At 71.7% G+C, this 113,677-nt stretch carries 101 protein-coding genes (1 of these 101 only partly in view); 29 read left to right on the forward strand and 72 right to left on the reverse strand.

Annotated features, from left to right (window positions below):
* Window positions 1-137: 137 nt before the first annotated feature.
* The 5 genes from sucD to ACIQWR_RS22730 form a co-directional block, all read right to left on the reverse strand.
* Window positions 138-1,031, reverse strand: a complete 894-nt coding sequence (gene sucD, locus ACIQWR_RS22710; protein WP_399259482.1) for a succinate--CoA ligase subunit alpha — start codon at window positions 1,029-1,031, stop codon at window positions 138-140.
* A 21-nt stretch (window positions 1,032-1,052) separates the two neighbouring features.
* A complete protein-coding gene (gene sucC / locus ACIQWR_RS22715; protein WP_404012379.1) occupies window positions 1,053-2,231 on the reverse strand; it encodes an ADP-forming succinate--CoA ligase subunit beta in 1,179 nt (392 codons plus the stop codon).
* 298 nt (window positions 2,232-2,529) lie between these two features.
* Complete coding sequence (locus tag ACIQWR_RS22720) at window positions 2,530-3,732, reverse strand: VWA domain-containing protein (protein ID WP_404012630.1); 1,203 nt, start codon at window positions 3,730-3,732, stop codon at window positions 2,530-2,532.
* Between the two features lie 14 nt (window positions 3,733-3,746).
* Window positions 3,747-6,122, reverse strand: a complete 2,376-nt coding sequence (locus tag ACIQWR_RS22725) for a DUF5682 family protein (protein ID WP_404012382.1) — start codon at window positions 6,120-6,122, stop codon at window positions 3,747-3,749.
* Complete coding sequence (locus ACIQWR_RS22730) at window positions 6,119-7,225, reverse strand: AAA family ATPase (RefSeq protein ID WP_404012385.1); 1,107 nt, start codon at window positions 7,223-7,225, stop codon at window positions 6,119-6,121. Before ACIQWR_RS22730 ends, ACIQWR_RS22725 begins: the two co-directional genes overlap by 4 nt.
* A gap of 134 nt (window positions 7,226-7,359) precedes the next feature.
* Between ACIQWR_RS22730 and ACIQWR_RS22735 the strand changes: the two genes are divergently transcribed.
* Together ACIQWR_RS22735 and ACIQWR_RS22740 are read left to right on the forward strand one after the other, a co-directional pair.
* The gene (locus ACIQWR_RS22735) at window positions 7,360-8,703 is read left to right on the forward strand and encodes an SWIM zinc finger family protein (protein WP_404012387.1); all 1,344 of its coding nucleotides are present in this window, start codon (window positions 7,360-7,362) and stop codon (window positions 8,701-8,703) included.
* Between the two features lie 311 nt (window positions 8,704-9,014).
* Window positions 9,015-10,703 carry a DUF5691 domain-containing protein gene (locus ACIQWR_RS22740; RefSeq protein WP_404012389.1) on the forward strand — a complete coding sequence of 563 codons (1,689 nt, stop codon included), beginning with the start codon at window positions 9,015-9,017 and terminating at the stop codon, window positions 10,701-10,703.
* A gap of 64 nt (window positions 10,704-10,767) precedes the next feature.
* Here the strand turns inward: ACIQWR_RS22740 and ACIQWR_RS22745 are convergent, their stop codons facing one another.
* The gene (locus tag ACIQWR_RS22745; protein WP_404012392.1) at window positions 10,768-11,175 is read right to left on the reverse strand and encodes a cobalamin B12-binding domain-containing protein; all 408 of its coding nucleotides are present in this window, start codon (window positions 11,173-11,175) and stop codon (window positions 10,768-10,770) included.
* A 277-nt stretch (window positions 11,176-11,452) separates the two neighbouring features.
* On the opposite strand from ACIQWR_RS22745, the gene ACIQWR_RS22750 reads away from it, so the two are divergent.
* On the forward strand, window positions 11,453-12,259 hold the full coding sequence (locus ACIQWR_RS22750) for an esterase/lipase family protein (RefSeq protein ID WP_404012395.1): 807 nt from the start codon (window positions 11,453-11,455) through the stop codon (window positions 12,257-12,259).
* A gap of 222 nt (window positions 12,260-12,481) precedes the next feature.
* Window positions 12,482-14,017 (forward strand): M23 family metallopeptidase, encoded by a 1,536-nt coding sequence (locus tag ACIQWR_RS22755; RefSeq protein WP_404012398.1) that lies wholly within the window; start codon window positions 12,482-12,484, stop codon window positions 14,015-14,017.
* Window positions 14,018-14,120: 103 nt separating this feature from the next.
* Here the strand turns inward: ACIQWR_RS22755 and ACIQWR_RS22760 are convergent, their stop codons facing one another.
* Window positions 14,121-16,751 carry an ATP-dependent DNA helicase gene (locus ACIQWR_RS22760; protein ID WP_404012400.1) on the reverse strand — a complete coding sequence of 877 codons (2,631 nt, stop codon included), beginning with the start codon at window positions 16,749-16,751 and terminating at the stop codon, window positions 14,121-14,123.
* A gap of 137 nt (window positions 16,752-16,888) precedes the next feature.
* Between ACIQWR_RS22760 and ACIQWR_RS22765 the strand changes: the two genes are divergently transcribed.
* Window positions 16,889-18,001, forward strand: a complete 1,113-nt coding sequence (locus ACIQWR_RS22765) for an NlpC/P60 family protein (protein ID WP_404012403.1) — start codon at window positions 16,889-16,891, stop codon at window positions 17,999-18,001.
* A gap of 175 nt (window positions 18,002-18,176) precedes the next feature.
* Window positions 18,177-19,226, forward strand: a complete 1,050-nt coding sequence (locus ACIQWR_RS22770; protein WP_404012405.1) for an NlpC/P60 family protein — start codon at window positions 18,177-18,179, stop codon at window positions 19,224-19,226.
* A 270-nt stretch (window positions 19,227-19,496) separates the two neighbouring features.
* Here ACIQWR_RS22770 and ACIQWR_RS22775 read toward each other — a convergent pair whose 3' ends face one another.
* The 4 genes from ACIQWR_RS22775 to ACIQWR_RS22790 all read right to left on the reverse strand — a co-directional run bounded on the left by ACIQWR_RS22775 (window position 19,497) and on the right by ACIQWR_RS22790 (window position 25,055).
* A complete protein-coding gene (locus tag ACIQWR_RS22775) occupies window positions 19,497-20,282 on the reverse strand; it encodes a M48 family metallopeptidase (protein WP_404012408.1) in 786 nt (261 codons plus the stop codon).
* 4 nt (window positions 20,283-20,286) lie between these two features.
* On the reverse strand, window positions 20,287-23,898 hold the full coding sequence (locus ACIQWR_RS22780) for a type I restriction endonuclease subunit R (protein WP_404012411.1): 3,612 nt from the start codon (window positions 23,896-23,898) through the stop codon (window positions 20,287-20,289).
* A 148-nt stretch (window positions 23,899-24,046) separates the two neighbouring features.
* Window positions 24,047-24,268, reverse strand: coding sequence for a DUF397 domain-containing protein (locus ACIQWR_RS22785; protein WP_404012414.1), 222 nt, complete (start codon window positions 24,266-24,268; stop codon window positions 24,047-24,049).
* On the reverse strand, window positions 24,261-25,055 hold the full coding sequence (locus ACIQWR_RS22790) for a Scr1 family TA system antitoxin-like transcriptional regulator (protein ID WP_404012417.1): 795 nt from the start codon (window positions 25,053-25,055) through the stop codon (window positions 24,261-24,263). Before ACIQWR_RS22790 ends, ACIQWR_RS22785 begins: the two co-directional genes overlap by 8 nt.
* Window positions 25,056-25,344: 289 nt before the next feature.
* Between ACIQWR_RS22790 and ACIQWR_RS22795 the strand changes: the two genes are divergently transcribed.
* Together ACIQWR_RS22795 and ACIQWR_RS22800 are read left to right on the forward strand one after the other, a co-directional pair.
* On the forward strand, window positions 25,345-25,662 hold the full coding sequence (locus ACIQWR_RS22795) for a hypothetical protein (protein WP_404012419.1): 318 nt from the start codon (window positions 25,345-25,347) through the stop codon (window positions 25,660-25,662).
* Complete coding sequence (locus ACIQWR_RS22800) at window positions 25,662-26,009, forward strand: hypothetical protein (protein WP_404012422.1); 348 nt, start codon at window positions 25,662-25,664, stop codon at window positions 26,007-26,009. The genes ACIQWR_RS22795 and ACIQWR_RS22800 overlap by 1 nt, the downstream gene beginning before the upstream one ends.
* Window positions 26,010-26,080: 71 nt before the next feature.
* Here the strand turns inward: ACIQWR_RS22800 and ACIQWR_RS22805 are convergent, their stop codons facing one another.
* From ACIQWR_RS22805 to ACIQWR_RS22830, 6 genes are all read right to left on the reverse strand, one after another.
* Window positions 26,081-27,316, reverse strand: coding sequence for a restriction endonuclease subunit S (locus ACIQWR_RS22805; RefSeq protein ID WP_404012424.1), 1,236 nt, complete (start codon window positions 27,314-27,316; stop codon window positions 26,081-26,083).
* Window positions 27,306-29,957, reverse strand: a complete 2,652-nt coding sequence (locus tag ACIQWR_RS22810; RefSeq protein ID WP_404012426.1) for an N-6 DNA methylase — start codon at window positions 29,955-29,957, stop codon at window positions 27,306-27,308. The genes ACIQWR_RS22805 and ACIQWR_RS22810 overlap by 11 nt, the downstream gene beginning before the upstream one ends.
* A gap of 84 nt (window positions 29,958-30,041) precedes the next feature.
* Window positions 30,042-30,758 (reverse strand): RloB family protein, encoded by a 717-nt coding sequence (locus tag ACIQWR_RS22815; RefSeq protein ID WP_404012429.1) that lies wholly within the window; start codon window positions 30,756-30,758, stop codon window positions 30,042-30,044.
* On the reverse strand, window positions 30,758-32,011 hold the full coding sequence (locus tag ACIQWR_RS22820; RefSeq protein ID WP_404012431.1) for an ATP/GTP-binding protein: 1,254 nt from the start codon (window positions 32,009-32,011) through the stop codon (window positions 30,758-30,760). The genes ACIQWR_RS22815 and ACIQWR_RS22820 overlap by 1 nt, the downstream gene beginning before the upstream one ends.
* 60 nt (window positions 32,012-32,071) lie before the next feature.
* Window positions 32,072-32,782, reverse strand: a complete 711-nt coding sequence (locus ACIQWR_RS22825) for a LuxR C-terminal-related transcriptional regulator (RefSeq protein ID WP_404012433.1) — start codon at window positions 32,780-32,782, stop codon at window positions 32,072-32,074.
* Window positions 32,779-34,086 carry a PspC domain-containing protein gene (locus tag ACIQWR_RS22830; RefSeq protein WP_404012435.1) on the reverse strand — a complete coding sequence of 436 codons (1,308 nt, stop codon included), beginning with the start codon at window positions 34,084-34,086 and terminating at the stop codon, window positions 32,779-32,781. Before ACIQWR_RS22830 ends, ACIQWR_RS22825 begins: the two co-directional genes overlap by 4 nt.
* A gap of 131 nt (window positions 34,087-34,217) precedes the next feature.
* Here ACIQWR_RS22830 and ACIQWR_RS22835 point away from each other — a divergent pair, with 131 nt between their 5' ends.
* Window positions 34,218-35,552 carry a PspC domain-containing protein gene (locus tag ACIQWR_RS22835; RefSeq protein WP_404012438.1) on the forward strand — a complete coding sequence of 445 codons (1,335 nt, stop codon included), beginning with the start codon at window positions 34,218-34,220 and terminating at the stop codon, window positions 35,550-35,552.
* The gene (locus ACIQWR_RS22840) at window positions 35,539-35,763 is read left to right on the forward strand and encodes a hypothetical protein (RefSeq protein WP_399259464.1); all 225 of its coding nucleotides are present in this window, start codon (window positions 35,539-35,541) and stop codon (window positions 35,761-35,763) included. Before ACIQWR_RS22835 ends, ACIQWR_RS22840 begins: the two co-directional genes overlap by 14 nt.
* Here ACIQWR_RS22840 and ACIQWR_RS22845 read toward each other — a convergent pair.
* The 6 genes from ACIQWR_RS22845 to ACIQWR_RS22870 all read right to left on the reverse strand — a co-directional run bounded on the left by ACIQWR_RS22845 (window position 35,709) and on the right by ACIQWR_RS22870 (window position 41,962).
* Window positions 35,709-36,212, reverse strand: a complete 504-nt coding sequence (locus ACIQWR_RS22845; protein WP_404012441.1) for a DoxX family protein — start codon at window positions 36,210-36,212, stop codon at window positions 35,709-35,711. The genes ACIQWR_RS22840 and ACIQWR_RS22845 overlap by 55 nt on opposite strands.
* Window positions 36,213-36,297: 85 nt before the next feature.
* Window positions 36,298-37,563 carry a hypothetical protein gene (locus ACIQWR_RS22850; RefSeq protein WP_404012444.1) on the reverse strand — a complete coding sequence of 422 codons (1,266 nt, stop codon included), beginning with the start codon at window positions 37,561-37,563 and terminating at the stop codon, window positions 36,298-36,300.
* A 150-nt stretch (window positions 37,564-37,713) separates the two neighbouring features.
* A complete protein-coding gene (locus ACIQWR_RS22855) occupies window positions 37,714-38,505 on the reverse strand; it encodes a class II aldolase/adducin family protein (RefSeq protein ID WP_404012447.1) in 792 nt (263 codons plus the stop codon).
* A gap of 169 nt (window positions 38,506-38,674) precedes the next feature.
* Window positions 38,675-40,267, reverse strand: coding sequence for a glutamine-hydrolyzing GMP synthase (guaA, locus tag ACIQWR_RS22860; RefSeq protein ID WP_404012450.1), 1,593 nt, complete (start codon window positions 40,265-40,267; stop codon window positions 38,675-38,677).
* Between the two features lie 90 nt (window positions 40,268-40,357).
* On the reverse strand, window positions 40,358-41,206 hold the full coding sequence (locus tag ACIQWR_RS22865; protein WP_404012452.1) for a helix-turn-helix domain-containing protein: 849 nt from the start codon (window positions 41,204-41,206) through the stop codon (window positions 40,358-40,360).
* 9 nt (window positions 41,207-41,215) lie between these two features.
* Window positions 41,216-41,962, reverse strand: coding sequence for a DUF6879 family protein (locus ACIQWR_RS22870; protein ID WP_404012454.1), 747 nt, complete (start codon window positions 41,960-41,962; stop codon window positions 41,216-41,218).
* A 172-nt stretch (window positions 41,963-42,134) separates the two neighbouring features.
* Here ACIQWR_RS22870 and ACIQWR_RS22875 point away from each other — a divergent pair, with 172 nt between their 5' ends.
* From ACIQWR_RS22875 to ACIQWR_RS22885, 3 genes are all read left to right on the forward strand, one after another.
* Entirely contained in the window at window positions 42,135-42,329 is a 195-nt protein-coding gene (locus ACIQWR_RS22875) for a hypothetical protein (protein WP_404012457.1), read from the forward strand.
* Entirely contained in the window at window positions 42,323-42,604 is a 282-nt protein-coding gene (locus tag ACIQWR_RS22880; protein WP_404012459.1) for a hypothetical protein, read from the forward strand. Before ACIQWR_RS22875 ends, ACIQWR_RS22880 begins: the two co-directional genes overlap by 7 nt.
* A gap of 191 nt (window positions 42,605-42,795) precedes the next feature.
* Complete coding sequence (locus ACIQWR_RS22885) at window positions 42,796-43,068, forward strand: chorismate mutase (RefSeq protein WP_404012462.1); 273 nt, start codon at window positions 42,796-42,798, stop codon at window positions 43,066-43,068.
* 291 nt (window positions 43,069-43,359) lie between these two features.
* On the opposite strand, the gene ACIQWR_RS22890 is transcribed toward ACIQWR_RS22885, so the two are convergent.
* From ACIQWR_RS22890 to ACIQWR_RS22920, 7 genes are all read right to left on the reverse strand, one after another.
* Window positions 43,360-45,042 carry an LPXTG cell wall anchor domain-containing protein gene (locus tag ACIQWR_RS22890; protein WP_404012464.1) on the reverse strand — a complete coding sequence of 561 codons (1,683 nt, stop codon included), beginning with the start codon at window positions 45,040-45,042 and terminating at the stop codon, window positions 43,360-43,362.
* 174 nt (window positions 45,043-45,216) lie between these two features.
* Window positions 45,217-47,034 (reverse strand): GMC oxidoreductase, encoded by a 1,818-nt coding sequence (locus tag ACIQWR_RS22895; RefSeq protein WP_404012467.1) that lies wholly within the window; start codon window positions 47,032-47,034, stop codon window positions 45,217-45,219.
* Between the two features lie 10 nt (window positions 47,035-47,044).
* Window positions 47,045-48,673, reverse strand: a complete 1,629-nt coding sequence (locus ACIQWR_RS22900) for a succinic semialdehyde dehydrogenase (RefSeq protein WP_404012469.1) — start codon at window positions 48,671-48,673, stop codon at window positions 47,045-47,047.
* A 156-nt stretch (window positions 48,674-48,829) separates the two neighbouring features.
* The gene (locus tag ACIQWR_RS22905) at window positions 48,830-50,512 is read right to left on the reverse strand and encodes a serine/threonine-protein kinase (protein WP_404012472.1); all 1,683 of its coding nucleotides are present in this window, start codon (window positions 50,510-50,512) and stop codon (window positions 48,830-48,832) included.
* 124 nt (window positions 50,513-50,636) lie between these two features.
* Window positions 50,637-53,903 carry a protein kinase gene (locus ACIQWR_RS22910; RefSeq protein WP_404012475.1) on the reverse strand — a complete coding sequence of 1,089 codons (3,267 nt, stop codon included), beginning with the start codon at window positions 53,901-53,903 and terminating at the stop codon, window positions 50,637-50,639.
* Window positions 53,904-54,072: 169 nt separating this feature from the next.
* Complete coding sequence (locus tag ACIQWR_RS22915) at window positions 54,073-56,754, reverse strand: protein kinase (protein ID WP_404012478.1); 2,682 nt, start codon at window positions 56,752-56,754, stop codon at window positions 54,073-54,075.
* A gap of 271 nt (window positions 56,755-57,025) precedes the next feature.
* Window positions 57,026-58,732, reverse strand: a complete 1,707-nt coding sequence (locus tag ACIQWR_RS22920; RefSeq protein WP_399259452.1) for a glycerol-3-phosphate dehydrogenase/oxidase — start codon at window positions 58,730-58,732, stop codon at window positions 57,026-57,028.
* A gap of 232 nt (window positions 58,733-58,964) precedes the next feature.
* Between ACIQWR_RS22920 and ACIQWR_RS22925 the strand changes: the two genes are divergently transcribed.
* From ACIQWR_RS22925 to ACIQWR_RS22940, 4 genes are all read left to right on the forward strand, one after another.
* The gene (locus tag ACIQWR_RS22925) at window positions 58,965-60,194 is read left to right on the forward strand and encodes a nucleotide sugar dehydrogenase (protein ID WP_404012481.1); all 1,230 of its coding nucleotides are present in this window, start codon (window positions 58,965-58,967) and stop codon (window positions 60,192-60,194) included.
* A gap of 131 nt (window positions 60,195-60,325) precedes the next feature.
* Window positions 60,326-60,805: a hypothetical protein gene (locus ACIQWR_RS22930; RefSeq protein WP_404012484.1), complete on the forward strand. Its 480-nt coding sequence runs from the start codon at window positions 60,326-60,328 to the stop codon at window positions 60,803-60,805.
* 103 nt (window positions 60,806-60,908) lie between these two features.
* The gene (locus ACIQWR_RS22935; protein WP_404012487.1) at window positions 60,909-61,865 is read left to right on the forward strand and encodes a hypothetical protein; all 957 of its coding nucleotides are present in this window, start codon (window positions 60,909-60,911) and stop codon (window positions 61,863-61,865) included.
* An 11-nt stretch (window positions 61,866-61,876) separates the two neighbouring features.
* The gene (locus tag ACIQWR_RS22940) at window positions 61,877-63,652 is read left to right on the forward strand and encodes a M16 family metallopeptidase (protein ID WP_404012490.1); all 1,776 of its coding nucleotides are present in this window, start codon (window positions 61,877-61,879) and stop codon (window positions 63,650-63,652) included.
* Window positions 63,653-63,734: 82 nt separating this feature from the next.
* Here ACIQWR_RS22940 and ACIQWR_RS22945 read toward each other — a convergent pair whose 3' ends face one another.
* The 4 genes from ACIQWR_RS22945 to ACIQWR_RS22960 all read right to left on the reverse strand — a co-directional run bounded on the left by ACIQWR_RS22945 (window position 63,735) and on the right by ACIQWR_RS22960 (window position 68,405).
* Window positions 63,735-64,859, reverse strand: a complete 1,125-nt coding sequence (locus tag ACIQWR_RS22945) for a GuaB3 family IMP dehydrogenase-related protein (RefSeq protein ID WP_330332076.1) — start codon at window positions 64,857-64,859, stop codon at window positions 63,735-63,737.
* Between the two features lie 173 nt (window positions 64,860-65,032).
* Window positions 65,033-66,538 (reverse strand): IMP dehydrogenase, encoded by a 1,506-nt coding sequence (gene guaB / locus ACIQWR_RS22950; RefSeq protein ID WP_399259446.1) that lies wholly within the window; start codon window positions 66,536-66,538, stop codon window positions 65,033-65,035.
* 198 nt (window positions 66,539-66,736) lie between these two features.
* The gene (locus ACIQWR_RS22955; protein ID WP_330332074.1) at window positions 66,737-67,366 is read right to left on the reverse strand and encodes a sigma-70 family RNA polymerase sigma factor; all 630 of its coding nucleotides are present in this window, start codon (window positions 67,364-67,366) and stop codon (window positions 66,737-66,739) included.
* A 427-nt stretch (window positions 67,367-67,793) separates the two neighbouring features.
* Entirely contained in the window at window positions 67,794-68,405 is a 612-nt protein-coding gene (locus tag ACIQWR_RS22960) for a response regulator transcription factor (protein WP_003948568.1), read from the reverse strand.
* 379 nt (window positions 68,406-68,784) lie between these two features.
* On the opposite strand from ACIQWR_RS22960, the gene ACIQWR_RS22965 reads away from it, so the two are divergent.
* Window positions 68,785-69,126 (forward strand): WhiB family transcriptional regulator, encoded by a 342-nt coding sequence (locus tag ACIQWR_RS22965; protein ID WP_385777762.1) that lies wholly within the window; start codon window positions 68,785-68,787, stop codon window positions 69,124-69,126.
* 194 nt (window positions 69,127-69,320) lie between these two features.
* Here ACIQWR_RS22965 and ACIQWR_RS22970 read toward each other — a convergent pair whose 3' ends face one another.
* Window positions 69,321-70,226: a LysR family transcriptional regulator gene (locus ACIQWR_RS22970; protein ID WP_399259445.1), complete on the reverse strand. Its 906-nt coding sequence runs from the start codon at window positions 70,224-70,226 to the stop codon at window positions 69,321-69,323.
* A 79-nt stretch (window positions 70,227-70,305) separates the two neighbouring features.
* Between ACIQWR_RS22970 and ACIQWR_RS22975 the strand changes: the two genes are divergently transcribed.
* From ACIQWR_RS22975 to ACIQWR_RS22985, 3 genes are all read left to right on the forward strand, one after another.
* The gene (locus tag ACIQWR_RS22975) at window positions 70,306-70,989 is read left to right on the forward strand and encodes an MOSC domain-containing protein (protein ID WP_404012495.1); all 684 of its coding nucleotides are present in this window, start codon (window positions 70,306-70,308) and stop codon (window positions 70,987-70,989) included.
* A 69-nt stretch (window positions 70,990-71,058) separates the two neighbouring features.
* A complete protein-coding gene (locus ACIQWR_RS22980) occupies window positions 71,059-71,832 on the forward strand; it encodes an SDR family NAD(P)-dependent oxidoreductase (RefSeq protein ID WP_404012497.1) in 774 nt (257 codons plus the stop codon).
* 75 nt (window positions 71,833-71,907) lie between these two features.
* Entirely contained in the window at window positions 71,908-72,597 is a 690-nt protein-coding gene (locus tag ACIQWR_RS22985; protein WP_399259442.1) for an ester cyclase, read from the forward strand.
* 88 nt (window positions 72,598-72,685) lie between these two features.
* Here the strand turns inward: ACIQWR_RS22985 and groL are convergent, their stop codons facing one another.
* Both groL and groES read right to left on the reverse strand, forming a co-directional pair.
* Window positions 72,686-74,311 carry a chaperonin GroEL gene (gene groL / locus ACIQWR_RS22990; RefSeq protein WP_404012500.1) on the reverse strand — a complete coding sequence of 542 codons (1,626 nt, stop codon included), beginning with the start codon at window positions 74,309-74,311 and terminating at the stop codon, window positions 72,686-72,688.
* Between the two features lie 133 nt (window positions 74,312-74,444).
* The gene (groES, locus tag ACIQWR_RS22995) at window positions 74,445-74,753 is read right to left on the reverse strand and encodes a co-chaperone GroES (protein ID WP_008739621.1); all 309 of its coding nucleotides are present in this window, start codon (window positions 74,751-74,753) and stop codon (window positions 74,445-74,447) included.
* Between the two features lie 220 nt (window positions 74,754-74,973).
* Here groES and ACIQWR_RS23000 point away from each other — a divergent pair, with 220 nt between their 5' ends.
* The 4 genes from ACIQWR_RS23000 to ACIQWR_RS23015 are packed head-to-tail and all read left to right on the forward strand — an operon-like array spanning window position 74,974 to window position 79,734.
* Entirely contained in the window at window positions 74,974-75,666 is a 693-nt protein-coding gene (locus ACIQWR_RS23000; protein WP_404012503.1) for a response regulator transcription factor, read from the forward strand.
* Window positions 75,659-77,068: an ATP-binding protein gene (locus ACIQWR_RS23005; protein WP_404012506.1), complete on the forward strand. Its 1,410-nt coding sequence runs from the start codon at window positions 75,659-75,661 to the stop codon at window positions 77,066-77,068. Before ACIQWR_RS23000 ends, ACIQWR_RS23005 begins: the two co-directional genes overlap by 8 nt.
* Before the next feature lie 57 nt (window positions 77,069-77,125).
* Window positions 77,126-78,358 carry an LCP family protein gene (locus ACIQWR_RS23010; RefSeq protein ID WP_404012509.1) on the forward strand — a complete coding sequence of 411 codons (1,233 nt, stop codon included), beginning with the start codon at window positions 77,126-77,128 and terminating at the stop codon, window positions 78,356-78,358.
* Window positions 78,346-79,734 carry an FtsW/RodA/SpoVE family cell cycle protein gene (locus ACIQWR_RS23015; RefSeq protein ID WP_404012511.1) on the forward strand — a complete coding sequence of 463 codons (1,389 nt, stop codon included), beginning with the start codon at window positions 78,346-78,348 and terminating at the stop codon, window positions 79,732-79,734. Before ACIQWR_RS23010 ends, ACIQWR_RS23015 begins: the two co-directional genes overlap by 13 nt.
* A 13-nt stretch (window positions 79,735-79,747) precedes the next feature.
* Here the strand turns inward: ACIQWR_RS23015 and ACIQWR_RS23020 are convergent, their stop codons facing one another.
* The 3 genes from ACIQWR_RS23020 to ACIQWR_RS23030 all read right to left on the reverse strand — a co-directional run bounded on the left by ACIQWR_RS23020 (window position 79,748) and on the right by ACIQWR_RS23030 (window position 82,403).
* Window positions 79,748-80,533, reverse strand: a complete 786-nt coding sequence (locus tag ACIQWR_RS23020) for a GNAT family N-acetyltransferase (RefSeq protein ID WP_404012514.1) — start codon at window positions 80,531-80,533, stop codon at window positions 79,748-79,750.
* Between the two features lie 77 nt (window positions 80,534-80,610).
* Entirely contained in the window at window positions 80,611-81,510 is a 900-nt protein-coding gene (locus tag ACIQWR_RS23025) for a polysaccharide deacetylase family protein (protein ID WP_404012516.1), read from the reverse strand.
* Window positions 81,507-82,403: a polysaccharide deacetylase family protein gene (locus ACIQWR_RS23030; RefSeq protein ID WP_404012519.1), complete on the reverse strand. Its 897-nt coding sequence runs from the start codon at window positions 82,401-82,403 to the stop codon at window positions 81,507-81,509. Before ACIQWR_RS23030 ends, ACIQWR_RS23025 begins: the two co-directional genes overlap by 4 nt.
* 136 nt (window positions 82,404-82,539) lie before the next feature.
* Between ACIQWR_RS23030 and ACIQWR_RS23035 the strand changes: the two genes are divergently transcribed.
* Entirely contained in the window at window positions 82,540-83,730 is a 1,191-nt protein-coding gene (locus ACIQWR_RS23035; protein WP_404012522.1) for a methyltransferase domain-containing protein, read from the forward strand.
* Here ACIQWR_RS23035 and ACIQWR_RS23040 read toward each other — a convergent pair.
* From ACIQWR_RS23040 to tsaB, 5 genes are all read right to left on the reverse strand, one after another.
* Window positions 83,654-84,394, reverse strand: a complete 741-nt coding sequence (locus tag ACIQWR_RS23040; protein WP_404012525.1) for a hypothetical protein — start codon at window positions 84,392-84,394, stop codon at window positions 83,654-83,656. The genes ACIQWR_RS23035 and ACIQWR_RS23040 overlap by 77 nt on opposite strands.
* Window positions 84,395-84,480: 86 nt before the next feature.
* Window positions 84,481-84,765, reverse strand: a complete 285-nt coding sequence (locus ACIQWR_RS23045) for a hypothetical protein (protein WP_404012527.1) — start codon at window positions 84,763-84,765, stop codon at window positions 84,481-84,483.
* Window positions 84,762-85,913, reverse strand: coding sequence for a tRNA (adenosine(37)-N6)-threonylcarbamoyltransferase complex transferase subunit TsaD (gene tsaD, locus ACIQWR_RS23050; protein WP_404012529.1), 1,152 nt, complete (start codon window positions 85,911-85,913; stop codon window positions 84,762-84,764). The genes ACIQWR_RS23045 and tsaD overlap by 4 nt, the downstream gene beginning before the upstream one ends.
* On the reverse strand, window positions 85,906-86,400 hold the full coding sequence (gene rimI, locus ACIQWR_RS23055; protein ID WP_404012633.1) for a ribosomal protein S18-alanine N-acetyltransferase: 495 nt from the start codon (window positions 86,398-86,400) through the stop codon (window positions 85,906-85,908). Before rimI ends, tsaD begins: the two co-directional genes overlap by 8 nt.
* A 44-nt stretch (window positions 86,401-86,444) precedes the next feature.
* The gene (gene tsaB / locus ACIQWR_RS23060) at window positions 86,445-87,107 is read right to left on the reverse strand and encodes a tRNA (adenosine(37)-N6)-threonylcarbamoyltransferase complex dimerization subunit type 1 TsaB (protein WP_404012532.1); all 663 of its coding nucleotides are present in this window, start codon (window positions 87,105-87,107) and stop codon (window positions 86,445-86,447) included.
* Window positions 87,108-87,273: 166 nt separating this feature from the next.
* On the opposite strand from tsaB, the gene ACIQWR_RS23065 reads away from it, so the two are divergent.
* Window positions 87,274-87,834, forward strand: coding sequence for a hypothetical protein (locus tag ACIQWR_RS23065; RefSeq protein ID WP_404012535.1), 561 nt, complete (start codon window positions 87,274-87,276; stop codon window positions 87,832-87,834).
* Window positions 87,835-87,897: 63 nt separating this feature from the next.
* Here ACIQWR_RS23065 and ACIQWR_RS23070 read toward each other — a convergent pair whose 3' ends face one another.
* From ACIQWR_RS23070 to ACIQWR_RS23105, 8 genes are all read right to left on the reverse strand, one after another.
* Window positions 87,898-88,089: a hypothetical protein gene (locus tag ACIQWR_RS23070; RefSeq protein ID WP_404012537.1), complete on the reverse strand. Its 192-nt coding sequence runs from the start codon at window positions 88,087-88,089 to the stop codon at window positions 87,898-87,900.
* A 387-nt stretch (window positions 88,090-88,476) separates the two neighbouring features.
* A complete protein-coding gene (gene tsaE, locus ACIQWR_RS23075) occupies window positions 88,477-89,019 on the reverse strand; it encodes a tRNA (adenosine(37)-N6)-threonylcarbamoyltransferase complex ATPase subunit type 1 TsaE (protein ID WP_404012539.1) in 543 nt (180 codons plus the stop codon).
* Window positions 88,979-90,151, reverse strand: coding sequence for an alpha/beta fold hydrolase (locus ACIQWR_RS23080; protein WP_404012541.1), 1,173 nt, complete (start codon window positions 90,149-90,151; stop codon window positions 88,979-88,981). The genes tsaE and ACIQWR_RS23080 overlap by 41 nt, the downstream gene beginning before the upstream one ends.
* A gap of 87 nt (window positions 90,152-90,238) precedes the next feature.
* Window positions 90,239-91,378, reverse strand: coding sequence for an alanine racemase (alr, locus tag ACIQWR_RS23085; RefSeq protein ID WP_404012543.1), 1,140 nt, complete (start codon window positions 91,376-91,378; stop codon window positions 90,239-90,241).
* A gap of 433 nt (window positions 91,379-91,811) precedes the next feature.
* Window positions 91,812-93,254, reverse strand: coding sequence for an NAD(P)H-hydrate epimerase (locus ACIQWR_RS23090; RefSeq protein WP_404012546.1), 1,443 nt, complete (start codon window positions 93,252-93,254; stop codon window positions 91,812-91,814).
* Between the two features lie 77 nt (window positions 93,255-93,331).
* Window positions 93,332-93,700, reverse strand: coding sequence for a holo-ACP synthase (locus ACIQWR_RS23095; RefSeq protein ID WP_404012549.1), 369 nt, complete (start codon window positions 93,698-93,700; stop codon window positions 93,332-93,334).
* Window positions 93,701-93,719: 19 nt separating this feature from the next.
* Window positions 93,720-95,570, reverse strand: a complete 1,851-nt coding sequence (glmS, locus tag ACIQWR_RS23100; protein ID WP_404012552.1) for a glutamine--fructose-6-phosphate transaminase (isomerizing) — start codon at window positions 95,568-95,570, stop codon at window positions 93,720-93,722.
* Window positions 95,571-95,707: 137 nt separating this feature from the next.
* Window positions 95,708-96,490: a hypothetical protein gene (locus ACIQWR_RS23105; RefSeq protein ID WP_404012554.1), complete on the reverse strand. Its 783-nt coding sequence runs from the start codon at window positions 96,488-96,490 to the stop codon at window positions 95,708-95,710.
* Window positions 96,491-96,825: 335 nt separating this feature from the next.
* Between ACIQWR_RS23105 and coaA the strand changes: the two genes are divergently transcribed.
* Both coaA and ACIQWR_RS23115 read left to right on the forward strand, forming a co-directional pair.
* Window positions 96,826-97,977 (forward strand): type I pantothenate kinase, encoded by a 1,152-nt coding sequence (gene coaA / locus ACIQWR_RS23110; protein ID WP_404012556.1) that lies wholly within the window; start codon window positions 96,826-96,828, stop codon window positions 97,975-97,977.
* Window positions 97,978-98,088: 111 nt separating this feature from the next.
* A complete protein-coding gene (locus tag ACIQWR_RS23115) occupies window positions 98,089-99,063 on the forward strand; it encodes a DUF389 domain-containing protein (protein WP_404012558.1) in 975 nt (324 codons plus the stop codon).
* Between the two features lie 27 nt (window positions 99,064-99,090).
* Here ACIQWR_RS23115 and glmM read toward each other — a convergent pair whose 3' ends face one another.
* From glmM to rplR, 19 genes are all read right to left on the reverse strand, one after another.
* Window positions 99,091-100,449 (reverse strand): phosphoglucosamine mutase, encoded by a 1,359-nt coding sequence (gene glmM / locus ACIQWR_RS23120; RefSeq protein ID WP_404012560.1) that lies wholly within the window; start codon window positions 100,447-100,449, stop codon window positions 99,091-99,093.
* 135 nt (window positions 100,450-100,584) lie between these two features.
* A complete protein-coding gene (rpsI, locus tag ACIQWR_RS23125) occupies window positions 100,585-101,106 on the reverse strand; it encodes a 30S ribosomal protein S9 (RefSeq protein WP_330332043.1) in 522 nt (173 codons plus the stop codon).
* A 44-nt stretch (window positions 101,107-101,150) separates the two neighbouring features.
* The gene (gene rplM, locus ACIQWR_RS23130; protein ID WP_354383011.1) at window positions 101,151-101,594 is read right to left on the reverse strand and encodes a 50S ribosomal protein L13; all 444 of its coding nucleotides are present in this window, start codon (window positions 101,592-101,594) and stop codon (window positions 101,151-101,153) included.
* Window positions 101,595-101,831: 237 nt separating this feature from the next.
* A complete protein-coding gene (locus ACIQWR_RS23135) occupies window positions 101,832-103,079 on the reverse strand; it encodes a glycosyltransferase family 87 protein (RefSeq protein ID WP_404012564.1) in 1,248 nt (415 codons plus the stop codon).
* A 67-nt stretch (window positions 103,080-103,146) separates the two neighbouring features.
* Window positions 103,147-104,766 carry an ATP-binding cassette domain-containing protein gene (locus ACIQWR_RS23140; RefSeq protein ID WP_404012567.1) on the reverse strand — a complete coding sequence of 540 codons (1,620 nt, stop codon included), beginning with the start codon at window positions 104,764-104,766 and terminating at the stop codon, window positions 103,147-103,149.
* 42 nt (window positions 104,767-104,808) lie between these two features.
* Window positions 104,809-105,660: a tRNA pseudouridine(38-40) synthase TruA gene (truA, locus tag ACIQWR_RS23145; RefSeq protein ID WP_404012570.1), complete on the reverse strand. Its 852-nt coding sequence runs from the start codon at window positions 105,658-105,660 to the stop codon at window positions 104,809-104,811.
* Between the two features lie 110 nt (window positions 105,661-105,770).
* Complete coding sequence (gene rplQ, locus ACIQWR_RS23150) at window positions 105,771-106,244, reverse strand: 50S ribosomal protein L17 (protein ID WP_354383007.1); 474 nt, start codon at window positions 106,242-106,244, stop codon at window positions 105,771-105,773.
* A gap of 79 nt (window positions 106,245-106,323) precedes the next feature.
* Window positions 106,324-107,346, reverse strand: a complete 1,023-nt coding sequence (locus ACIQWR_RS23155; protein ID WP_283521070.1) for a DNA-directed RNA polymerase subunit alpha — start codon at window positions 107,344-107,346, stop codon at window positions 106,324-106,326.
* A 211-nt stretch (window positions 107,347-107,557) separates the two neighbouring features.
* Window positions 107,558-107,962 (reverse strand): 30S ribosomal protein S11, encoded by a 405-nt coding sequence (gene rpsK / locus ACIQWR_RS23160; protein WP_006376016.1) that lies wholly within the window; start codon window positions 107,960-107,962, stop codon window positions 107,558-107,560.
* A 66-nt stretch (window positions 107,963-108,028) separates the two neighbouring features.
* Window positions 108,029-108,409 (reverse strand): 30S ribosomal protein S13, encoded by a 381-nt coding sequence (gene rpsM / locus ACIQWR_RS23165; RefSeq protein WP_008739674.1) that lies wholly within the window; start codon window positions 108,407-108,409, stop codon window positions 108,029-108,031.
* Window positions 108,410-108,608: 199 nt separating this feature from the next.
* The gene (gene rpmJ, locus ACIQWR_RS23170) at window positions 108,609-108,722 is read right to left on the reverse strand and encodes a 50S ribosomal protein L36 (protein WP_003956441.1); all 114 of its coding nucleotides are present in this window, start codon (window positions 108,720-108,722) and stop codon (window positions 108,609-108,611) included.
* A gap of 73 nt (window positions 108,723-108,795) precedes the next feature.
* Window positions 108,796-109,017: a translation initiation factor IF-1 gene (infA, locus tag ACIQWR_RS23175; protein ID WP_003956442.1), complete on the reverse strand. Its 222-nt coding sequence runs from the start codon at window positions 109,015-109,017 to the stop codon at window positions 108,796-108,798.
* A gap of 138 nt (window positions 109,018-109,155) precedes the next feature.
* A complete protein-coding gene (gene map, locus ACIQWR_RS23180) occupies window positions 109,156-110,007 on the reverse strand; it encodes a type I methionyl aminopeptidase (protein ID WP_404012574.1) in 852 nt (283 codons plus the stop codon).
* 103 nt (window positions 110,008-110,110) lie between these two features.
* Window positions 110,111-110,758 carry an adenylate kinase gene (locus ACIQWR_RS23185; RefSeq protein WP_404012576.1) on the reverse strand — a complete coding sequence of 216 codons (648 nt, stop codon included), beginning with the start codon at window positions 110,756-110,758 and terminating at the stop codon, window positions 110,111-110,113.
* Window positions 110,758-112,071 (reverse strand): preprotein translocase subunit SecY, encoded by a 1,314-nt coding sequence (gene secY, locus ACIQWR_RS23190; protein ID WP_404012578.1) that lies wholly within the window; start codon window positions 112,069-112,071, stop codon window positions 110,758-110,760. The genes ACIQWR_RS23185 and secY overlap by 1 nt, the downstream gene beginning before the upstream one ends.
* A 186-nt stretch (window positions 112,072-112,257) precedes the next feature.
* Entirely contained in the window at window positions 112,258-112,713 is a 456-nt protein-coding gene (gene rplO / locus ACIQWR_RS23195) for a 50S ribosomal protein L15 (protein WP_399259410.1), read from the reverse strand.
* 1 nt (window position 112,714) lies between these two features.
* Window positions 112,715-112,897, reverse strand: a complete 183-nt coding sequence (rpmD, locus tag ACIQWR_RS23200) for a 50S ribosomal protein L30 (protein WP_053682614.1) — start codon at window positions 112,895-112,897, stop codon at window positions 112,715-112,717.
* A complete protein-coding gene (gene rpsE / locus ACIQWR_RS23205) occupies window positions 112,897-113,502 on the reverse strand; it encodes a 30S ribosomal protein S5 (RefSeq protein ID WP_214946843.1) in 606 nt (201 codons plus the stop codon). The genes rpmD and rpsE overlap by 1 nt, the downstream gene beginning before the upstream one ends.
* 45 nt (window positions 113,503-113,547) lie before the next feature.
* Window positions 113,548-113,677, reverse strand: the end of a protein-coding gene (rplR, locus tag ACIQWR_RS23210; protein WP_030026334.1) for a 50S ribosomal protein L18. Its footprint extends 254 nt past the window's final position; only the last 130 of its 384 coding nucleotides appear in the window; its start codon lies beyond the right edge, outside the window — the gene reads right to left on this strand; it ends in the stop codon at window positions 113,548-113,550.

The raw sequence follows: 113,677 nt of genomic DNA on the forward strand, positions 1-113,677 counted from the left end.
GGGGGCCCAACACCCCCCCCCCCGCCCGGGGGGGGGGGCCCCGGGGGGGGGGGGGCCCCCGGGGGCGGCGCCCGGGGGGGGGCCCCCCCCCGGGGGGGGGGGGCCCCACGCCCGTACGGGTACTGCCGGTGCTGGGATCAGGCGCCCGTGGCGTTCAGGATCTCGCGCGCCAGCTTCGCCGTCTCGGTCGGCGTCTTGCCGACCTTGACGCCGGCGGCCTCAAGGGCCTCCTTCTTCGCCTGCGCGGTGCCCGAGGAGCCGGAGACGATGGCGCCGGCGTGGCCCATGGTCTTGCCCTCGGGGGCGGTGAAGCCCGCGACGTAACCGACGACCGGCTTGGTGACGTGCTTGGCGATGAAGTCCGCCGCACGCTCCTCGGCGTCGCCGCCGATCTCACCGATCATGACGATCAGGTCGGTGTCGGGGTCCGCCTCGAACGCCTCCAGGGCGTCGATGTGCGTGGTGCCGATGACCGGGTCGCCACCGATGCCGACGGCGGACGAGAAGCCGAGGTCGCGCAGCTCGTACATCATCTGGTAGGTCAGCGTGCCGGACTTGGACACGAGACCGATGCGGCCGGGCTTGGTGATGTCGCCCGGGATGATGCCGGCGTTGGACTGGCCCGGCGTGATCAGACCGGGGCAGTTCGGGCCGATGATCCGCGTCGTGTTGCCCTTGGCGGTCGCGTACGCCCAGAAGGCGGCGGAGTCGTGCACCGCGATGCCCTCGGTGATGATGACGGCCAGCGGGATCTCGGCGTCGATCGCCTCGATCACGGCGGCCTTGGCGAAGGCCGGCGGGACGAAGAGGACGGAGACGTTGGCGCCCGTCTTCTCCATCGCCTCGGCGACGGAGCCGAAGACCGGGACCTCGGTGCCGTCGAAGTCGACGGTGGTGCCGGCCTTGCGCGGGTTCACGCCGCCGACGATGTTGGTGCCGTCAGCCAGCATCAGCTTGGTGTGCTTCATGCCCGTGGCACCGGTCATGCCCTGGACGATGACCTTGCTGTCCTTGTTGAGGAAGATAGCCATGTGAGTCTGTGACCTCTGCCCTTACTTCGCAGCCGCGAGCTCGGCGGCCTTGTCGGCCGCGCCGTCCATGGTGTCCACGCGCTGGACCAGCGGGTGGTTGGCGTCCGAGAGGATCTTGCGACCCAGCTCGGCGTTGTTGCCGTCGAGGCGGACGACGAGCGGCTTGGTGACCGCCTCGCCCTTGTCCTCGAGCAGCTGGAGCGCCTGGACGATGCCGTTGGCGACCTCGTCGCACGCGGTGATGCCACCGAAGACGTTGACGAAGACGGACTTGACGTCCGGGTCGCCGAGGATGATCTCGAGGCCGTTCGCCATGACGGCGGCGGAGGCGCCACCGCCGATGTCGAGGAAGTTGGCGGGCTTGACGCCGCCGTGGTTCTCGCCGGCGTAGGCGACGACGTCGAGGGTGCTCATGACGAGACCCGCGCCGTTGCCGATGATGCCGACCTCACCGTCGAGCTTGACGTAGTTGAGGTTCTTGGCCTTGGCGGCCGCCTCGAGCGGGTTCGCGGCCGCGTGGTCCACGAACTCCTCGTGGCCCGGCTGGCGGAACTCGGCGTTCTCGTCGAGCGAGACCTTGCCGTCGAGGGCCAGGATGCGGCCGTCCTTGGTCTTGACCAGCGGGTTGACCTCGACGAGGAGCGCGTCCTCGGCGACGAAGGTGTCCCACAGGGTCACCATCGCCTCGGCGACGCCCTCGGCCACGTCGGCCGGGAACTTCGCCAGGGCCACGATCTCGCGGGCCTTGACGATGTCGACACCGTCGACCGCGTTGACCGGAACCTTCGCGAGGGCCTCGGGGGTCTTCTCCGCGACCTCCTCGATGTCCATGCCGCCCTGCACCGAGGCCATGGCCAGGAAGGTGCGGTTGGTGCGGTCGAGGAGGTACGAGACGTAGTACTCCGCCTCGATCTCCGGGGACAGCTCGGCGATCATCACCTTGTGGACCGTGTGGCCCTTGATGTCCATGCCGAGGATGTCCGTCGCACGGGCGACGGCCTCGTCCGCGTTGGCGGCCAGCTTGACGCCGCCGGCCTTGCCGCGGCCTCCGACCTTCACCTGCGCCTTGACGACCGACTTGCCGCCCAGCCGCTCGGTGGCCTCGCGAGCCGCCTCAGGCGTGTCGATCACTCCACCGGCCAGCACCGGTACACCGTGCTTGGCGAAGAGGTCCCTCGCCTGGTACTCGAACAGGTCCACGCGCGTCCGTCCCTTGTCTTCAAAGATTCGCAGTGATTCGCGGTTTTCTGCTATCTGCGTGGGCGTGCCGCGGAGGGCAACGTGACGGCGCTGTCACAAGGGAGGCGCACACGGTGACCGTGGACGCGGCATGTCCGTCCCGCAGGTTATCCCCGCGGGCCGTAGGTCCCTAAATCGCAGATCACACCTGAGCGGTGATACCTGTCACAGATCGCCTCACGGTTGATCTGCAGATTCGTGCGATCCGCCCCTGTGCAGCGGATGGCGGCGTGGTCCACGGGGGCGGCCCGGCGGTCGCTCACTGCGGGACCGGCAGCGGCTTCCGCTCGATCGCGGCCGCCATCACCTCCGGGAAGAGGTCGGGGGTGCAGGCGAAGGCCGGGGCGCCGAGGGCGGCGAGGGCCGCCGCGTGTTCGCGGTCGTAGGCGGGGGCGCCCTCGTCCGAGAGCGCGAGCAGGGTGACGAACTGGACGCCGGCCGCCTTCATCGTCGCGACCCGACGCAGCATCTCGTTGCGGATGCCGCCCTCGTAGAGGTCGCTGATCAGGACGACGACGGTGTCCGCGGGCCGGGTGATCTTCGACTGGCAGTAGGCGAGGGCGCGGTTGATGTCCGTGCCGCCGCCGAGCTGGGTGCCGAAGAGGACGTCGACGGGGTCGTCCAGCTGGTCGGTGAGGTCCACGACGGCGGTGTCGAAGACGACGAGGCGGGTGGCGATCGAGCGCATGGAGGCGAGGACGGCGCCGAAGACCGAGGCGTAGACGACGGAGGCGGCCATCGAACCCGACTGGTCGATGCAGAGGATCACCTCCTTCTTCACCGATTGCGCCGCCCGGCCGTAGCCGATCAGCCGTTCGGGAACGACCGTGCGGTGCTCCGCCAGGTAGTTCTTGAGATTGGCGCGGATCGTGCGGTCCCAGTCGATGTCCCGGTGCCGGGGGCGGCTGATCCGGGCGGAGCGGTCGAGCGCGCCGCCCAGGACGGCCCGGGTCCGGCCGGAGAGCTTCTTCTCCAGCTGCTCCACCACCGCGCGGACCACCATCCGGGCGGTCTCCCGCGTGGTGTCGGGCATCGCCTTGTTGAGCGAGAGCAGGGTGCCGACCAGGTGGACGTCCGGCTCGACGGCCTCCAGCATCTCCGGTTCCAGCAGCAGCGCGGAGAGGCCGAGCCGCTCGATGGCGTCGCGCTGCATGACCTGGACGACGGAGGCGGGGAAGTACGTACGGATGTCGCCGAGCCAGCGGGCCACCGCCGGGGCGGAGCCGCCGAGTCCGGCGGAGCGCTCCCCGGTGCGACCGGGCGCCTTGCGGCCGCCGCCGGGGCCGCCGCCGTAGAGGGCGCCGAGGGCGGCGTCCATCGCCGCGTCCCGGCCGGTCAGGGCGTGTCCCGTGCCGTCCGCCTCGCCTCCGCCGAGCACCAGGCGCCAGCGCCGCAGCCGCTCCCCCGCCGCGTCCGTCGGGTCCGTCGCGCGGCTCGCGTCCGCCGCGTCCGTCGTGTTCATCGCGTCCGTCGTGTTCACCGGGCCACCCCCACCAGCTCGTCGTCTTCGCCGCGGGCGCCCGCCAGCAGCATCCGGACCATGGCCACCACCGCGTCCGCCCGCTCCGCGTCCAGCTCCGGTCCGAAGCCCTCGGGCGCCGGACCGGCCGTGGCCGCGGCGCCGCCCGACACGGCGGGGCCGCGCCGCACCAGCTCGCCCAGGGTCCGCTTCACCCCCGGCTCGTACGCGCCGAACGTCCGCCGCAGCAGCGGCAGTACGTCGACGAACGCGCGCTCCGGCACCCCGGCCAGCCAGCCGTCGATCAGGCCGAGCAGGCGTTCGTCGTGCACCAGCAGCGTGCCGCCGCCGGACGCTCCGCCCGCGAAGCCCTCGATCCAACCGGCCGCATCGGCGGGCCCGGCCGCCGGGGACAGCGAAAGGCCCATCAGCCGCGCCGTCTCCTCGGCGGTGAGGGCGCCGTCGTCGAGCAGCAGCCGGACCGCCCGGCCGCGGATCAGCCCGGGCACCGTGTCCCGGCCCGCCAGCGTCCGCAGCACCCCGGCCCAGCGCCCGCGCAGCCCGTCCGCACCGGCGTCGTCCACGGCGTCGCCGCGGTCGAGCATCCCGATCGCCCCGTGGACCGCGTCCACGTGGCCGCGCAACTCGGCCGCGGCACCGGCGTCGAGCCCGGTGGCGCAGGCGGGCACCAGCGCGACGCAGATCCGCTCGGCGAGCCCGGCCGCGACCGTGCCCAGCGCGGCCGTGTCCGTACCGCGCACGTCGCCGTAGCGCAGCGAGCGGGCGAGGGCGGGCAGCGCCCGGGCGAGCCGGGCCACATCGGTGTCCAGCGCGGCCCGGTCGGCCAGCGCCCGCAGCACGGCGGGCAGCGCCCGCCCCAGCCCGGCCAGCAGGCACTGCTCGGCCAGGGCCGTCACCTCGCCCAGCTCCGCGGCGGCCGCCGCGTCGGCCTCGGCCTTGGCGGTGGCCGCGGCGAGCACGGTGGTGCCCCAGATCCCGGCTTCGGCGACCCGCACCGACAGCTCCGGTTCCCAACACAGCCGCCAGCTCTCGCGGAAGGTGCCGGTACTGCTCCGGGAGGCGGTGGGCGCGCCCCACCCGATGCCCAGCAGCCGCAAGCGGTGCAGCAGCAGGCTCTTGGCGCCGTCGGTGTCCTTGCGCAGGTCCAGCTCCAGGTCCCGCACCTGGGCCTCCGCCTTCAGGCGCAGGGAGCGCTGGAGCCGGGTCAGGTCCCGTTGCAGGGGCACGACGGGCGTCTCGTCCGGGACCTCGCCGAGCACGTCGCCCACGACCAGCTGGTCCTCGATGAGCGCGAGGGGCACGGTGGAGCCCTCGCACATCACCGCGGTGGCCGCTTCGAGGGTTTCGCCGAGGCCGGGCAGCGGGCGGCCGCGCAGCGCGGCCAGGGTCTCCGCGAGCCGGACCGCCTCGATCACGTGCGCCGAGGAGACCTGCCGGTCCGCCGCGCGGAGCAGCCCGGCGACCTTCGTCAGCCAGCGCTCCACGGGCCGGTCGCGGGCCGCGAAGAGGTGCGCGTACCAGCCGGGGGAGGTGATGCCCGCGCCGTAGCCGCCGGCCCGGGCCAGTCTGCGATGGGTCCAGGGCACCCAGGTGGTCTCCACCTTGACCTTGGGCAGGCCGGTGAGCAGCGCCTTGTCGGCGGCCGCCGTGGTCCTGGCGCGCAGCGCGGGCACGTGCCAGGCCCCGCACACCACCGCGTAGTCGTCGCCGAACTCGCGGCGGGCGGCCCGCATCCGCTGGCGCATGTACGCCTCGCGGACCGCGTCGCGGGGGTGGCCGCCGTCGCCGTACTCCTCGCGCAGGGCGGCCATGGCGTCGCCGAGCGCCTCGAAGGCGGCCAGCGGCTCGGCCTCGCCGCCGCTCCCCCGGTGTTCGACGACGTCCTCCCACCACTGCTCCGGGTCCTCGTAGCCGGCGGCTCCGGCGAGCGCCGCGAGCGGGTCGAGCCGGATGCCGGCGACCGGACGGTCCCCCTCGCCGCCCTTGGTCCCGGGCCCGGACTCCGGCGCGGGCTCCGGCTCCGCTTCGGCCCCCGGCACGACCGCGAGCGAGTGCGCGGCCGGCAGGTCGATGAAGCGGACCGGGATCCCGCGGGTCTGCGCCCAGCGGATGGCGACCCACTCCGGGGAGAAGCCGGCCAGCGGCCAGAAGGCGGCCCGGCCCGGATCGTCGGCGACGTGGGCCAGCAGCGCCACGGGCGGCCGCATCGCCGGGTCGGCGGCCAGCGGCAGCAGCGCGTCCCCCTCCGGCGGGCCCTCGATCAGCACGGCCCGCGGCGCCGCCGCGTCGAGGGCGGCGCGCACCGCCCGGGCGGAGCCGGGCCCGTGGTGGCGCACGCCCAGCAGGAGCGGGCCCGCGGTCCGCGGGCTCACGCCGTCACCTCCCGGCAGGCGCGGTAGAAGTCCTTCCAGCCCTCGCGCTCGCGGACCACGGCCTCCAAGTACTCCTGCCAGACCACCCGGTCGGCGGCCGGATCGCGGACGACCGCGCCGAGGATGCCGGCGGCCACGTCCGAGGGGCGCAGTACGCCGTCGCCGAAGTGGGCGGCCAGGGCGAGCCCGTTGGTGACGACGGATATCGCCTCGGCGGTCGACAGGGTGCCGCTCGGCGACTTCACCTTGGTGCGGCCGTCGTCGGTGATACCGCCCCGCAGCTCGCGGAAGACGGTGACGACGCGGCGGATCTCCTCCAGGCCCTCGGGTGCGGGCGGCAGGTCCAGGGCGCGGCCCATCTGGTCGACCCGGCGGGCGACGATGTCGACCTCGGCGTCGGCGGTCGCGGGCAGGGGCAGTACGACGGTGTTGAAGCGGCGGCGCAGCGCGCTGGAGAGCTCGTTGACCCCGCGGTCGCGGTCGTTGGCGGTGGCGATGAGGTTGAAGCCGCGGACCGCCTGCGCCTCCTGCCCCAACTCGGGGATGGGCAGGGTCTTCTCGGACAGCACGGTGATGAGGGAGTCCTGGACGTCCGCGGGGATCCGGGTCAGCTCCTCGACGCGCGCCGTCATGCCCTCGGTCATGGCCCGCATGATCGGGCTGGGGACGAGCGCCTCGCGGCTCGGGCCGTGGGCGAGCAGCCGGGCGTAGTTCCAGCCGTAGCGCATCGCCTCCTCCGGGGTGCCCGCGGTGCCCTGGACGAGCAGTGTGGAGTCCCCGCTGACCGCGGCGGCCAGGTGTTCCGACACCCAGGTCTTGGCGGTGCCGGGCACGCCGAGCAGGAGCAGGGCGCGGTCGGTGGCCAGCGTGGTGACGGCGACCTCGACGATGCGGCGCGGGCCGACGTACTTGGGCGTGATCACGGTGCCGTCGGCGAGCTCGCCGCCGAGCAGGTAGGTGGCGACGGCCCAGGGCGAGAGCTTCCAGCGGACCGGGCGGGGCCGGTCGTCGGCGGCCGCGAGGGCTTTCAGTTCGTGGGCGAAGGCGTCTTCGGCATGCGGGCGCAGCACCTCGGCGCCGGCGCCGTTCTCGGGCATGGTCATGGTCCCCCTCCAATGCTCGGCAGCCGCTCCCGACTGCTGTGACCACGGTGCACCACGCCACTGACAACACCCCCTGCCCAGCACGTCGTTGCAGGTCAGAGCGATTGTCAGTGGGGGTGCCTACGGTGGAACACATGACTGAGCAGGGGGTCCGCTGGACAGCGGAACAGGTACTGGCTCTGGCTCCTGACGTGGCGTCACGCAAGGCGGGGGCCAAGCTGGGCGGGGCGGGTCCGTGGTCGCATACCGGAGGTTCCGCTTCCGGTGCGCTGTGGGGGTGGTGCAAGGGCAGTGGCAGTACGCCGTACCGGACGGTCGTGGACCTGACGGGCCCGGCGTACACGTGCTCCTGCCCGAGTCGGAAGTTCCCGTGCAAGCACGCGCTGGGGCTGCTGCTGCTCTGGGCGGCGGAGGGTTTCGGGGAACCGGTCGAGGCTCCCGAGTGGGCCTCGACCTGGCTGACCGAGCGGGCGGCGCGGGCCGCCCGGGCCGCCGCCCCGGGGGCGGCGGCAGCCGTCGCGGACCCGGAGGCGGCCCGCCGGCGCGCCGAGCGCAGGGCGGCCCGGATCGGCGCGGGCGTGAGCGAATTGGAGCAGCGGCTGGCCGATCTTCTGCGCGGCGGACTGGCCGGTCAGGAGCACGCCGGATATTCCCTGTGGGAGGAGACGGCGGCCCGTATGGTCGATGCACAGGCACCCGGACTGGCCTCCCGGATAAGGGAGTTGGGAACCATACCGACCTCCGGTCCGGGTTGGCCCGGCCGGATGCTGGAGGAGTGCGCGCTCCTCCATCTGCTGGACCGGGCCTGGCTCGGGGTGGGGGAACTTCCCGGGCCGCTGGCCGCCACGGTCCGGGCCAGAGTGGGCATCACGAGCACCGCGGAGGGGGACGCGGTGCGCGATAACTGGCTGGTGCTGTCCCAGTACGACAACGTCTCGCCGGACGGCCGGCTCACCACGCGCCGGATCTGGCTGCGCGGGGCGGCGAGCGGACGGGCAGCGCTGGTCCTGGACTTCGGTCCGCCCGGGCGGCCACCGGGGCTCGCCCTGCCAGTCGGTCTGGCGCTGGATGCGGAAGCCCGCTTCCGGCCCGGGTCGGCGGGGCTGCGGGCGGATCTCGGGGAGCGGTTCGCCGCGCCCGTGCCGTGGCCGCTGGCCCCGGCGGGGATCGGGACGGGGGCCGCGCTCGACGCCTACGGAACGGCGTTGCGCGAGGACCCGTGGCTGGACGCCTGGCCGGTGGTGCTCGGCCCGGTGGTTCCGGTCCCCGGGGAGCGCGGCTGGCAGCTGGCGGACGCCCGGGGAACGTCCGCCCTGCCCGTGACGGGGGCCGCGGGGCGATCCCGCTCGGGGTTGTGGCAGTTGGCGGCGCTGTCCGGGGGCGACCCGGTGACGGTGTTCGGCGAATGCGGACACCGCGGCTTCACTCCACTGACCGCTTGGGCCGCGGGCTCCGACGAGCCCGTCGCCCTGGGCTGAACGACGGCGCGGCGCGAGCCGCGCGGCAGTACCGGTGGCGCGGGGGCGCCAGCGGGCAACGAGCAAGCCGGGGGGCTTCTGTGAACGACAACCACGCCAGCTAGCGGGCCGAAAGGCCGGCGCACGGCACGACGCGCACGACACACACGACGTACACGACACACAACGCAGGCGACCACACACGGGGAGGACTGCTCCGGTCCCGCGGAGGGGGCGGGACCGGAGCGCACCACCCGGCAGCAAGGCCACGTCCGACGACACAGCGGACAAGGTCGAGGACAGGGCCGAGGACAAGGACGAGGGAGGGGCACGTGAACGGGAACAGGCACGGGGACACGCACGGGGACGGGCAGGCGCCCGGGGGCGAGCCGTGGGAGGAGCTGGTCGGCGCCGCGCTGCTCGGCACCGAGCGGCGGCGCGGCAGCGGGACGACCGGCTCGCCGCGGGCCCTGCTGGACGCGGCGGCCGTCGTGGCGGTGCGCCGCCGGGCGGGGCTGCGTCCGGCCGAGGCGGGCCCGCGGCCCGAGCCCGCGGCGCCGGATCCGCGTCCCGCGCCGCCGGATGCCGCGCGGCGCCGGCTCGCGCAGCTGCTGGCGGGCCGCACGGGCGGGGGCGGCGGGCGGCGCGGATCGGCGCCGGACCTGACCGAGCTGCTGCCGCAGTGGCTGGCCGCCGCCGTGCGGCACGGTTATCGGGCGCCCGCCGCCCAGGTGCCCGCGCTGCTGGACGCGGCCAAGGCCCGTACGGATCTGCGCCCGCAGGCCCTGGCGCTCGCCGGCGCGCGGGGGCGGTGGCTGGCCCGGCTCAATCCGGAGTGGCGGTTCGCGCTGCGCAGCGGGGCCGGGGGCGGCGAACTGCCCGCCCCCGACGATCCGGCGGGCGTGGCACGGCTGTGGCAGGAGGGGCTGTTCGCGGAGCGGGTGGCGCTGCTGGGGGCGGTCCGGGCACATGAGGCGGCTGCCGCGCCGCTGCTCCTGGCGACCACGTGGTCCACCGAGCGCGCCGAGGACCGGCTGATGTTCCTCGATTCGCTGCGCTCGGGGTTGTCGGAGGCGGACGAGCCCTTCCTGGAGCAGGCCCTGGGCGACCGGAGCCGCAATGTCCGGGCGACGGCGGCCGAGCTGCTCTCCGCGCTCGTGGGGTCCGCTCTGGCGGGCCGGATGGCGCAGCGGGCACTGGCCTGCGTGGGGCCGCAGGGCGTGGTCCCGCCGGTGGCCTGCGATGCCGGGATGCTGCGGGACGGCGTAGTCGAGCGCCCGCCGGCCGGTCGCGGGGAGCGGGCCTGGTGGCTGGGGCAGCTGGTGGAGGCGGCTCCGCTGTCGTGCTGGCGGGAGCGGTTCGCCGGCCTGGACCCGGCCGGGATCCTGGCGCTGCCGGTGGCCGAGGGCTGGGCCGAGGAACTGCACGCGGCCTGGTGCCGGGCGGCGGTCCGCCAGCGCGACCCGCTCTGGTCGAAGGCCCTGCTCGGCTCGGCGTCCGCGCCGCCCGCGGCGGGCCCGGCCACCGCCTCGCTCGCCGAGCGGGCGAAGCTCCTGGAGACCCTGCCCGAGGAGGAACGGGCGGGGTGGGTAGCCGAGTTCGTCCGGGCCCACGGGCTGTCGGAGGCCTTCCAGTTGCTCGGGGTGAGCGTGGTGCCGTGGGCCGCCGAGCTGGGCGACGCCGTGGTCGACGCGCTGGACTCGGCCCGGTTGGCGGGGAGTTACCCCTGGAGCTTCAGCGGGGTGATGGGGCTCGCGGAGCGCTGCCTGGACCCGGCGGCGGCCGACCGGCTGGAGTCCCTGCTCTCGGTGGCGCTGGCCGCGGAATCGGCCGGGGCGGCCGGGGCGGACGCGAACGCCCCCGGCGGATCGGCGGCCGCGGAGGTCACGCCGGGCGCCGAGGCGTACTGGGCCGAGGCCTTCCAGCGGTTGGTGTCCACCCTGCGCCTGCGCGCGGCGATGCTGGCGGAGCTGGCGGAGCTGGCGGAGCTGGCGGAGCCGGCCCCCGCCCGGGCGGCCTGACCCGCGGCGGTGCGGGGGGCCGGGCCGCCGGGGCGGGGGCTCGGTGGTCCGGTGGCGCGGCGGTTCAGGCCGACTGGCGGACGTTCGCGCGGACCCAGTCGACGATGGCGGTGGTCGTGGCGCCCGGGGTGAAGATCTCGGCCACGCCCTTCTCCTTGAGCGGACCGATGTCGTCCTCCGGGATGATCCCGCCGCCGAAGACCTTGATGTCCTCCGCCTCGCGCTCGCGCAGGAGTTCCAGCACCCGCGCGAAGAGCGTGTTGTGGGCGCCGGAGAGGATCGAGAGGCCGATCGCGTCGGCGTCCTCCTGGATGGCGGTGTCCACGATCTGTTCGGGGGTCTGGTGGAGGCCGGTGTAGATGACCTCCATGCCCGCGTCCCGCAGCGCCCGCGCGATCACCTTGGCACCACGGTCGTGGCCGTCAAGACCCGGCTTCGCCACCACCACACGGATCGGACCGGTCACACCCATCGCACTGCCTCCCGAGTGAACGAACGTTAAGTACAGCATCGCGCACACCTCCGTTTCGCGGTCAACCGGGAGGGGGAAATCACACGTGGGACAGCATTGATTTCACTCGGGAAGTCCGCGCCGTCGGTCGCCGGGAGAGCCGCGTAGAGCCACCCCGCCACCGCGCCGTCAGCCGCACGGCACGGCGGCGGGGCACCGGCGGCCACGCAGCGGACCAGGGGAGCCGCACCCGGAGCGCCGACGGCCACACCCGGAAGCCGCCAGGGGGAGGCCGTCGATGGGGCTGCCATTCGTCTTCACGTCCGTACCCGCGTCCGGCGCCGCGCTGCGCGCCGCCGCGCTCGAACTCGTCGTCCTCGCCGGACACCTACTGCTCTACCCGACCGGGATCCTCCCGGAACGGCCGGAGCGCACCGGCTGCGCCCCCGGGGCCGCGGCCCCGGGGGCCCGGCCGCCGGCGCTGCTGCTGCACGGCTTCACCGACAACCGCTCCGTCTTCGTGCTGCTGCGCCGCGCCCTGGCCAAGGGCGGCCGCCGCCGGGTGGAGACGTACAACTACTCGCCCCTCACCCTCGATCTGCGCGCGGCCGCCCGCCGGCTCGCCGAGCACGTCGAGGAGGTGTGCCGGCGCACCGGGGCCCCGCGCGTGGACCTGGTGGGGCACAGCCTCGGCGGACTCATCGCCCGGTACTACGTCCAGCGCCTCGGCGGTGACGCGCGGGTGCGCACCCTCGTCACTCTCGGTACTCCCCACGCGGGCACCCGGGTGGCTCCGTTCGCGGGCGCGCACCCCGTGATCCGGCAGATCCGCCCGGACTCCTCTGTGATGGCCGAACTGGCCGCGGCCGCGCCCGGATGCCGGACCCGCTTCGTCGCCTTCTGGAGCGAGTTCGACCAGTTGATGGTTCCGGTGGAGACGGCCCGACTCGACCATCCCGACCTGCGGGTGGAGAACGTGCAGGTCACCGGCATCGGACACCTCGTGCTCCCGAAGCATCCGGCCGTCATCGCGGCCGTTCACCGGTCCCTCGACGGTCCGTCGCTCCTCGCCCCGACCGCCCCGGGAACCGCCTCCGTCGCCTGAACGGCGAACACCCCACAGTCGAACGGATTTCGAACCCAGGGCCAAGGCTCCGTCTCCGCACGACCGAAAGACGGCCGAATGCCCGGTTCCGGAAACTCGAGAACCCCTAGAAGATTGTCGTTGCCAGTAACCGACGGGTACAGTCACGCCACTGCTCTCCTCCGGGGTCCTTGAACCCCCCGGCCACCCAGGCTCCCCACCGCCGAGGCGAAAGAGAAGTTGGTGAACGACAGCACCACGTCGGGCCAGTATCCGGACAACGGATACGACGGCCTCTCCACCACCACCTTCGCCAGCGAGGTGCCGTACCCGTCCTTCGACACACAGGGCCAGGGGTACGACTACGGCGCCTACGCCGCTCCCTACGACACCGGCGCCTACGACACCACCGCGTGGAACGCCCCTGTCCAGGACGGCTACCTCTCCAGCATCCCGACCCAGAGCGCCGCCGACGACGTCAGCGGCCAGTGGGACGCAGGCGCCTGGAACACGGAGTACCAGCCGACCAACTTCGGCTACGACGGCGCCGCCCCCGTCGGCGCGACCACCGGCGACCCCTCGGGCCACTGGGCGATGCCGGGCTACGGCACGACCGGCAACGAGACCGGCGCCTACGACGCCACCGCCTGGAACACCGTGGCCCCGGAGGAACTGCCGCAGCAGCTCCAGCCCGAGGCGACCTACACGTACTCCTACGGGTACGAGGCCACCACGCTCACCCCCGCCTACGACGCCGGTGCCTACGCGGCCCCGACCTACGAGGGCGACTACGCCGCGCACCACGACGGCGGCGGCTACGACAGCGGCGGCGGTGGCTACGACAGCGGCTACGAGGCCGCACCCGAGTCGGAGTCCGGCCCGGCCACCGCGGTCTTCGACGCCGTGCCCGCCGAGGACACCGCGGCGGAGCGGGACGACGTCCTGGCCGCGGCCGCCCACGCCGACCTCCCCACCCAGACCATGGCCACGACCCCGCCCGTGCCGCGCTCCGCGCGCCGGGCCCCCACCAAGGCGAACGGCGGCCGCCGGTCCCCGGCGAAGCGGTCCGCCCTACTGACCGTCGCCGTCCCCTCGGTGTGCGTCATAGGGGTCGCGGGCGTGGCCGCCGCAGCGGTCGGCGGTCTGCCCTCCGGTGACAAGCCGTCCGCCGACACGACCACGATGGCCGCGCCCGACCCGGCGTCCGTCAAACCGGTCGCCGCGAACAGCAAGCTCGACACCCAGCTCACCGCACTCAGCGCCGACGCGGGCGACTTCGCGGACCGGGCCAGCCGTACCCAGGAGCGCATCGACCTGAAGGAACGGCAGGACCTGGAGAAGAAGAAGCGCGCGGAGGAGGCGGCGGCCAAGGAAGCGGCCCGCCCCAAGTTCTCCCTCCCGGTCGACCAGCACGGCCTCAGCGCGGGCTTCGGACAGGCCGGCGGCATGTGGATGTCCGTGCACACCGGCATCGACTTCCCGGTCTCCTACGGCACGCCGGTCATGGCGGCCACCGACGGCACCGTGCGCACCCAGTGGAACAGCGCCTACGGCAACATGGCCATCGTGGTCTCGCCCGACGGTACCGAGACCTGGTACTGCCACCTCAGCAGCACCAAGATCCGGTCCGGCAAGGTCAAGGCCGGTGACGTCATCGCGTACTCGGGCAACTCCGGCAACTCCACCGGCCCGCACCTCCACTTCGAAGTGCGGCCGGACAGCGGCTCCCCGATCGACCCGCAGGCGTGGCTGCGCAGCCACGGCCTCGACCCCAACTAGGCCGCACGAAACCACGAGGACGCACGTGGACACGTAGACACGAAGAAGGGGGCGGGCCCGGGGACTTCACCCCGGGCCCGCCCCCTTCTCGTACGGTCGGCGCCTACAGCTTCTGGACGGGCGCGTACCGCAGCAGCAGCCGCTTCGGCTTCTCGTCCCCGAAGTCGATGGTGGCCTGCGCGTCCGCGCCGGTCCCCTTGACCTCCATCACCGTGCCCAGCCCGAACTGGTCGTGCGTGACCCGGTCCCCCACCAGCAGCGTGATGACCGGCTTGTCCGAGGTCCGGCGCGTCGCGAAGCCCGAGGGGCCCGACTTGGAGCGCGAGGACGACAGGAACGACTCGGGCGAGGTGCCGAAGGAGGTCCCGCCGCCACCGCCCGAGCGGGAGCCGACGGAACTGCGCATCGGGCCCGCGGGCTTCTGCGCCCCCGTCCGCTTCCACTGGAGGTACTGGTCCGGGATCTCCTCCAGGAACCGCGAGGGCGGGTTGTAGGAGGGCGTGCCCCAGGCGCTGCGCATCGAGGAGCGGGTCAGGTACAGCCGCTCGCGCGCCCGGGTGATCCCGACGTACGCGAGGCGCCGCTCCTCCTCCAGCTCCTTGGTCTGGCCGAGCGCCCGCATGTGCGGGAAGACCCCGTCCTCCATGCCGGTCACGAAGACCACCGGGAACTCCAGGCCCTTGGCGGTGTGCAGGGTCATCAGGGTGATGACGCCCGTGCCCTCGGTGTCCTCGTCGGGGATCTGGTCGGAGTCGGCCACCAGCGCGACCTGCTCCAGGAACTCCGCGAGCGTGCCCGGTCCCGGCGCCGGGGCCGCGGCCACGGTGTCCGGATCGGCGTCGGCGCCCGCGTCGGCCACCGCCACCGTCACCGCCGCCGTCACCGTCACCGCCGCCGTCACCGCCGCCGTGTCCGGGGCGTCGGCCTCGGGCGCCGCCGGCGCCGCGTCCGCGGCGGCCGCCCGCGCCTGCTCGAACTCCAGCGCCACGGCCGCGAGTTCCTGGAGGTTCTCGATCCGCGTCTCGTCCTGCGGGTCGGTCGAGGCCTGGAGCTCGGCGAGGTAGCCCGTACGCTCCAGGACCGCTTCCAGCACGACGGCCGGGCCCGCGCCCGAGTCGACGATCGTGCGCAGTTCCTCCATGAGCACGTTGAACCGCTTCACCGCGTTGGTCGAGCGCGCGGCCATGCCGTACGCCTCGTCCACCCGCTTCAGCGCCTGCGGGAAGGTGATCCTCTCGCGCAGCGACAGCGCGTCGATCATCGCCTCGGCGCGGTCGCCGATGCCGCGCTTGGGCACGTTCAGGATCCGGCGCAGCGGCACCACGTCCTCGGGGTTCGAGAGCACCCGCAGGTAGGCCAGGACGTCCCGGACCTCCTTGCGCTCGTAGAACCGGACTCCGCCGACGACCTTGTAGGGCAGGCCGACCCGGATGAAGATCTCCTCGAACACGCGGGACTGGGCGTTGGTGCGGTAGAAGACGGCGACGTCGCCCGCCTTCGCGTCGCCCGCGTCCGTCAGCCGGTCGATCTCGTCGGCGACGAACTGCGCCTCGTCGTGCTCGGTGTCCGCGACGTAGCCGGTGATCCCGGCGCCCGAGCCGGCCTGCGTCCACAGGTTCTTGGGGCGGCGGTTCTCGTTGCGCTCGATGACCGCGTTGGCGGCGGACAGGATCGTCTGGGTGGAGCGGTAGTTCTGCTCCAGCAGGATCGTCGTCGCGTTCGGGTAGTCCTCCTCGAACTGGAGGATGTTGCGGATGGTCGCGCCGCGGAAGGCATAGATCGACTGGTCCGCGTCACCCACGACGCACAGCTCGGCGGGCGCCAGGTCCGGGTACCCGGCGCCGACCAGCTCGCGCACGAGCGTGTACTGCGCGTGGTTGGTGTCCTGGTACTCGTCGACCAGTACGTGGCGGAAGCGGCGCCGGTAGTGCTCGGCGACGTCCGGGAACGCCTGGAGCAGGTGCACCGTGGTCATGATGATGTCGTCGAAGTCGAGGGCGTTGGCCTCGCGCAGCCGTGCCTGGTACATCGCGTAGGCCTGGGCGACGGTCTTCTCGAAGCCGTCCACCGCCTGTGCGGCGAAGGCGTCGGCGTCGATCAGCTCGTTCTTCAGGTTGGAGACCTTCGCGCTGAACGACTTCGGCGGGAAGCGCTTGGGGTCCAGGTCGAGGTCCCGGCAGACGAGCGCCATCAGCCGCTTCGAGTCCGCCGCGTCGTAGATCGAGAAGGACGAGGTGAAGCCGAGGAGCTTGGACTCGCGGCGCAGGATGCGCACGCACGCGCTGTGGAAGGTCAGCACCCACATCGCGTTCGCGCGCGCGCCGACCAGCTCCCCGACGCGCTCCTTCATCTCTCCGGCGGCCTTGTTGGTGAAGGTGATCGCCAGGATCTGGCCGGGATGGACCCCGCGGGCACCCAGCAGGTGGCCGATGCGGTGGGTCAGCACCCGGGTCTTGCCGGAACCGGCGCCCGCCACGATCAGCAGCGGGGAGTCCGCGTGCACGACGGCGGCGCGCTGCTCGTCATTGAGGCCGACGAGCAGCGCCTCCGGGTCGATGACCGCCCGGGGGGACCCGCCCCGGTAGTACGCGTCCCCGCTCGGGGGCGCGTCGAAGCGACCCCCGAAGAGGTCGTCGGCGCCCGGCTCGGGGGCGTGGTCCTCGGGCGGCGGCGGAGGCTCCTCGTGGGAGGGGGTGAGGTCCGCCAGGAAACTGTCGTCAAAGAGGCTGCTCATCGCCTTCCGAGTCTAGGGCCCGGGACCGACAGCCGGTCCCGGCACCGGAAATTCGGTCCCGCATATGCTCCCGGACCCTTCCCAGCCCCGCGCGGCGGCGCTAGCGTCCAGCGCCAACCGGAAGGAGGTGCCGGCCCGTGTCCCACCCCGCTCCCTCCCCCCACCGCAAGCCGCGCACCCGATTACGCCCGAGCGCCCCGGCGGCCGCCGCGGGCCGACTGGGCGTCGTCACCACCGCCGCCGTCGCCGCGCTGGGGCTGATCCCCCAGCAACTGGCCCTCGCCGCCCCTGCCGCCCCCGCCGCCCCCGCCACCCCTGCCGTCCCGGCCCCGCGGCCCTCCGTGGAGGAGGTGCGCTCGCGGGTGGACGCGCTCCAGCGGCAGGCCGGGACCGCCACCCAGGAGTACGACGCGGCCGCCGAGCGGGTGGCCGTACAGCGGGCGAAGCTGGTCGCGCTGATGGACCAGGTCGCCCGCAACACGCAGCGGCTGAACGAGACCCGGCGCCTCCTGGGCAGCCTCGCGGCGGCCCAGTACCGGGGCGCCGGTCCCCTGGGCGGCGCCGCCACGCTGCTGCTCGGCTCCGATCCGCAGGGCTTCTTCACCCAGGAGCACCTGATGTCCCGGCTCGGGGACCGCGGCGAGCGCCTCCTGGCGGACGCGCGGCAGCAGCAGCTGGACACCTCCAAGAGAAGGGCGGAAGCGGCCGGGGCGCTGAGCGAAGTGGAGTCCTCGCAGGCGGAGCTGCGCCAGCGCAAACAGGCGGTGCAAGGCCGGCTGGCCGAGGCGAACGCCCTGCTCACGGGGCTGACCCGGGCGGAGCGGACCCGGCTCGCGGAGCTGGAGGCGGGCGCGGGGGCCGCTGCCCCGGGCGGCCCGCTGCCCGCGGACGCACCGGCCTCGGCGCACGGCGCGCGGGCGGTCGCCTTCGCCCGGGCCCAGCTGGGCAAGCCGTACGTCTGGGGGGCCACCGGACCCGGCTCCTACGACTGCTCGGGGCTGACCCAGGCCGCCTGGCGCGCGGCGGGCATCGACCTGCCGCGCACCACGTGGGACCAGGTCGAGGCGGGCCCGCGGATCGCGACGGCCGACCTGCGCCCCGGTGACCTGGTCTTCTTCTACGACGACATCAGCCACGTCGGGCTGTACATCGGCGGCGGCCGGATGATCCACGCCCCGCGCCCCGGGGCGTACGTCCGCGAGGACTCGATCCACTACCAGCCGATGTACGGGAGCGTCCGACCCGGCTAGGGGGTGTCTGAGGGGTCATCGGGCGGCCACGAACGGTCGTCGGAGGACAATCGGAATCAGTGTGGATCAGCTCCGGGCAGTTCGGATCATCTCGACATCTTCCCGTTACCTCCAGGTTTAGCGTCCTCCCCCAAGACCCGCACGACGGATCAGCAGGGAAGGACGTGAGGCCCCCGTGGCCAGTCATCGAAAGCCCAGGCAGCGCCCGCTCCTCTCCGGCGGCGCCCTCCGCACCGCCGCCACCCTCGCCCTGGCGGGCGCTGCCACCGCCACCGCCTACGAAGGCACCTCGCAGGCCGACCCCCAGCCCACCCCGGACCAGGTCAAGGCCCAGGTGGACCGGCTCTACGAGGAGGCCGAGGCGGCGACGGAGCAGTACAACGGGGCGAAGGAGAAGGCGGAGGCCGCGCAGAAGTCGCTGACCGAGCTGCGCGACGAGACGGCCCGCAAGACCGACCGGTTGAACAGCGCGCGCGGCGCCCTCGGCTCGCTCGCCGCCTCGCAGTACCGCAGCGGGAGCCTGGGCACCGCCGTCCAGCTCGCGCTCGCCGACGACCCGCAGGACTACCTCGACCGGGCCGCCTTCATCACGCGGGCCGGCGACCGCACCGCCTCGGAGGTGGCCTCCGTACGCCGTCAGCTCGACGAGGTCGGGCGGCTGCGCGACAAGGCGGCGGGCCGGCTCTCGGAGCTGCGCGCCCGCGAGAGCGAACTCTCCGACCGCAAGTCCGTGATCGAGGGCAAGCTCGACGCCGCGAAGCAGCTGCTGGCCAAGCTCACGGCCGAGGAGCGCGCGCGGTACGAGGCCCAGGGCGCGGGACCCGCCACCGGCGCGGGCTCCGCCACGGCCCCGGCGGCCGCGCCGCCCGGCGACGGTTCGCGCGCGGCCAAGGCGGTGGCCTTCGCCTACGGGGCGCTCGGCAAGCCGTACGTCTGGGGGGCCACCGGGCCCGGCTCCTTCGACTGCTCGGGGCTGACCCAGGCGGCCTGGAAGGCGGCCGGGGTCTCCCTGCCCCGCACCACCTACACCCAGATCAATGCCGGCCACCGGGTCTCCCGCGACCAGCTCGCCCCGGGTGACCTGGTGTTCTTCTACTCCGGGATCAGTCACGTCGGCATGTACATCGGCAACGGCCAGATGATCCACGCCCCGCACCCCGGCGCCCCGGTCCGGATCGCCCCGATCGCCTCGATGCCCTGGGCCGGCGCCTCCCGCCCGGTATGAGCGCGGGGCGCGGGCAAGGAGCTGAGTGCCAGGTCCCATCCCGAACCACCACCTCAGCCCGTCTTAAGCCACGTACACGTCGCCGATGACCCCGAAGATCTTCCCTTCAAGGTCGGTGCTCCGGGCCCGGCCGCCGATGCCGTCCGCAGGCCGGAACCCCGGTTTCCCAGGCTTGCATCAAAGGACTTAAGACATCATCAGCTGCACGGCCTCGCACCGGGCCTGCTGGTCCATTCCGCACGACGGCCATCAGCGGGCGCACTGACTTAACTACCGTTCTCCGGGCACATCTCCCAGCCAAACTCTGCGACCCATCTCGTCCAGCTCCTCTTTCAGGCGCTCGCACTCCGGGATCGCCCGGCGCAGCAGTCGCCAGTACTCAGGTCCATGCCCGCCCACCCGGATGTGCGCCAGTTCGTGAGCGATCACGTAGTCGACGAGCTGCGCGGGCAGCTGAAATACCGCCCAATGCAGGGCCATCTGACCGTTGTCCGTGTCACCTGGCCGATAGGTACCCCAGCGGCGTCCCACATCTCGCACTCTTACTTCCGGTTCCGCAACATCCATGCGCGCTGCCCAGGGCTGAAGCCGCCCCTGCGCCCAGCTCAGCCCCACCCTGCAATACCAGGCCGTGACGGCACGCCGGGCCAGCTGAATGTCCGCAGCCGTGGCCCTGTCCAACCGCAGCCGCCCGGCGGACAGGCGGACCAGTACACCGGGTTCGTCCACCAGCAGTAGCCGGTACTCGCGCCCCAGGTATCGGTACGTCTCACCATCGATGAAGCCACGGGTTGGGTGGACTGGCTTCAGCTGGTTGCGCAGCCACAACTTGCCTTCGATCCACAGTCGGCTGCCCCGCACGAACGCCTCGGCCCGATCCCTTTCGCAGGCCAGCGGTGCCCTCAGGGTCAGGGAGCCATCCCGCTCGACCGTCAGCCCCAGCTTCGAGCGCCGGGAGCTCACCCGCACCCGCAGCACCCGGCCGTCGACGGTCAGCTCCTGCCCGTCGTTCAGCGGTGGCGGGGCAGAAGTCATCGGCAGGAGCGAATCAGGCACCCCCCTATTGTCCCCGCCCTTCCGAGCGGAAGGCGGCGGCGTGCTGCTGTGCGAACCCGGCGAGTGAATTTGACAGGATCGTCAGCTGCGGTAGCCCGCCATTCTTGGGCCGGATCCGCTCCTTCTTCAGGAAGTTCCAGATCTGCACTTGCAGGTCGTCCAGGCTCGTCTCCTGCTCCGCCCAGGAAGCGCGCGACACGTGTGCCGAGATCAGGTCGGAGAGGCCCACAGCCAGGGTGCGCAGGACCGCCTGGTCGGGCACGTCAAAGGCCGGGTGCGCGGTCAGCTGGTCGGAGAGCTTCGCGTACAGCCTCCGCTCCGTCGAGGTCAGGTCCGACACGGCTGGATCGGCCCGCTCCGCCTGCCGGGCACGCTCGATGAGCGGGCCGAGCTCCCGCTTGATGTCCTCCCAGCGGCCTTCGAACTCGTCCAGGACCCTCTGTAGATCCTCCGAGAGCGTGCGGTACACCGGGCGCTCGTCCGCTTCGAGGCGTTCCTGAAGGTGGTAGCGCAATGCCTGCACCTGCTCGGCAGCCGACTCGCGCACGTTCGGGACGCGTCCCACGATCTCGTCGAAGTCGGGATCGAGAATCGAAACGGGCGCGATGGCCTGCGTGATCTCGGGCAGTGTCAGATGTTCGGCGATCAGAGCCCGTACCTTGCGCCCGTAGCCGCGCATCGAGAAGGATCCGTCGGCCTCGTCGCGATAGTGCCTGCGCACACGCTGCTGAAGCTGGGTCCAGCGGCGGGCATACGGCACCAGCTCAAGAGCATCCTCATGCGGCAGTACGCGTTCCATGGCGTCAAGGAACTCTCCGAGGAGGCGGTCGTACTCGGCCCGCTCCATCGGGTCGTGCAGTGCCAGCATCGCGCGCGCCATGCGTCCGGGCCCGTCCAGCCCGCCAGTGCCCAGCTGCTTGAGGAACCGCCGCAGGTGCGTCGCCGCTCCGTGCATCGCGGGTACTTCCGAGGACAGAGTCCGCACCCCGGCGAGCACAGGCGGATCTCCGCGGTACGCGGCAAGGGTGACGCCGAGGTTGTCGAGTACCCCGTAGTAGTCCACGACTCGGCCCTCGCGCTTGAGGCGAGCCGGCCGGTTGACACGGGCCACCGCCTGGAGCAGCTCGGCGTCCTGGATCGGTCGGTCCAGGTACAGCGCCTGTTCGATCGGGGCGTCGAAACCCGTCAGCAGCATCGACTTCACGATCAGGAAGGCAATGGGCGGCTTCTCCACGGCGGCGTCGACGGTGGCGTCGCTCCACGGATTCAAGCCGACAGTGCCACCCGGCAACGGATCGGTCTCCACCGGGTGCGCGATCACCCACGGATTGTCCGGCGGCAGCTCGGGAAACGGCTCCAGGAACCGCTCGATGTGCTCCTCCTGGAACTTCGCATCGGTCCATTCCCGCCATGCGCCACTCTTGCGTTCGTCGCCCTCCGAGATCACCGGTACGAAGTCCATGCGACGCAGGACTTCCTGGTACTGCCAGGCGCGCAGCAGGAGGAGCTCATCCTGCGTGTACTCCTCCGGCTTCTTGCCGCGCAGCGCTTCGGGGTCGAACTCGTCGCGCACCCGGGCGAGCAAATCGGCGCGCACGTCACGGAGAGCGGCCCGGTAGTACACGGCCGCACGTCGGCTGACGGCTGCGATCTGGGCCTTGAAGCCGCCAGTGAGCGGCCCTCGCACGTAGTGCGCGAGCATGTCCGCGGCCTTCGCCCGGATCATGGGGAAGGACTCGGCGACGTCCCGGCTCGTGGGCTTGGTTCCCTTGCGGGCCTTGTCCTGGTGCTCTTCGGGGGCAGAGGCGATGAGGTCCTCGAAGGTTTCATTCATCCCCTCCTTCCCCATGATCTCAGCGGGTCCAGTGCGCCCTTCGTAGCGGACGGGGACAACGACCTTGTCCTTCTCCGCCTCCGTCATCCGGTAGGAATCGAGGAAGGTGTTTCCGGGCTCCAGACCGAAGATCCGGCCCGTGTCGGTCAGCTTGCCCTTCATGATCGGCGTACCGGTGAATCCGATCCGCGCGGCGTTCGGAACGGCATCCCGCAGGCAGGCATGCAACACAGAGGTGTGCGAACGGTGCGCCTCGTCGACCAGCACCAGGACGTGGGGGTCGGTGCTGCACTCCGTGAACCTCCGTCTGACCGCCTCGGTGGTGGCTTCGTCCGGTGTCGGGTCGGCGATCTCCTGCGGGTCCTCGCCCGCGGCGATGCGGTCCTGCGTGCGGCGCATCTCCTCTTCGAAGTCCCGGTCGTCGCCGTCCGACTCGCCGATGAGCCCGGGTACCCGGCCCAGATATTTCTGGATCATCGCGAAGATCACGGCCCGGCCACCGGGCTTGCCGGCCCGTTGCAGCATCCCCTCCACGTCGGTCTGTGACTTGGCGATCCGAATCGGGCTGCCGCTGACCTGAACGGCAGCCGAGAGCTGCCGCTGGAGCTGCTTGCGGTCGGTCACGACGAGGAGAGTGAAGCGGTTCAGCTCCCGGTCGCGGCTCATGTGCAGCCGCCGGGCCAGGAAGGACATGGTGAGGCTCTTCCCAGAGCCTTGGGTGTGCCAGATGACACCGCCGCGCTCGTCGTCCTCGGCGCCGGCCTCACCGCGCTTGCGGGCGGTCCGCAGCTTACGGACGATCTTCTCGACCGCCCGGTACTGCTGGTGCCGACAGACCGCCTTGACGGTGAGCGGGGGCTCGCCCTCCTTGGTCTTGACGGGGAGTTCGAAAACGTAGTGCCGGATGATGTTCAGCAGGTTGCGGGGCTTGAGGACGGTCGCGATCAGCTTGTGCTGCCCGGTGAGCTTGACGCCGCCCCGCAGGAGTCTGCCGGCCTCCAACTCGGCTCGCAGAGCGCCTTCGTCGGGGTAGTCCGGTTCCACGCTGCGCCAGACCGCGTAGTGCTCTTCGGCGGAGGAGATCGTGCCGAGCGCGGCGGTGGTGCCGCTGGCGGCGATCAATAGCTGGGCCGGGGCGAACAACTCCGGTACGCCGCTGCGGATCTGCGCCGCCGGCCGCCCGTCGGTGTCCAGCGGCTGCCCGGCGTACATGCGCAGGTCCCGAACGGCATCGCCTATGGCGTCCTTGCGCTCCGGGCTCTTGCACTCGACGACGGCGACGGGGATTCCGTTGACGAACAGCACCAGGTCGAGGACGGCGTCCTTGCCGTCGGCCTTGCGGACGCGGAACTGGTCGACGACGAGAAACTGATTCCGCGCCAGGATCTCTTCGTCCTCCGACCCCTCCCACTCCCAGTCGACGTACTGGACGAGGAAGTCCTTGTTGCCCGGCCCGTCCATCCGGATGCCGCGCAGCAACAGAGCGGTCGCGTCCCCATTGGCCTTGAGCAACGACTGCGCGGCCACGCTCCGGGCGGCCCGCCGCATGTCGTCGACGGCCTGTTCTGCCTCTGTGCCCGTCATCCACGGGTCGTTGGTCCCCGGCAGCCGGTTCACCCGCTGCAAGGCGGCGGTAAGGCGCTTGGTCAGGAGTACGTCGCCGGGGTACGTGCGCTCGTCGGCGTCGAGATCGGGGCCGTGTACGTGCTCCCAGCCCATCGCCTTGAGCTGCGCGATGAAGGGCAGCTCAACCTCGTCCCGCTCGACCGCGCTCCGTACCATCCCCCGCGCCCCTCTGACCCTGAACCGTGCAGCTGATCATCCGTCTGCCTATTCTGCGCCAGGAGGTCAAGGGGGGAGCCAGGTCAGGCCAAGGGCCCAGGTGAGGGCCGGGTAGATTTTGTGGCCTTTGGCGGCTTTTAAGGGTGGCTCAGGCGGGGAACTCCCCGCCTTTCACTGCATCGACGAACGAGGACCAGCTGTCCGACGGGAACAGCAGGGCAGGGCCGTGGGGGGTCTTGGAGTCCCGGACAGGGACGCCGGAGGGGTGGCCGTCCAAGACTTCGATGCAGCTACCCGCTTCGTTTCCGCTGTAAGACGACTTGCGCCAGCCACCCAGCTCGGAAGCGTCCGGGGTGATGTACTCAGCCATGGTGTCCGAATTCCTTCGCTGTCGCCCGCATCAGGGCAAGTGACTCTTTCAGTGGCAGTGCGTCGCCTAGTGCGAGATCGTAGGCGCCCTGGAGCTGCTCGACCACGGCCGGAGAGTCATGCACCTTGCCCATGCGCAGACCTTCGGCATAGGCCGCCGGGGGCTGATCCTCAAACCACATCAGCGTCAGCATGCTCTGCATCAGTGGGTGACCCCCCAGTCCGAACGGCACCACATGCACACGAATGCGCTCCCCCTCCGCCAGGCGGACGATGTGCGTGATCTGCTCGGCCATGACATCCGGGCCGCCGATCGGGCGACGTAACACTGCCTCGTCCAGCAGCGCCCACACTACGGGCATCACCGGGTCGGCGAGGATCTTCGAGCGCTCAAGCCGTGTGACAACGGTCCTGTCACGCTCCTCCTCACTCACAGGAGGGAAGCCAATACGCAGAACCGCACGCGCGTACCTTTCCGTCTGCAGAATGCCCGGGACGAAGGACAGAGCGAACTCACGGATCATCGTCGCCTGTTGTTCGAGTTGGCGCGCCGGCTCGAAGTAGTCAGCAACCGCCACATCGTCATGCGGCAGAAAGCTAGTAAGCACGTTTCCCGTGTTCAGCGCCTTGTCCAAGCGGCGCGCGTCCTCTTTTGACGGCACCCGCCGGCCCGCCTCGATATGCGCAATGTGCGAACGGGTCATGACCGCAGCAACGGCCAGCTGCTGCTGCGTCAGCCCCGCCGCTTCCCGCTGAGCCCTCAGCCAGTCACCGTAGGTATTGCTCATGGCCAACTCCCTTGTGACAAAAGCTTTGTCACCTTGCACCCACTAGCGAGCCTAACTCGCACCGTCTCAGTCTGTGAGTGGATCGCTACACAGCGAAGGGATGGGGTGGTGGTCGCAGCGCCGGGGAGAGTCCTGCTTGGACGCCCGAGTGCTTGGCCCATCCATCAGGCGCTCGCGTGGCCTGTGGCGCTGCCCCGTCCCTGCACCTACCACCGGGACCACACGTATAGAACCCCCACGACCGCGCGAACGGCCCGGGGCATGGCCAACCTGAGGAAAGCAGATCGACGTGAACCACCGTATCGCCCGAGTCTTCGAGCCGTTCCTGAGGCTGTTCCTGCCCACACGCCGATGGCCGCGGGCTGCCGCTTCACCGATCACTGCGTACGTTCCTGCGGCGCCGAAGGCTACGGCGCGGCCTGGCATCCACACCCTGCTGGCCGCCCCAGGCGAGGTTTCCCCTCTCGCAGGGGCGCATCTCGGTGCGTACCACTTCCATCTCCGCGAGGAAGAACGGCTGCGCCGCCAGCGGCGGCGGAACCTGTGGTTCGCCACGTACGGAATCGACCTCGACACCCGCAACATCCACAGGATGGGGGTCGCCTGATGGACGCGAACTGCACCGCCCGGTTGCTCCCCTGGACCAGCCCTGAAGGCAAGCCCTGCTATCTGGTGGGCGACGGCGCCGGACCTGTCTCCCGCCTGGCCGACAGCATGGAGGCGGAGCAGCTCGACATGGCTGCCGATCTCCTGGACGAGGCGCAGTGCGTGCTCGCCGAGCTCAAGTGGACACCGGGAGAACTCCATCTCCTGGCGGTCCAGCTGACCGAGTCCCTCGGTGCCGTCCACCGCGTCGCGGAAAGCCGGGGCACACGCCTACCAGATCCCGCCTACGACACCGACGAGGCCGAAATTCCTCTTCGCCTGCCGCCCGGCAAGCGCCGAGGTGATTGACCGACTCCGGGACAAGCCATGCGGGCCGAGCTCACTCTCCTGGAAGGAAGTTGAGAGCTCGGCCCGGGAGATCACCCGCGCTGCGACTGAGTGCCCGCACCCGCCAGCAGGTCGTCGGCTAGACCGAGCTTCATTTGCCGGAGCTTCACGAGCTCCTCTTCCTCTTGGCGAATGCGGTCATCACACGCGACGAGGGATGCCACGATCCTGCGCTGGTCTTCCAACGCAATCGGCAAGTCGATTTCAAGCTCGCGAAGTTTGGTCGGATTGACGTTCACTTGCTGGACTGCAACCGTTGAAATCGCTTTCACACGTTGACGGACGAGCGGATGCTGAAACCACTCAACCAGATACTCGGGCATAACCCGCCGGAGGTCCGGGTTCAGGCGAACCAAGTAGGAAGCAAACGTCGCCCGTGGTAGTTCACCCCGCCACATGGCTGTTTTGCCGACGTGATCGATGCTGTTCGTCCGGTTGAACAGCACATCTCCGTGACGCAGCTCAAGCCTGTCCGGAACCGAGATCGGAGAGTATCGAAGGTCACCGACCTCAATTCGCGCGTCACGAATATTATTCATGCGCAAAACTGGAACGCCACCGGGTTCACCGATCAGCGCGTAGGAGATTCCATAGTCCGTAGTCGGCACGACCTCTTTGAGCGAAATTCGCTCCCACCCCTTTCGGGGGCAACTTGACCTATCCAACGCCATAGAGTTGAGCAAGACCCCTCGCCGCACAGCCTTGAGTTTCGAAATCGTCAACTCGATGCAACTCTCCGCCGCCGACACAATGTCGAGCACTTCGATAATGCGGCGCTGCTGCGGCAGAGATTTCTCCGGGACCAAGAATGCCCGAAGATCCGCCTGGGAAATTTTGAACTGTCCGCTCGTACTGCGCATAGACGCTTCCACTTGCTGCCTGAACCTACGGGAGCTAATCAGCACCCCGAGAAATTCCGGGTCAATCTTCAACGGATCCGGCAAGAGCCTGTAGATGAGATCCGGCAATAGCAGCTTCTGGCGAGTATCGGGCACTACGCAGCCCACACCAACCAATGCTCGCGAACCATTCGCTCGCGCGATGAGGACGTCTTTAGGCGCAATTTCCAGATGCGTGCGCGGAGCAGCTCCCTCAGGGAGGCGTTTCGCGTTATCAGGTTTGAATTTTCCCGACGTGATAGCCCCCAAGCTGAGCACCCCCCACTCCGCCGATCCGGGAGCCTGCGGCTCGCAGGTTGGACTCCATCCAGCCTCAACACGCTTGAGGAGGGAAGAAAGCGGAACAAGAGGAGTGGATTCAATTCGCATACCGAAGCTCCTTCAGTACACCATCCAGATACTCGGCAGCCTTATTGCGCCTGGCCTCAATATCCCGCATCGATTCCGCGTATTTGTCCACCCACCCATGGATCGAGGCCACCAACTCGCGCCGATTGCGCGCCAGGTGGCCATCCAATTTACCTGTCAAATCCGCCTGCAGGATACCGAGGACAGCGCCCTCCTCAGCCACCGCGCCCATAGATCGACGCACACGCACAAGGCGAGGTTCGTTCTCCTCGGCTTCAGCATTGCCCGGCAGCAGAAGGAACTCCTGAACGGCGCCCGGCTCGGCCTTGGCCGGCTCCGCCGGCTTCGGTTTGCGCGTGGATTCGATCGGCCAGAAATCGTCCTCCAGGTCGGTAACGACCTTGCCCGCCGCCGTGCGTTCCTTCTTCAGCTTCGCCAGGTCCTTCGGAGCCAGGACCGCCTTCACCAGCTCCGCATCCACCTCCGCGTCCTCGTCGCCCGACGCAGCCGCTAGTAGCGCCGCCCCGAGTGCCGCCTTCGCCTCTTCCGCCGCCTTCACCCGCGCGTCGAAGTCCGCCTTGACCCGGTCCGCCTCCGCCAGTTCCTCCAGGAAGTCGGGGGCGATGGCGGCGACCACCTTGTGGTCGTACGCCTGGCGGCGTTCCGCCGCCGAGCGTTTGCGGCTGCCGCCCGTGCTCGGGTTCGGTTCCGGCGCGAGCATCGTCTTGACCATCTCGACCCAGCCATCGATGACCCCGCCGAAGCCGGTCACCGAAAGCGCCATCAGGTCGTACTTCGCCTCGTGCCACCAGCCGGCGACGGCGCCCGCCAGTGCATACCGGTCCAGGAGGCCAACCTCAAGGAGCCGGGTACGGAATGAGTTGATCAAGTCGGCCCGAAGCCTGGCCAGTTGGGCCTTGTGTTCGCCCTCCGTGCGGTCATCGCCTTCGGCCGGTGCCAGCAGGGCGATCTGGTCTGTTTCTGACCGCCACCAATCCTCGAAGGCCTTCCACAGCACCGCCTCCCGCTTGGCCGCCAGCTCCGTCAGCCGCGCCGCGTCCGGCCGCTCGCCCTCCGGCAAGAAGTCGACGTACTCCGGGTCGCCCTCCCGCGGCGCGAACAGTTCCAGCGCGTTCACCCCGTACGCGTCTAGCAGCGCCTTCTTCGCCTCGATCTCCGCGACCGGCACGCCACCCATCAGGTGGGCCCGCACGTCCTGCGGCTCCGGCGGCGGGGTGTTGTCCACGTACCGGCGGATGTTCAGGTTGTCCGCGTTCTGCGCCAGCTCCGACCGGTCGACGACCTTCGCGAAGCCCTCGACGTCCGCGTACGCGTGAAACGTGGAGACGATCTTCTCGACGTGCTCCGGCAGCAGCATGCTCTGCGCGCGCACCGCGTGGTACTCCCGGTCGGCATTGATGAAGAGCACCTTGCCCCGCCGCCCCTGCGGCTTGTGGCCCGGCGCCCGCAGCACGATCACACACGCCGGGATGCCGGTCCCGTAGAAGAGGTTCGGAGCGAGGCCGATCACGGCCTCGATCAGGTCCGCGTCCAGCAACGCTGTACGGATCCGCTGCTCGCCGCCGCCCCGGAAGAGCACGCCGTGCGGCATGACGGTGAAGACCGAGCCGCCCTTTGCCCGCACCATGTCCAGCATGTGCTGGAGGAACATCAGGTCGGCCTTGCCCTTCTCGGGCGCCTCCCCGTACGGCATCCGCGAATTCTGGTTCGGTACATCGACCTGCTTGTAGTCCATGGAGAAGGGTGGATTGCTGAGCACCAGGTCGAAGTTGCCCTCCGGGTGCAGCGGATTCGTGAGGGTGTCGCCGGTCTTGAGCGAGAAGGACTTGGCTCCGTGGAAGAGCATGTTCATCGTGGCCATGACCCAGGAGCCACTGTTGGCGTCCTGGCCGGCGAGGAACAGGTTCCCGGAGTCGCCACCGTGCTCGTCGATGTACTCCTTGGCATGGATCAGCATGCCGCCCGATCCCACACACGGGTCGTAGATTCGCATTCCGGCCGTCGGCCGGGCCAGCTCGACCATCATCCGAACGACCGCACGCGGGGTATAGAACTCGCCGCCCTTGCTGCCGGCAGTGTCCGCGAAGTCCTTGATCAGGTACTCGTACGCGGCACCGATCATGTCCGGGAACTCGAAGTCCTCGCCACGCATCCGGATGCTGCCGAAGTGCTCGATCAGCGCCGCCAGCCGCTTGTCCGCCAGGTCCGCCGCGGACCTGCCGCCGCCTCCGCCCCCGCCGATGCGGTTGAAGTTGACGTGGCTGAAGAGGCCGCGCAGCTCGCCGTTGCCCTCCTGGTTCTCCAGCTCGTTGAGGGCGGGCTGGAGGAAGTGCGTCGCGACCTCGTCCACCGCACCGGCGAGCCGCTCCCAACGGGCCGCCTCCGGTACGTACAGGACTCCGCGCAGCCGGTAGTTCTGGTACGCCTCCGCCTCGTCCTGGACGTCCTCCTCCGAGGCACCCGCCGCCCGCTCCTCAGCGATGATCACGTCACGCGCGGCCTCGAACTCGTCGTTGACGCGCTTCAGGAACAGCAGCACGAAGATGAAGTCGCGATACTCCGCCGCGTCCATCGTGCCGCGCAGAATGTCCGCGGCCGCGAATAGGTGGCGTTCCAATTGCGCGAGCGTCAGCTTGGCCACGTAGGGCACTCCCTCTGCGTCTGGCTAGTCCGGTTGCACCGGGAAGCCTACGGCCTCGGGAGATACAGGGGTGACCCTGTGCGGTCAGTAGTCGATGACGCCCAAACCGTCCTCGATGAAGCCGACCACGTCGGTGTACGGGTCCCACTTGTTCTGGTCCGGCCCCTTGTGCCGGGCGTTCAGCTGCTTGGCGAACCCGCGGGCCTTCTTGTACTTGTCACGGACCTGGTCCGGCATCACACGCTTCGCCGCCTCCGGGGAGACGCTCTGGATGCTCGGACCGTAGGTTTGCGCGAACCCGGGCTGCTGCTTCAAGCGGGCCGCGGCGCTGTCACAGACACCGCCGAAGGTGCTGGTGTAGTTCTGGTAGTGCAGCAGCCGCCACAGCTCGAAGCAGGGGTGCGAGTAGGCGATCTTCACACCCGCCCTCTTCGCCCTGGCAAACGCGGTCGGGATGTCCTCGTGCTGGTCGCGGTCGAAGAGACACCAGACCTGTGGCCAGTTCCAGTCGTCTTCCTCCAGGCCGGCCTTCCGTGCCGCACGCTCGGCCGTCGCGACAAAGGGGATGGCATCCTCCACCAGAGGCAGGGGTTTGCGTCGTTTGGTCGGCGCGTTCAGGTTCTTGAAATGGACCAGGACGCTACGCCCCTGCTGCGCGGGGGTGCCGTGTTCACGTACGAAGTCAACGAAGCCCGGCTCGGTGACCTCACCCTCAGTGAGGACGTACACCTCGCGCGGACGCTCTTCCGGTCGCACTTTCTTCGCGCGTCCCGGATTGTCCCTCCCCTTGTCCCTCGCCATCAGGCCCGCTCCGCCCCCTGTGCCCGTGCCGTCAGCAACTTTCGCCCGATCTGCCCCGCCGCCATCCGCGGCACGCCCCCGAAGGCACCCGCGAGGTAGGAGTCCGTGAGGTCTTCCTCAGCCCCCGGTCCCACATCACTCAGCGGGTAGATCTCCGTGGCGCCCTGTTTGTCCTTCTCCGTGAGCCAGATCTGGCCCGGCTCCAGCTGACGCCCGCCCCGGGGAGAGCTGAGCAGCGAAGGATCATGGGAGGTGAACACGAGCTGAGCGCCCTTGGTGTTGGTCCACGACGCCTGGAAGAGCCGCACCACCTCCGCGGCGAAACGCGGGTGGAGGCTCGCATCCAGCTCATCGATCAGGAGGACCGCACCTTTGTCCAGAGCCAGTAGGAGCGGTCCGATCAGCGCGAACCACGAACGCGTACCGAAGGACTCCCGATCCCAGTCGAGGGAGACGGACTCCCCGCTTTCACCGGCGTGGAGAAGTCGGACCATGGGCGCCTTCCCCGGCCGCCGCTCGACCTCGGCCCCGGTGATACCCAGGTCGGCAACCCGTAGAAGCTCTTCGATCCGCTCGCGTGACTGTTCATCGAGCAGCTTGCCGGCGGTGAAGGCCTCACGCTGCGCGATCTCGGTCTCCGGAGTGACGTCCCAGAGGTTCTCCTGGAACCACCGGTAGATCCGGGTGAGCTGCGGGTGGTTGTCGTTGGCCGCGCGGGAGAGGAAGAGCGCGTCCGGCCGGGTCGTCCGGGCCAGCAGCGCACGGTCCTGGATCCGGTCGTTCGGAAAGTTGAAGGCCTTCTCACGCGAGGCATCCCTGTCGAGCCACTCCTGCCGCCGCCCCTTGGGGTAAGCGTGCAGCCACTCGGACTCCACCCGGGTGGGGCCCAGCTCGAATCCATAGGTCCAGCGAACCCCGTCCTCCAGAACGAAGTCAGCCTCATAGAAGGCGCTCTCGTCAGCGGCTTTCGGATCGAGAGCGAATACGTCGCGAGGAATCCCCTGGTACGACGTCCACTGTGCGTATGAGCTGAGGACTGCTTCCCGCATCTTCCTCAGCGCGAAGATCACATTGGACTTACCGGAAGCATTCGCGCCGAAGATACCCAGCAGTGGATAGACGCGGAGCTGCCTGCCATCGGACAGCTCGACCGTCCTCGCGGCGTCCGACTCCTCGTCTTGCGGTACGACGAAGGAAAGCTCCTGCTCCTCACGTAGCGACCGTACGTTCGCCGTGCGGAATCCCAGCAGCATCCTTCCTCCTCTCGTCGCGCACAGAGTAGTCGCGTGATCGCTTATACGCCTACTGGACGGTCAGACCAGCCGGCGGGCCGTCGCCCAGCGGGTCAGTTCGTGCCGGTTGGAGAGTTGGAGCTTCCTGAGCACCGCCGAGACGTGCGACTCGACCGTCTTGACCGAGATGAAGAGCTGCTTGGCGATCTCCTTGTAGGCGTACCCGCGCGCGATCAGCCGCAGCACCTCGCGCTCGCGCTGGGTGAGGCGGTCCAGGTCCTCGTCGACCGGCGGCGCGTCCGTCGAGGCGAAGGCGTCGAGGACGAAGCCCGCCAGCCGGGGCGAGAAGACCGCGTCGCCGTCCTGCACCCGGAAGACCGAGTCGACCAGGTCGGCGCCGGTGATGGTCTTGGTGACGTAGCCGCGCGCACCGCCCCGGATGACGCCGATGACGTCCTCGGCCGCGTCCGAGACGGACAGCGCCAGGAAGCGCACCGGGTTCTCGGCCGCCGTCATCAGCGGGGCGCAGCGCCGCAGCACCTCGACCCCGCCGCCGCCGGGGAGGTGGACGTCGAGAAGCACTACCTCGGGCCGGGTGGCGGTGATGACGGTGACGGCCTGGTCGACGTCGGCGGCCTCGCCGACGACCTCGACGCCCGTGCGCGGGGTCTCGCCGATCTCCGCCTGCACGCCGGTGCGGAACATCCGGTGGTCGTCGACGAGCACCACCTTGACCCTCCGGGTCTCGCCACCGACGGCCTCGCCCGTGGTGCTCGCGTTGTCCTCGGTCATGCCGGCATCGCCGCCCTCTCCATCTCCAGTTCGACTTCCGTGCCGCCGTCGGGCGCGGACCGCAGCCGCGCGGTCCCGCCGTTGCGCTGCATCCGGCCGATGATCGATTCTCGTACGCCCATGCGGTCGTCGGGTACCGCGTCGATGTCGAAACCGGGGCCCCGGTCCCGTACGGACACGAACACCGTCCGACCCTCGACCTCGGCGTAGACCTGGACGGGGCCGCCCTCGCCACCGTACTTGGCGGCGTTGACCATCGCTTCGCGCGCGGCCTGGACCTGCGCGACCAGCCTCTCGTCGAGCGGGCAGTCACCGACCACGACGACCTCGATGGGCACCCCGTGGTGGTCCTCGACGTCGGCCGCGGTCTTCTTGACCGCCTCGGCGAGGGTGTCGGGCTCCTCGGCCTCGTCCTTGCCGGTGCCCTCGGGCTTGTAGAGCCAGTTCCGCAGCTCCCGCTCCTGGGCGCGGGCCAGGCGCCGGACCTCGCCGACGTCCTCGGCGTTGCGCTGGATCAGGGTGAGGGTGTGCAGCACCGAGTCGTGGACGTGGGCGGCGACCTCGGCCCGCTCCTGGGCCCGGATGCGCATGAGGCGCTCCTCGGAGAGGTCCTGGGTCATCCGGATCAGCCAGGGGCCGGCCAGCAGGGCCACGCCGACGAGGACGGCGAGGGTCGCGGTGAGGACGTTGCCCAGCTGGGCCGCGGAGCCCCGTACGACGATGAAGACGGTGAGGCCGACGCCGACCAGGACGACCCCGGCGAGCGCGCGGGCGATCTGCAGGAGCTGGCCGTGCCGGCCGTCCGCGGAGCTCCAGTGGGCCCGGCGGGCGTTGTCGGCCTGCCGCCACACCAACACCACGCCGGCGCCGACGAGCAGGGTCGGCCAGATGTAGCGGTCGGCCTTCTGGTCGCCGGCCTGGAGCTTCGAGATGAAGATGCCCGCGCCGACGAAGAGCGCGATCAGCGCGGTGACCTGCCCCCGGTCGGGCTTGCGCAGCCGCCGGCTGCCGTCGGCCAGGGTCTCGAAGAAGGACCGGTGCCCGGTGCGGCCGCCGACGCCGAGCGGTACGAACACCCAGAAGGCGGCGTAGAGCAGCACCCCGAGGCCGTCACCGAACAGGAAGGTGCCGAGGAAGGCGAGCCGGACCCAGAGCACGGGCAGCCCGAGGTGCCCGGCGAGCCCGCGGGCGACGCCGCCGAGCATCCGTCCGTCGGCGCTGCGGTAGAGCTTGCGCGGCGGGGTGTCGGTGGTCTCGGCGGAGGCGTGGGCGTGCGGTGTGCGGGGGGCGGCTGGTGCGGGCATGTCACCGATGGTCACACGCGCGGGGGGTCCGGGACATCAGGGCAGCCCCCCAGTTCCGTCGGGGGGATATCAGGGTTGCGCCAGGGTCGGGCCCGGTGCCGCTGGGCCGGACCGCCCGGCACCATGGACCCATGACCGACGTGCACGACTCCCCTCCGCCCCCGGCGACGCCCCCGGCGGACCCCGCCGACCGTCCGCCGCTGCGCCGCAGCAGGCGCGACAAGGTCCTCGCGGGCGTGTGCGGCGGCCTCGGCCGGCACTTCGACCTCGACCCGGTGGTCTTCCGGGTGGTGCTGGGCGTCCTCGCCGTCACCGGCGGCGTCGGCCTGATCTTCTACGGCTTCGCCTGGCTGCTGCTGCCCCAGGAGGGCGAGGAGGACAGCGAGGCGAAGAAGCTGCTGACCGGACGGGTCGAGGGCGCGACGCTGGCGGCGGTCTTCGCCGCGCTGGTGGGCTGCGCCCTGTTCCTGACCATGGCGGACAACGGCGCGATGGCGGTCTTCTCGGTCCTGGTCGTGCTCGCGCTGGCCGGGGCCTCGTACTGGTCCCAGCGCCGCCGCCACCTCCAGCCGCCGGAGGCGGACGCGCCCGATCCGCAGGGCCCCGCGGCGGCGCGCGCCGCGCAGCGGCCGGGGCACCGACCGGTGCCGCCGGAGACCCAGGCACCGCCCGCGCCCGGCCGCCCGTCCTGGTGGCGCGACCCCCTGGTCAAGGACGGTACGACCGGACCGGTCGGGTCCACCGGCTACCTGTGGGGGCCCGCCGACGCGGTCGTCCCGGCCGACGGCCCGGGCCCGGCGGCCCCGGCGCCGCGCGCCGCCGTCCCGAGCGTCCCGCGCGGCGGCATCGGCGGCCGGGTCTTCGTCCTGGCGATGCTGGCCGCGATCGCGGGGACCGCGAGCGAATGGCGCACCGGGCCGCTGGGGCACGCCCTGGAGATCGGCTTCGCCTGCGCGCTGGCCGTCTTCGGCCTGGGCCTCGCGGTCAGTTCGATCCGGGGCCGGACCGGTTTCGGCACGGTGCTGCTGGGTCTGATCACCGCGGTGCTGCTGGCCGGGGCCACCGTGATGCCGTGGGAGATCGGCACCGACTGGCGCCGGATCGAATGGCGGCCGGCGGCGGTGGCCGACGTACGGCCCGCCTACACGGCGGGCACCGGGTTGGCCACGCTGGACCTGAGCCGGCTGGACGTGCCCAAGGGGACCACGCTGCGCGTCGGCGCCTCGCTCGACGCGGGTCGACTGAAGGTGATCCTGCCGCGCGAGGTCACCGCGAAGACCGACGTCCGCCTCTCCTGGGGCGAGGTGCGCCTGCCCGGGGACACCCGCGACTACCTGCGCATCCAGCACCCCGCGACGCGAACGGCGACTGTAGCGCCCGCTCCCGGCACCGAGGCCGGCGGGACGATCGAGCTGCACCTGGAGACGGGTGTCGGACAGGTGGAGGTGGCCCGTGCCGCGTCATGAGTTCCAACCGGGACGGCTGCTGGCGGGCCTGGTCCTGCTGACCGGGGGCGTGCTGTACCTGCTCGACGCCGCGGGCGAGCGGGACGTCCCCTGGTTCCTGATCCTCCCGCTGGCCTTCGGCGGGCTGACCCTGGCGGCGCTGGTGGGCGTGACGACCTACGCGGTGCGGCGCGACCGCAAGGACCGGATCCGGGAGTCCAGCGAGAGGTAGGGCGCCCCGGCCAGCACCAGCGGCAGCCAGGCCATCAGGTACACGAGGTCGTTGCCGTAGTAGTACGGGGTCGCCGTCCAGGAGACCGTCAGCCACAGGCTGAGCGAGATCAGGGCGCCCCCGGCCGCCGCGAGCCGGGTCAGGAGCCCGGCCAGCACCGCGAGACCGACCAGCAGCTCCCCGACGGCCAGCAGCACCGCGAAGCCGACGGGCGCCTTGAGGGCCAGGTCCACCAGGGCGGGGATCGCGGAGGTGTCGCGCACCCCGCGCATCAGGTCGCCGATGGAGCCGTCGCCCGAGGCCGAGAGGAACGCGGAGTCGGTCAGCTTGTCCAGACCGGCGTAGACGAAGGTGACGCCGAGGAAGATCCGCAGGGGCAACAGCGCGTGGCGCACGCCCTCCGCGCGCAGCTGGGACAGGCGGTCGGCGACCTCATCAGTTCGGCTCACGCCTCATTGTGTACCGCGTGCGCGCCGGGCGTACCCGGGCGGGAGCGCACCTTCGCCCGATCCACCCAGCGCCTCCCTCCGCGCCTCACTCCGCGACGTCGATGCTGCACCGGTTGGATTCCACCCCGGCCGCCGTCACCACCTGGACGTCGACCCGCCCCGGTTCCACCTCCGCCGGGACCGGCACGGTCAGCACCGTGTCGGACGGGGTGGTGAACCCGCCCGCGACGGGCACCAGCGGTACGTGCACGTGCACCGTCCCGATCCGCACCACCAGCCGCGCCAGCATCTCGGGCGTCTGCGCCCCGGGCGGTACGAAGCCCACGCCCCGGATCTCGATGTCGTCCCCCGGCCGCACGGAGGCGTCGATGTCCCCCGGCTCCCGGGTCCGCACCACCGACAGCACCAGGGGGCGGCTGCCCTCCGCGTACTTGGCCGCCAGGTACACCGCGGCCGACAGCGCGACCAGCAGCGCCAGCGCCCACGGCAGGTGCGGGAGCCGGTCGGGGAAACGGGCCAGCGTCACCGCCGCGAAGGCCAGCACCACCGTGGACACCAGCGCGTACTGGGCGTCGGGGAAGCTCCCGCGCCCCGCGTCGTCGGTCAGCAGGTCCGCCCCGCGCGGCCGGTCCGCGGGCAGCTTCTGCAGCCGCTGGCCCATGATCCGTACGGCGACCACGCGCCGGACCAGTACGGCCACCCCCGCGGTCAGCGCCACGACCGCCAGCAGCGGCAGCGCGCGCCACAGCCCGAGCCCGGCGTAGAGCGCGACCCGCTCCGGCCCGGGCGTCGAGGCGGCCAGCCGCACCGCGGGCAGCAGCGCCGCGAAGGCGGTGAGTACGAGCCAGGCGCACGCCACCGTCTTGGAGGTGGACAGCCGGTTGTCCTCGCCGACCATCGGGGCCAGCAGCCCGCCCCGCACGGTCTGGGCGCGGGCGGCCACGGTCAGCAGCCCCGCGAGCACCAGCGCGGCCAGCAGCGCGGCGGTGCGCGCCGTGCTCCAGCCGTTGCCGACGGCGGTGCCGACCTGGACGAGCAGCAGCACGCCGGCGGCGATCCACACGCCGAGGACCGCGCGGCGCGAGAGCAGGTAGAGCCAGGAGTGCCCGGCCTCCCGGCCGCGGGCGGCCACCGTCCGGGCGGACAGCGTCAGTTCGTCGGACACCCACTGGCGTGAGGCGCCGGCCGAGCGGGCGACGGCGGCGGGCAGGCCCTGCCCGGCGGCGAGCCCGTCACGCTGCTCCAGGAAGGCTTCGACCGCGCGGCGGTGGCCTTCCCGGGCGCCGTGTGGGCAGTCGTCACACGTGCAGCCGCCGCCGTGGGTACTTCTGTGCATCTCTTGGACAGCCACGTGCGTGCCGCCTCTCTGACTACTTTCGCGCAACTACCGGGGAATGCCAGCGAATTGTGCACCACTGCGGCAGTGCTCCGGATTGCGCACGATGTCAGAGCAGGTGATTAACCGTTCATGATGTTGACGCCACCGCCGGCGGGACGGGGCTCACGCCCCTTCCTCCGGCCGCTCCACCTGCTCCCACAGCGGCTGGCAGTTCACCCACGCCGCCAGGTCGGTGCCGAACTGCTGCCGGGTCGAGGCCGCGCCGTGGTGGTCGATGAGCACCGGCTTCCCGGCAGCCCGCGCGATCAGCTGCACCTGCGCGGCCCGCTCGGCCGCGACGAACCACCACAGCGCCGCGTCCACCGAGTCCCCGACGGTCAGCACCCCTTGATTGCGCAGCACCAGCGCCTTGTACGGGCCCAGCGCCCGCCCGATCCTCCCCGGGTCCGCCCCGGCGCCCGCGTACTCGTCCATGAGCGCGTGGTCCTCGTAGAAGGCGCAGGCCTCGTGGGTGATCGGGGCCAGCAGCTCGCCCAGCGCCGCGAGCGCCCTGCCGTAGGGGGCCTGCGCACGGACCACGGACACCACCTCGGGCCGGGCCCGGTGCACGGCGGCGTGCACGGCGAAGGCCAGTTGGTTGACCCGGCGCTCCCCCCGGACCACCCGGCCCTCCCCGTCGACCAGCAGCAGGTCCTCGGGGCCGAGGCCGGCGAAGGCCCGACCGAAGGGGTTCACCCAGTAGCAGTCGTCGTACTCCGGGTCGCGGGCGGTGACGTGCCCGCCGACCCCGTCCTCGTACCCGAGCCGCCCCAACAGCCGCAGCGCGCCCGCCAGCCGCCGTTTGCGGTGCGCGCGGCTCTCCTCGGCGGTGGCGAAGACCGGCGGCAGCTCGAAGCCCAGCCGCTCCACGGGCACGGGTGCGGGTGCGGGCGTCCGTACGTGCCCCTCGGCCATGGCCCCTCCTTCACGTTCGCGTCCTTCGAGGTCGCGGCGCAAGGTACCGGTGGCCGCGCGAAGTGGCCAGAGGGAACCCGGGAGAAGCGGCCGGAGAAACGGCGGAGCCGCCGCCCCGGGAGGGGACGGCGGCTCCGGTCGTCGCTCGTACGGACTGAGGGCTTGCGCCCTACTCCCACTCGATGGTGCCCGGGGGCTTGCTCGTGCAGTCCAGGACCACGCGGTTCACGTCCGGCACCTCGTTGGTGATGCGGGTCGAGATCTTGGCCAGCACCTCGTAGGGCATGCGCGTCCAGTCCGCGGTCATCGCGTCCTCGGAGGAGACGGGGCGCAGCACGATCGGGTGGCCGTAGGTGCGGCCGTCGCCCTGGACGCCGACGCTGCGGACGTCCGCGAGCAGGACGACCGGGCACTGCCAGATCTCCCGGTCCAGACCGGCGGCGGTCAGCTCGTGGCGGGCGATGGCGTCGGCCTCGCGGAGCAGGTCCAGGCGCTCCTTGGTGACCTCGCCGACGATGCGGATGCCCAGGCCGGGGCCCGGGAAGGGCTGGCGCTGGACGATCTCGTCCGGCAGGCCGAGCTCCTGGCCGACCATCCGGACCTCGTCCTTGAACAGCTGGCGCAGCGGCTCGACGAGCTCGAACTCGATGTCGTCGGGGAGCCCGCCCACGTTGTGGTGGGACTTGATGTTGGCGGTGCCGGTGCCGCCGCCGGACTCGACGACGTCCGGGTACAGGGTGCCCTGCACGAGGAAGGCGACCGCGGGGCCGTCCTCCTGGAGGATCTCCAGCTGGGCCTGCTCGAAGACGCGGATGAACTCGCGGCCGATGATCTTCCGCTTGGTCTCCGGGTCCGAGACGCCGGCCAGCGCGGTCAGGAAGCGCTCCTGCGCGTCGACGACCTTCAGCTGCACGCCGGTGGCGGCGACGAAGTCCTTCTCGACCTGCTCGGTCTCGCCCTTGCGCATCAGACCGTGGTCGACGTAGACGCAGGTGAGCTGCGAGCCGATGGCCTTCTGGACGAGGGCCGCGGCGACCGCGGAGTCCACGCCGCCGGAGAGGCCGCAGATGGCGCGCTTGTCGCCGACCTGCGCGCGGATGGCCGCGATCTGCTCCTCGACGATGTTGCCGGTGGTCCAGGTGGGGGCCAGGCCCGCGCCGCGGTAGAGGAAGTGCTCCAGGATCTGCTGGCCGTGCGTGGAGTGCATGACCTCGGGGTGGTACTGGACCCCGTACAGCCGCTGCGCGTCGTTCTCGAAGGCGGCGACCGGGACGACCTCGGTGGAGGCGGTGACGGTGAAGCCCTCGGGGGCGGCGGAGCAGGCGTCGCCGTGCGACATCCACACCGACTGCTCGGCCGGGGTGCCCTCGAAGAGGGTGGAGCCGGACTTGGAGACGGCCAGCGCGGTGCGGCCGTACTCACGGGCGCCGCTGTTGTCGACGGTGCCGCCGAGGGTGGTCGCCATCAGCTGGAAGCCGTAGCACATGCCGAAGACCGGGATCCCGGCCTCGAAGAGGGCGCGCGCGTCGTCCAGGCGCGGCGCGCCTTCCTCGTACACGGAGGACGGGCCGCCGGAGAGGATGATCGCCTTGGGGTTCTTGGCCAGCATCTCCCCCACGGGCATCGTGCTGGGCACGATCTCGCTGTAGACCCGGGCCTCACGGACGCGGCGGGCGATGAGCTGGGCGTACTGGGCGCCGAAGTCGACGACGAGAACCGTGTCCGGGGCGCTGTCGTGGGCGGCGGAGGGTGCTTCTGGCACGGGGCGGCCTTCCGGCGGGAGAGGGTGGCTGTTTTGTCGATTCTACCGGTGGCGCGGGCCCCCGCTTTGTCGCACCATCCGAGGCGCACGTCACCGCGCGAGCGCCCGCCGCGCCTCCCCGATCACCCGCCGGGCCTCGCCCCCGTAGACCGCGGACTCCCGCAGCGTCTCCCAGACCCGCAGGTACGTCGCGATGCTGCTCGCGTCGTCGATCCAGAGTTCGGCGTGCCAGTCCTCCACGACGACCAGCCGCTCGTCGTAGATCCAGAACCCGTTCGCCGGGTGGATCTTCAATAGGGCGTCGAAGGGGACGATGCCCAACTCGACGGTGTCGAGTCCGATGACGCTCAGCAGTCGGTCGAGCTGCGCCGCGAGCACCGCCGGTGGACAGACCCGGGCATGCAGCGCCCCCTCCCACATCATGATCTGATGCCGCTTTCCGGAGTCGTACAGCCCTTCCTGGCGGCGGATCCGCACGCGCACCGCGTCCTCGGTGTCCCGCGGCGACTGCATGAGCTCGGCATGCCGGGTGAACACCGCGCGCGCGTAGTCGGCCGTCTGGAGCATCCCGGCGACGAGAGAGTTCTCCCATATGCGCAAGGTGGTGGTGCGGGCGTGCTCGGCAGTGATCGTCTCCTGCACCGCGCGGTGACCGGAGGCCAGTTGGCGACGCCATGAGCGGACGTGGGATTCGAGTCCGCCGAGCCGTGCATGCAGTTCGTCCGCCGCGCCCGGTTGACCGGTTGCCTCGGCCCATGCCCGCAGGTCCTCGACCGTCGCGGTTTGGCGGCCGTTCTCCAACTTGTAGACCTTGGAGTGCGCCCAGCCGAGCCGGTCGGCGAGCTGCGTACCGGTGAGCCGACCACCAGGCGCCGAGACCCGCAGGTCCCGGAGCCTGGCGCCGAGGGCGGCGCGCGCCGCCTGGAAGTCTGTGCTCACCCGTACACGCTACTCCGGCAGGCCCGCCGCGAACTCTGCGAACGGGACGGCAAAATGCCATGCGGCGTCGCGGACTTGGGCGTAGTGGTTGACCCGTACCGGCTCGGTGATCAGCTCGATGTCGAGCAGATCGTCGTCGTCGCCGAAGTTGAGCAGGGCGACGAAGCGGGAGTCGAAGATCCAGAAGTCCTCGGACGGCAGCCGCAGGCGGTTCGCCTCGGAGCGCGAGAGGTTGCGGATGTCCTCGCCCACGGCGCAGTTCCGTTTGGCGTTGTCGAGCAGGTACAGCTGCCCCGGAGTCGGAGGGTCGTCGACGAGTCGCACGCGCTCGACGCGCTTCCCCTGTGAGGTCTGCGCCCGCATGGTGCGGGACCACGCGTCGTCGTAGTCCCACTCGACGGGCAGGCCCGCCGCGAACTGCGCATAGGTCTCGGTGGCCTCGTCCGAAGCGAAGCGGGTCCGGGTCTCCAGCCGCCAGGCGGTGTGTTCGAAGTTGTCGAAGAGTTTCCCGAACGCGTCCAGGTCGATGATGCGCGGCACGCGGGTGACCTCCTTGGGGCCGAAGTCGACCAGCAGCTCGCGGGGAACCACGATAGGAACCTCGCCGTCACCCAGGTGCTGGAGCTGGGCGATGTCCTCGGGATCGCTGAGCGGTAAACCGTGCACGATCACCTCTCCACTGTCGAGGTCCTCGTGGATCGCGGGACAACCGCCTCCACCCGATCCCGTGCCGTTGCAACGCAGTCGTCGCGCCATGGCCACACCCTTCCACCGGAAACCGATGGCTCCAGCATTCACCGCATCGCCGTCGCCACGCAGCACATTCCCGAGACCAGACAAGAACATTCAAGAACATCCGATCGCACTGCGAGAACAGACCGGAACATGGACTGCCCCAGCCCAACCACCCTTCCCTAGCCTCCACTTCATGGCCACGCAGACCACCATGAGTCCGCCCGTCCACCTCACCCTCCCCACCGACGCCCCCAGAGCGACCCCCGGGTGCGACGTGTGCGCGGCCCTGGTCGCGCAGCGGGGGGAGGCGTACCGGCGGGGGGACCGGTCCGCGGTGTCGGACTGCAACGTGGAGATCGGCGCGCACCGCGGGAGGGACCGGTGCTGAAGCCGCGCACGGTGCTCCGGTACGTCACCCACACCATCCGGCACACGCCGGACGGCGGGGTCACCTACGAGGTGTTCTGCGCGGCGCACGCCTGCGCCGCCGAGTCCGGGCCGCAGGACGCCCAGGAGGCCGCGCAGGACTGGGCGCTGCGGCACACCGGGCGGACGGGCCACGACCTGTTCCGGCGCGTCTTCACCGACCACGGACGGGTCACGCGCGTGGACGAGCCGTCTCAGCATCCGAATGCACTTGGTGGCGGAGGGGACGGATGGTAATAATCGCTCCCATGCGCAAGCAGCTGAGCTTCCTCTTTACCTATGGCACCGGCCGGTCCGGTCGCCATGGGTCATCGTGATGCTCGCTTGAGCCGCTGACTTCCCAGAGCGCCCCGGTCCGACAGGACCGGGGCGCTCTGGCGTTCCCCCGGACCTGCGGGCCCCCACCCCACACCCCACCGGAGGAAGACATGTCCGCCAGCACCGCCACCGCCACCACCCCCGCGCAGCTGATCGCCGATTCCCGCGAGCGGATCGACGCCCTCGACGACCGGATCATCGGGCTGATCCAGGAGCGGATGGCCGTCTCGGCCGTCATCCAGGACGCGCGGATCGCCGCGGGCGGGCGTCGGGTGCACCTGTCACGGGAGAACGAGGTGCTCTCGCACTGGAGCAGCGCCCTCGGCAAGTCGGGCACCTCGCTGGCCCTGACCCTGCTGGAGCTGTCCCGCGGCCGGGTGTGAGAGGAACCGTGCGCTGCCCGCGCGCGCCTGTTCGTCACTCGTCCGGGCCGTGACCGGCTCCCGCGTCGCCGCGTTGAGTGGATCGTCCGTGCCAGCCAGGCGCGGGCCCGCAAGAACCACGCGTGGCTCCGCTGGAGCGATGGAGACGCCCGCCCCGTGGAGCGGCGCGTCGTGGGACCTCGCTCCTTCGTACGACCGGACGGCAGGGGACAGCAGCCCGGTCACAGAAAAGAACGGCCGGCCCAGGGGACGCCCCGGGCCGGCCGTTCTTCCGTTTACGGGGTCCCGTCGTTACGCGCGCCCGCTGCGGCGGCGGAACGCCACGAACAGCGCGCCACCGGCCGCCAGCAGCATGGCCGCGCCCAGTGCGAGCGGCGCGGCGGAGCTACCGGTGGAGGCCAGCGGCCCGTTCCCGCCCTGGGCGCCCGCGGCGCCACCGGTCGCGGTGTTGTTCGACGCGCCGGCCGAGACCGAGGTCGACGGGCTGGGCGAGGCGGACGGGCTCGGGCTGCCGCTCGGCGAACCCGACGGGGACGGGCTGGCGCCGCCCTTGGCGTCCAGGACGATCTCGGCGGTGTTGTTGCCGGTCTTCGGGTCGAAGCGGTGCGGGGTGACCCCCTGCGGGCCCGCCTCGCCGACGGAGACGGAACCCTTGCCCGCGGCTCCCTCGACGACCTTGTCCACCCGCAGCTCGAAGGCGTAGCCCTCCTTCCCGTTCTCCAGCACGGTCGCCGCGCTCTCGCAGAAGTAGCGGGGCGCGCCGAGCTGCTGCTGCGCCGTGCGCTCGCTGCCGTCGGCGTTCACGGCGCGGCAGGCTTCCGGCTTCTTGGTGACGGAGGTGCCGGCCGGGACGCGGACGTCGGTGCGGGCCACGGCGATGGGCGCCTCGCCGACGCGCGCGCGGTTGATCCAGGCCGGGCCCTGGTTGCGGAAGCCGACTTCGGCCGTGACGCTCTGGCCCGCCTTGGCCGGGACGGTGGCGCCGGTGGCGGTGAAGTCCGCGGTGTTGGCGGTGCGGAAGGCGAACTCGCGCCGGTTGTCGCCCGGTTCGAGGTCGGTGGCGGACTTGCCGCTCGTCGCGGCCGCGTGCTTCTTGACCGCCAGGGTCTTGCCCGTGCCCTTGCCGGCCGGGGTCGAGAGGGCGGAGGCCCCGTCCGGGCGGCTGCCCGTCTCGTAGATGCCGTAGCCGAGCTGGTCCTCGTACGCCCGCTCGGTGGCCTTGATGGTCAGCGGGTCGGCCAGCTCCCAGGCTTCGCCGGGGGCGAAGTCGCCCTCGAAGGAGCAGAGGGTGACGGCCGTCCGGCCGCCGGCGCGGGTGACGCAGTTGTCGTAGCTCTCCACGAACTCCATGCCGCGGGTGGCGACGAGTTCGAGGACCACGCCGTGGGCGGCGCGGTTGCCGGTGTTGGCGAAGGCGAGCGCCACGGGCTGCTTCTGCCCGGGCACCAGGTCGGCCTTGAGCGGGAGCTTCTCCATCACCAGGTCGGGGCCGCCGACGCTCACCTTGGTGGTGGTGGGCCGGATGGTGGCGCCCTGGAGGGTCGCGGTCACCGCGAGGTCGGCGGCGGCGCCGTCCGCGCTGCCCTTGGCCGCGCCGATCAGCAGGTCGATCCCGGGGCGCCCGCCCCCGGTACCGGGGTCCTTGCAGACGAGGGTGGCGGCGGCGCGCACGCACTCGGGGTGGGCGACGGCCGGGTTCTCCCGGACGTCGGCGATCCCGGCGAGCTTGCCGAGGTCGACGGTGAAGGTGACCTCGCCCCGGGGGAGCTGGGCCGGGTCCCCCGCCGCCGGTTCGGGCAGGGTGAAGACCAGGCGGGATTCCTTCGCCACTCCCGTCGGGGTCCCCGGGTGGAGCCGGAGGCCGACGGCGGACGGACCGATGAGCGGAAAGACGGGGTCCGCGGCGGCGGCCGGGGTGGTCAGCCCCAGGGCCACCGAACCGGCCACGGCCAGCAGGGAGATGCTCTTTCTCATGACCATCGAGACTGCCGAACGTCTGTGGCAGTTGCCTGGTTCCCCCTGTGACAGGCATCACTCGCAACCATCCGGAGGCGTCGCGTGTCACTTGAGTACGGGGTCTGCCCTCGGAGGGGGAGAGCAGACCCCGTTGTCATGCCTGCTCCCATGCCTGTTCCCCTGCCCGCAGACTCAGTCGTTCCGCTTCTTCGGCGGGACCGGCGGAACCGCCAGGAACGGCAAGCGGAGCGCCGCGAAGGCTTCCTTGGGGACCGCCGGACGGGCCGGTTCCACGGCCGTCAGGCGCTCGTAGGCCGCGCCCTGCTCGGGGCGGGGGTCGCGCTCGCCCTTGTTGGGCCAGTACGACATGGCCCGCTCGGCCTGGGCGGTGATCGTCAGCGACGGGTTCACGCCGAGGTTCGCCGAGACCGCCGAGCCGTCCACCACCGAGATGCCGGGGTGTCCGTGGAGCCGGTGGTACGGGTCCACCACGCCCTCCTCGGGGGAGGCGCCGATGGCACAGCCGCCGAGGAAGTGCGCGGTCAGCGGGGTCCCCATCAGCTCGCCGATGTTGCTGCCGGGGAAGCCGTTGATCTCCTCGGCCAGCAGGGTGGCGGCCTGCGTGGCCTCCGCGATCTGGACCGGGTTGGGCGCGCCGTGGCCCTGCCGGGCGGTCAGCAGGCCCTTGCCGATGCCGCCGGGCTTGCGGTACGTCGTCAGCGAGTTGTCCAGCGACTGCATGACCAGGCCGATGATGGTCCGCTCGGACCAGCGGCGGTTGGAGAGCGAACGGGCGAACTGCAGCGGGTGCTTGGCGGTGCGGGCGAACCAGGCGCGCACCCGGTGCGGGGCGTAGGGCACTTGCAGGATGGTCATGAACCCCATCGCGTTGGAGCCCTTGCCGTAGCGCACCGGTTCGATGTGGGTGTCGGCGTTGGGGTGCACCGAGGAGGTGATGGCCACGCCCCGGGTGAAGTCGGCGCGCGCGTCCTTGCCGTGGCGCCGGCGGTAGCGGCGGTCGTCGGTCTGCGCGCCGACCAGGCCCTCGGAGTTGGTCCGGGTCAGGTCGCCGAGCCGGTCCGAGAGCCGGGGCAGCTCGCCGCGGTCCTTCATGGCGTGCAGCAGCGTCTGGGTGCCGTAGGTGCCCGCCGCGATGACCACGTACCGGGCGCGCAGGACCTTCGCCCGGCCGCCCTTGCGGCGGCCGTCGGTGGGGACCGTACGGACGCGGTGGCCGCCGTCCGGGTGTTCGGAGACGGCGGTGACGGTGGTCATCGGGTGGATGACGGCGCCCGCGCGCTCGGCGAGGTGCAGGTAGTTCTCGTTGAGGGTGTTCTTGGCCCCGTGGCGGCAGCCGGTCATGCACTCGCCGCACTCCGTGCAGGCCTTGCGGGAGGGGCCCGCGCCGCCGAAGTAGGGGTCGGCGACCTCCTCGCCCGGCCGGACCCCGCGCTGTCCCTCGGCGTCCGACCCGTCCCCGAAGAAGACGCCGACGGGCGCCATGTGGAAGGAGTCCGCGACGCCCATCCGGGCGGCCGCGGCCTTCAGGTGCACGTCGGAGGGGGTCATCGTCGGGTTGAGCCGGACCCCCAGCATCCGCTTGGCCTGGTCGTAGTAGGGCGCCAGCTCGTCGTGCCAGTCGGTGATGGCCGCCCACTGCCGGTCCTCGAAGAAGGCCGTGGGCGGCACGTACAGCGTGTTGGCGTAGTTGAGCGAGCCGCCGCCCACTCCGGCGCCGGCGAGCACCATCACGTTGCCGAGCAGGTGGATGCGCTGGATCCCGTACAGCCCGAGGGCCGGGGCCCACAGGTAGTTGCGCAGGTCCCAGCTGTTCCTGGGCAGGCCCTCCCGGGTGAAGCGGCGGCCCGCCTCCAGGACGCCGACCCGGTACCCCTTCTCCGTGAGCCGCAGCGCGGAGACCGCGCCGCCGAAGCCCGAACCGATGACGATCACGTCGTAGTCGTACGCGTCGCCGCCCTGCGCGTCGCGCACATCGTTGTCCTGCGGCACAGCCGTGCTCCTAGCGCAGTCGGAGAGCCTTCATGACCTTGAGGCTGCGGGTCATGAACGCCGCGTACTTCTCGTCGTCCATGCCCAGCGAGGGCGCCATGGGGAGCAGTCGCTGGTGCGCGACGGTCTGGGCCTCGGTGTACTTGAGGATGCCCTCGGAGCCGTGCCGGCGCCCGAGGCCGGAGTCCTTCATGCCGCCCATGGGGGCCTGCGCGCTGCCGTAGGCGGGCGCGTAGCCCTCGTTGATGTTGACGGTGCCGGTGCGCAGGCGGGCGGCGACCGCCAGGCCGCGGCGGGCGTCCTTGGTCCACACGCTGGCGTTGAGCCCGTAGGCGGTGGCGTTCGCCTGGTCGACGGCGGTGTCCTCGTCGCCGAAGCGGTAGATCGAGACGACCGGGCCGAAGGTCTCCTCGGCGCACACCGCCATCGGCGCCTCGACGCCGTCGAGGATGGTGGGCTCGTAGAAGAGCGGGCCGATGTCGGGCCGGGCGGTACCGCCCGCGACCAGGGTCGCGCCCTTGGCGACGGCCTCGTCGACGTGCCGCTGTACGGTCTCCAGCTGGCGCTCGCCCACCAGCGAGCCCATGTCCGCGCCGTAGGCCAGGGAGTTGCCGAGCCGCATGGCCTTGGTGCGGGCGGCGAACCGCTCGACGAAGGCGTCGGCGATCGACTCGTGGACGTAGAGCCGCTCGATGGAGATGCACAGCTGGCCCGCGGAGGAGAAGCAGGCGCGGACGGCGCCCGCGGCGGCCTTCTCCACGTCGGCGTCGTGCAGCACCAGCATGGCGTTCTTGCCGCCGAGTTCGAGGGAGACCCCGACCAGGCGGGCGGCGGCCCCCCGGGCGACCTCGCGGCCGGTGCGGGTGGAGCCGGTGAAGGAGACGTAGTCGGCGTGGCGGACCACCTCGGGGCCGACGACCGGCCCCTCGCCGAGCACGATCTGGAAGACGGCCGCGGGCAGCCCCGCCTCGATGAGCAGGTCGCGCGCCCACAGGGCGGTCAGCGCGGTCTCGGTGTCCGGCTTCATCACGACGGCGTTGCCGGCGACGAAGGCGGGCAGCGCGTCGCCGCCGGAGAGTTCGAGCGGGTAGTTCCAGGGGGCGATCTGGCCCACGACCCCGCGCGGCTGGCGCAGCTCGACGACCTTGGTCAGCACCGGCACGGCGCCGGTGTGGCTCTTGGGCCGCAGGTAGGCGGGGGCCTGGCGGCCGTAGTGGCGGGCCGAGATGGCGACGGCCTGCACCTCCTCGGCCGCGTGCAGGCGGGCCTTGCCGGTCTCCAGCTGGATCAGGTCGAGGACCTCGGCCTGCCGGTCGAGCACCAGGTCGTGGAAGCGCAGCAGGACGGCGGCGCGGCGGCGCACCGGCACGGCGGCCCAGGCGGCCTGCGCGGCGCGGGCCCGCTCGAAGGCCTCGGCGACGTCCTCGGGGGTGGCCTCGGGCAGCTCCGCCAGCCGGTCACCGGTGAAGGGCGTGTGGTTGGCGGTGCGGCCGGAACCGAGCACCCCCCGGGTGAGCCGGGCCACCAGGTCCGGGGTCACGACATCGGTGGCGGTCCGGGCGCCGGGCGGGGCCGGGGCCACCGGATTGGTGGGGGCCGGAGCGGCGCGGAGGGGGGCGGGGGCCTGCGAGTCCGTCATGGCGGTGAGCGTATTGCGCCGGGAGGGCTTTGGGTACCCGTGGGTAACCGGATTTTGTCATTTCCGCCAGTGATCGCTGGCAGGATCGCTCCGATTGGCGCGATCGGCGCGATCACCGCGCCCGCCGTGCTCAGCCCCGCGCGCCGCCCGCCGCGCTCAGCCCTTCGTGCCCGGCGGCTCCCAGCCGGTGAGCACGATGTCGAACTGCTGGCGCAGCTTGGCCCAGCCCTCGACCGGACCCGACATGTAGACGGCGTACTCGGTCTCGTTCGGGGCGATGTACATCTGCTCGATGGCCCGGCGGGGACCCGCGTGCGTGCCCTTCTCGGTCCAGGTGAAGTCCCACAGGGCCGCGCGCGTGCTGTCGCGGAAGGTGTTCTGGTTCAGCAGCTGCCGCTTGTAGTCCGTCCGCAACCGCACCTGTTGCTCCAGGTCGAGCAGGTGCGTGTACGGGTTGACGTAGTCCGGGGAGCTGTCGGCGGCGATCCGGATGAAGTGCTTGCCGTTGTCCGGGGTGTAGTCGATCTGGTCGCCGTTCATCTGGCGCGTCCAGCCGTTGGGCACCAGCAGGGTGAAGCCCGTCGGGTCCTTCACCCGCTGCCAGCCGTCCGGGACGGGCACCGGGGACTGGGCCTGCGACTGGGCCCGGGCGCTCTGGCCCGAGCCGCCGTCCTTGCCGTCCGCGCCGTCCTGCGACTCCGTGTACTTGAGGATCCCGAAGGCTCCGGCCCCGCCCAGCAGGGCCGCCACCACGGCCACCACCGCCGCGCGCCGGATCCGGCCGCCGGTGGGGCGCGGCGCCGCGTGCGCGTGCGGATCCGGGGTCGTGCGCGGTCCGGGGTGCGCGGAGGGCGCGGTCGGCGCCTCCGTACGGAACCCCGCCGGCGCGGCGGCGGGCGCCGCGGGCTCGGGCTCGGCGGCCGGGGCGGGGCCGGGCGCGGGGGTGGGGGCGGCCAGCTCCTCCGGGGTCAGGCCGCGCGTGGGCACGTACGCGTGCGCCGACTTCGGCTCGCGCCCCTCCATCGCCTGGAGCAGCATCCGCTCGGCCTCGGCGGCCGACGGCCGCTGCGCCGGGTCCTTGCGCAGCAGCGCCGTGATGACCGCGCCCAGGGCGCCCGCCTGGCGCAGGGCGGGCGGTTCGTCGTTGACCACGGCCTGCAGGCTGGAGATGGGCGAGGTGCGGCGGAAGGGCGAGCGCGCCTCCACCGCCGTGTAGAGGGTGGCGCCCAGCGACCACAGGTCGGAGGCCGGGTCCGGCGCCCCGCCGGTGACCCGCTCGGGGGCCAGGTAGTCGATGGACCCGACGAGTTCACCGGTCCGGGTGATCGAGGTGTCCCCCTCGATCGCCGCGATCCCGAAGTCCGTGAGCAGCACCCGGCCGTCCTTGGCCAGCAGGACGTTGCCGGGCTTGACGTCCCGGTGCAGCACGCCGACCGCGTGCGCGGCGCGCAGCGCGCCCAGCACGTGCAGCCCGATCCGGGCCGCCTCGCGGGGCTCGATCCGCCCGGCCGCCTTGGCCGCCTCGGCGAGGGAGGGCCCGTCGATGTACTCCATGACGATCCACGGCCGGTCGTCGTGCTCGAACACGTCGTGGACGGTGACGACCGCCGGGTGGGCGATCCGGGCCGCGGCCCGGGCCTCCTTCTTCGTCCGGGCGTGCAGCACCGCACGGTCGGCCTCGGCGACGTACAGACCCGCCGTCAGTTCCTTGACGGCGACCGTCCTGCTGAGGAGTTCGTCGTGCGCGCGCCACACCTTGCCCATGCCGCCGCTGCCGATCGGCTCGCCGAGCCGGTACCGGCCCGCAAGTACCGCGCCCGCGCCTGTCCTGTGTTCCACTCAACCCCGCCGCTCTCTACCTACGGGCCAGATTACGGATCGCGCGGGCACTGCCGGAACCGCGCGGGGCCGGTGAGACAGCACTGTGACGCAATCGCCGTACTGATCACCTGTCAGCGGGGCCTCAGGAACCCGGCCGGTAACTCCCCGTGGCCTTCTCGAAGACTTCGGTCACCTTGTCCTGGGCGTCCTGCGGGCCGATGACCATCACCACGTGATAGCGGCCGCCGAGGGCGACGGCGCGGTTGCGCACGTAGACGGAACGCCCGCCGCCGTCGGTCCAGGTGTACTGGCCCTCCGCCATCAGCTGCTGACCGACCTTGGTCTGCTTCACCCCGGTCGAGGTCGCCCAGGTCGAGGTACGGAAGGGCTCCAGCTCGCGCTCCTTGTCGCGCTGGTAGCTGAGCGGGTCCGGGTTGCCGTCCACGGCGTCCCGGCCGGGGGTCACGATGAGCACGAAGTCGCCGTTGGTGTAACGGACCTGACTCATATCGTTGACCCCGTGGCGCTCCCAACCGCTGGGGACGAGGATCTGGAAGCCCTCCGGGTCCTGCTCGGCGGTGTAGCCGGCGGGCGCGCTCGCGGGCGGGGCCGTGTTGGACTGGGGGGTGCCGCTCTGCGGGGCCGGCTTGGACTGCGGGGTGCCGGTGGGGGTGTTGGCCCCGCCCGGTGCCGGTGCGGAGGCGGAGGCGGTCGGCTTGCCGCCGCCCCGGGCCTGGGCGCCGTCCCCGTCCCCGGTGGTCGCCTCGGGCAGGAAGAACATGGCGTACGCGACCCCGCCCGCCAGCGCCACCAGGACGAGCAGCAGCAGGGTCCGGCCGAGGGAACGCCCGCCGCGGGGGCGGGAGGTGGCGTGCTGGGTGCCGCGGTGGCGGCCGTGCGAGAGGTCGCCCTTGCGGCGCACGACGGGCAGCCGGGTCGGGTCGGCTTCGGGCAGCGGGAAGGCGAAGCCGCCGATGCCGGCGCCGTCCGGCTCGGGGGCGGAGCGTACGAGCGAGCGCAGCCAGCCGCGCAGCTCCTCGAAGTCGGGCCGCTCGGTCGGGTCCTGGCGCAGCAGCGACTCGACGATCGGGCGCAGCGGACCGCACTCCTCCGCGAAGGCGGGCGGCTCGGCGCACACCATCTCGACCAGCTCGGCGGCGCTGTCCTCGGGGTAGGGGGCGTGCCCCTGGACGGCCCGGTAGAGGAGCGCGCCCAGGGCCCACAGATCGGTGGCGGGCCCGATGGGCGCGGCCAGCTGCCAGTTGTCGTGGACGGGGCCGGCCTGTTCGGGCGCCCAGCGCTCGGTGACGGCCCCGACGACGGCCATGCGGGTGAGCCGGGCGCGCTCGGCGTCGAGCGCGGTGACGGGCCCCGCGGCCACGGCCGCGGCCCAACCGCCGGCGGCGACGGGCACCGCCCGCTCCACCGCCGCGGGCGCCTCGGCCTCGCGGAACCCCTGCGGCAACGCCAACCGGCCCGGCAGCCCGGGTGCCGGGGAGCCGCCCTGGCCGGGGCCCTGCGGGGGCCCGTACTCCGGACCCGCGGCAGCCGCGTACCGCGGTCCGTCATCGCCCGTCCGGGTCCGGGCCGGGATCGGGGTCCAGCCGCGGTCCGGGTCCGCGGCGGTCCCGGGTTCCGGCGCGCCGAACTCCGGGCCGGGGGCCCGGTCCCGGTCCGGGATCGGCGCCGCTGCGGCCCCCGCGCCACGGCTGGCGTCCGGCGCGACGGACACCTCGTCCCCGGCGTACGGCGACCACAGCACCTCCGGCTCCGGGGAGCGGTCCGGGAACCCGGCCGGATCCGGGTCCCCGCCACCGGAGTACGGGTCCGGGTCCGCGCCGGGCTCCGGGCCCAGGGCCCAGGTCGGCTCCGGGGGCGGGAACTCCGCGCCGCCGGCGCCGACATACGGGTCAGGGTCCGGGGTCGGCTCCGGGCCCAGGGCCCAGGCCAGGGCGGGGGACGGTGGTGTCCCGGCGTCCGGGGCCGGTCCGGGGGCCGGGGCGGCGGCGCTGGGTGCGGGCGGGTTCGCCTCCGGATCCGGGATCCGGGGCCCGTCCGGGGCGGGCTGCTGGTCCGGGGCCGGGGGGAGGGCCGCCGGGGTGGTGGTGCGGCGGGGCGTGGCACCGTGCCAGGTGGCACCGGGGCCGCCGTACGGGTACGAGTACCCCTGCGGCAGGTTGGACCCCTCGGGCCGGCTCTCCTCCGGGGCCGCCCCGCCCCGTCGTTCCTCCGTCAAGCGCGCGGCGGCCTGCGCCCCGGCCCGGTAGGCCGCGACGGACCCGGCGCGCGCGGCGGCCTTGAGGTCGGGGCGCCCGGCCGTCGCGTCGGGAGGGATGTGATCGGTGTACGTCGGCACGCCCCGCGGCCCCGGCAAGGTCCCCGACAGCGGCGCGGTGTCGTAGCCGGGCGCCACCAGCGGCGCGTACGGCGGCGCCTCGCCCCGGCCCGGGTCCGGTTCGGGCGCGTCGGAGGGGGCCCGCTCCGGGTCAGGGTCCTCGGACGCGAAACGGCCGAGTCCCGGGCCGCGGTTGTCGTCACCGTCGGGGCCGGGGCCGCCGAGGTGGTCGTCGTAGCCGTAGTGGGCGCCCGGCTCGGGCGCGTCGGAAGGGGCCTGGCCCCGCCCGCCGAAGCTCGGAGCGCCCAGGTCGGGACTGCCGAACTCCGAGGCCCCGTAGGGCTGCCCGGTCGGTCCGGTCGGTCCGGTCGGCCCGGACCGCACCGCCCCCGGCGGCTGTTGCCGCGGCACCGGCACGCCCCGCGCCCACGCCGCGTCCTGGCGCGCGCCCTCGGCGCCACCCGGATCCACCGGGAACTCCGCCGGGTCGGCCGCCGGCACGGGGTCGTAGCCGCACAGGGCCTCCTCCGCCGCCCCGGCCGCCAGGCCGGTCAGCACGACGCGCCCGTCCTCGCAGACGAGCACCGTCCGGGCGGTGATGTTCCGGTGGGTCCAGCCGTGCGCGTGCAGCACCCGCAGCGCCGTCAGCACGTCCGCGGCCACCTCCGCCGCGCGGTACGGGCTCAGCGGCTCGTCCGCTATCAGCGCGGCCAGTGACCTCGCGGGCACCAGCTCGCTCACGATCCACAGCGAGTTGCCCTCGGCGAAGACGTCGAAGACCTGGTCGAGGCGCGGATGGTCCGGCACCCGCGCCGCCGCCTGCGCCGCGGCGATCGCGCGCCGCACCGCCGGCAGTTCGTGCACGGGCCGGCGTCCGGCCGCGGGCGCGCGGTGGCCGTCGAGCATCTCCGCGTCGACGATCTCCGGTAACGGCACCTGCCGGACCAGTACTTCCTGCCCGCTGCGCGTGTCGAAGGCCCGGGTTTCGACCAGTTCGTACTCGTTGGACGCATCCTGCGGGGGCAGCGGAAGGCGGTACCGCTCGGCCAGGATCCGGCCCGCGTACTCCTCCATGTCGCCTCCCCCGAGCGCGTTGGTGAGCGGGCGCCCCGGGTCTGCGCGGTGTGCGCTCCCGTGGCCCCGCTGACACGATACGTCGCTCGGGGCGCCCGCGTCCCGGGCCTTCCCAGGCCCGTGACGCCGCCGCGACATTCAGTGCGGCACGGGGAACTCCGTCAGGGGGTCAGCCGACCGGCTGGAAGGTGTCGAAGGCCGTGTTCCGCATCTGCGTGCACTCGGCTCCGTCCCACTGGTCCGACGCGCAGCTGAGCATGATCGCGTAGCCGTGGGTGGCGTCCAGCTTGAAGCCGCGGTTCAGGACGCGGACCTTCATGTCGTTCTGGGTGCGCTCGAACTCCCAGTCGGCGACGGTCGGGTAGCCCCGGTACTCCACGACGCGCAGCCCGAGCAGCTTGTAGTCCTTGCTGTCGCTCGCCACACCGGGGGCCGCTTTGGCCCAGGCGAGCCGGGCGTCGCTGCCGGGGCTGCCGGTGTAGTCGACCTGGATCCGCGGGAAGCCGCCGTCGCGGCTGAAGATGCCGCCGGAGTTCTGCCCCGCGACGCCGGTCTGGTGGAAGCCCTGCGGCATCGTCATGGAGAAGCGGAACTTCTCGCTCGTCACCGTGGCGTAGCCCGCCGGTACGCCGTTCCCCGTGCCCTGTCCCGGGAGTTGGCCCGTGTTCTGGCCGGGGGTCTGCGCCTGGCCCTGGCCCTGCGAGGACTGGCCCTGGGTCTGCTGTCCGGTGCTGCCGTCGGGACTGGGCGAGGTGCCGCCGGTGGTGCTGGTGTTGCCGGTCCCCTTGCCGTCGCCGCTCGCGCTCGCGCCGGTCTTCGGGCTGGCCGACGTACCGCTGCCGCCGGCGCCCTTGCCCGTGTCCTTGGAGCCGGGGTCGTCGTCACCGCTGAAGGCGTAGACGACGAGCGAGCCGATGACCGCCAGGACGACGATCAGGCCGGTGATCGCCAGGGCGATCGTGCGGCGCGACATGACGTCGGTGAGCGGGGCCGCGACGGGGGCCGTGCGCGGCGTACGGGCGGGGGCGGCCGGGGCCTCCGCCGCCGAAGCCGCGCTCGCCGCCGCCGCCTTCTGCTCGGCCGCGGCCGCGGCGGCGGCCTTGCGCGCCGACTTCAGCGCGGCGCGGGCGCGTTCGCGCTGCGCGCGGTCGCGCTCCTTCTGCTCGGCCTTCTCCGCCTTCTCGGCGGCGCGTTCGGCGGCCTTCTCCGCGACCTTGTCCGCGGCTGCCTGCTGGGCCTCCGCGAGGGATATCTGGCGGGTCTCCTCCACGGCCGGGATGAGCGGCGCGGGCGGTTCCTCCGGGGCGTCGAGGACGGCGTTCAGCAGGGCGCGGGCGCCGGCGTCGTCGAGCCGGTGCGCCGGGTCCTTGGCGAGCAGGCCGTAGATGACCTCGGTGAGCGGGCCCGCGTTCTTCGGCGGGTCGACGGGCTCGGTCATCACGGCGGTGAGCGTGGCGAGCGCGGACCCCTTGTCGTACGGCGGGGTGCCCTCCACGGAGGCGTAGATCAGCCCGCCGAGCGACCACATGTCGGCGGGCGGGCCCGGCTTGTAGCCGCGGGCGCGCTCGGGCGAGATGTAGGACGGGGCGCCGACGAGCATGCCGGTGGAGGTGACGGAGGGGTCGCCCTCGACCTGGGCGATGCCGAAGTCGGTGAGGACGACGCGGCCGCTCTCGGCGATGAGCACGTTGGACGGCTTCACGTCGCGGTGCAGGATGCCTTCGCCGTGCGCGGCCTTGAGCACGTCGAGCACGGCGAGGCCGACCTCGGCGGCGCGGCGGGGGGTGAGCGGGCCGCGCTCGCGGATGAACTCGGCGAGGGAGGGGCCCTCGATCAGCTCCATCACGATCCAGGGGCGGTCGTCCTCGTCGACGACGTCGTACACCGTCACGGCGCCGGCGCTGCGGATCCGGGCGATGGCCTTGGCCTCGCGCAGGGTACGGGTGACCAGGCGGCGCTTCTCGTCCTCGTCCACGCCGTGGCCGAAGCGGAGTTCCTTGACGGCGACGGTGCGGCCGAGGGTGATGTCCTTGGCCCGCCACACGGTGCCCATGCCGCCCTTGCCGAGCACTCCGCCGAGGCGGTACCGGCGGGCGAGCAGGCGCCCTTCGTCGGTGGTGCCGGTCGGCGGCACCGGGGCACTGGCCGCGACCGGCTTGCGACCGGCGCGCGGCGCCGCGGGGTCCGCGTCGCCCGCGGGGGCCGACCCGGACCGCGTGCGCACGATCCCGGGCACTTCCAGCACCTCGTCCTCGGGCGCGGCGTCCTGCGGCTCGGCGTCCTCGGGCGCGGCCTCCTTGGGCGCGGCCTCCCGCGGCTCGGCGTCCTTAGGAGCGGCGTCCTTGGGCGCAACGGCTTCGGGTCCGGCCGCCTGGGAGCCGGCGCCCTTCGAAGCGGCGCCCTTGGACGACGCGACCGCGGGAGCAGCGTCCTTCGCCGCGGCGTCCACGGACAGGGCGTCCTTCAACAGCCCGACCTTCGCACCGCCGCCCCGACGCGCGACGGCCTCGGGCCCGGCGTCCTCGGCCACGGCGGCCGCGGGCTCGGACGGCTTGGAGCCGGCGCCCTTCGGCTCGACGGCCGCGGGCTCCGCGGGCTCGGCCTCGGCCTCGGCGGCGACGTCCGGCGCGGCGGCCTCGGCACCGGCGGCCTCGACCCCGGCAGGGGCCGGGTCCGGTATCGGGGTGGCGTCCTGAACGCCCGCGCCGGCCACTGCGGAAGGCTGCTCCGACACCTGCTCCGACGCCTGCTCCGACACCCGGTCAGGGCCTCTCCCGACGGCTGACTCCGCCACCGCGTCGGCGGTTTCCGCAGGGGACTCCGGCTTGCGCTTGTGCTCCGGCTTCGACATGCGTCCCCTCTGCGATCGTGCCGCCTTCTCCGGCCGGCCCGTCATCCCGCTGGGCCCGACGTAACCCGCCCCGGCCGAAACCTCATTGTTCCTCACTCCGCAACGGACGGGTGTTCCGGGTCCGCGGTTCCCCCGGGCCACCGTACGCCGTCCGCCCGGCCCCCGGTACCGAGCACGACCCGGAGCGGAGCCGGAAGCGGAACCGGGACCGGAGCGCGGGTCGGACCGTGCATCCGGGCCGGGAGACGGGCGGGAGCGGGACGGGGCCGGCTCAGAGCGGAACGATGTCCGGAGCCCCCAACCGGGCCGCGTCCGCCGTCTGGTCGTCCGGTTGACGCTGTGACTCCCGCTCCGCCTGGACCCGCTTCTCGTAGTGCTCCACCTCCTTGGCGATCTGCTCCTCGTCCCAACCGAGCACCGGCGCCATCAGCTCCGCGCACTCCCGCGCCGAGCGCGCCCCCCGGTCGAAGGTCTCGATCGAGATCCGGGTCCGCCGCGTGAGCACGTCGTCCAAGTGCCGCGCGCCCTCGTGCGAAGCGGCGTACACGATCTCGGCCCGCAGGTAGTCGTCCGCGGCCGCCAGCGGCTCCGCCAGCCCCGGGTCCGCCGCGATGAGGTCCAGCAGTTCCTCCGTCAGCGAGCCGTACCGGTTCAACAGGTGCTCCACCCGCACCACATGGAGGCCCGTCCGGGCGGCGATCCGGGCCCGCGCGTTCCACAGCGCCCGGTAGCCCTCCGCCCCCACCAGCGGGACGTCCTCCGTCACGCACTCGGCGACCCGCTGGTCCAGTCCGTGCACCGCCTCGTCGACCGCGTCCTTGGCCATGACCCGGTACGTCGTGTACTTGCCGCCCGCCACCACGACCAGCCCCGGCACCGGATGCGCGACCGTGTGCTCGCGGGAGAGCTTGCTCGTCGCGTCCGACTCCCCCGCCAGCAGCGGCCGCAGCCCCGCGTACACGCCCTGCACGTCGTCCCGGGTGAGCGGCACCGCCAGCACCGAGTTCACGTGCTCCAACAGGTAGTCGATGTCGGCGCTGGACGCCGCCGGATGCGCCTTGTCGAGGTCCCAATCGGTGTCCGTGGTGCCCACGATCCAGTGCCGTCCCCACGGGATGACGAACAGGACGGACTTCTCGGTCCGCAGGATCAGCCCCGTCGCCGAGTGGATCCGGTCCTTCGGCACCACCAGGTGGATGCCCTTGGAGGCCCGGACGTGGAACTGGCCGCGCTCGCCGATCAGGGCCTGCGTGTCGTCCGTCCACACCCCGGTCGCGTTCACGATCTGCTTCGCGCGGATCTCGTACTCGCCCCCGCCCTCGACGTCCTGGACGCGCGCGCCGACCACCCGTTCGCCCTCGCGCAGGAAGCCGACGACCCGGGCCCGGTTGGCGCAGTGCGCCCCGTACGCCGCGGCCGTGCGCACCAGCGTGGCGACGTAGCGCGCGTCGTCCATCTGGGCGTCGTAGTACTGGAGCGCCCCGACCAGGGCGTCCTTGCGCAGTGCGGGGGCGATCCGCAGGGCGCGCCGGCGCGAGAGGTGGCGGTGCACCGGCAGGCCGCGGCCGTGCCCGCTGGAGATGGACATCGCGTCGTACAGGGCCACGCCGGAGCCCGCGTACAGCCGCTCCCAGCCCTTGTGCTGGAGCGGGTAGAGGAACGGGACCGGCTTGACCAGGTGCGGCGCGAGCCGCTCCAGCAGCAGGCCGCGCTCCTTGAGTGCTTCGCGGACGAGCGCGAAGTCGAGCATCTCCAGGTACCTGAGCCCGCCGTGGATCAGTTTGCTGGAGCGGCTGGAGGTCCCCGAGGCCCAGTCGCGGGCCTCCACCAGGCCGGTGGAGAGGCCTCGGGTCACGGCGTCGAGCGCGGTGCCGGCTCCCACCACGCCCGCGCCCACCACGAGCACGTCGAGTTCTCGCTCGGCCATCCGGGCGAGCGCCTCGGCGCGCTGCGCTGGCCCCAGTGTCGCTGTCCTCACGGCTGCCTCCCGTTGATGCGGGTGTTCCCGCTCATGTCCCCCTTGGTCACGATTCTGACCGTGGCACACCCACATCGGCCACCGCCTGTGGACAACACAGCGGTGGCGACCACCCCACAATGCCGCAGATCGGTCATATATACGCCTAGTCTGACATAGCGCCAGCTCCAGCTGTCCACAGGACTTGCGCGTTCAGCCCCCTCATGTCAGGGGAGGAAGGACGGCAAACCCCATGCCCGCTGACCTCGCCGTCATCGGACTCGGCCACCTCGGCCTCCCACTCGCACAGGCCGCCGTTTCCGCCGGAATCGAGACCGTCGGATACGACAGCGGACCCGCCACCGACTCCACCCTCACCGCCGCGGAGATCCGCCGGATGTCGGCGGCGGGCTTCCGCGTCACCACCAACCCCGCCGAACTCGGCCGGGTCCGCACGGCCGTGATCTGCGCGCCCACCCGGCTCGGCGCGGACCGCGCCCTCGACCTGTCCGCCGTCGGCGAGGCCGGCCGCGCCCTGGCCGCCCGGCTGCGCCCGCACACCACCGTCATCCTCGAATCCGCCGCCCATCCGGGCGTCACCGAGGAATACTTGCGCCCCATCCTCGAAGCGGGCTCGGGTCTGCGCGCGGGCCGCGACTTCCACCTCGCCTACTCCCCCAGCCGCCACGACCCCGGCAACCGGACGCACGGCATCGCCAACACCCCCAAGGTGATCGGCGGACTGACCCCGGCCTGCACCGAATCCGCCGCGGCCTTCTACGCGCGCCTCACGGAGAAGGTGGTCCGCGCGCGCGGACTGCGCGAGGCGGAGACCGTCCAGCTCCTGGAGACCAACTACCGGCACGTCAACATCGCGCTCATGAACGAGATGGCGGTCCTCTGCCACGACCTCGGCGTGGACCTGTGGGACGTCATCCGCTGCGCCGAGACGAAGCCGTACGGCTACCAGGCCTTCCGGCCCGGCCCGGGCGTCGGCGGCCACGGCATCCCCCTGGACCCCAACTACCTCCCGCACACCACCCGCACCCCCGGCCACCCCCTGCGCATGGTCGGCCTGGCGCAGGAGATCAACGACCGGATGCCGCAGTACGTCATCCAGCGCAGCGCCACCCTGCTCAACGAGCACGGCAAGTCCGCGCGCGGGGCGCGGGTACTGCTGCTGGGGGTCACCTACAAGCCGGACCTGGCCGACCAGGAGGGCTCCCCGGCCCGCGAGATCGCGAGCCGGCTCCTCGACCTCGGCGCCCTGATCAGCTACCACGATCCGTACATCGCGGGATGGCGGGTACGGGACCAGCCCGTACCGCGTGCCGAATCGTTGTACGAGGCCGCGGCCAACGCCGACCTGACGATCCTGCTCCAGCACCACCGCACCTATGACCTGCAAGGACTCGCGGTGAAGGCCCAGTTGCTGCTGGACACGCGGGGCGCGAGTCCGGTGGGGGCCGCGTACCGGCTCTGAAGGCGCGCCGAAATCCCCCCTCGGGCTGTCACCGGCACCTGTTAGCCTGCGGCGTTCTTATTTCGCACTTACGTCCCCACGGTCATCCCATGGGGCACCCGTGCGCCCGTATCCCTGGGGGGGGATCTCTCATGAGCCAGCAGTTCCAGCCGCCCGCGCCCGACTCCGTCACCCCGGCCCCCGGCTACCCGGCCCCGCCGGCGCCGAAGGGCAACGTGGCCCTCGGCGTCATCGCGGCCGTGGTCGCGGCGCTGGTCGCGGCGGCTGCGTACGGCGGGATCATGAACGCGATCGACCGCGAGTTCGGCTACGCCGCTGTCGGTGTCGGCGCTCTCGTCGGCATCGCCGCTGGCAAGCTCGGCGGCCGGAACCCGGTGCTCCCGATCCTGGCCGGGGCGCTCTCCGTCGGCGCCGTGTACGCGGGCCAGCTCTTCTACATCGCGCTCACCGTCGCGCGCCTCCAGCACGTGGGCGCGGCCGACGTGCTCGACACCCTTGGCATCGACGGCCTGGCCGACATCTGGAGCAAGAGCGCGGACCTCATGGAGTTCGTCTTCCTCGGGCTCGGAGCCTTCGCCGGCTTCAGCGTGGCCCGCAAGACCGCCGCGTAACCCCTCGTCAGAGAGCACCGGCAAGACCCTGAGCAGGCACGACCGGATCACGGGGCGATGAAACCACTGTTGTGGTCACATGCCCCGGTCATATGATCCGGCCGTGTCCGCTCATCCGCCGCTCGGTCGGCCCGTATTCGAACCCGTCGACCGCATACCGGCCCTCGCCTCCCTCCGCAGCGCGGTACGGGGCCAGGACTGGTCCGCCGTCGCCGCCGCCTTCGACGCCCTGCCCCGCGAACAGGAACGGCCCGCGGCCTCCCGGGTCGTCGCCGACACCGAAGGGGCCGAGGAGTTCCTCGGCCGGGTCGTGGCGCAACGGCCCGGCGACCCGCTGGCCCGCACCCTGCTCGCCGACACGTTCGTCCAGATCGGCTGGAACATCCGCAGCGGGTACGGGGCCGAGCACGTCTCGAAGGACCAGTTCCGCGATTTCCACGCCTACCTGCGGCGCGCCGAGGTCCTCCTGATCGACGTGTGCGCCGAGTACCCCGCCTTCGGTCTCGCCTGGCACCACCGGGTGATCACCGCGCGCGGCCTGCAGCTGGGCCAGAGCGAGGCCCGCCGCCGCTACGACCGGCTCGCCGAGCACCACCCGCACCACTACCCGGCGCAGATGCAGCTGCTCCAGAAGCTCTGCCCGAAGTGGGGCGGCAGCTGGGAGGCCGCGCACGGCTTCGCCTGGGACGCCACCGTGAACGCACCCGCGGGCAGCCCCAACGGAGCCCTGGTCGCGATCGCGCAGATGGAGCAGTGGCTGGAGCTGGACGGCGACCCTGCGCGCGAGGCGTACCTGCGCGAACCCGCCCGGCAGAGCCGGCTGCGGGACGCCGCCGCCCGGTCCGTCCTGCACCCGGACGCCCGCCCCGACGACCCGCAGGCCGTCGGCGCGCACAGCGCCTTCGCGGCCGCGCACTCCGTGGCGGGCCGCCACGCCGAGGCCGCAGCGCACTTCCGCGCCCTCGGCGACCACGCCCACGAGTTCCCCTGGGGCTACGTCAAGGGCGACTACGAGGCCGCGTTCGTCCGTCACCGCAAGCTCGCCCTGGCCAAGGGCTAGGGGGCCAACCCATGAACAGCGACACCGACTCCAACACCGACACCAACACCGGCACCGGCACCGACCACGTCGTCGACGGCATCCGCCACACCACCGTGGGCGGCATCCGCACGGTCCTCGCCCCGCGCTCCGGCCCGGTCACCGCCGGGCTGCTCTTCCGGGTCGGCCGCGCCGACGAGACCCTCGCCACCAGCGGCATCACCCACCTCGTCGAGCACCTCGCGCTGCACCGGCACGGCCTGGGCGACCTGCACTACAACGGCGCCACCGCCGCGGTCTACACCCACTTCCACGTCTCCGGCACCCCGGCCGACGTGGTCGAGTACCTGAACGGCGTCTGCGCCGCCCTGCGCGACCTGCCGACGGAGCGGCTGGAGACCGAGAAGGAGATCCTGCGCACCGAGGCCGCCGGGCGCTCCCGCGGCCCCGGCCACGGCATGCCGCTGTGGCGCTACGGCGCCCGCGGCCACGGCCTGCTCAGCTACGCCGAGGCCGGCCTGCCCCGGCTCACCGCGCACGCCGTCCGCGAATGGGCCCGGACCCGCTTCACCACCGAGAACGCGGTCCTGTGGATCACCAGCGACACCGTTCCCGAGGGCCTGGACCTGACCCTGGCGGCCGGTGCGTGGCAGGAGCTGCCGGAGGTCACCTCCGCGCTCCCGGCCACCCCCGCGTACTACCACGGCGAGGAGGGCGGGACCGTGCTGAGCGCCGTCGTCCCGCGCTCCACCGAGGCCATGCTGTTCTCCGAGGTGCTGGGCAAGGAGCTGTTCCGCGAGCTCCGCCAGAAGGGCGGCTACTCCTACACCGCCGAGGCCGACTACCAGCCCCGCGACCGCGACAGCGCGACCGTCGTGGCCTTCGCCGACGCGCTGCCCGAGAAGCGGGACGCGATGGTCGGCGCGTTCCTCGACGTGCTCGCGAAGCTGCGGGCGGGCCGGATCGAGCAGGCCGACCTGGAGTCCGTACGGACCACCGCGCTCGCCCGCTTCGAGGTGCCGGAGCTGGCCGCGCACCAGCTCCCCGGGCACGCCATGAACCTGCTCCTGGGCCACCGCAACCTCACCACGGCCGAGGCCGCGGCCGAGATCGAGGCCGTCACCGTCGAGGGCCTGCACCGGGTCGCGCGCGAGGTGTGGGCGGGCGCCCTGATGCAGGTGCCCGGCGGCCGGGGCGTGGACTGGGCGGGCCTCGCGGAGGCCCCGCAGCAGTCCACCGAGGTGGTCACCGGCCGGCGCTACGCCCTCCTGGGCGAGCAGAAGGCGACCCTGATCGTCGGCGGCGACGGCATCAGCCTGGTGGCGCCCGACCACCAGGTGACCATCCGCTACGCCGAGTGCGTCCTGCTGAACTCCTACCCGGACGGCGCCCGCTACCTCGTCGGCCAGGACGGTTTCACGCTCACCATCGAGCCCACCCTCTACGGCATCGGCGCGGCCCAGCTGGCCCCGCTGGACGCCGGGGTCCACCCCTCGGCGGTCATCTCGATGCCGCCGCGCGACCCGTCGCGGATCCCGCGGCCGGAGAGCGGCGCCCCGGCCTCCGGGACCGGGGCGCCGCCCGCCGGGCCCCGGCTCACCTGGGTGACGGTCGTGCTCTGGGTGCTCGGCGTGCCCGCCGTGGCGCTCGGCGTCCTCGCCGTGCTGGGCACCTACGTCGTGTTCCGCGACGCGGAGCGACTGAGCACCTCCGACTGGGCCGCCGCGGGGATCTTCTGGCTGTTCGCGGCGGTCTTCCTGGCGCCGTGGGGGGTCATGCTGCGCCGCCGCGCGAAGGGCCGCTACTGACGGGCCGGCCGCGCGCGAACGCCGCAGGGCCGCCACCCCGTTCGGGGTGGCGGCCCTGCGGCGTTCGGTCCGCGGTGCAGTGTCAGCGGCGGTGCTGGGAGTCCGCGACGGTGACCTCGACGCGCTGGAATTCCTTCAGCTCGCTGTAGCCGGTCGTGGCCATCGAGCGGCGCAGGGCGCCGAAGATGTTCATCGATCCGTCCGGGGAGTGCGACGGGCCGGTGAGGATCTCCTCGGTGGTGCCGACGGTGCCGAGGTCGACCTTCTTGCCGCGCGGCACGTCCTCGTGGACGGCCTCCATGCCCCAGTGGTGGCCCTTGCCGGGCGCGTCCGTGGCACGGGCGAGCGGGGAGCCCATCATGACCGCGTCGGCGCCGCAGGCGACGGCCTTCGGGATGTCGCCGGACCAGCCCACGCCGCCGTCGGCGATGACGTGCACGTAGCGGCCGCCGGACTCGTCCATGTAGTCGCGGCGGGCCGCGGCCACGTCGGCGACGGCGGTCGCCATCGGGACCTGGATGCCCAGCACGTTGCGGGTGGTGTGCGCGGCGCCGCCGCCGAAGCCCACCAGCACGCCGGCCGCGCCGGTGCGCATCAGGTGCAGGGCCGCGGTGTAGGTGGCGCAGCCGCCGACGATCACCGGGACGTCCAGCTCGTAGATGAACTGCTTCAGGTTCAGCGGTTCGGCGGCGCCGGAGACGTGCTCGGCGGAGACCGTGGTGCCGCGGATCACGAAGATGTCGACGCCCGCGTCCACGACCGCCTTGGAGAACTCGGCGGTGCGCTGCGGGGAGAGCGCGGCGGCGGTGACCACACCGGAGTCGCGCACCTCCTTGATGCGCTGCTTGATCAGGTCGGCCTGGATCGGCGCCTGGTAGATCTCCTGGAGGCGGCGGGTGGCCGACTCCTCGTCCAGCGCGGCGATCTCGTCGAGCAGCGGCTGCGGGTCCTCGTACCGGGTCCACAGACCCTCGAGGTTGAGCACACCCAGACCGCCCAGCTCGCCGATGCGGATGGCGGTCTGCGGGGAGACCACCGAGTCCATCGGAGCGGCCAGGAACGGAAGCTCGAAGCGGTAGGCGTCGATCTGCCAGGCGATCGAGACCTCCTTCGGGTCTCGCGTACGGCGGCTGGGGACGATGGCGATGTCATCGAACGCGTACGCCCTGCGGCCGCGCTTGCCGCGCCCGATCTCGATCTCAGTCACGTGTGGTGGCCTTTCCTCTGGGTCTGCCCGTCCAGTATCCCCGACCGGCGGCGGGCCGCGTTTCGGTGACCGCTGTACGGACGCTGTACGGACGTCGGACGGAGCTGTACGGGCGCACGGGAAGGGGGCGGGTCCGCCGTGCGGACCCGCCCCCTTCGCGTACGTCGCCCCGCTCAGCCCTTGCGGGAGTAGTTCGGCGCTTCCACCGTCATCTGGATGTCGTGCGGGTGGCTCTCCTTGAGCCCCGCCGAGGTGATCCGCACGAAACGGCCCCGGTCCTGGAGCTCCGGCACCGTGCGGCCGCCGACGTAGAACATCGACTGGCGCAGGCCGCCGACCAGCTGGTGCACGACGGCGGAGAGCGGGCCGCGGTACGGCACCTGCCCCTCGATGCCCTCGGGGATCAGCTTGTCGTCGCCGCCGACGCCCTCCTGGAAGTAGCGGTCCTTGGAGAAGGACTTGCGGTCGCCGCGCGACTGCATCGCGCCGAGCGAGCCCATGCCGCGGTACGACTTGAACTGCTTGCCGTTGATGAAGAGCAGCTCGCCCGGAGACTCCTCGCAGCCCGCGAGCAGCGAACCGAGCATCACCGTGTCGGCGCCCGCGACCAGGGCCTTCGCGATGTCGCCGGAGTACTGCAGGCCGCCGTCGCCGATGACCGGGACGCCCGCGGCCTTGGCGGCGAGGGCGGCCTCGTAGATCGCGGTGACCTGCGGGACGCCGATGCCGGCGACCACGCGGGTGGTGCAGATCGAACCGGGGCCGACACCGACCTTGATGCCGTCGCAGCCGGCGTCGATGAGCGCCTGGGCGCCGTCGCGGGTGGCGATGTTGCCGCCGATGACGTCGACCGTCGAGTTCGACTTGATCTTGGAGACCATGTCGCCGACGAGGCGGGAGTGGCCGTGGGCGGTGTCGACGACGATGAAGTCGGCGCCCGCCTCGATCAGGGCCTGGGCGCGCTCGTACGCGTCGCCCGCGACGCCGACGGCCGCGCCGACCAGCAGGCGGCCGTCCTTGTCCTTGGCGGCGTTCGGGTACTTCTCGGCCTTGACGAAGTCCTTGACCGTGATGAGGCCCTTGAGGATGCCGGCCTCGTCGACCAGCGGAAGCTTCTCGATCTTGTGGCGGCGCAGCAGCTCCATGGCGTCGACGCCGGTGATGCCGACCTTGCCCGTGACCAGCGGCATCGGGGTCATGACCTCGCGCACCTGGCGGGCGCGGTCCGACTCGAAGGCCATGTCGCGGTTGGTGACGATGCCGAGCAGCTTGCCCGCCGGGTCCGTGACCGGGACGCCGCTGATGCGGAACTTCGCGCACAGCTCGTCGGCCTCGCGCAGGGTCGCGTCGGGGTGCACCGTGATCGGGTCGGTGACCATGCCAGACTCGGAGCGCTTGACCAGGTCCACCTGGTTGGCCTGGTCGGCGATGGAGAGGTTGCGGTGCAGCACGCCGACGCCGCCCTGGCGGGCCATCGCGATGGCCATGCGGGACTCGGTGACCTTGTCCATCGCGGCGGACAGCAGCGGGACGTTGACCCGCACGTTCCGCGAAATGCGGGAAGAGGTGTCGATCTGGTCAGGCGCCATGTCCGACACGCCCGGCAGGAGCAGCACATCGTCGTAAGTGAGCCCCAGCGTGGCGAATTTGTCGGGCACTCCATCGGCGTTGACAGTCATGACACCTTCCCAGATGGTCTTGCTCAGCGCGGATGTCCATGCTAACGGGATCCCGGGGCGTCTCATTCCACGACCAAGATCGACAGAAAGATTCGTAGCTTCCTACGGACTTTTCGTCGAGCTTAGGCCGGGGCGCCGCAGCGGTCTACGGGAACGACGCGGCCGGCACCCGGCGCCTACGGCTCGGCGCCCGGCGCCCTACTGCTCGGCGAGGGCGCGCAGCCTGCTGAGCGCGCGGTGCTGGGCGACGCGGACCGCGCCCGGGGACATCCCGAGCATCTGGCCGGTCTCCTCCGCCGTCAGCCCGACGGCCACCCGCAGCACCAGCAGTTCGCGCTGGTTCTCGGGCAGATTGGCCAGCAGCTTCTTGGCCCAGGCCGCGTCGCTGCTGAGCAGCGCCCGCTCCTCGGGGCCGAGCGAGTCGTCCGGCCGCTCCGGCATCTCGTCGGAGGGCACGGCCGTGCTGCCGGGGTGCCGCATGGCGGCCCGCTGCAGGTCGGCGACCTTGTGCGCGGCGATCGCGAAGACGAACGCCTCGAAGGGCCGGCCGGTGTCGCGGTAGCGCGGCAGCGCCATCAGGACGGCGACGCAGACCTCCTGCGCCAGGTCCTCGACGAAGTGGCGAGCATCACCGGGCAGCCGCGAGAGCCGGGTGCGGCAGTAGCGGATGGCGAGGGGGTGCACGAAGGCGAGCAGGTCGTGGGTGGCCTGGCCGTCGCCCTCGACGGCACGGCGCACGAGCGCGCCGACGGCCCCGGCGCTGCCGCCATTGGCGGTGCCGGTCGGGCCCGTGGCCGCGGTGGACCCCTCGGCCTCGTCGTCGCGCATCGATCCATGGTGCCTTGGCGTCGGAGCATTCGCGCCGCCACGGCCCGCGTTGTGCATCGAAGCGTTATGAGCGGGTGCACCTGAAGTCATTGCCCGTGCCCTCCCCTCCCGCTCGGCCGAATGGTCCCGGTACCCGTGGCCACAGCTCCGAAAGTGCGGCCACACCATCAAGGATGCGGCATCGCGCCCGAAGCGACACGTCCCTCGGATTGTGCCTCGCGAATCCCGGGTCCGCACCGCATGCGACTGGACCCGATCGCGCGACCCCCGATTCCGTGCGGCGCCCCGCCCGTACCGACGGGCGGGACCACTGCGCGTCCGGCCCGCGAGGGGCCGGACCGCGTGCCGGATCCGCCGGCGCGGCCCGCGGGGCGGGGCGCGGCCGGGGACGTACCGACGGGCCCCGACGGGACCGGGCCGGAGGGTGCTAGCGGACCAGGCCCCAGCGGAAGCCGAGCGCCACGGCGTGCGCGCGGTCCGAGGCGCCGAGCTTCTTGAACAGCCTGCGGGCGTGGGTCTTGACCGTGTCCTCGGAGAGGAAGAGCTCGCGCCCGATCTCCGCGTTGGACCGGCCGTGGCTCATGCCCTCCAGGACCTGGATCTCGCGCGCGGTGAGCGTGGGCGCGGCGCCCATCTCGGCCGAGCGCAGCCGCCGGGGGGCGAGCCGCCAGGTCGGGTCGGCGAGCGCCTGGGTGACCGTGGCCCGCAGTTCGGCGCGCGAGGCGTCCTTGTGCAGATAGCCCCGGGCGCCGGCGGCGACCGCGAGGGCCACCCCGTCCAGGTCCTCGGCGACCGTCAGCATGATGATGCGGGCGCCCGGGTCGGCCGAGAGCAGCCGCCGGACGGTCTCGACACCGCCCAGCCCCGGCATCCGTACATCCATCAGAATCAGATCGGAGCGGTCGGCACCCCAGCGGCGGAGGACTTCCTCGCCGTTGGCAGCCGTCGTCACACGCTCGACGCCGGGCACGGTGGCAACCGCGCGACGGAGCGCCTCTCGGGCAAGCGGGGAGTCGTCGCAGACGAGGACGGATGTCATGACCGCCCTCCGCAGCTGCTGATGCGCGTCACCTTGAGCCTCCAGGCTGGTACGTATCGTCACCGTTGCGGTCGATGCTCCCGGACACCTGTCCGAGAACTTCTTGGTTCAACCGCCTTCGCACTCTCAACGACGGTCACTCGAAAGAGTTACGGGTCGGACGGACACCTTCGGCACTCTACGTGAGGTGGCGAACACGGCGCGGACGCCACGAGTCGCATGTCCTCCATCTGGAGCTATGCCCTATTTGGCGGCTTTCCTTCCGTTTGGCATGTGTCTGAGGCTAGATTCCCAATGAGTCATATTTACATCTACTACGACAGTAGATGTGGAGACATGGACCACATCCGCCTCAGTACCGGCACCAAGAGGACTACCCATGGCAGATTTCTCCCGCCTCCCCGGACCGAACGCCGACCTGTGGGACTGGCAGCTGCTCGCCGCCTGCCGCGGGGTCGACAGCTCCCTCTTCTTCCACCCGGAAGGCGAGCGGGGCGCGGCCAGGAGCGCGCGCGAGACCTCGGCTAAAGAGGTCTGCATGCGATGCCCGGTGCGTTCGGAATGCGCAGCGCACGCACTCGCCGTCCGCGAGCCCTACGGGGTGTGGGGCGGCCTGACCGAGGACGAACGCGAAGAGCTGATGGGACGGGCCCGACACCGGCTCATCCCGGCCACCAGCGTGACGGGGGCCGCCGTGTCGGGGCCGACCGTCAGGCACTGAGTCACCCCTCCGGCCCACCCCGGTCCACCCGACAGGACGAAACGCCCGAAGGAACGTTTCTTCGATTCCGTCGGTTCCGCCGGATCCTCCGACCGCCACCGCCACCGCCACCGACCCAGGGGGACTGCCGACCGCCGTCGGCACGACCGCCATCACCGGGCCGTCACCCGTCCGGCCGTACGACCGTACGACCGTCAGCGGGTGGCGGCCCGCTCCAACTGGTCCAGGGTCGCCGCCACCGCGGGGACCCGGGCCAGGTCCGCCAGCGTGAGCGCCACGACCTCCCGCTCCACGGCCGGCTCCAGCACCAGCGCGGCCACGCCCTTGGCCCGTACGGACTCCACCGCCAGCTCGGGCAGCACCGCCACGCCCAGCCCCGCGCCCACCAGGCCGACCACGGCCGGGTAGTCGTCGGTGGCGAAGTCGATCCGCGGGGTGAATCCCGCGGCCTCGCAGACGTCGACCAGATGGCGGCGACAGCGCGGGCAGCCCGCGATCCAGGGCTCCTCGGCCAGTTCCGCCATGCCCACCCGGGCCGCGCCCGCCAGCCGGTGCCCCTCGGGCACCAGCCCGACCAGCCGGTCCGTGAGCAGCGGGCGGACGACCAGGTCGTCCCACTCGGCCGCCGTCCCGTCCGGTGCGGCGCCCGCGTAGCGGAAGGCCAGGGCCACGTCGCAGTCGCCCTCGCGCAGCATCTCCACCGAGCGCGGCGGCTCCGCCTCGACCAGCGAGATCCGGGTGCCGGGGTGCTCGGCGCGCATCGCGGCCAGCGCGGTCGGCACCAGCGTGGAGCTGCCGCTGGGGAAGGAGACCAGCCGGACCCGGCCCGCGCGCAGGCCCGCGATGGCCGCGACCTCCTCCTCGGCCGCGGTCAGCCCGGCGAGGATGCCCGCCGCGTGGCGCACCAGTGCCTCCCCCGCCTGGGTCAGCCGCATCTCGCGGCCGGCCCGGATGAGCAGGGGGGTGCCCGCGGACTGTTCCAGCGCCTTCATCTGCTGGGAGACGGCGGGCTGGGTACAGCCCAGTTCGCGGGCGGCGGCGGAGAAGGAACCCGTACCGGCCACGGCGCGCAGGACTCGGAGATGACGTGCCTCGATCACCCTTCGAGCATAAGCCTTGCTTTGGAGCCGCCGCCAATAATCATGGACGGCTTTGAGGGTGCTCGGTTAGCGTGCCTCCATGGAGCTGATTTCCCTCAACGTGGGCCGCGCGAAGGTCGTCGACTACGCGGACGAAGGCGTGACCGGTAGCGACAAGCGGCCGGTGGCCGGGCCGCTGCGCGTCTTCGCGCCCGGCCCCAAGGGCGTCGGCGCCAGCGGCGTCGAGGGCGACGCCGTCTGCGACCTGCGCCACCACGGCGGCGACCACCAGGCGGTCTACGCGTACGCGCGCGAGGACCTGGACTGGTGGGAGGGCGAGCTGGGCCGGTCGCTGCCCAACGGGATCTTCGGCGAGAACTTCACCACCGCGGGACTCGACGTGAACGGTGCGCTGGTGGGCGAGCGGTGGCGGGTCGGCGCGGACCTGGTCCTCGAAGTGGCCTCCGCCCGGATCCCGTGCCGGACCTTCCAGGGGTTCCTGGAGGAGGAGAGCTGGGTCAAGCGCTTCACCCGGGAGGTCCGTCCGGGCGCGTACCTGCGGGTGATCGAAGGGGGCTCGGTCTCCCCGGGCGACCCGATCGAGGTCGTCCACCGGCCGGACCACGAGGTGAGCGTCGGCTTCTGGTTCCGCGCCTTCACCACCGAGCGCGCGCTGCTCCCGCGGGCACTGGCGGCGGGCGACGCGCTGGAGCCCAAGGCGCGGGACGCGATCCACGCCTACACGGCGAAGTACGGCACCGGGGGCGGCGGCACCCGGGGCTGACGGCCCCCGCGGCCGGCGCCGGCGCCGCGACCCGGTGGACATTCGCGGTCGCGGCGCTAGGTTGCGCCTATGACGACTGCGTTGATCACAGGATCCACGGCGGGCATCGGCGCCGCCTTCGCACGCAAGCTCGCCGCCCAGGGGCACAACCTGGTGTTGGTGGCGCGCGACACCAAGCGGCTCGGCGAGCAGGCGACCGAGCTGCACGACCGGCACGGCATCGAGGCCGAAGTGCTGAGCGCCGACCTCTCCACCGAGGAGGGCATCACGGCGGTCGAGCAGCGCCTGGCCGACCTCAAGCACCCGGTGGACCTGCTGGTCAACAACGCGGGCTTCGGCAACAAGGGCCGGTACCTGGAAGTCCCGATGGCCGACGAGCTGACCATGATCAAGGTGCACATCGAGGCCGTCCTGCGGCTGACCTCGGCGGCGACGGAGTCGATGCGCACGCGCGGCCGCGGCGGCGTGGTCAACGTGGCCTCCGTGGCCGCGTTCCTGCCGCGCGGGACGTACGGGGCGAGCAAGGCCTGGGTCGTGCAGTTCACCCAGGGCGCGGCGAAGGACCTGGCCGACTCCGGGGTCCGGCTGATGGCCCTGTGCCCCGGCTTCGTCCGTACGGAATTCCACGAGCGGGCCGGGATGGGCACCGACAACATCCCCAACTGGATGTGGCTGGACGCGGACAAACTGGTCGCCGCGGCGCTGGCCGACCTGGCGCGCGGGCGGACGGTGTCGATCCCGGACCCCCGCTACAAGGCGCTGATGAGCGTGGTGAAGCTGGCCCCGCGGGGGCTCCTGGGTGGGATGTCCTCGCGCACGGGCCGCAAGTACGGCCCCCAGTGACTGGCGGGTAAACCACCCAATTAGCGCAATTCTCCCTAAACTGGACGTGTCCCGTTCCCACTGGGAGGCGACGCGATGACATTCGTACAGGTAATCGATTATGAGACCAAGCGGTTCGACGAGATGAACGCCCTCATCGACCGCTACGCGGAACAGACCGCCGGCAGGCGCACGGTCACCCACACCCTGATCGGCAGGGACCGCGACTCGGGCACCCACTACGTGGACCTGGTCGAATTCCCCTCCTACGAGGAGGCCATGAGGAACTCTCAACTTCCGGAGACGGACCGGATGTTCCAGGAGATGGTGGCCCTCTGCGACGGCATGCCCAAGTTCATGAACCTCGACGTGGTGCGCGACGAGTACCTCAACAAGCTCGTCGCGAACCGGATCTTCGAGGACGTGGCCGTCAAGGGCGACTTCGACGTCATCGACGAGTGCGTGGCGGTCGGTTTCATCAGCCACGACATGATGGACACCGAGGGCCTGGGCAACGGCCGGGACGGCATGCGGCGCACGATCGGCATGTGGCGCGAGGCCTTCGACTTCACCTTCGACAGGACGCGCCAGATCGCCGAGGGGGACTGCGTCACCACCCTGTGGGACTGGCGCGGCACCCACCGCGGCGAGTTCATGGGGGTCGCACCGACCGGCAAGGACGTCACGATGTCGGGTTGTACGACGATCCGGATCGAGAACGGCCAGATCGCGGAGGACTGGTGGTACTACGACGCACCGGGACTGATGCGCCAGCTGGGCATGTGAGACGGAGAAAGCCCCGTTCCGGAGGAACGGGGCTTTCCCATGTGCCCGTGGGCGGGCGCGCCGGCGGGCCGGCGCGCTACCGACCAGGTCAGTGGCTGTGGCCGTGGCCGCCGTGACCGGCGTCGCCCTCGTCCTCGGCCGGCTTCTCGACGACCAGGGTCTCGGTCGTGAGCAGCAGGGAGGCGATGGAGGCGGCGTTCTCCAGGGCGGAGCGGGTGACCTTGACCGGGTCGATGACGCCGGCCTTGACCAGGTCGCCGTACTCGCCGGTGGCGGCGTTGAAGCCCTGGCCCTTGTCGAGCTCGGCGACCTTCGCGGTGATGACGTAGCCCTCGAGGCCCGCGTTCTCCGCGATCCAGCGCAGCGGCTCGACGGCGGCGCGACGGACGACCGAGACGCCGGTGGCCTCGTCGCCGGTCAGGTCGAGGTTGCCCTCCAGGACCTTGACGGCGTGGACGAGCGCGGAGCCACCGCCGGAGACGATGCCCTCCTCGACCGCGGCGCGGGTCGCCGAGATGGCGTCCTCGAGGCGGTGCTTCTTCTCCTTGAGCTCCACCTCGGTGGCGGCGCCGACCTTGATGACGCAGACGCCACCGGCGAGCTTCGCCAGGCGCTCCTGCAGCTTCTCGCGGTCCCAGTCCGAGTCCGTGGACTCGATCTCGGCCTTGATCTGGTTGACGCGACCGAGCACGTCGTCGCTGCTGCCGCCACCGTCGACGACGACCGTGTCGTCCTTGGTGATCGTGACGCGGCGGGCGGAGCCCAGTACGTCCAGGCCGGCCTGGTCGAGCTTGAGGCCGACCTCTTCGGCGATGACGGTGGCGCCGGTGAGGGCGGCCATGTCCTGGAGCATCGCCTTGCGGCGGTCACCGAAGCCGGGGGCCTTGACGGCCACGGCGTTGAAGGTGCCACGGATCTTGTTGACGACGAGGGTGGAGAGCGCCTCGCCCTCGACGTCCTCGGCGATGATCAGCAGCGGGCGGGAGCCGCCACCCTGGATGACCTTCTCCAGCAGCGGGAGCAGGTCCTGGATGGAGGAGATCTTGCCCTGGTTGATCAGGATGTAGGGGTCCTCGAGGACGGCCTCCATACGCTCCTGGTCGGAGACCATGTACGGCGAGAGGTAGCCCTTGTCGAAGGCCATGCCCTCGGTGAACTCCAGCTCCAGGCCGAAGGTGTTGGACTCCTCGACGGTGATGACACCGTCCTTGCCGACCTTGTCCATCGCCTCGGCGATGAGCTCGCCGACCTGGGTGTCCTGCGCGGAGAGCGCGGCCACGGCGGCGATGTCGGACTTGTCCTCGATCGGGCGGGCGGTCTCCAGCAGCTCGGCGGAGACGGCCTTGACCGCCGCGTCGATGCCCTTCTTCAGGGCGGCCGGGGAGGCGCCGGCGGCGACGTTGCGCAGACCCTCGCGGACCAGCGCCTGGGCCAGCACGGTGGCGGTGGTGGTGCCGTCACCCGCGATGTCGTTGGTCTTGGTCGCCACCTCCTTCACGAGCTGGGCACCGAGGTTCTCGTACGGGTCGTCGAGCTCGACCTCGCGCGCGATGGTGACACCGTCGTTGGTGATGGTGGGAGCGCCGAACTTCTTGTCGATGACGACGTTGCGGCCCTTGGGGCCGATCGTCACCTTGACCGTGTCGGCAAGCTTGTTGACACCGCGCTCCAGAGCGCGACGGGCGTCCTCGTCAAACTTAAGAATCTTCGGCATGGGAGCGGTTCAGCCCTCTCGTTGCGATCCCCGGCCGCTCACCGCGACCGCCTTGAACGAACTACGCCCCTCGCCGCCCGGCATCAGCAGGGGTGACCAGGGGCGTAGCTCAAAGCAAAACTGGAGAAGTGACTTACTTCTCGACGATCGCGAGCACGTCGCGGGCCGAGAGGACGAGGTATTCCTCGCCGTTGTACTTCACTTCGGTGCCGCCGTACTTGCTGTACAGGACGACGTCGCCGACGGTGACGTCCAGCGGAAGACGCTGGCCGTCCTCGAAGCGACCCGGACCCACGGCGAGGACGACGCCCTCCTGGGGCTTCTCCTTCGCGGTGTCCGGGATGACCAGGCCGGAAGCCGTGGTCTGCTCGGCGTCGAGCGGCTGGACCACAATGCGGTCCTCAAGCGGCTTGATGGCAACCTTGGAGCTGGTGGTCGTCACGATCCGGTCTCCCCCTTCGGAGATCTCACGGGGTTAACTGTTTGGGGTGGCGACCAGGTGGTTCCGTCGTCGCGGGTGCCGGACCTGCCTGTCGCTGTGTTGGCACTCACCAGTGGCGAGTGCCAGGCCCGAGACTATTCCGGCGATTAGCACTCGGTCAAGCGGAGTGCCAATTTCTCGCCTCCGGTGTTGTCCGCGCCCGGTGTGTGACGCTTGGGACGTGCGCATTCTCGTGGTCGAAGACGAAGAGGGGCTGGCCGAGTCCCTCCGGCGCGGCCTGTCCGCCGAGGGCCACTGGGTCGAGGTCGCGCACGACGGCCACCGCGGCCTGGAGCTCGCGCTCAGCGGCGGTCCCTACGACGTGGTCCTGCTGGACCTGATGCTGCCCGGGCTCAGCGGGTACGAGATCTGCACGCGGATGCGCGCCCACGGCGACGCGACCCCGGTGCTGATGCTCACCGCCAAGGACGGCGAGTACGACGAGGCCGAGGGCCTGGACTCCGGCGCCGACGACTACCTGACCAAGCCGTTCTCCTTCGTCGTCCTGTGCGCCCGCGTCCGGGCGCTGGCCCGGCGGGCCGGGGCCCCCGGGCGCGCCGCCACCCTCCAGGCCGGCGACCTCTTCCTCGACCCCGAGGCCCGCCGCTGCCGCCGGGGCACCCGGGACATCGAGCTGACCGCCCGCGAGCTGGGCGTGCTGGCCTGCCTGATGGAGAACCCGGGACGGGCCGTGGCCAAGCAGGAGATCCTCGACGAGGTCTGGTGCTCCCCCGGCGGCTCCGCGGGCATCGACCCGAACATCGTCGAGGTGTACGTCTCCTCGCTGCGCAAGAAGATCGACGCCCCCTTCGGGCGCCGCTCCATCCGCACCGTCCACGGCACCGGCTACCGGATGGCCCCCGACGGTGGTTAGGCCATCTCGTCGCGGGCCCGGCACGGTCCGCAGGAGACGGCCCAGCAGCGTCCGGGCCCGCGCGGCGCTGGCCGCCGCGCTCGCGATGGCGGCCGTGCTGGCCGTGGGCGGGATCTGGCTCTACTACCTGCTGCGCGCCAACCTGCTGGACAACACCAACGGCCGCACCGAACTGGCCGCCCGCAAGGTGGCGGCCCAGCTCGACACCCGGACCCTGCCCGCGGGGCGGCTGCCGGCCCCCGAGAGCGGGGTGGACCTGGTGCTCGTCCTGGACTCCGCCGGCACGGTGGCCGCCGCCAGCGGGGATCCGGGGCGGCTGCCCGCCGAGCTGGCGGGGCTGCGGCCGGCCGCCGGGGCGGATTCGCGCGCGGTCGTCCTGCCGCCGCCCGCCCCCGGGAGCGGCGAGCGGCGCGCGGTGGTCGTGGTCCGCTCCCCCGGGCCGCCCGGGGCCGTCGGCGCCGTTGACGCACCGCACTACGTCTACGCGATGACCGTCCTCGGGGACGTGGACGGCGCCACCCGTTCCGTCGCCTACGGGATGCTGGGCGGCGCGCCCCCGCTGATCGCCTTCGCCGCCGCGCTCGCCTGGTGGGTCGCGGGGCTGGCGCTGCGTCCGGTCACCGCGATCGGCGACGCCCTGGCCTCGGTCACCGCGAGCGAGCTGGACCGGCGGGTGCCCGACCCCGGCGGGGCGGACGAGATCGCGCGCCTCGCCCGGACCGTGAACGACACCCTGGACCGGCTGGAGCGCTCGGACGCCCGCCAGCGCCAGTTCACCGCCGATGCCTCGCACGAGCTGCGCAATCCGCTGGCCGCCGTGCGGTCCCGGCTGGAGGTGGCGTTGGAGGAGCCCGACCGGGAGTCGGTCGCGGCCGCCCTGGCCGACACCGAGCGGCTCCAGCGGATCGCGGCCGACCTGCTGCTGCTGGCCCGGCTCGACGGGCGGCCCGCGCCGCGCACCGAGCCGGTGGACCTGGCGCTGCTGGCCGCGGAGGACGCGGCCCGGCGGCGCGCGCCGCGGGTGCGGCTGCGGGTGGTGGCGGGGGCGCCCGTACCGGCGGTCGGGGATCCGGCGCGGCTGGAGCGGGCGCTGGCCAACCTGGTGGACAACGCGCTGCGGCACGCTCGTACCGAGGTGGTCGTACGGGCGTACGCGCGCGGTGGCTGGAACGTGCTGGAGGTCACCGACGACGGTCCGGGGATCCCGGCGGCGGACCGGGACCGGGTCTTCGAGCGGTTCGTCCGGCTGGACCCGGACCGGGGCCGGGCCAGTGGCGGCACCGGGCTGGGCCTGGCCATCGCCCGGGAGATCGCCCGCTCGCACGGCGGCGAGGTGAGCGCGGCGGCCCCGGCGGACGGGGGCGGGGCGCGCCTGGTGCTGCGGCTGCCGGCCGGGTCCTGAAGGGGTCTTCAGAACCCTCAGGTTTCCTTCAGCGACCGGCCCCCAGCATCGGATGGCATGAGTGCGCATCGCAGGAAGACGGGTCAGGGCACCCGGGGGGCACGGGGGCCGCACCGGCGGATCGGGCGCGCGCTGCTGGTCACCGGCTGCGCGCTGGCCGTGCTGGCGGGGGCCACGGGCTGGTACCTCTACGACGACCTGGCGGGCAGCATCGGCAGCTCCAAGGCGTTGGAGGGGGCGGAGAAGTCGCAGGCCGGGGACCTGAACATCCTGTTGATGGGGCTGGACAGCCGTCGGGACCAGAACGGCGAGCCGCTGCCCGACTCGGTCCTCGACAAGCTGCACGCCGGCAGTTCCGACATCGGCGGCTACAACACGAACACCCTGATCCTCCTGCACGTGCCGGCCGACGGCGGCAGGGCGAAGGCCTTCTCCATCCCGCGCGACGACTTCGTGACGATGCACGGGGTGCCCGGGGACACGGGCAAGCAGAAGATCAAGGAGGCCTACGGGCGGGCGAAGGCGAAGCGCGAGGAGCAGTTGTCCGGCCAGGGGGTCAAGGACGGCCGGCAGCTGGAGCGGGAGGGGCGCGAGGCGGGGCGCAAGGCCTCGCTCGACACGGTGCGGGCGTTCCTGGGCGTGCCGATCGACCACTTCGCCGAGCTGAACCTGGCCGGTTTCTACCACGTGGCGGACGCCCTGGGCGGCGTACCGGTGTGCCTGAACAAGGCGGTCAAGGACAAGAACTCCGGCGCGGACTTCCCGGCCGGGCGACAGACCCTGAACGGGCAGCAGTCCCTGGCCTTCGTGCGCCAGCGGATGGGTCTGGACGGCGGCGACCTGGACCGGACGCGGCGCCAGCAGGCGTTCTTGGCCGGGGCGACGAAGAAGCTGAACGACGCGGGGACCTTTACGGATCCGGTGAAACTGCTCAAGCTGATCAACACGGCCAAGCAGGACGTGGTGACCGATGAGGGCTGGGACCTGATGTCCTTCGTCAAGCAGGCGAAGAACCTGTCCGGCGGCAATGTGGAATTCACGACACTGCCCATCGAGAGGTTCGGAAGCAACCATGGGACCGACATCAACGTCGTAGACGATATGAAGATAAAGCGCCTCATCACCGAGCAGATAGGGCCCAGGGCGACCGCGAGCCCGAGTGCACCGGGTGGCGCTGCCTCGTCACCGGGTGCCGGGACCGCGGGTTCGACCCCACCGGTCGCGCCCCCGCCGACCACGGACGAGAGGAAGCCCGCCATCGACGGCGGCGGCATCCCGTGCGTGGACTGAACCCGAGTACGACGTCGGGCGCCCGCCGTCGTACGGAAGCCCTGCTGCTGGTCCTGGTCGTCGCCATCACCGTCTTCGGGCACGTGAGCGCGAGCCTGGCGATGAACGACCAGCTGCCCTCCAACCTCACCGGCTTCGCGGTCAGCATGACGCTGCTCTCGCTGGTGGGGCACCTCGGCGTGCGCCGGTTCGCCGCCTACGCCGATCCGCTGATCCTGCCGCTGGCGATGCTGCTCACCGGGCTGGGGCTGGTGCTGCTGCACCGGCTGGACCAGGCGTACATCGAGCGGTACAAAGCGTCGGCGGTCGCGCCCGGGCAGCTGATCTGGTCGGTGGTCGGCGTCGCGGCCTGTCTGGGCGTGGTCGCGCTCTTGCGCGACCACCGGCTGCTCCAGCGGTTCATCTACATCACGATGGTCGTCTCGCTGGTGCTGCTGATCGCGCCCGCGTTCTTCGGCGCGGACACGTACGGCGCGAAGCGGTGGATCATCCTCTTCGGGATGTCGCTCCAGCCGGGCGAGTTCGTGAAGATCATGATCGCGGTGTTCTTCGCGGGCTATCTGGTCCTGCACCGCGACACCCTGGCCCTGGCCGGGCGCAAGTTCCTGGGCATGCGGCTGCCGCCGATGCGCCAGCTCGGCCCGATCATCACGGTGTGGATCGTCTCCCTGCTGGTGCTCGTCTTCGAGCGCGACCTCGGCACCTCGCTGATCTTCTTCGGCGTCTTCGTGGTGATGCTCTACGTCGCCACCGAGCGCACCAGCTGGATCATCTGCGGCGGCCTCATGGCCGCCCTCGGCGCCTTCGTCGTGGGGACGACCCAGCCGCACGTGAAGGGCCGCGTGGCCGCCTGGCTGGACCCGCTGTCGTACTACCACAACCCCCGGCCGGCGGGCATCGTCTCCGACCAGTCGGCGCAGGCGCTGTTCAGCTTCGGCACCGGCGGGGTCTCCGGCACCGGGCTCGGCATGGGCCACCCCGAGCTGCTCGGCTTCGCGGGGCGCAGCGACTTCATCCTGACCACGGTCGGCGAGGAGCTGGGCCTGGCCGGGGTGATGGCGGTGCTGATCATCTACGGGCTGCTGGCCCAGCGGGGGCTGCGGATGGCGCTCGGCGCCCGCGACCCCTTCGGCAAGCTGCTGGCGGTCGGTCTCGCCTCCGCGCTGGCGCTCCAGGTGTTCGTGGTCGCGGGCGGGGTGACCGGGCTGATCCCGCTCACCGGAAAGGCGCTGCCGTTCCTGGCGAGCGGCGGTTCGTCGCTGCTGGCCAACTGGATCATGATCGGGTTGCTGATCAGGATCAGCGACAGCGCGGAACGTCAGCGGGAGGCGGACTCCCAGCCGATGTCGGAGCCCCCGGCCACGCTGGCGGCGTAGGGCCCGTCGTGGTTCAGCCGCGGTCGAAGACGTGCACCCGGCCCACCTGGACGAAGCCCCGGCGCGCGTACCAGTGCCGGGGCCAGTCGGCCTCGTCTGCGGTGAGGAAGCGCGTGCCGCAGCCGGCGTCGGCGGCCACGTTCAGGGCCGCGGTGAGGACGGCGTCGCCGTAGCCGCGGCCCAGCTGCGCCCCGTCGGTCATCAGGTCCTCGATCTGTGCGGTGCCCGCGGCCGGGGCGAGGTAGAGGTCGCACCAGGCGGCGACCTCCCCCTCGGCGCCGCGGGCGCCCAGGAAGCGCACGTCGGCGGCGCCGCGCAGCCGGGCCCGGCGCCGGGCCACGAGCTGGTCCAGCTCCGCCGCGTCGGCCTTCGGGAGGAACCCGCGCCAGCGACGGGCGAGCGGCTCGCGGAAGGCGGCCAGGTCCACCTCCCCGGCGGCGGGCACCCCGGCGGCGGCGGCCGGCACGGGTCCGGTGTGCCGCAGGACGACCAGGGTCACGTGGGCGTAGCCGGCCCGGACCATGGCCGGGGCCGCGGCGGCTCCGACCGCCTCGTCCAGGACGCTGACCAGCCGGAAGGGCAGGTGCCCGAGCGCCTCGTCGGCGAGGGCGGGTAGCGCCTCGGGATCCAGGGCGGCGGGGTCGTCGATGACGAGCTGGTTGTCGGCCCGGGAGTGGTGGAAGGTGTCGTCGAGCGCCGCGAAACCGCCCGCCAGGTCGACCGTACGCTCCGCCTGCCTGCGGGCGAAGCCGGACAGGAAGGCGGTGATCTGCTGCGTTTCGGGTACGGGTCCGCTCATGAACGCACCCTAACCAGCGCCCGACCCCGCCCGCCCGGCCTTTTCGGCCCCGGCCCGCAGGTCGTGCCGCGGGCGGATCAGAGGTAGTCCTCCAGGCGCCCGATCTTGTAGCCCTGCTCCTGTATGCGCTGGAGCATCCGGGTCGTCATCTCGATCTCCGTCGCACCCTTGAGCTCGGCCGGGCCGCGGAAGTGGGCGAGGACGATGTCACCGGGCTTCAGGGCGTCGCCCTCGGCGTACTGGAAGTTGTTGATCTGCATCGAGGCCTGCCACAGGACCACGTACGAGATCCCGCACTCCGAGGCGGCGCGCAGGGTGTCGTCGTTGTAGTTGCCGTACGGCGGGCGGAAGAGGGGCGGTTTGGCGCCGAAGCGCTTCTCCAGGCGTTCCTGCTGACCGCATATCTCCTTCTTCTGCGCCGCGAAGGACAGCGTGCGCAGGTTCGGGTGGGTCAGCGTGTGGTTGTTTATCGTGCTGTGCGAGCCGTTGTCGCGGAGCGACTGGAAGTGCCCGTAGTCCGACGAGGCGATGTTGTCCGTCAGGAACATGCTGATCGGCAGTTTGAGGTCGGCCGCCATCTTCAGGAACTCGGGGTTCTTCTCCGCGCCGTCGTCGAAGGTCAGGAAGACGGTCTTCTCCCCGGCGGGCACGGGTATCCGGTTCACCACGGGTATCTTGCCCGGCCCGGCCTTCGGGAGCTGCGGCTTCTGCGCGGGCTTCGCCGCGAATTCCAGTGGCTTGGCGAGGCCCCACCGCTTGTGGGCGTCGTTCGCGGAGGCGCTCGCGGAGGGCGCGGGGGACGGCTTGGCGCTGCCGCCTCCCGGGCCCGTGCCGTCCGTCGCGGTTCCCTGCGACGCCTGCGCCGTCTTGCGGCCGAGCCGCTCGATGGGGTCCACGCTGTTCCCGCACCCCGAAAGGGACAGCGCGAGCGCGCCGGCCGCCAGCGTTCCGGCCGTCAACCGGCGCGCGATGCTCACAAGTAATCCTCCAAGCGGGCCACGGCGTATCCCTTCGCCGTGACGGTCTTCATCACCTGGCGGATCATGTCAGGCATCGTGCCCTTCCAGTCCTCCCGCCCCCGGAAGTGCGTGAGGATGATGTCGCCGGGGTGCAGGTCCTTGTCCTCTTCCCGGTAGTCCATTCTGTCCGTGAACGCCTCGGCGTTCCAGATCGGAACGGACTTCACTCCGCACGACTTCGCCGCGCGCAGCGTGTCCTGGTTGTAGTTGCCGTACGGCGGGCGGAAGAGGGTCGGCCGCTTGCCGAACTCCTTCTGGATGGTGTCCTGCATGCCGCAGATCTCCTGGCGCTGCTTCTCGTAGGAGAGGGCGGGCAGGTAGCGGTGGTTGAGCGTGTGGTTGTTGATGGAGACGCCCTCGGACTGCATCTGCTTGAAGTACGCGTAGTTGTCGCGCACCAGGTAGTCGCTGAGGAACGCCGTGTACGGGAGCTTCAGCTCCTGCATCATCTTCAGGAACTCGGGGTCCTTCTCGGCCCCGTCGTCGATCGTCAGGAAGACGACCTTGTCCTCGGTGGGCACGGTCGTGAAGACCGGCGGGAGCTCGTCGCCGTCCTCCACCTCGAAGCCCTTGCGGAAGGTGATCTCCGGCTTGGTCTTCGGCGCCGCGGGCGCGGCGAGCGGCGCCTGGGCCAGCCCCCACTTCTTGGCGGCGAGGGCCCGTGCCTGCTGGAGCTGCTGGGCGCTGACCGCGGGGCCGCCCTGGGCGCCGCTGCGGCCGGTCTCCGCCTTCTTGTCCTTCACCGCGGGGGCGGACCCGGTCGAGCCGCAGGCCGTCCCGAGGGCGGCGACCAGCAGCGCGGCCAGCGCCACCCCGTACCGGCCGCGCGTGCCCGCGACTCGGTGACCCATACGCGCCTTATTTCCGTTTTTTCCTACTAGCTGCATAGCTGCGCATCCTGGCACCCGGCCCCCGCCCTCCCGCGGCGACACCGCGACCGGCGGCGGACGATCCATCGAGTGGCCCAAACTGTCCGACAATGAAGCGGTGAACCCCGAAGACTTCGCCGCCCTGCTCGCCCCCGAGGGCCGCGCCCTGCTCGACTCGCTGCGCGACTACGACCCGGCCCAGGAGCTGGCCGTGGCCACCCGGCTGCGCCGCGAACACCCCGCCGAGCTGGTCTCCGCCGCCCTCGGGCAGGCCCGGCTGCGCCAGCGCGCGGTGGTGAAGTTCGGGGCCGAGGACGCGTACCGGATGTACTTCACGCCCGGCGGCGGCGAGATGGCCACCCGGGCGGCCGTGGCGACGTACCGCGCCGAGCGGATCGCCGCGCTCGGCGTACGGTCGGTCGCCGACCTGTGCTGCGGCATCGGCGGGGACGCGCTGGCGCTGGCCCGCGCCGGGATCCGGGTGCTCGCCGTGGACCGGGACCCGCTGACCGTCGCCGTCGCCCGCGCGAACGCCGAGGCGCTGGGGCTGGCCGACCTGATCGAGGTCGTGGAGGCCGATGTCACCGAGGTCGACACCGCCGGCTACGACGCCGTCTTCCTCGACCCGGCGCGGCGCGGCGGGCGCGGGCGGATCTTCGACCCCGAGGGGTACTCGCCGCCGCTGTCCTGGGCCGTAGAGACCGCCCGCGCGGCGAAGTACGCGGCCATCAAGATCGCCCCCGGGATCCCGCACGAGGCCGTCCCGGCCGAGGCCGAGGCCGAGTGGATCTCCGACGGAGGGGACGTGAAGGAGGCCGTGCTCTGGTTCGGGACCTCGCCCGGCACGATCCGCGCGACCCTGCTCCCCGGGCCGCGCACGCTGCGCACCGAGGACCCGCTGCCCGACCCGGAGGCCGGACCGGTGGGCCGCTACCTCTACGAACCGGACGGCGCGGTCATCCGCGCCCACCTCGTCGCCGAGGTCGCCGAGCAGCTCGACGGGCGGCTGATCGACCCGACCATCGCCTACATCACCGCCGACGAGCTGCGCGCGACGCCGTACGCCACCGCCTACGAGATCACCGACGTGCTGCCCTTCGGCCTCAAGAAGCTCAAGGCCCTGCTGCGCGAGCGCGGAGTGGGCATCCTGACCGTCAAGAAGCGAGGCTCCGCGATCGAACCGGAAGAGCTGCGCCGCAAGGTCAAACCGCAGGGGCCGAACTCCGCGACGGTCATCCTGACCCGAGTGGCGGGCGCTCCTTCGATGCTGATCGGCGCTCCTGCGCCGGTACCGACGCCCCGGGGGTGACGGCGGCGCCCTCGACCGGGCCCGCCCCGGGCGGCGCGGCCGGCGGGCGCCGGAGCGGGTGGAAGGCCCGCAGGGCCCACCGGTAGTGCGCGGCCGCCTTGCCCGCGCCCAACAGCCCGGTGATCCACAGGATCATCCCGAGGCCCATCAGGGAGGCCACCTCGCCGTAGGTCTCCGAGCCGGGTCGGGCGGCGCTCGCGCTCCCGAAGGTCACCCACAGCCCGAGCGCGCACAGGACCAGCGAGGACAGCAGCCACGCCAGGCTCCGCCCGGGCATCCGCAGCCGGGCGTCGTTGACCGGATCGCGGTCCGACTCGGCCCACGCGGAGAGCAGTTGGCGCACCCGGCGGTCCCGCTTGACGCCCCACACGAACCAGAAGCCGGCCGGTACGAGGACCCCCGCGCCCAGGACCAGGAAGACGACGCCGACGAACTGCTCGGTCAGGCCGCCCTCTTCGAAGGCCATCAGCGCCATGCCGACGAAGGACCAGCCGAGGGCGAAGACGGCGCTGACCGCCCAGAGCAGCAGCAGCCGCCCCGTGCCCAGGCTCAGCCGCTCCAACTCCCCCAGGTAGCGGGCCCGGTCGGCCCGGACGGCGTGGGCGTCCAGCCATGCGCGCAGGTGCGCGGGCGGCGGTGGTGGCGGCAGGTCACTGCGGGGCATGCGCATGACGATAGCGGCACTCCGGAACGGTCCGGGCCCGGGCCGGGTGCGGGCCGTGTCCGGGTCCGGCCCGGTCCGGCCGCCGATCAGCCGCCGGTCCGCTCCACGGACTCGAAGCGCCACCGGTGCACCGGCCGGGCGATCAGGTCGGCGGCCGGTTCGGGCAGCTCGGGCAGCGCCTCCGCGCCGCCGCCCGCACCGTCACCCACCTCCCACCAGGTGATGACCAGGACCCGGTCCTGCGCCGCCCGGAACACCTCGCGGCGCACCGGTTCACGGGCGAGCACCTGCGAACGGGCCCATTCCAGCAGCTCGTTGCCCCGGCCGTCGGCGGCCCGGGCCTCCCACATCACGGCCACGGTGGTGCTCATGAGTACAGGTTGTCCTTGCTCAGCTCGTGCACGTGATCGTGGTCGTGCGCGTGGCCGTGCCCGTGCGCGTGCCCGTGCCCGTCCCCGTCGCCGTGCTCGTGCGACGTACCGGGCACGTGCGGTTCGGTCACCGGCAGCGAGGAGTCCGCCGAGAGGTCCCAGTCCGAGGCCGGCCGGTTCCGCTTGACCATCTCCGCGCCCAGCGCCGCCACCATCGCGCCGTTGTCCGTGCACAGCTTCGGCCGCGGCACCCGCAGCACGATCCCGGCGTCGTCGCAGCGCTCCTGCGCCAGCGAGCGCAGCCGCGAGTTGGCGGCCACGCCGCCGCCGATCATCAGGTGGTCGACGCCCTCGTCCTTGCAGGCGCGGATCGCCTTGCGCGTCAGCACGTCCACCACGGCCTCCTGGAAGGACGCGGCCACATCGCGCACCGGCACCTCCTCGCCGGCCTTGCGCTTCGCCTCGATCCAGCGCGCCACGGCGGTCTTGAGCCCGGAGAAGGAGAAGTCGTACGCGGCGTCGCGCGGCCCGGTCAGCCCGCGCGGGAAGTTGATCGCCTTCGGGTCGCCCTCGCGCGCGAGCCGGTCGATGACCGGACCGCCCGGGAAGCCCAGCTGGAGCACCCGCGCGATCTTGTCGAAGGCCTCGCCCGCCGCGTCGTCGATGGTCGCGCCCAGCGGCCGTACGTCGCTGGTGATGTCCGGGGCCAGCAGCAGCGAGGAGTGCCCGCCGGAGACCAGCAGGGCCATCGTGGGCTCCGGCAGCGGGCCGTGCTCCAGCTGGTCCACGCAAATGTGGGAGGCCAGGTGGTTCACGCCGTAGAGCGGCTTGCCGAGCGCGTAGGCGTAGGCCTTCGCCGCCGATACGCCGACCAGCAGCGCCCCGGCCAGACCGGGGCCCGCGGTCACGGCGATGCCGTCGAGGTCGCGGGCGCTGACCCCGGCCTCCTTCAGGGCGCGCTCGATGGTCGGGACCATCGCTTCCAGGTGCGCGCGCGAGGCCACCTCGGGCACGACCCCGCCGAAGCGCGCGTGCTCGTCCACGCTGGAGGCGATCGCGTCGGCGAGGAGCGTGGTGCCGCGCACCACGCCGACACCGGTTTCGTCGCAGGACGTCTCGATGCCGAGGACGAGCGGTTCGTCAGCCATGGGATTCACCTTGAACTGGTCCGTCCACGGGGACGGAACGTGCGGGATCGGAGAGTCGCATCACGAGCGCGTCGATGTTGCCGGGCTGGTAGTAGCCGCGCCGGAAGCCGATCGGCTCGAAGCCGAAGCGCTCGTAGAGCCGCTGGGCGCGGGTGTTGTCCACCCGCACCTCCAGCAGCACTTCGGCGCATTCGAAGGCGGTGGCGGCGCCGAGCAGATCGGTGAGCAGCCGGGCGCCGAGCCCGGTCCCCCACTGATCGCGGGCCGCCGCGATGGTCTGTACGTCGCCCAGGTCGCCGACGGCGGCGAGCCCGGCGTAGCCGACCAGGCGGCCGCCGTCCGCCTCCTCGGCGACCACGTAGCGGCGGGTGGCCAGCGGCCCGCGGGCGTGCGCCAACTCGGACCAGAACATCCCCGCGGACCAGGCGTCCTCGGGGAAGAGCTCCTGCTCCAGCTCCAGCACGGACCCGATGTCCCACCAGCGCATCTCGCGCAGCAGGACGGCCGGGGCGGGCGGCGCGGTCGGGGCCGTCACTGGGGTGTGACCACCTTGTAGTTCTTGGGCACCTGGGCGTCGGGGCGGCGCAGGTACAGCGGGGTCGGCGGGAGGAACTCCGCCCCCGCCGCCAGCCGCTCCGCGGCCAGCGCGGCCAGTGCGCCGGCCGACTGGTGCTCGGGGCCGCGCGCGTCCGGGAAGTGGTCGGGGTAGAGCAGCGCGCCCGCGCCCACCACGGGCAGTCCGGCGAGCTGCTCGGCGATGTCGGCCGGGCGGTCCACGGCGGGCTCGGTGACCCGGGTGCGCGGGTCCTCGTAGCGGGCCCAGTACACCTCCTTGCGGCGGGCGTCGGTGGCCACCACGAAGGGGCCCTCGATCCCGGTGTCCCGGGCGGCGTAGGCCAGCCCGTCCAGGGTGCACAGACCGTGCACCGGCACGCCGAGGACGGAGGCGAAGGTGGAGGCGGTGACGAGGCCGACGCGCAGCCCGGTGTACGGGCCGGGGCCCACGCCCACGACGATGCCGGTCACGGCGTCGAGCTTCAGCCCGGCTTCGGCGAGGACCTTGTCCACGGAGGGCAGCAACAGCTCCCCGTGGCGGCGGGCGTCGACCTGGTGGGTCTCGGCGACGACGGACTCACCGTCGTGCAGGGCGACGGTGACGGCGGGCGTGGCGGTATCTACAGCGAGCAAGAGCACGCGAACAGCCTACGACTCCGCGGCCCGGGCCCCTTGCGGCCGGTCGAGCGGCGGCCCGGCTGCTACCGTCAGCGCGGGTGTACCAGCGGGAACCACCGAGCGGTGGATCCCCGCGGGGGCCCTCGGGAAACCGGGGGACCCGAAGGCAGCGGAGAGGTGGAGCAAGGTGGCACGCAGCAGCTCGGGAATCGTGGCCGGGCTCACCGCCGCGGCACTGGCAACGGTCGGTTTCCTCGGCTACCAGGCGTCGGCGAGCGCTCCGGCCCGCCCGGCACCGGCCGCCCAGCAGCCGGCCCCCTCCACCGCGCCGAGCCAGTCCACCGCACCAGAGGCCCCGGGCAAGCCGGGTCCGGTCCCGGCCGATTCGGGCAAGGGCGTGCGCGTCGTCTACTCCGTGTCCCAGAAGCGGGTCTGGCTGGTGGGCGGGGACGGCGTGGAGACGAAGTCCTTCTCGGTGATGCCGAGCACGGTGCACCCCAAGACCGGCAGCTACTCGGTCGACACGCGCCAGGGCGCGGTCACCGGATCCGACGGCGCCGCGGTCGAGCACATCGTGCGGTTCGCGACGACCGACGGGGTCGTGATCGGTTTCAGCGCCCGCAAGGACGGCGCGACGCCGGAGCCGGACGCGACGAAGAAGACCGGCGGCATCCGCATGACGCGGGCCGACGGCGACGCGATGTGGAACTTCGCCACGATCGGCACGCGGGTCAACGTCGTCGCGTGACGGCGCGCGCGGCTCCTGCGGGACGACCGCCGGATTGACCCGAACGGGTGACACACGGACGACTCAGGCCGCTTCGGACTCCGGAGCGGCCTGCGTGCGTACGGGCGCGGGCGCGGGTGCGGACGCGGCCGGCCGCGCGGGCGGGGTCGACACGGCGGCGGCGGCGAGACAGGACGCGAGCAGCGCGCCCATCGAGGGCCCGGGCGCGGCCGCGGACGCCCCGGACGGGCGGGGAACACGCTGTGCTGCCGACATGGCTGCCTCCTGGGCGCTCGACCGACGTCGAAGTTAGGTATACCTAACCAGCTCTCGGTACCATGTCATCACGCCGCCCACCATCAGCGCAACATTTTGCCGACACCTTGTCGGTACCCGTCGGAACGTTGTCGGAACGTCCAGCCGCGCCCCAAAGCGAACGGCCCGGCCCGCACGCCCCGAAAGGGAACGCCCGAACCGGGCCGCGAGGCCCACCGCAGCGGACCTAGCGCTGTGACCGGAAAGGTTCACCGCGTCGCGGCGCCCGGCACGGCACCTCGCGGCGTTGTCGGCCCACTCAAGTACGTCCGGTACGAGCCGTGGCCCTCCGTCTTGCGATGCACCGCACCGGACACCGCGACCCGGCAAACCTTTCCGGCCACAGCACTAGTGCGCCCCCAGCGCCGCGATCCCCGCATCCGCCCAGCGCGCGCCCACCCCGTACACCGACACCTGGCGCACGTCGTCGAGGACCTCCTCGTGGCCGACAGCGCGCGCGATCACCACGTGCAACCGGTCGTCGGAGAGCTCCTCCACCTTGCCGTCGCCCCATTCGACGACGACCACGGACTCGGGCAGCGAGACGTCGAGGTCCAGGTCCTCCATCTCGTCCAGCCCGCCGCCGAGCCGGTACGCGTCCACGTGGACCAGCGCCGGACCGTCGCCCAGCGGCGGGTGCACCCGGGCGATCACGAAGGTCGGCGAGGTCACGGCCCCGCGCACGCCGAGGCCCTCGCCGAGGCCCCGCGTCAGGGTGGTCTTGCCCGCACCGAGCTCACCGGTCAGCAGGACGAGGTCGCCGGGGCGCAGCAGCGCGGCCAGCTCGCGGCCCAGGTCCCGCATGGCTTCGGGGGAATCGATCGTGATCAGAGCACGGCCGGTCGCGGCCTCAGCCGCCCGGTCGTGCGGTGCTTGCAGCGGTGCTTCCATGCCCGCCAACGTTAGTCGCTGCCGGGACCGCACCCGTGCGCGCGAGGAGGTCGGTCAGCAGTGCGGTGACGGTCTCCGGGCGCTCCAGCATCATCAGGTGGCCGGTCTCCTCCAGGACCACCAGCTCCGCGTCCGGCAGCTCGGCGGCGATCGCCACGCTGTGCTCGGGCGGAGTGATCATGTCGCGGTCCCCGGCGATCACGGTGACCGGGAGGTCCGCGAAGTGCTGGAGGGCGGCCGTCTTGTCGTGCAGCATGATCGCCGGGAAGAACTCGGCGACCACGTCGATCGGGGTCGCCTCGATCAGCCGCTCGGCGAAGCGCGCCACGTCCGGGTCCACGTCCGGCGAGCCGAACGAGTACCGCTTGATCATGCCCGCGAAGAGGTCCGCGGTGGCCCGACGCCCCTTCTCCACCAGCTCGACCTGCGAGCACAGCGCGCGCAGCACCCCCGGCAGCACCCGGCGCACCGCGCTGACCCCGACCGAGGGGAGCCCGTACGTCACCTCGCCGAGCCGGCCGCTGGAGGTGCCCACGAGCGCCACGCCGACCACCCGGTCGCGCACCAGCTCGGGGTACTGGGCCGCCAGCGCCATGATCGTCATGCCGCCCATGGAGTGGCCCACGAGGACCAGCGGCCCCTCGGGCGCGGCCGCGTCGATGACGGCCTTGAGGTCGCGGCCGAGCTGGTCGATGGTGACCGGTTCGCCGTCCGCCTGCGCGAGGCCGCGCGCGGAGCGGCCGTGGCTGCGCTGGTCCCAGTACACGGCGCGGACCACTCCGCGCAGCGCGGCGCGCTGGAAGTGCCAGGAGTCCTGGGCGAGGCAGTAGCCGTGGCAGAAGACGACGGTGGCGGCCGGAGCGGGCTTGCGGCGCAGGCGGCGGCGCTTGGCGCCGTCCTCGGGGAGCTCGTCGCTCTCGTAGTGGAGCAGCGTGCCGTCCTCGGCGCGGCACGTGCCCTCGGCGCCGCGCAGGGTGCCGTAGGGGCCCGACGCGTCGAGCGCGAGGCGCGCCTTCGCCCGGATCCCACGGCCGACCGTGAGCCGCTCGACGGCCACTCCGGCCGCCGCACCCGCCGCCACGACGCCGATCGCGGCGCCCGCCCAGCCCGCCTTTCGCCAGTTCTCGCTCACGCCGACCTCACTCAGCCATGAAACCCAGACGTACCGGACAAACAGCCATTCAGCCTGACACAGAAACCACCCATGCGGATCATCGGATCACACATGGAGATGCACCCGGGGCACCCGGGACCCGATCCGCGTGACGATCTCGTAGGCGATCGTCCCCGCGGCCCGCGCCCAGTCCTCCGCGGTCGGCTCGCCCGCGTCGCCCGGGCCGAAGATGACGGCCTCGTCGCCGGAGCGCACGTCCGCGCCGGGCCCGAGGTCCACCACGAACTGGTCCATGGCCACCCGCCCGGCCACCGTCCGCACCGCGCCGCCGACCAGCACCGGGCCGGTGCCCGAGGCGTGCCGCGGGATGCCGTCGGCGTACCCGGCCGGGATCAGGGCGAGCCGCGTGTCGCACAGCGTCGTGTAGTGGTGCCCGTAGCTGACGCCGTGGCCGCCCGGCACGTCCTTGACCAGCGCCACCGAGGCCTTGAGCGTCATCGCGGGGCGCAGCCCGAGCTGGGCGGAGGTGCCCAGCTCCGGAGCGGGCGAGACCCCGTAGACGGCGATCCCGCAGCGCACCAGGTCGAAGTGGCTCTCGGGGAGCGTCAGCGTGGCCGGGGAATTGGCGATGTGCCGGACCTCGGGCTCCAGGCCCTCCTTCTGCGCGTAGCCGACCATCTCGCGGAAGGCGGTCAGCTGGAGCTGGATGGAGGGGTGGCCGGGCTCGTCGGCGCACGCGAAGTGCGACCACAGGCCGGTGACCTCGACGGTGCCCTCGGCCTCGGCGGCGACGGCGGCGCCGACCAGTTCGGCCCAGTCGGCGGGCTGGCAGCCGTTGCGGCCGAGGCCGGTGTCGGCCTTGAGCTGGATCCTGGCCGTACGCCCGGTGGCGCGGGCGGCCGCCCGTACCTCTTCCAGGGCCCACAGCCCGCTCACGGCGACGTCCACGTCGCGCTCGACGGCCTCCTGCCACGGGCCGCCCGGGGTCCACAGCCAGCACATGACCCGGCCCTCGATGCCCGCGTCGCGCAGGGCGAAGGCCTCCTGCGGGGTCGCCGTACCGAGCCAGGTCGCGCCCGCCTCCTGGGCAGCCCTGGCACAGGCCACGGCCCCGTGACCATAGGCGTCCGACTTGACGACGGCCATCAGCTCGGCCCGGGGTGCCCGTTCGCGCAATGCGCGCACGTTCCCCCGTACGGCGTCAAGATCGATCTCGGCGTGTACGCGCGGCGGTGTCTCGTTCATCGCCGCAAGTGTCTCAGAACCCCACCAGCGCCCCGCTCAAGCACCCAAGCCCCCCACACCTTGACCAGGTCTCCCACCCCCGCGGCCCGGTCCACGGTCGGAACGGCGACCCGTAGGCGCGTCCCCGCCCGGCGCGGCCCACGGTCGGAACGGGGACCCGTAGGCGCGTCCCCGCAGGACGAGCGGTCCCCACCGGCCGGGCTCCCGACCCCGCGGCGCGGGCCGTGGTCGGGACGGGGACCCGTAGGGGCGTCCCCGCAGGACGAGCGGTCCCCACTGGCCGCCCCATCCGACTCCCCGCGGCCGCGAGCCGAGGAGACGCCCCTACGGGTCCCCGGCACGACCGCGGCCCGCGCCCACCCCAGCCCGTCCGGCGCTTGAGGACCCACCGCAGGCCCCACGGACCCGCACCGACCGCCGGAGGCAACCGGCGTCAGGACGGACCGGAACCCTCCGGGAGCGAAACATCCCGCCAAGCCCCCGGCACCGCCTCCGCCACCCCGTGCGCCAACACCGGCCCCCCCGCCGCCGCCCGCCGCCCCGCCAGCCCGTGCAGGTACGCCGCCACCGCCCCCGCGTCCACCGCCCCCAGCCCCGCCGCCAACAACGCCCCCGCCACCCCCGACAACACGTCACCACTGCCCGCGGTGGCCAACCAGGGCGTCCCCGTGGCGTTCACCCGCACCGGCCCCGCCCCAGGCCCCGCACCCGCGACCAACGTCGTCGACCCCTTCAGCAGCACAGCGACCCCGTACCGCTCCGCCAACTCCCGCACGGAAGCCAACCGCGCCCCCTCCACCTCCGCACGCCCCACCCCCAGCAGCGCCGCCGCCTCCCCCGCGTGCGGGGTCAGCAGCACCGGCCGCGGGTGCGCCCGCAGCGCCGCGGGATCCAGCCCCCGCAGCCCGTCCGCGTCCACCAGCACCGCCACCCCGTCCGCCGCCGCACCCGCCAGCAGCTCCGCGACCTCGCCCTCGCGCCCCGACCCCAACCCCGGCCCCACCACCCAGGACTGCACCCGGCCGCGCCCGACCAGCGTCTCGGGGTACCGCGCCAGCACCATCTCCGCCGCGCGCGCGGGCCCGACGTACCGCACGGCCCCCGCCCCGCCCCGCAGCGCGCCCGCGACGGACAGCACCGCCGCGCCCGGATACTGCTCCGACCCGGCGACGACGCCCACGACCCCGCGCCGGTACTTGTCGCTCTCCGCCGTGGGTACGGGCAGCAGCGCGCCCACGTCGGCGTGCTGGAGGGCCTGCGCCACGGCGGTGTCCGGCAGCGTCAGCCCGATCTCCACCAACCGCACCACCCCGGCCCGCTCGGCCCCGGGGTCGATCAGCAGCCCCGGCTTGTACGCCCCGAACGTCACGGTGACGTCGGCCCGTACGGCCGCCCCCGCGACCTCTCCGGTGTCCGCGTCCACCCCGCTCGGCAGGTCCACCGCGACCACCCGCGCACCCCGGGGCACCTGCGCCACCAGCGCGGCCGCCGCCGGACGCAGCCCCCCGCGCCCGCCGATGCCCAGCAGCCCGTCCACGACCAGGTCCACCCGCTCCGGCACGCGCTCGGCCCGCCGGCCCCCGGCGGCCCGCAGCGCGGCCAGTCCGCCCGCGTGCGCCCGCTCGGGGTCCAGGAGCACGGCCGTCACCCCCGCGCCCCTGCGCGCCAGGCGCGCGCCCGCGTAGAGCGCGTCACCACCGTTGTCCCCGGTCCCCACGAGCAGCGCCACGCGCGCCCCGTACACCCGCCCGAGCAGTCCGGCGCAGACGGCGGCCAGTCCCGCGGCCGCCCGCTGCATCAGGGCCCCTTCGGGCAGCCGCGCCATCAGCTGGTGCTCGGCGGCCCGTACGGTCTCCACGCTGTAAGCAGTACGCATGGCACCAGCGTGCCCGATCCCCCGTCACCCGGACGGCGAACGACCGCCCTCACCCCACGGCGATCACCCCACGGCGGTCACCCCTCGGCGATCACGACGGCCGAGGCCACCCCCGCGTCGTGGCTGAGCGAGACGTGCAAGGAGCGCACGCCGAGCGCCTGCGCCCGCGCCGCCACCGTCCCGGACACCCGCAGCCGCGGCTGCCCGGTCGGCTCGACGTACACCTCGGCATCGGTCCAGAGCATCCCGGCGGGCGCGCCGAGCGCCTTGGCCAGGGCCTCCTTCGCGGCGAACCGGGCGGCGAGCGAGGCGGGTCCGCGCCGCTCGCCGCTGGGCAGGTTCAACTCCGTCTCGACGAAGAGCCGTTGCGCCAGCCTGGGCGTACGCTCCAGCGACGCCGCGAACCTGTCGATCGCGGCCACGTCGATCCCCACACCGATGATCACTTCTACGAACTCGCTTCGCTCACTCCACCGTCACGGACTTGGCGAGGTTACGCGGCTGGTCCACCTCGTTGCCCCGCGCCGTCGCCAGCTCGCACGCGAACACCTGCAACGGCACCGTCGCCACCAGCGGCTGGAGCAGCGTCGGCGTGGCCGGGATCCGGATCAGGTGGTCGGCGTACGGGACCACCGCGTCGTCGCCCTCCTCCGCGATCACGATCGTGCGCGCCCCGCGGGCCCGGATCTCCTGGATGTTCGACACGATCTTGTCGTGGAGCACCGAACGGCCCTTCGGCGACGGCACCACGACCACCACCGGCACGTCCTTCTCGATCAGCGCGATCGGCCCGTGCTTGAGCTCCCCCGCCGCGAAGCCCTCGGCGTGCATGTACGCCAGCTCCTTGAGCTTGAGCGCGCCCTCCAGCGCCACCGGGTAGCCGACGTGCCGCCCGAGGAAGAGCACCGTGTTCTTGTCCGCGAGCGAGCGGGCCAGCTCCCGGACCGGCTCCATGGTCTCCAGTACGGCGTCCACCGCGCCCGCGATGTCGGACAGTTCGCGGATCACCGCCCGGATCTCGTCGCCCCACTTCGTGCCGCGCACCTGGCCGAGGTACAGCGCGACCAGGTAGCAGGCGACCAGCTGGGTCAAGAACGCCTTCGTCGAGGCGACGGCCACCTCGGGACCCGCGTGCGTGTACAGGACGGCGTCGGACTCGCGGGGGATCGTCGAGCCGTTCGTGTTGCAGACGGCCAGCACCTTCGCGCCCTGCTCCCGGGCGTGGCGCAGCGCCATCAGCGTGTCCATCGTCTCGCCGGACTGCGAGATGGCGATGACGAGGGTGCGCTGGTCGAGGATCGGGTCCCGGTAGCGGAACTCGCTCGCCAGCTCCGTCTCGCACGGGATCCGCGTCCAGTGCTCGATGGCCAGCTTCGCGATCATGCCCGCGTGGTACGCCGTACCGCAGGCGACGATGACGACCTTGTCGACCTCGCGCAGGACGGAGGCGGGGATGCGGACCTCGTCCAGGGTGAGCGAGCCGCTCGCGTCGATCCGGCCGAGGAGGGTGTCGGCGACGGCCTTCGGCTGCTCGGCGATCTCCTTGAGCATGAAGTAGTCGTAGCCGCCCTTCTCCGCGGCCGAGGCGTCCCAGTCGACGTGATAGGCGCGCACGGAGGCGGCCGAGCCGTCGAAGTTGGTCACCGAGACCCCGTCGCGGCGCAGCTCGACGACCTGGTCCTGCCCCAGCTCGATCGCGGACCGGGTGTGGGCGATGAACGCGGCCACGTCCGAGGCGAGGAAGTTCTCGCCCTCTCCCACGCCCACCACCAGCGGGGAGTTCCGGCGCGCGCCGACCACCACGTCCGGGGCGTCCGCGTGCACCGCGACCAGGGTGAACGCGCCCTCCAGCAGCCGGCACACGCGGCGCATGGCCTCGGCCAGGTCGCCGCCCGCCTCGGCGAACCGCTCGGCCAGCAGGTGGGCGACGACCTCGGTGTCCGTCTCGGACTCCAGCCGGTGCCCACGGTCCGTCAGTTCGGCCCGCAGCGCGGCGAAGTTCTCGATGATGCCGTTGTGCACGACGGCCACGCGCCCGGCGTTGTCCAGGTGCGGGTGGGCGTTGAGGTCGGTGGGCCCGCCGTGGGTCGCCCACCGGGTGTGCCCGAGTCCCGTGGAACCGGCCGGCATCGGGTGCCCGACCAGTTCCTTCTCCAGATTGACCAGCTTGCCGGCCTTCTTGACGGAGGTCAGGCCCCCGTCGGCGAGCACGGCGACACCCGCCGAGTCGTACCCCCGGTACTCCAACCGCTTGAGTCCGGCGATGACCACATCGAGCGCAGATTGCGCTCCCACGTAACCCACGATTCCGCACATAGGCGGCACCCTACGCCGCGGCCGGTGCGCATTCCGGTACCCGAACCGGACGAAAAACCCGCCCCGGCGAAAGCGCCGGGGCGGGATTGACGTCGTACGGACGACGGCCGACGGGCGGCCGGGATTTCGAGCCGAGGTCAGCCGAGCTTCTTGACCTGCGTGTCGACGACGACCTTCGCCGCCTCGGCGTTCCCGCCGAAGGAGATCGTGTAGAGCGCCGCGAGGGTGTTGTCCTTGCGGACCACGACGAGCTGGGTGGGGGTCTTGTCGCCGTCCAGCTCCCGCTCGACGGTGAAGGACACGGCTTCGTCACCGGCGGTCACCGCGGGGCCCGGGGCGATCTTGGTGACCTTGCCCGTGTCGGCCTCCTTGGCTCCGGGGAAGCCCGCGGCGCACGCCGTGCCCGCCGCCTTCACCGCGGCGAAGGCCTCCTGGGCGCCGTTGCCCTCGTAGGAGTTGAGGGCGTCCATCGTGGCCGTCACCTTGAGGGCGTCCGTGATGGCCTTGAGCTTCTCCTCGGCGGAGGCGTCCGCAGCCGGGGCCTTCGGCTTGCCAGTGACCTTGGTCGCAACGTTGGCCGCGACCTTGCCCGGCCCGCTGCCCGCCATCACCAGGGCCAGCGGCTGGCACTCGGTCTTGGTGGTCGTGTAGGCCGCGGTGGCCTCCTGGAGCTCGGTCGCCGTGGCCTCCTTGACGACGTGCTCCGCGAGGTCCGCCTGGGTGACCAGGAGCCCCTTCAGCTCGGCGGCCGTCTTCGCCTTGGCGGCCGGGTCGGCGGCCGGCGCGGACGGTGCGGCCGAGGTGCCGCCGTCCTTCGACTCGTCCTTCGCCGCCTTGTCCGATCCGCAGGCGGTGACGAGCAGCGCCAGCGACACGGCCGAAGCGGTCAGCACGGAACGACGGACGAGGGTGGAACGCACGATGAATCTCCCCTATGACTCAATGGCTCGCCGCGGCAGGACGCAGCAGAGCGCTGCGCAGAGCACAGCCCGAGTAATGTACGAGTAAATTCGCACTGGCGTACTGCAATATCCGGTCGCGGCCGAAAATCGTGATCACCGCGAGACCCGTCCGGACCTGCCGGACCTGACCGACTCCGGCGCGCTTCTCGACGGGCTTCTCGACCCACACCGCCACCGCCCCGCCGCCCGGGCCCCTGGAGCCGCGGTCGATTTCGGCGGCAACCGGCCAGGATCAGTGCCCACGTGACCGACCACACCACCCACAACCGTCCCGGACCCCCGACAATGGCGTTGTGATCACTTCGCCGCCACGAAGCACCACGGACCCCGCAGCGGACCTCCCCGCGGCCCCCGGCGCGGACCCCACCGCCGCCACCGCCGCCACCAGCACCGCTCCGGAGCCGGCCGGCTGCCCGGCCCCCGGCACCGCGACCGAGCGCACCGAGCGCACCGACCGGCCGGACCGGCACGAGCGGCCCGCGCACCGCCGGGCGGACGCCTCGCCGTACGTCGACCTCACCCGGGCCGAGTGGAGCGCCCTGCGCGAGCGCACCCCGCTGCCGCTCACCGCGGACGAGCTGGAACGGCTGCGCGGCCTCGGGGACGTGATCGACCTGGACGAGGTCCGCGACGTCTACCTGCCGCTCTCGCGGCTGCTCAACCTGTACGTCGGCGCCACCAGCAACCTGCGCGGCACCCTGAACACCTTCCTCGGCGACGCGGGCAACGGCCACGGCGCCCAGCGGGGCACGCCCTTCGTCATAGGGGTCGCCGGTTCCGTGGCCGTCGGCAAGTCCACCGTGGCCCGTCTGCTCCAGGCGCTGCTCGCCCGCTGGCCCGAGCACCCGCGCGTCGAGCTGGTCACCACGGACGGCTTCCTCTATCCGATGAAGGAGCTCCAGCGCCGCGGCCTGACCGCCCGCAAGGGTTTCCCCGAGTCCTACGACCGCCGCGCGCTCACCCGCTTCGTCGCCGACATCAAGGCCGGCAAGGACGAGGTCACGGCCCCGGTCTACTCGCACCTCATCTACGACATCGTCCCGGGCGAGCAGCTCGTCGTGCGCCGCCCCGACATCCTGATCGTCGAGGGCCTGAACGTCCTGCAGCCCGCGCTGCCCGGCAAGGACGGCCGCACCCGGGTGGCCCTCGCCGACTACTTCGACTTCAGCGTGTACGTGGACGCGCGCCCCGAGGACATCGAGCGCTGGTACCTGGGCCGCTTCCGCAAGCTGCGCGAGACCGCCTTCCAGAATCCTTTCTCCTACTTCCGCAAGTACACCCAGGTCTCCGAGGAGGAGGCGCTGGACTACGCGCGGACCATGTGGCGGACGATCAACCGGCCCAACCTGCTGGAGAACGTCGCCCCCACCCGCGGCCGCGCCACCCTCGTCGTCCGCAAGGGCCCCGACCACAAGGTGCAGAAGCTGAGCCTGCGCAAGCTCTGAAAGCCCCGCAGGCCCCGCACGCCCCGGATGCCCCGCACGCCCCGGATGCCCTGACAGCACCGGCAGCCCCGGCAGCCCCGGGGCCGGCCCCCCGCCCGCTAACCTGCCGGGATGCTGCACGTACGCATGATCACCCCGGCCCGCCTCACCGACGAGGTGGTCGCGCTCGTCCGGCGGACGGTCGGCACCACCCACCTGGCCGTGCTCGCGGGCGCCGCCCTCGATCCGGCCGGCGACCTGGTGCTGTGCGACGTGGCCCGGGAGTCCGCCGACGAGTTGCTGGTGGAGCTGCGCGCGCTCGGCCTCGACGACGTCGGCTCGATCACGGTCGAGGGGATCGACCTGACGCTCTCGCGCAGCGCCGACCGGGCCGAGCGGGAGGCCCCGGGCGAGGGCGCCGACGCGGTGATCTGGGAGCAGTTGACCGAGGCGACCCACGAGGAGTCCACCCTCTCGATCACCTACCTGGCCTTCCTCGCCCTCGCGACGATGATCGCGGCCTGCGGGGTGGTCCTGGACAACGCGATCCTGATCGTGGGCGCGATGGCGGTGGGCCCGGAGTTCGGCCCGCTCGCCGGGGTGTGCACGGGCCTGGTCCAGCGGGCGCCCCGACTGGCCGCCCGCTGCCTGATCGCCCTGCTCGTGGGCTTCGCCGTCGCGATGGCGGCCACGACCCTCTTCAGCCTGGCGATGGACGCGCTGGGCCAGTTCGACCGCGCCATGCTCGACGATCCGCGCCCGAACACCAGCTTCATCTGGCAGCCGGACCCGTTCTCCTTCGTCGTCGCGGTGCTCGCGGGCGTGGCGGGCGTCCTGTCCCTGACCTCGGCCAAGTCGGGCGCGCTGGTCGGGGTCGCGATCTCGGTGACCACCGTCCCGGCGGCGGCGAACGCCGCGGTGGCCCTGGGCTACGGCGAGTTCGCCCAGATGTGGGGCTCCGCCGAGCAGCTGCTGCTGAACCTCGCCGGGATCATGGTCGCGGGCACGCTGACCCTCACCGCCCAGAAACTGCTGTGGCGCACCCAGCAGGGCCGGATGCTCCGGCCGCCGGGTGCGCCACAGAAAAGTGCGCGACGGAATTCCTAGGACGACCTGGCCCAGGGCGGAACAGCCCTAGCCCAGGGCGGACTTCACGACGTCGGCGAGGCGGCCCGCGATCGCGCGCGCCTGCTCGATGTCGGCGGCCTCCACCATCACCCGAACGAGCGGCTCCGTACCGGACGGACGCAGCAGCACCCGGCCGGTGGTGCCCAGTTCGCGCTCGGCCTCGGCCACCGCGGCGGCCAGCTCGGCGGAGGTGCCGACCCGCGTGCGGTCCACGTCGGGGACGTTGACCAGGACCTGCGGCAGCCGCCGCATCACCCCGGCCAGCTCGGCCAGGGTCCGACCGGTCGCGGCGATCCGAGCGGCCAGCATCAGGCCGGTCAGGGTGCCGTCGCCGGTGGTGGCGTGGTCGAGGATGATCACGTGGCCGGACTGCTCGCCGCCGAGCGCGTAGCCGTGCTCCTTCATCGACTCCAGCACGTAGCGGTCGCCGACACCGGTCTGCACGACCTGGATGCCCTCGCCCTCCATGGCCAGCTTGAAGCCGAGGTTCGACATCACGGTGGCGACCACGGTGTTCTCGCGCAGGTGGCCCGCCTCGCGCATGGCCAGCGCCAGGACGGCGAGGATCTGGTCCCCGTCGACCTCGTTGCCCTCGGCGTCCACGGCCAGGCAGCGGTCCGCGTCGCCGTCGTGCGCGATGCCGAGGTGCGCGCCGTGCTCGACCACGGCCGCCTTGAGCAGGCCGAGGTGGGTGGAGCCGCAGCCGTCGTTGATGTTGAGGCCGTTGGGCTCGGTGCCGATCGTGATGATCTCGGCGCCCGCGCGGGTGAAGGCCTCGGGCGAGACGTGGGCGGCCGCGCCGTGCGCCTCGTCCAGGACGACCTTGAGCCCGTCCAGGCGGTTCGGCAGGACGCCGATCAGGTGGGCGACGTAGCGGTCGAAGCCCTCGGTGTAGTCGGAGACGCGGCCGACGCCGGAGCCGGTGGGCCGGTCCCAGGGAGCGCCGGTGCGGTGCTCGTAGTAGACGGACTCGATCCGGTCCTCCAGCTCGTCGGCGAGCTTGTGGCCGCCGCGCGCGAAGAACTTGACGCCGTTGTCGGGCATGGCGTTGTGACTGGCGGAGAGCATCACGCCGAGGTCGGCGCCCAGCGCCCCGGTGAGATACGCCACCGCCGGGGTGGGCAGCACACCGACGCGCAGGACGTCCACGCCCGCGCTCGCGAGGCCGGCGACGACCGCGGCCTCCAGGAACTCGCCCGAGGCACGGGGGTCACGGCCGACGACGGCGGTCGCGCGGTGTCCCTCGAAGGTGCCCGCTTCCGCGAGGACATGGGCTGCCGCGACGGAGAGGCCGAGCGCGAGCTCGGCCGTCAGATCCGCATTGGCGACACCGCGTACACCGTCTGTGCCGAAGAGTCGTCCCATGTTGTCCTCCGAGGTTTCGCGTTGCGCGCAGTGACCGCTTGTGACAGTTATTTGCCGCTTGTGGCGGTAAACGAACCGCCCCGACAGCACAGAGTGTGCCGCCGGGGCGGGATCGTGCAGACCAGCAGGCGCAGATTAACGCTTGCTGTACTGCGGGGCCTTACGGGCCTTCTTGAGACCGGCCTTCTTGCGCTCGACCGCACGGTCGTCACGCGAGAGGAAGCCGGCCTTCTTGAGCGCGGCGCGGTTGTTGTCCACGTCCGCCTCGTTCAGCGCACGGGCCACGCCGAGGCGCAGGGCGCCGGCCTGACCGGAAACGCCGCCACCCGAGATGCGGGCGATGACGTCGTAGCGGTTGTCGAGCTCGAGCACCTTGAAGGGCTCGTTGACTTCCTGCTGGTGCACCTTGTTGGGGAAGTAGTCCTCAAGGGTGCGACCGTTGATCTTCCACTTGCCGGTGCCCGGAACGATCCGGACGCGGGCGATGGCGTTCTTGCGACGGCCCAGGCCGGCGGCCGGCTGCGGGTCGCCGAAGCGGCCGGCGAGCGACTCGGAGGTGTAGTCACCCTCCGGAACGTCCGCAGACTCGGTGGTGTACTCCTCGACAGCGCCTTCGAACTCTTCGTCGATGACAGTCTCGGTGGTGGTCTCGGCCACGATGCTCCTCAGAATTTTCTACGTCTTAGGGGGTGTGGCCGGAACTACTGCGCGACCTGGGTGATCTCGAACGGCACCGGCTGCTGGGCAGCGTGGGGGTGCACCTCGCCCGAGTAGACCTTCAGCTTCGAGAGCATCTGGCGGCCCAGGGTGTTCTTGGGGATCATGCCCTTGACGGCCTTCTCGACGGCCTTCTCCGGGTTGTTCGCCAGGAGGTCGTCGTAGCGGACCGAACGCAGACCGCCCGGGAAGCCAGAGTGGCGGTACGCCATCTTCTGGGTCGCCTTGTTGCCGGACAGGTGAACCTTGTCGGCGTTGATGATGATGACGAAGTCGCCCATGTCCATGTGGGGGGCGTAAGTCGGCTTGTGCTTGCCGCGGAGCAGGTTCGCGGCCTGGGTCGCCAGACGGCCGAGGACAATGTCCCGGGCGTCAATGACGTGCCAGACGCGCGAGATGTCGCCGGGCTTGGGGCTGTACGTACGCACGGTCGTAGCCTTCGCTTCTTCAGTGATGGGTATTCCCATATGGCGTGAGACCTTGGGAACGGGTCCTGACAAGGCCACCACGGACGATCACGACAGCCCTGGTCCACAACGGGGACGCAACCCGTGTGTACCGCTGGTCATCGGCCCGGTGGACCGGCGTAAGGGCCCTTTCACGTGAGAATGAACAAGCCAATACGCATAACGAACCAGCAGGATACCCGTGATGCCCCGGACGGGTCAAAACGCCGAACGAGCTCCTGCATCCGCAGGCTCGTCGGCGCGAGCGCGACCGGGCACGGCTCCTGCCGTTCGTACGTCATCCAGGTTAACCCGAGTCGGAGCCGTACACCTCCGCATCAGCGTGATCGCGAGCACGCCCAGGGTGAAGAAGTCCTTGAAGGCGCGCCGCTTGTGCTCCAGCTCAGCGGGCCACGGCACCCCCGCGACCTGCGGTCCGATACCCACCCAGAACCAGGGAGAACGCACCATCGAGTCCTCCCGCACCACCGACGCCAGCAGCAGCGGGAGCACCACCAGCAGGTAGTGGTCGAAGGACGGCCGCGACACCAGGAATGCGGCGAGCATCACCATGCAGCCCGTCTCCGCCAGCCGCATCTGACCGGTGTCCCGGTCGTCCGTACGGCGCCACCTGCACCAGACCGCCCAGAGCCCGCCCAGGGCGCCCGCGAACGCCACCAGCACCGCCAGCGGCTGCGGCACCCCCAACCGCGGCAGCACGGCGATCGGCGAGGCGTCCCAGGGCAGCGCGTAGGCGTCCTGCCCCTGGAGCAGGAACGGCAGCGTCTTGGTGAAGAACAGGCTCGGGCTCGGCATCATCAGGGCCCCGGCCAGCGAGAGCCCCAGCGGCACCAGGACCGCGATCGCCAGCCCCCGCCACTGCCGCGCCAGCAGGAACAACAGCCCCACCGGCACCAGCATCGGCTTGCACGCGATCGCGAGCCCCACCACCAGCCCGGCCGCCGCCCACGACCTGCGGTGCGCGAGGAGCAGCGCGAGCGGCAGGGCGGCGGCCGAGATCGCCGTCCAGTTCCCGATCATCACCAGGTTCGCGTACGGCTTGTAACCGATGGCGAAGAGCGCGAAACCGCCCACCGCGAAGCGGGAGCGCAGCGGCACCGAGAACAGCTTCAGCGCCGCCCACCAGCCCAGCGCCAGCAGCCCCGACATCACCACCGGCAGCACCCAGCGCAGCACCGGCATCGGCAGCAGCGCCTCCGGCACCGCCATCAGCACCGCGCTGGGCAGGTACAGGAAGCGCTTGTCCTCGTACGGGGAACCGCCCGACAGCAGGGTGTCCGCGGCCTTCACCACGAAGGCGTTGTCCGAGCCCCAGTTGTCCCGCAGGCTCATCGACACGGCGATGCCCAGCACGACGGTCAGGGAGACGGCCTTCCACGACCGCGGTGCCGGTCGCAGCAGCCAGTCGACGGCCCGGTTCGCGGAGCCCCACTTGTCCCACTTCATGAGCCAGATGCTAGGCCGCAGGCCCACAACGCCTCCCCCTCGACTCGCACGGGGGCGGTCTTCCCCCTCAGCGCTTCCGGTCGACCCTACGTTCGTCCCACACGGGTTCCTGAGTCTCCCGTACAACACCGTCCGAACCGAAGACCAAATAACGGTCAAAAGTACGGGCGAACCAGCGGTCGTGCGTGACGCACAGCACAGTGCCGTCGTAGCTCTCCAGGCCCTCCTGGAGCGCCTCGGCCGACTCCAGGTCCAGGTTGTCCGTCGGCTCGTCCAGCAGCAGCGCGGTGGTGCCGGCCAGCTCCAGGAGGAGGATCTGGAAGCGTGCCTGCTGCCCGCCGGAGAGCTTCTCGAAGGGCTGCTCGCCCTGTCGCTCCAGCTCGTAGCGGCGCAGCGCGCCCATCGCCTGGCCCAGCGGCTTCGCCGCCTCCGTCCACAGGATGTCGACCAGGGTGCGACCGAAGAGCTCGGGGTGCGCGTGCGTCTGCGCGAAGTGGCCCGGGGCCACCCGCGCGCCCAGCTTCCACGTACCCGTGTGCTTGACGTCCTCGCCCGCCAGCAGCCGCAGGAAGTGCGACTTGCCCGAGCCGTTCGAGCCCAGCACCGCGACCCGCTCGCCGTAGAAGACCTCCAGCGAGAACGGCTTCATCAGGCCGGTCAGCTCCAGGTTCTCCACCGTGACCGCGCGCACGCCGGTCCGGCCGCCCTTGAGCCGCATCTTGATGTCCTGCTCGCGCGGCGGCTCCGGCGGCGGTCCGGCCTCCTCGAACTTCTGGAAGCGGGTCTGCATCGCCCGGTAGCGCGAGGCCATGTCGGGGCTGATCGCGGCCTGGTTGCGCAGGCGCAGCACCAGGGCCTTCAGCCGCGCGTGCTCCTCGTCCCAACGCCGCTTGAGCTCCTCGAAGCGCGCGAAGCGCTCCTTGCGCGCCTGGTGGTAGGTGTCGAAGCCGGCGCCGTGCACCCAGACGTCCGAGCCCATCGGGCTCGCCTCCAGGCTGACGATCTTCTCCGCGCCCCGGGTCAACAGCTCCCGGTCGTGCGACACGAACAGCACGGTCTTGCGGGTGGCCTTGAGCTGCTCCTCCAGCCACCGCTTGCCGGGCACGTCCAGGTAGTTGTCCGGCTCGTCGAGGAGCAGCACCTCGTCCGGACCGCGCAGCAGCGCCTCCAGCACGAGCCGCTTCTGCTCACCGCCCGACAGCGTGCGCACCTCGCGGAACTGCGCGCTGTCGTACGGGATCGACAGCGCGGCCATCGTGCAGACGTCCCACAGGGTCTCCGCCTCGTAGCCCTGGACGTCCGCCCAGTCGCTCAGCGCCTGTGCGTAGGCCATCTGCGCGGCCTCGTCGTCGACCGTCAGGATCAGGTGCTCGGCCCGGTCGACGGCCTTCGCCGCCTCCCGGATCCGCGGCTGTGCCACCGAGACCAGCAGGTCGCGAACGGTGGTCTCGTCCCGGACCGAGCCGACGAACTGCGACATCACGCCGAGCCCGCCGGTGACGACGACCCCGCCGCCGTGCGGCCGGAGCTCGCCGGAGATCAGCTTCAGCAGGGTGGTCTTACCGGCTCCGTTCGCCCCGACCAGGGCGACCACGGAACCCTCCCCCACCCGGAAGGAGACGTCGGGAAGCAGGACCCGCCCGTCGGGAAGGTAATACTCCAGATGACTCGCTTCGAGATGTCCCATGTCGGGCATTGTCCCGGTCCGCCCACCATCCGCCCAAACGGATTAGCAGCAGCCCGATCCCGGCAGCGTCCGCACGTTGCGCGCCTCCTTGCTCCGCGCGGCGAGCAGCTCGTCCGCCGGGTAGCCGACCTCTTCGAGGGTCAGCCCGTGCGGACGTACGACGTGCACCGAGGAATCGCGCACCGCGGCCCCCAGCACCTTCCCCGGCCACTCCACCGGCCGGTGCCCGTCGCCGACGTGCAGCAGCGCCCCCACCAGGGACCGCACCATGTTGTGGCAGAAGGCGTCGGCGCGCACGGTCGCGGTCACGATCCCCTCCGCGTCCCGCACCCAGCTGAGCTGCTGGAGCGTACGGATGGTCGTCGCGCCCTCGCGCTTCTTGCAGTAGGCGGCGAAATCGTGCTCGCCGAGCAGCGGCCGCGCGGCCTCGTTCATGGCGTCCACGTCCAGCGGCCAGGAGTGCCACAGCACGTGCCCGCGGCGCAGCGGGTCCACCCCGGCCGTGTGGTCGGCCACGCGGTAGGCGTACCGGCGCCAGATGGCCGAGAAGCGCGCGTTGAAGCCCGCGGGGGCCTCGGCGACCTTCCACACCCGGATGTCGTGCGGCAGCCGCCCCGCGAGCCGGCGCAGCAGCTTGTCGTGGTGCTCGGCCCACACCTCCTCGGCCACGTCGAACTGGGCGACCTGGCCGCGCGCGTGGACGCCCGCGTCCGTACGCCCGGCCACGGTCAGCTCGACCGGGTCCGGCAGCCGCATGACGGTCGTCAGGGCCGACTCCAGCTCGCCCTGCACGGTCCGCAGCGTCCGCTGCTTCGCCCAGCCGGAGAAGTCCTTGCCGTCGTAGCTCAGGTCCAGCCGCACCCGGACGTGCCCGGGCTCCACCTCGTCACTCACGTGACCGATCCTCTCAGCTGCTGCGTCGTTCCAAAGAAATGCAGAACGGGCCCGCCCCGGGAAGGGGCGGGCCCGTTCAGAGCCGTTCAAGCAAGCGAGATCCCGGAGGATCAGGCCTCCTTGGTCTCCTCGGCGGGGGTCTCGACGGCCTCGGCCTTGGCCTCCGCCTCCTTGACCGCGCGCTTCGTGGCGGCCTCGGCCTCACCGGTGGCGACCTGCGCCACGGTCAGGGCCTCGACCAGCTCGATGACAGCCATCGGGGCGTTGTCGCCACGACGGTTGCCGATCTTGGTGATGCGCGTGTAACCACCGGGGCGGTTCTCGTAGCGCGGGGCGATCTCGGTGAAGAGCGTGTGCACGATGCTCTTGTCCGTGATCGTCTGCAGCACCAGGCGACGGTTGTGGATGTCGCCCTTCTTGGCCTTGGTGACCAGACGCTCGGCGTAGGGACGCAGGCGGCGGGCCTTGGCCTCGGTGGTGGTGATGCGGCCGTGCTCGAAGAGCGCCTTCGCGAGGTTCGCGAGGAGGTGCTTCTCGTGCGCGGCGCTGCCGCCCAGACGGGCACCCTTTGCGGGACGCGGCATGGTCTTACTCCTTCATATCTGCACCGGCCGTGTCAGGTACCGGTGTCAGTTCCCCCGGGGCGGACGCCCCGGGAAAGTTCTAGTACTGCTCGGTCTCGACGAAGCCGGCGTCGGCGTCGTCGTCCGCGCCGAAGGCGTCGGCAGCGGCGGTCGGGTCGAATCCGGGCGGGCTGTCCTTGAGGGCCAGGCCCATGCCGGCCAGCTTCGCCTTGACCTCGTCGATCGACTTCGCACCGAAGTTGCGGATGTCGAGCAGGTCGGCCTCGGAGCGGGCCACGAGCTCGCCCACCGAGTGGATGCCCTCGCGCTTGAGGCAGTTGTACGAGCGGACCGTGAGCTCCAGCTCCTCGATCGGCAGCGCCAGATCGGCGGCCAGGGCCGCGTCCGTCGGCGAGGGGCCCATGTCGATGCCCTCGGCGTCGATGTTGAGCTCGCGGGCCAGACCGAACAGCTCGACCAGGGTCTTACCGGCGGACGCCATGGCGTCGCGCGGGCGCATGGCCTGCTTGGTCTCGACGTCGACGATGAGCTTGTCGAAGTCGGTGCGCTGCTCGACTCGGGTCGCCTCGACCTTGTAGGTGACCTTCAGCACGGGGCTGTAGATGGAGTCGATCGGGATGCGACCGATCTCCTGGCCGACCTGCTTGTTCTGGACGGCGGAGACGTAGCCGCGACCGCGCTCGACGGTCAGCTCCATCTCCAGCTTGCCCTTGCCGTTGAGCGTGGCGAGGACCAGGTCCGGGTTGTGCACCTCGACACCGGCCGGGGGCGCGATGTCGGCGGCGGTGACCAGGCCGGGACCCTGCTTGCGCAGGTACATCACGACGGGCTCGTCGTGCTCCGAGGAGACGACCAGCTGCTTGATGTTGAGGATGAGGTCGGTGACGTCTTCCTTGACACCCGGCACGGTGGTGAACTCGTGCAGGACGCCGTCCACGCGGATGCTGGTGACAGCGGCACCCGGGATCGAGGACAGGAGCGTGCGGCGGAGCGAGTTGCCGAGGGTGTAACCGAAGCCCGGCTCGAGCGGCTCGATCACGAACCGCGAGCGGTACTCGTCGACGACCTCTTCGGTCAGCGACGGACGCTGAGCGATAAGCATGTGTGTGTTCCTTCAGTCGTGGACGCCCACTATTTGACGTCCTACGGGCACTACGTACAGCAAGGGTACGGGCGGCACGTCCCCCGGAGGGGTCGTGCCGCCCGGAACCTCAAGAGCACACGACGTACGCGTTCACGTACGTCGAGCGCGCTGCGTCAGACGCGGCGGCGCGGATCATCCCCGCGGAAGCGGGGTCGAGCGCCGCCCCGGATCAGACGCGGCGACGCTTCGGCGGGCGGCAACCGTTGTGCGGGGTGGGGGTGACGTCCTGGATCGAGCCGACCTCGAGGCCAGTGGCCTGGAGGGAGCGGATCGCGGTCTCGCGGCCGGAGCCCGGACCCTTGACGAAGACGTCGACCTTGCGCATGCCGTGCTCCTGCGCGCGACGGGCGGCCGACTCAGCGGCCATCTGCGCGGCGAAGGGGGTGGACTTGCGCGAGCCCTTGAAGCCGACGTGGCCGGCGGAGGCCCAAGAGATCACGTTGCCCGCGGGGTCCGTGATCGAAACGATGGTGTTGTTGAACGTGCTCTTGATGTGGGCGTGCCCATGAGCGACGTTCTTCTTTTCCTTGCGGCGCACCTTCTTGGCAGCGCCCTGACGACCCTTGGGGGGCATCTATATCTCCTACGGGAGGTGGTCGGTCCTACAGCGAAGACCGCTGAGTAAGCGTCCGGCTGAGGACTACTTCTTGCCCGGCTTCTTCTTACCGGCGATCGCGCGACGCGGGCCCTTGCGGGTACGAGCGTTCGTGCTGGTGCGCTGACCGTGCACGGGCAGGCCACGACGGTGACGGATGCCCTGGTAGCACTGGATCTCGACCTTGCGGCGGATGTCAGCCTGGATCTCGCGGCGGAGGTCACCCTCGGTGCGGAGGTTGGCGTCCACGTACTCGCGGATCTTGACCAGGTCCTCTTCGGCCAGGTCACGAACGCGGGTGTCGGGGTTCACACCGGTGGCCGCAAGGATTTCCTTGGACCGGGTGCGACCGACACCGAAGACGTAGGTAAGTGCGATCTCCACACGCTTTTCGCGCGGGATGTCAACACCGGAAACGCGTGCCATTCAATGGCTCCTGTGTGTTCGGGGGTCTTCCGCAAAACCACTCCCGACCGCCGACCACACCTGATGGGTGGTGGTACGCCCGAGTCCCCGGCCCCCGCCGGAGGTGCCGCCGGCCCCTCTCAGGGCTGGGCGGGTTCTGCGTATGTACGTTTTCTTACGTCGCGCGAAGAACTGCGGAAGGCAGGTCGGTCGGCGTGCGTCAGCCCTGGCGCTGCTTGTGGCGCAGGTTGTCGCAGATGACCATGACCCGACCGTGACGGCGGATCACCTTGCACTTGTCGCAGATCTTCTTGACGCTCGGCTTGACCTTCATGTTGGTGAGGTTCTCCGGGTCAGTGCCACCACCCGCACCAGGACGGATGTCCGGGCAGGAGTGAAGACAAGATCTACTTGTATCGGTAGACGATCCGGCCACGCGTCAGGTCGTACGGAGACAGCTCCACAACGACCCGGTCATCCGGCAGGATGCGGATGTAGTGCATCCGCATCTTTCCGCTGATGTGCGCGAGGACCTTGTGACCGTTCTGGAGTTCCACCTTGAACATCGCGTTCGGGAGGGACTCGATCACGGTGCCCTCGATTTCGATGGCACCTTGCTTCTTGGCCACGCTTCGCCTTTCGAATCGGCTACCTTGATCAGCTCCGCGCCCATGCAGGGCATGGAAATGCACGAGAGCCGACGAGTCAGTCTACGTCAGGGCACCCAGAAAGACGAATCCGGAAAGTGTGCCCCGTAGTCTAGATCATTAACCGAGGGGATCGGGAGCCGTGGCGACTCCGTACTCCGCCAGCTTCGCCTTGCCGCAGTCCGGCGAGGTCAGGACGATGGGGCCGGCCTCGGTCAGCGCGATGGAGTGCTCCCAGTGGGAGGACCAGGTTCCGTCGGTCGTGATGACGGTCCAGTCGTCCGCCAGGACCTCCGTCTGCGCGGTGCCCAGGGAGACCATGGGCTCGATCGCCAGGCAGACGCCCGGGACCAGCTTGATCCCCTTGCCCCGCTTGCGCGAGACGTAGTTCAGCAGGTGGGGGTCCATGTGCATCTCGGACCCGATGCCGTGGCCGCCGTAGTCCTCGATGATCCCGAACTTGCCGAGGCTGTGCTCACCGGTGGTCGGCCGCGGCTGGCGCTTGATGTAGGTCTCGATCGCCTTGGAGATGTCCACGAGGCGGTTGCCGAGCTTCATGGCGGCGATGCCCGCCCACATGGACTCCTCGGTCACCCGGGACAGCTCCACCAACTCCGGCGCGTGCCCGGTGCCCACGAAGGCCGTGTAGGCGGCGTCGCCGTGCCAGCCGTCGATGATCGCGCCCGCGTCGATCGAGATGATGTCGCCGTCCTTGAGGACGGTCTTGTCGTCCGGGATGCCGTGGACGACGACCTCGTTGACCGAGGTGCAGATGGTCGCGGGGAACCCGCCGTAGCCGAGGAAGTTCGACTTCGCTCCGGCGTCGGCGATCACCTTGCGCGCGACCATGTCCAGGTCCCGCGTCGTGGCGCCCGGCACGGCCGCCTCACGGGTGGCGGCGTGAATGGCGGCGACGACCAGTCCGGCCTCCCGCATCTTCGCGATCTGCTCGGGGGTCTTCAGCTGGACCATGAACGTGCCTTCCACCTTCGGGTCGGGATCGTCGATCGGGTTCTTACAACAGTACGGCCGCGGTGCCCAGTGGACACCGCGGCCGGTACGTGTGGAGCGGGAACTACTTCTTCAGGGCGTCCATCGCGCGCTGCGTGACGTCCTTGACCTCGCCGAGGGCGGGGATCGTCACGAGCAGGCCCTGGGCCTTGTAGAAGTCGATGATCGGCTCGGTCTGCGTGTGGTAGACGTCGAGGCGGTTGCGCACCGTGGCCTCGGAGTCGTCCTCGCGCAGGTAGAGCTCGCCACCGCACACGTCGCACACGCCCGCGACCTTCGACGGGGCGTAGTCGACGTGGAAGATGTGCTTGTTGTCGTTGCGGCAGGTCCGACGACCGGCGATCCGCTTCACGACCTCGTCCTCCTCGACCTCCAGGTCGAGGACGGCGTCGAGCTTGATGCCCTGTGCCTTGAGGATCACGTCCAGCGCCTCGGCCTGGGAGACGTTGCGCGGGAAGCCGTCGAGCAGGAAGCCGTTCTCGGCGTCCGGCTGCTCCATCCGGTCCTTGGCCATGTCGATCGTGACCTCGTCGGGAACGAGGTCGCCCTTCGACATGTAGGCCTGCGCACGCTGGCCCAGCTCGGTCTTCTGGCTGATGTTCGCGCGGAACAGGTCGCCCGTGGAGATGTGCGGGATGGACAGGGTCTCGGCAAGCACGGTGGCCTGCGTTCCCTTGCCCGCACCAGGAGGTCCGACGAGGACGATACGCATCAGCGGAGGAACCCTTCGTAATTGCGCTGCTGGAGCTGGCTCTCGATCTGCTTCACGGTCTCCAGACCCACACCCACGATGATCAGGATGCTCGTCCCGCCGAACGGGAAGTTCTGGTTCGCGCCGAAGCCGGCCAACGCCATCGTCGGCACAAGAGCGATGAGTCCCAGGTACAGCGACCCCGGCCAGGTGATCCGGTTGAGCACGTAGCTCAGGTACTCGGCGGTGGGTCGGCCTGCCCGGATGCCCGGGATGAACCCACCATACTTCTTCATGTTGTCTGCAACTTCCTCGGGGTTGAACGAGATCGCCACATAGAAGAATGCGAAGAACACGATCAGGAGGAAGTAGGCCGCGATGTAGTACGGGTGGTCGCCCTTGACGAAGTGCTGCTGGATCCAGGTGGCCCAGCCCGCCTTCGAGCCGCTGAACTGGACGATCAGGGCCGGGATGTAGAGCAGCGACGAGGCGAAGATGACGGGGATGACGCCCGCCTGGTTCACCTTGAGCGGGATGTAGGTCGAGGTGCCGCCGTACGCACGACGCCCGATCATCCGCTTCGCGTACTGCACCGGGATCCGGCGTTGCGCCTGCTCGACGAAGACCACGAGGGCCACCATCGCGAGGCCGACCAGGATGACCACGCCGAACTCGACCCAGCCACCGGCGATCTTGCCCTGGAGCTTGATGGTCCACAGGGCGCTGACGAAGCCCGCGGCGATCGAGATGAACATGAGGATCGACATGCCGTTGCCGATGCCGCGGTCGGTGATGAGCTCACCGAGCCACATGACGACGCAGGTACCGGCGGTCATGGTGATCACCATGGTGACCATGGTGAAGATCGAACGGTCCGGGACGATCTTGCTGGCGACCTGGCAGCCCTGGAACAGGGCGCCGCTCTTGGCGGTGGCGACGAGGCCGGTGCCTTGGAGGATCGCGAGTGCGACCGTCAGATAGCGCGTGTACTGAGTGATCTTCGCCGTGCCGGACTGACCCTCTTTTTTGAGGTTCTCCAGCTTCGGGATGACCACGGTCAGCAGCTGCAGGATGATGCTCGCCGTGATGTAGGGCATGATGCCGAGCGCGAAGATCGTGATCTGCAGCAGCGCACCGCCGCTGAACATGTTGACGAGGCCGAAGAGGCTGTTGCTGCTGCCTGCGGCCTGGACACAGATCTGAACGTTCTTGTAGCTCACGCCGGGTACCGGGATATGGGACCCGAGCCGGAACAGCACGATGATGCCGAGCGTGAAGAGCAGCTTCTTGCGCAGGTCGGGCGTCTTGAACGCCCGGGCGAACGCGGTGAGCACGGTGCCTCCTGCGACCCCCGCGCTACTGCGTCAGAGGTGACGGTCTGAGGGATCGACGAATAAGACAAAGCAAAGGTGCAGGCCACCATACCGGCGAGATGGCCCGCCTAGGAACGACCAACCGGGGATGCCCCATATGTGAGGCATCCCCGGTCGGGTTTCTAGCTATAAATCACTGGGTTCGTCTTAGACGAGCTCGGTGACGGTGCCGCCAGCGGCAGCGATCTTCTCCTTGGCGGAGCCGGAGACGGCGTCAACCGAAACCTGCAGCGCCACGGAGATCTCGCCCTGGCCCAGGACCTTGACGAGGCAGTTCTTGCGAACCGCGCCCTTGGCGACCAGGTCGGCCACCGTGACGTCTCCACCCTCGGGGTAGAGAGCGCCGAGCTTGTCCAGGTTCACGACCTGGAACTCGGTGCGGAACGGGTTCTTGAAGCCCTTGAGCTTCGGCAGGCGCATGTGGAGGGGCATCTGCCCGCCCTCGAAGCGCTGCGGGATCTGGTAACGGGCCTTCTGGCCCTTCGTACCACGACCGGCCGTCTTACCCTTCGACGCCTCACCACGACCGACACGGGTCTTCGCGGTCTTGGCGCCGGGGGCGGGACGGAGGTTGTGGGCCTTCAGCGGGCTGTTTTCAGCCATGTTAGTCAACCTCCTCAACCGTCACGAGGTGGCGGACGGTCTGCACCATTCCGCGGAACTCGGGGCGGTCCTCCTTGACGACGACGTCGTTCAGGCGCTTGAGCCCGAGCGAACGCAGCGTGTCGCGGTGGTTCTGCTTGCTACCGATGTACGACTTCGTCTGCGTGATCTTGAGACGGGCCATTACGCACCCGCTCCCGCAGCACGTGCACGCAGGAGGGCCGCGGGGGCGACGTCCTCGAGGGGCAGACCACGGCGAGCCGCGATCTCCTCGGGACGCTGCAGGCCCTTGAGGGCCGCCACGGTCGCGTGCACGATGTTGATCGCGTTGGAAGAGCCGAGCGACTTCGACAGGATGTCGTGAACGCCGGCGCACTCCAGAACGGCGCGCACCGGGCCACCGGCGATAACACCGGTACCAGGGGACGCCGGCTTCAGCAGCACGACGCCCGCAGCGCGCTCGCCCGTGATCGGGTGAGGAATGGTGCCCTGGATGCGGGGAACCTTGAAGAAGGACTTCTTCGCTTCCTCGACACCCTTGGCGATGGCCGCGGGAACTTCCTTGGCCTTGCCGTAACCGACACCTACAGTGCCGTCACCGTCGCCCACCACGACCAGCGCGGTGAAGCTGAAGCGGCGACCACCCTTGACAACCTTGGCGACGCGGTTGATCGCGACAACGCGCTCAACGTAAGCGGTCTTCTCGGCGGCAGGGCCACCGTCGCGACCCTTCCGGTCCCGCCGCTCGCCGCCACCGGCACCGCTTCCGCGGCGCTGGGGTCCAGCCATTGGATTACCTCTCTCTGTTACGTCCGTTAGTCCCGGAACCGGGGCTTAGAACTTCAGCCCGGCTTCGCGGGCGGCGTCAGCCAGAGCGGCAATGCGCCCGGCGTATCGGTTGCCACCGCGGTCGAACACGACGGTCTCGACACCCGCAGCCTTGGCACGCTCGGCGACGAGCGCG

The organism is Streptomyces sp. NPDC098789, from assembly GCF_044759975.1.
GTDB lineage: Bacteria > Actinomycetota > Actinomycetes > Streptomycetales > Streptomycetaceae > Streptomyces.

Excerpts from the sequence above, each read along its gene's own strand:
- ACIQWR_RS22750 (WP_404012395.1), top strand. The coding sequence starts at position 11,453 with ATGGGGCTGCCATTCGTCTTCACGTCCGTACCCGCGTCCGGCGCCGCG.
- ACIQWR_RS22830 (WP_404012435.1), bottom strand. The coding sequence starts at position 34,086 with ATGCCCGCACCAGCCGCCCCCCGCACACCGCACGCCCACGCCTCCGCC.
- ACIQWR_RS22720 (WP_404012630.1), bottom strand. The coding sequence starts at position 3,732 with ATGAACACGACGGACGCGGCGGACGCGAGCCGCGCGACGGACCCGACG.
- ACIQWR_RS22815 (WP_404012429.1), bottom strand. The coding sequence starts at position 30,758 with ATGGCGAGGGACAAGGGGAGGGACAATCCGGGACGCGCGAAGAAAGTG.
- ACIQWR_RS23135 (WP_404012564.1), bottom strand. The coding sequence starts at position 103,079 with ATGAAGTGGGACAAGTGGGGCTCCGCGAACCGGGCCGTCGACTGGCTG.
- ACIQWR_RS22925 (WP_404012481.1), top strand. The coding sequence starts at position 58,965 with ATGCCCGCTGACCTCGCCGTCATCGGACTCGGCCACCTCGGCCTCCCA.
- ACIQWR_RS22855 (WP_404012447.1), bottom strand. The coding sequence starts at position 38,505 with ATGGCCGAGGGGCACGTACGGACGCCCGCACCCGCACCCGTGCCCGTG.
- ACIQWR_RS23140 (WP_404012567.1), bottom strand. The coding sequence starts at position 104,766 with ATGGGACATCTCGAAGCGAGTCATCTGGAGTATTACCTTCCCGACGGG.
- ACIQWR_RS23090 (WP_404012546.1), bottom strand. The coding sequence starts at position 93,254 with ATGCGTACTGCTTACAGCGTGGAGACCGTACGGGCCGCCGAGCACCAG.
- ACIQWR_RS23010 (WP_404012509.1), top strand. The coding sequence starts at position 77,126 with ATGAGTGCGCATCGCAGGAAGACGGGTCAGGGCACCCGGGGGGCACGG.
- ACIQWR_RS22825 (WP_404012433.1), bottom strand. The coding sequence starts at position 32,782 with ATGACCGAGGACAACGCGAGCACCACGGGCGAGGCCGTCGGTGGCGAG.
- ACIQWR_RS23185 (WP_404012576.1), bottom strand. The coding sequence starts at position 110,758 with ATGCGTATCGTCCTCGTCGGACCTCCTGGTGCGGGCAAGGGAACGCAG.
- ACIQWR_RS22730 (WP_404012385.1), bottom strand. The coding sequence starts at position 7,225 with ATGACCATGCCCGAGAACGGCGCCGGCGCCGAGGTGCTGCGCCCGCAT.
- ACIQWR_RS23115 (WP_404012558.1), top strand. The coding sequence starts at position 98,089 with ATGCTGCACGTACGCATGATCACCCCGGCCCGCCTCACCGACGAGGTG.
- groL (WP_404012500.1), bottom strand. The coding sequence starts at position 74,311 with ATGCCGAAGATTCTTAAGTTTGACGAGGACGCCCGTCGCGCTCTGGAG.
- ACIQWR_RS22980 (WP_404012497.1), top strand. The coding sequence starts at position 71,059 with ATGACGACTGCGTTGATCACAGGATCCACGGCGGGCATCGGCGCCGCC.
- ACIQWR_RS22915 (WP_404012478.1), bottom strand. The coding sequence starts at position 56,754 with ATGTCGAAGCCGGAGCACAAGCGCAAGCCGGAGTCCCCTGCGGAAACC.
- alr (WP_404012543.1), bottom strand. The coding sequence starts at position 91,378 with ATGAACGAGACACCGCCGCGCGTACACGCCGAGATCGATCTTGACGCC.
- ACIQWR_RS22805 (WP_404012424.1), bottom strand. The coding sequence starts at position 27,316 with ATGCGAATTGAATCCACTCCTCTTGTTCCGCTTTCTTCCCTCCTCAAG.
- ACIQWR_RS22885 (WP_404012462.1), top strand. The coding sequence starts at position 42,796 with ATGTCCGCCAGCACCGCCACCGCCACCACCCCCGCGCAGCTGATCGCC.
- ACIQWR_RS22910 (WP_404012475.1), bottom strand. The coding sequence starts at position 53,903 with ATGGAGGAGTACGCGGGCCGGATCCTGGCCGAGCGGTACCGCCTTCCG.
- ACIQWR_RS22890 (WP_404012464.1), bottom strand. The coding sequence starts at position 45,042 with ATGAGAAAGAGCATCTCCCTGCTGGCCGTGGCCGGTTCGGTGGCCCTG.
- ACIQWR_RS22780 (WP_404012411.1), bottom strand. The coding sequence starts at position 23,898 with ATGGTACGGAGCGCGGTCGAGCGGGACGAGGTTGAGCTGCCCTTCATC.
- rpsK (WP_006376016.1), bottom strand. The coding sequence starts at position 107,962 with ATGCCCCCCAAGGGTCGTCAGGGCGCTGCCAAGAAGGTGCGCCGCAAG.
- ACIQWR_RS23155 (WP_283521070.1), bottom strand. The coding sequence starts at position 107,346 with ATGCTTATCGCTCAGCGTCCGTCGCTGACCGAAGAGGTCGTCGACGAG.
- rpsE (WP_214946843.1), bottom strand. The coding sequence starts at position 113,502 with ATGGCTGGACCCCAGCGCCGCGGAAGCGGTGCCGGTGGCGGCGAGCGG.
- glmS (WP_404012552.1), bottom strand. The coding sequence starts at position 95,570 with ATGTGCGGAATCGTGGGTTACGTGGGAGCGCAATCTGCGCTCGATGTG.
- rpsM (WP_008739674.1), bottom strand. The coding sequence starts at position 108,409 with ATGGCACGCGTTTCCGGTGTTGACATCCCGCGCGAAAAGCGTGTGGAG.
- ACIQWR_RS22835 (WP_404012438.1), top strand. The coding sequence starts at position 34,218 with ATGACCGACGTGCACGACTCCCCTCCGCCCCCGGCGACGCCCCCGGCG.
- ACIQWR_RS22975 (WP_404012495.1), top strand. The coding sequence starts at position 70,306 with ATGGAGCTGATTTCCCTCAACGTGGGCCGCGCGAAGGTCGTCGACTAC.
- map (WP_404012574.1), bottom strand. The coding sequence starts at position 110,007 with ATGGTCCAGCTGAAGACCCCCGAGCAGATCGCGAAGATGCGGGAGGCC.
- guaB (WP_399259446.1), bottom strand. The coding sequence starts at position 66,538 with ATGACTGTCAACGCCGATGGAGTGCCCGACAAATTCGCCACGCTGGGG.
- ACIQWR_RS22875 (WP_404012457.1), top strand. The coding sequence starts at position 42,135 with ATGGCCACGCAGACCACCATGAGTCCGCCCGTCCACCTCACCCTCCCC.
- rplQ (WP_354383007.1), bottom strand. The coding sequence starts at position 106,244 with ATGCCGCGTCCCGCAAAGGGTGCCCGTCTGGGCGGCAGCGCCGCGCAC.
- ACIQWR_RS22820 (WP_404012431.1), bottom strand. The coding sequence starts at position 32,011 with ATGCTGCTGGGATTCCGCACGGCGAACGTACGGTCGCTACGTGAGGAG.
- ACIQWR_RS22985 (WP_399259442.1), top strand. The coding sequence starts at position 71,908 with ATGACATTCGTACAGGTAATCGATTATGAGACCAAGCGGTTCGACGAG.
- sucD (WP_399259482.1), bottom strand. The coding sequence starts at position 1,031 with ATGGCTATCTTCCTCAACAAGGACAGCAAGGTCATCGTCCAGGGCATG.
- rplO (WP_399259410.1), bottom strand. The coding sequence starts at position 112,713 with ATGGCTGAAAACAGCCCGCTGAAGGCCCACAACCTCCGTCCCGCCCCC.
- ACIQWR_RS22960 (WP_003948568.1), bottom strand. The coding sequence starts at position 68,405 with ATGACATCCGTCCTCGTCTGCGACGACTCCCCGCTTGCCCGAGAGGCG.
- ACIQWR_RS23030 (WP_404012519.1), bottom strand. The coding sequence starts at position 82,403 with ATGGGTCACCGAGTCGCGGGCACGCGCGGCCGGTACGGGGTGGCGCTG.
- tsaE (WP_404012539.1), bottom strand. The coding sequence starts at position 89,019 with ATGGAAGCACCGCTGCAAGCACCGCACGACCGGGCGGCTGAGGCCGCG.
- ACIQWR_RS22745 (WP_404012392.1), bottom strand. The coding sequence starts at position 11,175 with ATGGGTGTGACCGGTCCGATCCGTGTGGTGGTGGCGAAGCCGGGTCTT.
- ACIQWR_RS22785 (WP_404012414.1), bottom strand. The coding sequence starts at position 24,268 with ATGGCTGAGTACATCACCCCGGACGCTTCCGAGCTGGGTGGCTGGCGC.
- ACIQWR_RS23020 (WP_404012514.1), bottom strand. The coding sequence starts at position 80,533 with ATGAGCGGACCCGTACCCGAAACGCAGCAGATCACCGCCTTCCTGTCC.
- rimI (WP_404012633.1), bottom strand. The coding sequence starts at position 86,400 with ATGCGCTGGTGGGACATCGGGTCCGTGCTGGAGCTGGAGCAGGAGCTC.
- ACIQWR_RS23070 (WP_404012537.1), bottom strand. The coding sequence starts at position 88,089 with ATGTCGGCAGCACAGCGTGTTCCCCGCCCGTCCGGGGCGTCCGCGGCC.
- tsaD (WP_404012529.1), bottom strand. The coding sequence starts at position 85,913 with ATGGCTGACGAACCGCTCGTCCTCGGCATCGAGACGTCCTGCGACGAA.
- ACIQWR_RS22955 (WP_330332074.1), bottom strand. The coding sequence starts at position 67,366 with ATGCGCGACGACGAGGCCGAGGGGTCCACCGCGGCCACGGGCCCGACC.
- glmM (WP_404012560.1), bottom strand. The coding sequence starts at position 100,449 with ATGGGACGACTCTTCGGCACAGACGGTGTACGCGGTGTCGCCAATGCG.
- ACIQWR_RS22930 (WP_404012484.1), top strand. The coding sequence starts at position 60,326 with ATGAGCCAGCAGTTCCAGCCGCCCGCGCCCGACTCCGTCACCCCGGCC.
- ACIQWR_RS22735 (WP_404012387.1), top strand. The coding sequence starts at position 7,360 with ATGACTGAGCAGGGGGTCCGCTGGACAGCGGAACAGGTACTGGCTCTG.
- rpmJ (WP_003956441.1), bottom strand. The coding sequence starts at position 108,722 with ATGAAGGTCAAGCCGAGCGTCAAGAAGATCTGCGACAAGTGCAAGGTG.
- ACIQWR_RS22940 (WP_404012490.1), top strand. The coding sequence starts at position 61,877 with ATGAACAGCGACACCGACTCCAACACCGACACCAACACCGGCACCGGC.
- ACIQWR_RS23045 (WP_404012527.1), bottom strand. The coding sequence starts at position 84,765 with ATGAGCACCACCGTGGCCGTGATGTGGGAGGCCCGGGCCGCCGACGGC.
- ACIQWR_RS22800 (WP_404012422.1), top strand. The coding sequence starts at position 25,662 with ATGGACGCGAACTGCACCGCCCGGTTGCTCCCCTGGACCAGCCCTGAA.
- ACIQWR_RS22870 (WP_404012454.1), bottom strand. The coding sequence starts at position 41,962 with ATGGCGCGACGACTGCGTTGCAACGGCACGGGATCGGGTGGAGGCGGT.
- ACIQWR_RS22760 (WP_404012400.1), bottom strand. The coding sequence starts at position 16,751 with ATGAGCAGCCTCTTTGACGACAGTTTCCTGGCGGACCTCACCCCCTCC.
- ACIQWR_RS22790 (WP_404012417.1), bottom strand. The coding sequence starts at position 25,055 with ATGAGCAATACCTACGGTGACTGGCTGAGGGCTCAGCGGGAAGCGGCG.
- rpmD (WP_053682614.1), bottom strand. The coding sequence starts at position 112,897 with ATGGCCCGTCTCAAGATCACGCAGACGAAGTCGTACATCGGTAGCAAG.
- ACIQWR_RS22965 (WP_385777762.1), top strand. The coding sequence starts at position 68,785 with ATGGCAGATTTCTCCCGCCTCCCCGGACCGAACGCCGACCTGTGGGAC.
- ACIQWR_RS23040 (WP_404012525.1), bottom strand. The coding sequence starts at position 84,394 with ATGCCCCGCAGTGACCTGCCGCCACCACCGCCGCCCGCGCACCTGCGC.
- ACIQWR_RS22900 (WP_404012469.1), bottom strand. The coding sequence starts at position 48,673 with ATGACGGACTCGCAGGCCCCCGCCCCCCTCCGCGCCGCTCCGGCCCCC.